Here is a 115343-nt window from a genome sequence, read left to right on the forward strand (position 1 = left end):
ACACCCATGTAACTCAATCCTAGTTAAATGATCTTTTTGTTAAATTCTAATAATTTGGTTTTAAGTTGATGTATTTAGTTTTTTATTCTTTTTAAAATCCAAATGCAGAATATGTAACTTATGCTTTCGGTGTGTGGTTATATAAATGTTCTTTTAAGGGTAGATCGCTGATCAAAATAGATAAAGCAGAAGATCGGATTGAGATCTCTATAACGATCTTTATTATGTCATAAGTCGATCTAGCCAGTTCTACAGTATTAATAATGTGGTTTTAGAAGTTGGAGCTTTGTCATGGAAAACTTATGCCCTCAATGTGAGAAAGAGCTTGAATGGGATGGACAGTATCATTGTTCTTCTTGTGATGAGCATTTTAAGAAAGTTGGGTTTTGTCCAGAATGCGATACTGAATTAGAGAAATTGCAGGCTTGCGGTGCAGCTAACTACTTTTGCAATACCTGCAATGAATTAAAGTCTAAATCACGTATCCGTTTTGAATTTCAGAAAACAGCATAACTATCTGAATTTAAATAATTTATTATCATAGAATCTCATTCAAATATTGAGTGAGATTTTCCCTACGTTGAGATCAGTTTTCGATATCTATTCTATTCGCTTTTCATCTGTATCATTTGCCAGCTGAAGATCCATACACAAAGTTGGATTAACGCTGAAATGAAACGAAAAGAACTTGCGAACATGACCGACAAAGTGTTGAAAAGATATTTGCTCTGGCTGCCAAGTGTACTTATGGTATGTGCCATTGGTACGTCTTTTATAAATCAACATTTATTCTCAAAAAGCTTAATCGCTTCTGTTATCACCAGTATTGAAGATCAATACATTGCGATAAGAAAAACTGAAGTTGAAGAGCGGGTTGATACAACGCTAAAAATGTTGGATGTTATTCGTCAAAGTAATGATCTCGCTGACGGTGATGTGATCCCGAAGGCTCTTTTCGATAAAACAATGACTTCATTCCAGCTGCTGAATGAAGGCTATGATGACTATATATTTGTTATCGATAGTAACAAGAGGTTCGTTGTTCATAGAAACTCAGATAACTTATTTAAAAACGATATTGATGATGAGTTAGTCCATTATATTTATCAAAGCGCAATCAATGGAGTGTCTTGGGTTGAATATAGTGACAAAGCATTTAACAACCGTAAGTCTGATGCCGCTGCACAAAAGATCACGCATATTCGCTACGTCGAAGATTGGGATGTTGTCTTAGGTAGTGGTGAGCTACTAAATGACATCAAAAAATACTCTGAATCAGAAGCTAAAATAGTCACGAATCTAGTCCTCGAACAAAAGTCCAATCAGAACCTGTTCCATATTTTTGTCTTCATCATTTTTGCTGGGATCATTTATTACTTACGTACCATCACGGCAAAAAAACTATATCAGTACAAATCAGCAATTGAAGAAAAGCTGATTCAAATAGAAGAGAAAGATAAAGAAATTGCTTTTCGATCTCTTTATAACGATGTGACAGGTTTACCAAATAGAAAAGCAACGTCAGATTACATCGATAACCTTTGTTTGCAGGAAAAAGGCGAAGAGTATCAACTACAGCTGATTGACATTGTGGACTTCCAGAAGGTTAATAACCAATATGGTTTTGCCGTTGGTGACCGCGTGCTACGACAAGTGAGTAGCGCACTGGAAGATCTTAAAGATGAAATGATGTTCATTGGGCATGTATCAGCAGACCAATTTGTAGTGATTTGTCAGAAATCAACGGGTTCATGTATCGATTTCGAAAAGCAAACTGAAACGTTTGAAAAATTTGATGTGTGTGGTGAGATGATTTCACTTCATGTTCGCAACGCAGTAGTGAGTTTCAAGAATCGCAACATTTTAGGCTCGATCATCGTGCGTAACGGTGAGCTAGCGATGAAGTATGCGAAAGCAAATAACTTATTCAATGTTAGCTATTCGCCATTTATGTCTAAGAGTTCAGAACGTCACTTCAAGATCTCTAACCTGCTAGATTTTGCAATCGACAATAAAGAGTTTTATGTTCACTACCAACCGCAAGTCAGTACGTTAAACGGTAAGATCATTGGTGTTGAAGCGCTAGTGCGCTGGGATAACGTAGAGCTAGGACGAGTTGCGCCACTCGATTTTATTCCGATCGCTGAGAAAAAAGGTGTGATTGGTAAGATCAGTGATTTAGTACTTGCTCAAGCTTGTAAAGATATTCAGTCAATTAGCCCAAATGGCGAAGATGCTTTGACGTTATCTGTAAACATCTCACCAAACCAACTGATGAGCAAAGGCTTTGTCGATAGTACGATAGAGATTATCCAATCAACGGGGATTGATTCAAAGCGCATTGTTTTCGAAATCACGGAAGGTACATTCCTAAACGATATTCCTGGAACCATTGCTGTTATTGAGCAGCTTAAAGCGATTGGCATTAAGTTTTCGATTGATGATTTTGGTACAGGTTATTCGTCGCTCAGCTATTTATCTAAGTTACCGGTCGATGAAGTGAAAATTGATAAGAGCTTTATCAATGATTTAGTTGAAGATAAAGATGCGTATAACTTAGTAAAAAGCATCTTGGCTGTAGCGAGTATTAAGCAACTGACAATTGTTGCAGAAGGTGTAGAAACTAAGGAGCAATCACAGATTCTCGCTGATCTTGCTTGTCATCTATTGCAAGGTTACTACTTCTCACGACCTGTCGATGTTGAGAACCTAACAAAAAAGATTAGAGACAACTTAAGAGCAAAGTAAAAGTTTCCCCTAGGTTTCACTGTGAGATTTGCCACTGATGACCTCAGTGGCCTTTTTGTATAGAGAAAACCCCCAGCTAGGCTGGGGGTTCCGTAAAGCTTACAGCTATAAATCAGTTATATAACCCCTTTCAATTTGATAAAAACGTCTTGTGGTCTGGCAACTACAAGAGTTAATTAAGAATTGAAAGGGGGTCCCAATGGGGGACGAAAAGAGCTTAGCGCACACGCGCTGGAACTGTAAATACCACATAGTCTTTGCACCGAAATATAGAAGACAAGTGTTCTACGGAGAAAAACGTAGAGCAATAGGTGAAATATTGAGGAAACTATGTGAATGGAAAAATGTGAACATTCTTGAAGCGGAATGTTGCTCGGATCATATCCACATGCTTTTAGAAATACCGCCCAAAATGAGTGTTTCAGCGTTTATGGGGTATTTGAAAGGTAAAAGTAGCCTAATGCTTTATGAACGATTCGGGGATTTGAAGTTTAAATATCGGAATCGTGAGTTTTGGTGCCGAGGTTATTATGTAGATACGGTAGGTAAGAATACGAGCAAGATACAGAATTACATAAAGCACCAACTAGAGCAGGATAAAATGGGAGAGCAATTGTCGCTCCCGTATTCAGGTAGCCCGTTTGCGGGCCGCAGGAAATAGTCATATGCAAATGTCAGATCACTACGCGCCTGCTAGGGCGCTGCCAGTAGGAGAGCCTTATAGGCGCATATGAAAAACCACCGGCTATGCCGGTGGATACTTTTTTTCATTGACAGGAGAAATTTATTTAACGATGGAGCGTATCTCTCCATCTTTTAGGCGAGTAACGATTAAGTCACCTTGCTGAACTTCACTGGTGTTATGAATGACATCGCCTTGAGCATTTTGCGTTATTGAATAGCCTCGAGATAAAGTAGCCAGAGGGCTGACCGCATTCATTTTGTCCATCAAGCGAGTAAATGTATGACGAGAAGAAACAAGATATCGTTTCATCGCTTCATTCATTTCTCTTTCTTTGCTTGAAAGTAGATATTGCTGATTACGCAATATTTTTTCTGGAGACAAAAGCTGAAGTTGATGCCTCTGCCTATCAAGATGCTGCTGTGTTTTGTTGATACGAGCTTGAACTGCTCGCTCTAAGCGCATGCTGTATTCATCAAGCTGCTGTTGCTGACGTTGAAGACGATTGGCTGGATGTTGTCTGTCTAAGCGATGTTGCAGCTGTTTCAATTCAAATTTTTGTTGAGCAAAATAGTGGCGCATAGCGCTGGCTATTTTATGACGATATGCTTGAAACGCTTGTTTCTTATTGGTGTTGTCTCTGCTGACCAGTTCAGCTGCCGCTGATGGAGTCGGCGCACGAACATCAGCAACGAAGTCAGCAATCGTCACGTCAATTTCATGTCCAACCGCACTGATAATAGGGATCTGGCTTGCTGCAATGGTACGGGCAACGATTTCGCTGTTAAAGCACCATAAGTCTTCCAACGAACCGCCGCCTCGCCCTACGATCAGCACATCACACTCTGCACGAGAGTTGGCACAGCCAATCGCTTGAGCAATCTGAATCGATGCATCTTCCCCTTGAACTAGAGTAGGATAGATGATGATAGGCAAGCTAGGGTCGCGGCGTCTAAGAACTTGAAGGATGTCGTGCAGAGCTGCGCCAGTCTTTGAGGTGATAACACCGACACATCTTGGGTGTTCAGGTAAGCTTTTCTTTAAAGTTTGAGCAAACAGACCTTCAGAAGCAAGCTTCATTTTTAGCTGGTCGAATTCTTGTTGTAAGCGGCCATCACCTTCAGGTTGCATGCTCTCAATAATGATTTGGTAATCACCACGAGGTTCATAGAGGGACAATCGTGCTTTAACCAACACTTGCTGACCGTTTTTCGGCTTAAAGTTTACAAAGCGATTATTGCCTTTGAACATAGCGCACTTTACTTGGGCGCGAGAGTCTTTAAGCGTTAGATACCAGTGACCGGAAACGGGAGAGGAGAAGTTGGAAACTTCACCAATTAGCCAAACGATACCCATTTCATTTTCTAGTAATAATCGTACTTCAGCATTAAGACGAGAAACGGTATAGATGTTTGGATTGGTATTGGAAGGCACTAATTATTCAACCAGACGTGAGTATGGAAATTAGCGGCAATATAATACATAGCAAGGGCTAGAATGCAAATTAAAAATAAAGAAATGTGTAGCCAAGCGATTGCGTCGGGCGTATAATCCGTCCGCAATATCTAATCCAAATGCATCTTTTCGGTTATTAATATAGAAAGTTGTTAAAACCGGAAAGTGGAGCATTTGGATTGTTTTTATATTTACCCTCTAAATTGTGAGATATTGCAAATGCTTAGAATTGCCAAAGAAGCGCTGACATTCGACGATGTTCTACTCGTACCAGCACACTCCACCGTTCTCCCAAACACTGCCGATTTACATACGCAGCTAACTAAAAATATTACTCTAAATATCCCAATGATTTCTGCGTCTATGGACACAGTGACAGAGGCTCGTTTAGCTATTGCTCTTGCACAAGAAGGCGGTATTGGCTTTATTCACAAGAATATGTCAATCGATCAGCAAGCAGCAGAAGTTCGTAAAGTAAAAAAATTCGAAGCGGGCGTTGTTGCAGATCCAGTTACCGTTAACCCAGAAGCAACGATTGCTGATGTGGTTGCCCTAACTGAAAAACACGGTTTTGCGGGTTTCCCTGTGGTAACCGAAAGCAACGAACTTGTTGGTATCATTACTGGTCGTGACGTTCGTTTCGTTACTGATCTATCGAAAAAAGTAGATTCAGTAATGACTCCTAAAGAGCGTTTAGCTGCGGTAAAAGAAGGCGCAACTCGCGCTGAAGTTCAAGAGAAAATGCACGAAGCTCGTGTTGAGAAAGTACTGGTTGTGAATGATGATTTCCAATTAACAGGTATGATCACAGCAAAAGACTTCCACAAAGCAGAACGTAAACCAAACGCATGTAAAGATGCTCGCGGTCGTCTACGTGTAGGTGCTGCGGTTGGCGCTGGTGCTGGTAACGAAGAGCGCGTAGCCGCGCTTGTTGAAGCAGGTGTCGATGTTCTACTTATCGACTCTTCACACGGTCACTCTGAAGGTGTTCTAAACCGTATCCGCGAAACTCGCGCAGCATACCCAGATTTAGACATCATTGGTGGTAACGTAGCAACTGGCGCAGGTGCTAAAGCGCTGATTGAAGCTGGTGTAAGTGCAGTTAAGGTCGGTATCGGCCCTGGTTCTATCTGTACAACTCGTATCGTAACAGGTGTAGGTGTACCTCAAATTACCGCTATTTCTGATGCTGCTGAAGTGGCAAACGAATACGGTATTCCCGTTATTGCTGACGGCGGTATCCGTTTCTCTGGCGACATCTGTAAAGCAATCGCGGCAGGTGCATCTTGCGTTATGGTTGGTTCAATGTTTGCTGGTACTGAAGAAGCACCGGGTGAAATCATTCTATTTAACGGTCGTTCTTACAAATCTTACCGTGGTATGGGTTCTTTGGGCGCAATGTCTCAAGGTTCTTCAGATCGTTACTTCCAATCTGATAACGCTGCTGACAAGCTTGTTCCAGAAGGTATCGAAGGCCGTATCGCATATAAAGGTCGTCTGAAAGAGATCGTTCATCAACAGATGGGTGGTTTACGTTCAAGTATGGGGTTGACTGGTTCAGCTACTATTGAAGATATGCGTACTAAAGCAGAATTTGTACGTATCTCTGGCGCTGGTATGGCAGAGTCTCACGTACACGACGTTCAAATCACTAAAGAAGCTCCAAACTACCGTTTGGGTTAATGGTTAATAGCGCGACTAGATTTATAGCGCGTTGGATTAACAAACGTTTGAATGTAGTTGTTAGTTTCTTAACTGAATATTTGCACGACGTAAACGTTTGCTTTTTTACTTGATGACTTATAGAGAGGCGAGTAGACTCGCCTCCGATTCTCAATTTAGCTGATAAGATTGCTCAATATGACAAAGAACATTCATGATCAACGAATTCTGATCCTAGATTTCGGTTCTCAATACACTCAACTTGTAGCGCGCCGCGTTCGTGAAATCGGTGTTTACTGTGAACTATGGAGCTGGGACGTAGAAGAAGCGGATATTCGCGAATTCAATCCTGACGGTATTATCCTTTCTGGCGGCCCAGAAAGCGTGACTGAACAAAACTCTCCTCGCGCACCTCAATATGTTTTTGACTCAGGCGTACCTGTACTTGGTGTATGTTACGGCATGCAAACTATGGCTGAGCAGTTAGGCGGTCGCGTAGCAAGTTCAGAAGAGCGTGAGTTCGGCTACGCACAAGTTAAAGTATCTGGTGAATCTGCACTGTTCAAAGACCTTGCTGAAACTCAAGATGTTTGGATGAGCCACGGTGACAAAGTTGTTGAAATCCCTGCTGACTTCGTAAAAGTTGGTGCGACAGATACTTGTCCATACGCAGCAATGGCGAATGAAGAGAAGAAATACTACGGTGTTCAGTTCCACCCAGAAGTAACTCATACTAAGCAAGGACAACAAATGCTTGAGAACTTTGTTCTTGGTGTGTGTGGTTGTGAGCGTCTATGGACATCTGAATCAATTATTGAAGATGCTGTTGCTCGTATTAAAGAGAAAGTGGGTGACGACGAAGTCATTCTGGCTCTTTCTGGTGGTGTGGATTCATCTGTTGTTGCTATGCTTGTACAGCGTGCTATCGGCGACAAATTAACCTGTGTATTTGTGGATAATGGTCTTCTGCGTCTTGACGAAGGCAAGCAGGTAATGGACATGTTTGGTGATCACTTTGGTCTGAATATTATCAAAGTAGATGCTGAAGATCGCTTTATGAATGCGCTTAAAGGCGAATCAGATCCTGAGAAGAAGCGTAAGATTATCGGTCACGAGTTTATTAATATCTTTGATGAAGAGTCGAAGAAACTGTCCAGCGCTAAGTGGCTGGCACAAGGTACTATCTACCCTGACGTGATTGAGTCTGCTGCCTCTAAAACAGGTAAAGCGCACGTAATCAAGTCTCACCATAACGTTGGTGGCCTGCCTGATGATATGAAAATGGGCCTGGTTGAGCCATTACGTGAACTGTTTAAAGATGAAGTGCGTAAGATCGGTCTAGAACTTGGTCTTCCATACAACATGCTTTACCGCCACCCATTCCCAGGACCTGGTCTAGGTGTTCGTGTCCTTGGCGAAATCAAGAAAGAATACTGTGACTTACTACGCCGTGCGGATGCAATCTTCATTGAAGAACTTCATGCAGCAGATCTATACAACAAAGTTTCTCAAGCATTTACAGTATTCCTACCAGTACGCTCTGTGGGTGTAATGGGCGATGGTCGTAAATATGATTGGGTTGTATCGCTACGTGCTGTTGAAACTATCGACTTCATGACAGCGCATTGGGCGCACCTACCTTATGATTTCCTAGGTAAAGTGTCTAACCGTATCATCAACGAAGTAAATGGCATTTCTCGCGTGGTTTACGACATTTCTGGCAAGCCACCAGCGACAATCGAATGGGAATAAGATTCGATTAGTAAAAATTGCAAAGCCCCAGATAACCTCTGGGGCTTTCTTTTTAAGTTAGAAAATATGTCTGAGATATTGCAATGCTTAAAGAGTGAGCAATTGTCCTATGATGAGTATTTTTCTCTACATATAACATTATGATTTGTAGGTGTTTATTTTTAATTGGTTCAGCTCGAATAGCTTTTGGTTTTCTGTAACTCAATAACTATAAAAGTGAAATCTAAGTTTTTGCAAATGTGGTATTTATTTTATCTAACTGTACATTAAAATCCGCGCGTAAATTTTATCCACTTTTTTTAAGGTACGTTAGGAATGTCTACTAAATTAGCTAACCCAGCACCACTAGGTCTAATGGGTTTCGGTATGACCACTATTCTGCTAAACATCCATAATGCAGGTTTCTTCCCACTAGATTCTATGATTCTTGCTATGGGTATCTTCTACGGCGGTTTAGGTCAGGTTATTGTAGGCATTATGTGCTACAACCGTGGCGATACTTTCGGTACTACTGCATTTACTTCTTACGGTCTATTCTGGTTAACTCTAGTTGGCCTAATTGTTATGCCAAAAATGGGTCTACCAGCTAGCCCAGAACACTTCATGGGTTGGTACCTAGCTCTATGGGGTGTATTCACTGGTTTCATGTACATTGGTTCACGCTGCTACCCAATGGCTAAGCAAGTTGTATTTGCTTCACTAACTATCCTGTTTGCACTACTAGCTCTACGTGATTTCACTGGTAGCGCGCTAATCGGTACTATTGCAGGCTTCGAAGGTATCTTCTGTGGCGCAAGCGCAATCTACTTCGCAATGGCTCAAGTTCTTAACGCAGAATACGGTCGTGAAGTGCTACCAGTTGGTAAAGCAAAGTTTGTTAAAGAAGAAGTTAAAGCTGAGCTTAAAGAAGTTGCTGCTTAATTAACTTTTGGTTTCTGAGAAGGTCGACCTTATGGTCGGCCTTTTTTTTGAAATAAATCTAACCCACAGTAAATGTCTGGTTGTTTTTTGTTCTTAGAGTGGAGTAACGTGTTCCTGATATTAGGTCTTTGAGCCTAGTTATCCCTTACCTCTGATTGTTCTCGTATCAGAAGTAGCCATCAGTTGGTTGGGCTTATAAATATAAAATTAAACAGGAATGTATATGTTAAGGATTATCACGCAACTATTCCCACTATGGGCAATATTGTTCTCTCTATGCGCTTATTTTGTACCAAGTCTATTTGTCGAGCATAAAGGTCAAATTGTCCCGCTTTTAACAATCATAATGTTGGCTATGGGCTTAACCCTAAAACCTAAAGATTTTCTCAATGTTATTCAGAATAAGAAGGCGATTGGTGTTGGTTTAATACTGCAGTTCTCGGTTATGCCGATTGCTGCTTTATTAATTAGCTTACTGCTAGGCTTTGACCCAATGCTCACTATCGGCATGGTCTTGGTTGGCAGCGTCGCTGGTGGAACCTCATCAAACGTTATGTGCTATCTGGCAAAAGGTGATGTGGCTTTGTCGATCACAATGACATCTATTTCTACTTTGCTTGGTGTAGTGCTGACTCCGCTACTAGTTGAACTACTAGCGGGTAAAGCGGTTGATGTACCTGTAGCCAGCATGCTGATGAGTTTGGTGAAAATTGTTCTTATTCCTGTTGCTGGTGGTGTTGTATTGAATGTGTTCTTACGTTCAGTAACTGAGAAAATAGAACCTGTCCTACCGATTATTTCAATGGCAGCTATCGTCTTTATTATTGCTATTGTTGTAGCGCTGAATGCTGGCAATTTGGCGACAATCGGTCCAATCGTAGCGCTTGCGGTTATTTTGCATAATGGGGTAGGTTTGGCTTCTGGTTACTGGATCTGTAGAGCACTTGGTTTCAATGAAACCATCAGCCGTACAGTAGCATTTGAAGTTGGCTTACAAAACTCTGGTTTAGCCACAGCATTGGCGATGAAGTTCTTCACGCCAGCGTCAGCAGTTGCAGGAACTATTTTCTCTATTTGGCATAACTTGTCTGGTTCTTTGTTGGCAGGGTATTGGGCAAAGCGTCCAAATGCTAATGAAGAGATTGTTCAGCAAACCGTGAAAAGTTAAATCGCTAATGTCTGCAAATAAAAAGGGTTAGCTAAGCTAACCCTTTTTTTAATCACTCTAATCTTAGTTAGATGATTGCTCTGCTGGAGTTGCAGAAACTTGTTCTTTTTCGGAATCAGCTGTTGGTGCTTTACCTGTCTTCCGTTTGTATTTCTCTTCCCAGTAAGTCGCATTCTTAATGCCTAGTTTAACTGGGTTGAACAGGTATTCTTCGACACCTTGTTTTTGTTGATCTTCATAGTCTTTCAGTGCTGCCATCGTTGGCTTAGACAGGAAGAAAATGATGATGATACCTACGATGTTTAACCAAGCCATCATACCTACACCTACGTCACCCATTGCCCATGCAAGGTTTGCCGTCTTCACCGTACCGTAAAATACGGTTGCAATGATAACCAGTTTTAGGAAGAACATTAGGCCGTCAACTTTGAAAGTACGACGAATGTAAGCAACGTTAGTTTCTGCAATGTAGTAGTAAGCAAGAATCGTTGTGAACGCGAAGAAGAATAGCGCGAATGCAACGAATGGTTTACCTACGCCTGGCAATGCACTTTCAATTGCGATTTGTGTAAACGCTGGACCATTAGCTGCTACATCTGTTGCTAGGTTCTGAACAAGGAACAGACCTTCAGCACCACCGTGTACGTTGTATGCACCAGTGATAAGAATCATAAATGCTGTTGCAGAACATACTAGTAATGTATCGATGTAGATAGAGAATGCTTGTACTAGACCTTGCTGAGCAGGGTGTTCAACACTTGCAGCCGCTGCAGCGTGAGGGCCTGTACCTTGACCTGCTTCGTTAGAGTAAACGCCACGTTTAACACCCCAACCAATGGCAGCACCAACACCTGCCATAGGAGTAAATGCATCACCGATGATTAGACCAAAAATACGTGGTACTTCACCAATGTTTAGCAGGATGATTACGAATGCTGTCACTACATAAGCAAGCGCCATGAATGGCACAACAATCTGTGTGAAGCTAGCGATACGCTTAACGCCACCAAAGATGATGAACGCTAGAAGGATTGAAACAATCGTACCAGTAAGAATTTTTGCGAAACTGATTGTACCGATAGCTGTGTCAATCATTGGGCCTGCGCCGAAAGCTGTCTCAACTGCGTTACCAATGCTGTTCGATTGAACACCCGGTAATAGAACACCACAAGCAAAGATTGTCGCGATAGCAAAGATCCACGCGTACCATTTTTGACCCATTGCTTTTTCAATGTAGTAAGCAGGACCACCACGGAACTCTTGGTTGTCTTCTTCTTTATAGATCTGCGCTAGCGTTGATTCTGCATAAGCTGTTGCCGCACCAAAGAATGCTACAACCCACATCCAGAAAACTGCACCAGGGCCACCAAAGCCGATAGCTGCTGCAACGCCCGCAATGTTACCTGTACCTACACGACCTGACAGTGAAACTGCAAGTGCTTGGAATGAAGAGATACCTTTAGAAGAACTTTTGCCTGAAAGTAAAAGGCGCCACATTTCAAAGAAATGACGAACCTGAACGAAACGAGTAAGAATTGAATAGAACACACCGGCACCTAGACACAAATAAATTAGTGCTGGGCTCCAGATAATTCCATTTAGAAAATCAACAATTGACTGCATGAGTATTTTCCCTGTTGAGTGATAGTTGTGTTTGTTTTGCGTGTCAGATAATAATCTTTTGTAATGGTAATGTTAACCAAATTATCTCTTAGACTTGATTAGTGTGATTTTTCACACGAAATTCTGGCTATATACTGTACGATAAATGATAAATTCTATTTTTGGTTAAAATTTGGTCTTTTATAAATAAGTTATTACTAAAGTAAGAATTATGCAGGGTGATGTGAATAAAAGTTCACTTTGGTGTTGTGTGGGTTTGAAGGTGTTTTGTGGTGGATAATATGTATATACATAAATAAAAAGGGTCTATTTAGACCCTTTTTTAAGATTGTTAGTGTTTTTAGCTTTGGTAACGAGAAACACCTAATCCAGAAATATCTATTTTTGCATCACCATGAGTGATGATGTCCGACAGAATTTGCCCTGAACCACAAGCCATAGTCCATCCCAAAGTACCGTGACCAGTATTGGTGTATAGGTTTTGAATTGGTGTCGCCCCAATGATTGGTGTGCCGTCTGGAGTCATTGGACGGAATCCTGTCCAGAATTCAGCTCTACTAAAATCACCACCTTGTGGGAACAGATCGCGAACCACCATCTCAATAGTTTCTTTGCGAGCAGTTGGAATTGAAGGATCAAATCCTGCCAACTCCGCAGTGCCGGCAACACGAATTCTGTTATCAAAACGTGTTAGCGCAACCTTATAGGTTTCATCCATAACCGTAGACGTTGGCGCTAATTCTTCATTCACAATCGGTAAAGTTAATGAGTAACCTTTTACCGGGTAAACGGGCACATCAACCCCTAAAGGTTTAAGCATCTGCTTAGAAAAACTTCCTAACGCAACCACATAAGAATCAGCTTTGAGCAGACCTTTGTCCGTTTGGACACCCATGATCTTTTTGCCTTCAATAGCTAAAGACTGAATCTTAGTATCGAACTTAAACTGAACGCCTTGTGCTTTCGCCAGCTCTGTAAGTTGCTGACAGAATAGGTAGCAGTCACCAGTTTCATCGTCAGGTAAGTAGAGGCCACCAACAAGTTTGTCTTGCACAGGTGCGAGTCCCGGCTCTTGTTTGATACAAGATGCTACATCCATCAGTTCAAAACGGACGCCGCTCTGTTCCAAAAGTTTCATATCTTTTTCGATTGAAACAAGCTGCTTTTTATTACGGAAAACTTGTAGAGTGCCTTTTTGACGACCTTGGTATTCAACGTTGTGGTGCTTTTTCAGTTCATGCAGGCATTCACGGCTGTGATTGGCAATCGCTAACATGCGTGATTTATTCACTTCATAGCGAGCAAGCTGACAGTTTGTCAGCATTTGCATCATCCACTGGAGCATTTGTGGATCAAGCGAGGGTTTTACTTTCAAAGGGGCATGTTTTTCAAACATCCACTTAACTGCTTTTTGTGGAATACCGGGAGCCGCCCAGGGAGAGGAGTAGCCATAAGAGATTTGCCCAGCGTTAGCGAAGCTGGTTTCTTCTGCACTACGTGGCTGTCGGTCAACCACCGTGACACTATGTCCTGCTTGAGACAAATACCATGCTGATGTTAAACCTACTACACCACTTCCAAGAACAATAACTTCCATTTGAAACTCCTCATTTGTTATAGCTGTAGTTTCTTTGCTTTACCTTTTGTTAACAATCGATAAAAATTATCATCAGTGTTTAGTAAAACTATAAGCAAAACTATGTTAAAGAGTTCTCAAGTTTCAGCATTACATACATTTATGCTTGTCGCACAATATCCAAGTTTCAGTGCTGCAGCGAAAGAGTTGCACATTACGACAGGGGCAATTAGTCAGCAATTGCTTCAGCTAGAATCGAAAATAGGTTTTAGTCTATTTGAACGCCATTCGCGTGGGGTGAAATTAACTGAAGCAGGAGAGACACTTAGAGCGGTTGTTCAACGCAGCTTTCAAGATATTGAAGAGTCTTTACATAATTTGGAGCAACGTGAGAACCGTAAAGAGATTCGACTGAAATTGACGCCGTCTCTGGCATTCAAATGGTTGCTGCCCAAACTGGAAGATTTTTATCATCAATATCCAGAGATACAAGTACAGTTATTTGCCGAAGGGGCGCTAGTAGACAGTGAAAGAAAAGACTTTGACCTCGCGATTGACTATGGACCTTTCCCTTATAACCGAAAAAACTCAGAGCTGTTAATGGCAGAGTCGCTATTACCAGTGATGAGCCCATCATATATGAAGGCACACCCATGGCTGCAAGATATTAAAAACAACCCAAGTCATTGGGATGAAGTAAATTTGCTGCATGATGCAATGCCTTGGGCAAAAGCGCCAAGAGATTATGAATGGCTATATTGGGCTTCTGAAATGGGTATTGAAATATCCACCCATAAAGGTCACTTCTTTAACCGCACTGATATGGCTATGTCTGCGGCAGAAGCAAATGTCGGCATTGCGATGGCGCGATCTATGCTGCTGCAGAGTGAGTTGGAAACAGGCAAGCTCATTTCACCATTCAAGCCAATACTAGCCAACGCAGGGTACTTTTTGATCACCCATAACCCAAATGAAACGACAGCAATTTTCACCCAATGGCTGAAAGAACAGGTTAAAGGCGACAAGGCTGAGTGAGTTAGGTCAAGTAACTTCATACTTTAATCAAACTTACTCGCCTTCAATAAGACTCGAATTATGATTTAGGAAACTGATTTTCAAGTGCTTTTTATGTCCTCGAACTCTGATTTCTACAACAAAAATGCCGAAGCTATGGGGGTGCAAGTAAAAGGTGCGAAAAGCCGGCTACTTATCAGCGAGTAGTAACAAAAAGGGCGATAACTCTATGAGTTATCGCCCTTTCCAAACGTTTGGTGGGCTGGGGTAAGTTGAATTTATTTGTTATCTATTTGATTTTTATTTATTTTAATTGATTTGAATTTTAAATTGGTTACTACATCGGTTACTAAAACAAAAAGTGTTATTCAAATTCGTTAAATTCTGAAAACGGATTTTGTTCTGTTGTATCTTCTTCAATTTGCTTTTTTTCAAATTTAGATATTAGTAATTGTTTCTCATACAGCTCTGTTTGAAGTCTAGCTATTTCATTATTTTTGTCTTCTAGCTGCTGGTTTAGTCGTGATACCTCGGGCAAGTAGTCTTTTTCCTTCTCTCTCTTATCTTCTAATCGATTCAGTTCATCATTGACTAACATCGGAAGTAATTTACTCAGAGGTATGTCATATTTTTTTGCAAGTCGATCAAAGACTTTTTTGTATTTTCTGGGAATGCTTACTTGGTAATTATCTGTTCTTTTTGCGTAATTATTCCACGCATTCTTTGCCTTTCTAGCTAGCTCTCTATTTTCTGCATTGTCGTCACCCTCTTGCCAGTGATCTTTTAAGTTCAAGATATAGTCTAAATAATGCTCGTCTAAGTCGATTTCTCGATATACGGGTAGCCCTTGCTTGACCATGTAGTTAGTCAACCATTCCGCTTGTCTTTCATTTTTAGGATTTATCCAAGTTAGCTCTTTAGCAATATTCTTTCTCATAAACAGACCTTTATTCAACAGAAGTAATACTCACCAAATCTAACATTATTAGGTGTTATTATCATTAGTAAAAATCATAAAAAAGTTTCAAATTCCAGAAATTAAATGCTACTTTAAGTCTTGGTGGATATTGGCTTGGAGGTTAAAGGTGTTATCTGATTGTACGTATCAAGAAAGTTATGGTTTGTTCGTGCTCATTGCCAATTATGGGGACGGTATACAGTTTGGTAAGGGAAAAGGGACGATTGAATTAGCTAAGAACTTCGGTATGTCTCATACAGATTTGAATGCACTTTTAAAGCGTTTGGTTAGCCATGATTTAATCGAACGAGATTTTGGCTATTGGGGAAAGCAAGGGGGAAGAACGGAGTATCGCTATAAGTTGACCAAGAAATTACTGAATGAGGTTGATGAGTCAAAGTGTCTTTTTTTAGGCAAGATTAGTACAGGTCGTTTTCGTAGCTTGTACCAAGAGTATTGCTCATATGTGCGTAAACATGCAGAAGCGCTGTCAGGTGAAAGACTAATTGTTCGTTGGATTATGATTAACTTGATGGCTTTGGTTAAAACTGGTGTATGGGGAGATTCTGCGACATTTAGCACATTGAAAAGTGTGTTAAATGGTCGAGTGACAAGTACTCGAATCTCTAGTGCTTTAAAAAAACTTGAAGCACTCAAGGTGATTTATCAACCCGACACAAAAGATATGTTAGAGACGGACAAAACGATGTTTTATGTTGGAAGTTGGAATGACGCGTTAAAAGCGTCAAGAGATAACGTGAAGGTTACAGGTGCTAAATTTCATCCTAACAACATGGATTCATTAGGAATCACCAATAGTCCAAATTTTCGTGTTTTCTTTCCATATCCAGCCGTCAATGTGAAACCTAGTACTCATACTCTGGGTTCTTCAATACTGATCTCTTGGATTTGCAATGACACTTTTCTGTTTGATTCAAAAGAGCCGGAAGGAAGCTTTTTGTTGGGTATGAAAGAACATTATCGTAAACGCGACTGGGCAGCGTTAATGGGGATACAAAATAACGCGATAGCTTCCATCATATTGTCTGAATACAGTGAGCTGTTAAGGCAGTCGGATGTGTTGTTTGAAAAGAGTAGCAGTACGAGTAAAGACCAACAAGAGATGGTTAAAAGCGTATATGAAAAGCTTTTGGGTAATACTAATATTAAACAGCATTTGGAATTGAACCAGTGGTTGCCCAAATCATTATTAGCTTTGGTGAACATTAGAAGACTCGAAGATATTCCTTTCGATTGGCACAGCTTGACCAAAGAAGAACAAATAAATTTATCGAGAAATACACCCGTAAGTTTCGTGAGGGCGTACATCTTGTATTCGCTATACCATTCGTTCTGTTTGGCTAGGATGGTTTATCAATGGTTACACACAACGAATAATTACAGCCCAACTCGTTTTTCTTACCATATAGGATTTCATTTCTGGGCTTATCCTAGAAGTTTAAACTCTGAAAAAAATAATCCGAATGAAGAGGTGCTTGATAACTCAGCATCAAATGACTTCAACGTGTGTGCAAGTGTCTATGCTGAGAGCCGTTCAAAAGATATCTGGGATAAAGACGAGCTTCATGTGTTCTCTCATAAAAAGCTTGAGTTTTACCATAGTAAAAGTCGTTTGTTTTAACAGTTGTTTAGAGGGCTAACTTCAGAGTAGTCGCGTATGTTCAATTTCCCGTACGTGCTGGGAGATTTGTTTCTTGATAGTAAGGAAAGGCTATAGTCGTTCAAGCGGGTATAGTTAGTATTGTAATATCTACTAATCAATATTTTATTAATCAATACATTACCAAGAACTACACAACAATAGATAACTCATTGATAAACTATTCAGTTCTATCACTTCAATAAAATAAAAAAATATTATGAGTAGTAATCCTCTGTAACTTTAATCATCAGAGGAAATACACATGCCAGTTCAATACCCACACATCAAACATTACAAGACTAAAATCCTTGAAGTTGCTGATAGAGCGTTAGAGTGCCATCCCAGAACTCTTGCTGTACGAGTTGATTTGCATTTAGATACAGACCCTATATTTGGATATACCAATTTGTTGAAGACCTTTATTGCATCAGTAGATAGCCAAGTAAAGGCTTGCCTAAAAAGAAAGGCAAAGCAATGGGGGCAATCAAGAACGAATGTATTACGTTACTGCTGGGTTGAAGAGCAGAAAGACTCATATGTACCGCATTATCACGTTATCTTGTTTTTCAATAGGAATGTCTTCATGAATTTAGGTGATTATGACTCTACTACTTCATTAGCCTTTATCATCAAGAAAGCGTGGGCAGTAGCGCTTTATGGGAAAGGTGCGAATGTTTTAGAGTATGGGCGTTTAGCTGAGATTGCTGATAAAAATGGTTCAGCCATATATTGGCTAGATAAACATGGGCGATATGAAGAGCGTGAAAGGTTTGAAAGATATGCAGTGAGTTACCTTTGTAAAAACAAGAGTAAGAATATCTCGCGTGAAAGTCGTAGTTTTGGCTATAGCTATCGATAACCAAGGATATGGGCTACCAAAAACGGTAGCCCTAATACTTTGTTATTTAATATGTAATGGATACTTCAGTGAGTTAAAGAAATTATTCATTCTTGTCATTACCAATTAAAATCAATAGTTTCATTTAGGTCAGTTGTTAGACGTAATGAACGCACATGGCAGTTTGTATGACTGTTACCTACCTTTAATGTGTCGCCAGATTTCAGTAAGAACGGCCAAGTTGGGATAGTGCGACCTGACGTAAAGCGACGACGATTCTCTTCTTTGGTTAAAAATCGAGTCGTGGTGCAATTCCCGTTGTTGATGGACGCATCCGTAATAGTGACCGTATCGCCGTTGTTAGTGATTTCTATCGCAACACCGCGAGGGCTTAAGCCATAAGCGGTGGCTTCAAAGTTAGCTGAAGCACTGAATGACACTAAACTTACGAATGTCGTTAGGATTGTAGATATCAATAGTTTCATTGTGTTTTCCTTTTGGTTTCTAAGTGTGATTTCAAATTGAAGTGTTCGGGATACTCAAAGGTGAACGTGGATAGTTTGACGTCTTGAATATCGTTGAGGTTAAAGCGGTGAGTGATTAACGCTTGTTCGCGATAAACGCCTGTAACAAGCTCAATGCCTGTATCTTTTTGAATTAAACCTAAAGGCATGTGATAGAGCGGATTGGAGCCTGTTGTATCAACGTAAAGGTTAATCCAGTGATTGTGATAAAGAGCGGTCGTAATCTTCTCTATAAGGCTTTGTGAGATAGATAAACCATGATGATTGGCTTTACTCATTACCTTTCTAAGCCACTGTCGCTCTTTGGTGTTTTCGGTATTGGGATGAAGAATAAGCTTGGCATCTTCAAAGCGACCATTAAGGGCTTTAATCGCATTGTTCGGAAGAAGACCATGAATGTGATTCAACGCTAATTGGAAAATTAACGCTTCTTTTCTGCCTAACGGTGTGAGCTTATTGCTGATGTTTTGATAACCGTAAGGCTTGCTTCGTGTGTCTTGGTCAACAAAACCCATTGATACCAGTAAGTGCAGATTGCGCTGTACGGTACGAATGTCTCGATAGATTTCTTGTTCGATTAACTGTTGTTGAATCGCTTGAGCTGTCGTTTTGTGGCTATAAGGAACGAGTTTAAATATCTCAAACACGATCTTCACATGCTCTTGTGTCGAGTATCGTTTTTTCTTTTTCATGTTCGTGCCATGTTTGATGGTAAGTCGATGCGATGGGATTGCTACGGGTTATTGCAGGGTGATTTCGATATCGTCATCGCTGTAACCACGACGATGCAGTTCGTTGACTACCGCGAGTTTGACGTCCTGAGTGGGCGTGTTTTTTAGCAGAGCGAACAACTCAGAGATTGAGTGGTGTTGATAGGGGTAATGGTTAGTTGATGACATAGCTTTGTCCTCTCTCTCGGTAAAGAAAACAGCAATCTATTCGGCGATGTGGCATTAAGTGCCGCATTCGAGCTGGTGGCGTAAATTTTGATGCTTAGCGTATGCAGTGCGACACATGCTGCCTTATGACTCGTTACTCTTGGCTGCTTTAATGTAGTCACAATAGGAACGAGCTATGACGGATAAGCAGGCAGTAGATGCTGTATGGTTTTATGAAAAAGGGGGGAAGCAGTGCGGTGGCGTGACGCTTGAAGAGATGATTGCTCTTATACAGTCCAAGTCACTGAATGAGCTATCTCTGGTATGGACGAAAGCACTCAGTGATTGGATGCCACTACGAGAGACGGTATTAAGTGAATATCTTGATGCCAACGTTAGCCAAGAGCGTGTGGTGAATGCAAATGTTCCACCACCACTGAAAGCAAACATAGAGCCTAAAGAAACACCTCAGTTGCTGGGTTTTGTTGCGACACTAAAAGATGTTTGGGCTTTGGTTTATGCACCGTCTTCTGCGTCAGTGCTCATTTATCTTTTAGCTCTTTACCTAGGATACAGCCGAGAAGATTCATATGAGCTTTGGATAAGCCCCATTTTTGTTGCCATGTCTTGGGGGATTGTTTTTGTTGTTTGGTTGTATGACTGGTGGAAGTTTAGAAAAACAGAAGGTTATACATATACAGGTTGGTCATGGTGGTGGTTAATCATGCCTTGCTACTTACATGCGCGAGTAGGTAAGCGACTGAAATACACCTTTGCCATGATGGGTTTATCTGTGTTGTTCAGTTCACTGGTATCCATCGTACTAACGCTGCATGGCACGGAATACTTTGATGATGGATATACGAGCTATCAAAGTCACTCAAACAACCATCTAGCAGCGCAACAAGTACCTAGCCTTCAAGCCGTTGCGAATAGCCTACAACTTTCAATGGATATGAAGCTTCGCTCTGAGTACGGTAAGGATTACCAATTTGGTGAAAATCGTGTGTATGTAGAACAACTGGGTGACTATCGTTTCAAGGCTTACAACTCTTGGTCTTGTGGTAGTGGTGGTTGTGATTACACCTATTATGGCTATGCTGGCAGTGACACGATTTGTGAGTTAAACGCAAACAATGACGCTCAAGCGTATGCCCAAACCGACTGTATCTCTGAAGCATTTAAAGTGCAGTAAATATCCATCTTCAATACCAAGTAGGAAGCCAAGCGCTTCCTATTTTTTTGCCTGAATAATATAGCCGCTCATATCGAGCGGCTTTGTTTTATTGGCTGCTAATTGCTTTCTTCATTTTCTTCGCTGTCCATGACCGCTACGCCAGTACCAACCGTGGCAGAAACGGCAAAGCCTGCGGCAGTGAGAGCGCCAATACCACCAAATATAGGAGCCATAGTCAGGAGCGCTGCGACACCAACCGTGTTCTCAATCGCGTCTTCCAAGGTTCGTTTATTACTCATGTGTTTTCCTTTTATAAGTCGAATGTTCAAGTGAATAACAACGGTAAGGTTCATCACAAACCAAACCGTTTAAGGTTATGCAAGGTAGTAATATCTCATTGAATTTATTTGGAAATGAGTGAGGAGGTTAAGGCTGGGTGAGAGCAAAAATATTTTTTCATTTGATGCGGATTTTCTTTGAACAGTAATGACCAAAGGAAATACTCAAATGAAATTTTTACGTTTAAAAGAAGTTATGGCAATCACAGCACTAAGCCGCTCAAGCATTTACAAATTCATGAGTGAAGAACGCTTTCCTCAAACAATCTCACTGGGGGATAGAGCGGTTGCATGGCTGGAGTCGGAAGTTGAAGAGTGGATGGAAGAGAAGTTGCAGAGTCGTGGACAAAATGTTGAAAGTGTAACTATTAAGCAATGGGTTAAAGCGTAAGATGTTTATATGACAGGGGCTGAAAGCCCCTGTGTTTAAGTTTTAACATGAAAATGCCCAAAGGTTTTCAAACAAGGAATGGTAGAATGCTTCTCTTGTTCTTAATTTACCTACTTATGATAATGAGAATCTGGATATGATTGCGTTACTGATTTCTCGGAAAACCATCCTTAATGGTTGTCTGAGATGCCTTTGTATGGTTGCGGGCCTAACCCCCCTCTACCTGTTTCACCCAACCGGCTGGCGTGAAGTCACCGATGCGCTGATGGCTACTTAATCCCCCGATGCTACTCGGCCACTGCGCAAATTGAGTCTGCCCGACAACATCCGCCACGAATGTACAGTGTTAAAGGCGGCATCTTGGATTATTAGCGTCTGGATTGCAGTTGACGTCTTATCATTAGTTGATAACATACGGTGTGTTTATTTACCTAGTATTAAAGGTGTTTTGTGTCAGAGGTGGGTATAGGCGTGTCTAGCTGTATTATTGGCATTAAAGGTCAAAGTCCAAGTTCCATAAACCAAGTAGATGTTTGGTTTGACTCCCTTAAATCAATTGCATCGGTTCTATCTGAAGAAAATCAGAATTTGCTAAAGACTATTGCAGATAAAAAACCTGAAAATATTACAGAGTTATCTGAATTAACTGGGCGAGCAGTAAGTAATCTTTCTCGGACTATTAAAACGTTAGAGAAACATGGTCTCATTGATATTGAGAGTTTTGGGAAAAGTATTAGACCGAAAATTAAATATAGTAAATTCAACATATTGTGTGATTTGAGTTTGAATGATGGAAAAAAAGATTTGTTAGAAAATAAATTTACTTTGGTCTCAATGTTTACAGGTGTTGGTGGACTGGATATGGGATTTGAAGGTGGTTTTACATACAAAGATCAATCCTTTGAAAGTCAGCCATTCTCAACTCTGGCTGCTTATGAGAAAGATGAAAAGTGTGTTGAAACAATAAAGAAAAATTTAGATATACCTATTAGCCAAGTTGAGTTATCTGAAGAGCTTGTTAATGATTTCCCTAGTGCTGATGTGTTGATTGGTGGCTTTCCGTGCCAAGATTTTAGTTCTTGTGGCCCTAAAAGAGGCCTTAGCTCTGACAGGGGACAACTATACAAAGTTTTGGTTAGATATATGCAACATCACAAACCTAAAATTGTATGCGCTGAAAATGTTCCTAATTTAGCGCGGATGCAAAAAGGTGCAGTGCTAGAAACTATAGTTAATGATTTTAGAGAGCAAGGTTATAAAGTCCAAGTGTGGGATCTTTTTGCTCCAGATTATGGTGTGCCACAAAGTCGGAGAAGGCTGTTTTTTGTTTGCACCAGAAATGATCTTGAAGGCGAGCCTTTAAAGCCAGAACCTAAATTTGTTGGTATGCATCGCGGAACTAAATGGGCAATTGAAGATTTGGAAAAAGTCATCGATGAGACTATTCCCAACCAAAGCCAGTATTTCAAGGCATCAAAAGCTAAGAAAGGGAATGGGCAAGGTGATGAGCACTGCAAAGCAGACGAACCCTCTTATACAATTAGGGCAAACGCTAAGTCTCGAGTCCAATTTCATTATGAATTAGATAGAAGGCTAACTATCAGGGAATGTGCTCGCCTACAGACATTCCCCGACTCTTTTATTTTCCCTCATTCTGCTACTTCAAATGTTATGCAAATAGGTAATGCAGTACCACCTATGTTGTCATATGAGGTGGCAACATCAATCAGAGAATTTTTATTAAAACAGGATTGATCAATATATGAAAGGAAATAGGGACGAGGTTTTTGATTATATTTTCTCCAAAGCCGACGAAGTTGGTTATATGGGGCTTGATTCAGCTAGGTCTGGTAAGTTTCAAGATGAACTTGAAAATGATCCTGAATTAATAAGAATTGCTGGAGAGCCTCTCTCTCGCAATTACATTAAGGATACAGTTTTAAACAATTACAGTAAGAAACAGAGGTATATATCAGAAGATGATGTACTTAGTGTATTTGTCGAGTTGACTGATATCTCTGTTTTAGGTGCAAAAAAAGATCTTGAGAATGGGATTTTTAAAATTTCATATTTAGGTGATGAATTTGAGTGCACTAGCTCAAGCATTAATGAATGGCAAACGGTTTTAAAACGATTTGGAAAAAGAAGTAGTGAAAAAACTAGATTTGCTTTTTTGACTTGTGGTGGCGTAGAGAAGCAGCAAGATGAGCTTAGGGCTGCTGTAGATATTTTAAGTTCATACGGTGTAACAGCTCTTATCGTTAAGCCTAGTCAGAAACCTATATCAATAAAGTTGTATGTAAAAAATAAATCTGAAAAGCCTTTTAGCTTAGTTAGAACGGATTTATCCAAACCATTCCTTCTTCTAGCTGGCATCTCTGGCACAGGTAAAACCCGCTTTGTGCGTGAACAAGCAAAAACCTCTAAGCAGTTTGCAGAAACCTATTGTTTAACCTCGGTGCGCCCCGATTGGCATGAACCAAGTGATTTACTTGGTTATATCTCACGCTTAAATGATGCTGCTGAATACATAACCACTGATGTATTACAGTTTATCGCCAAAGCATGGCGGGGCATTGTTGATGGAGGCTTGACCATTGAGGTTCAAGAGAGCGAAGACCAAGGTAAGCGTTTCGTCGTAGCAGGCGAACGCGATGAGTTAGATAAGGTACTGCCTTACTGGCTGTGCTTGGATGAAATGAACCTTGCTCCTGTTGAGCAGTATTTTGCTGATTATTTATCGGTGCTAGAAACTCGCGAATGGCGTTGGTCGGGTGATCACTTTACCTACAGCAGTGATGCATTATTAAAACCCGCCACCATTAAAGAAGTCGCTGATAAAGAAACGTTACGCGAAGCGCTTGGCTTTGATGGTGCGCAATACGATGAACTATGGGCAGACATTTGCCAATATGGTTTAGGCATTCCGTTTAACCTGCTGGTTGCTGGTACGGTGAATATGGATGAAACCACGCACGGCTTTTCACGCAAGGTGATTGACCGAGCGCTGAGCTTTGATTTTGGTGCGTTTTTCCCTAACGACTATAACGATTTTTTCACTCCAACTAATTGCAACAAGCGCCTTAGCTATCCCACTTGGTCAAACGCCAGCAAAGCGGATTTAGCTGATACTTTTGATGTTGATGGCACAAAAACGGTTGCGTTTTTATCGGCCGTTAATGCGGTGCTAAAAAATACACCGTTTGAGTTGGCGTTCCGTGCGCTCAATGAACTTCTTCTAGCGGTTGCTAGTAGCCAACCACAAGATGACCTGACCTTAAAAGCCGTATGGGACGACTTTATGATGTGTAAGGTTCTGCCGCGTATCGAAGGCGATACCGACAAGCTGACAACATCAAATCGCAAGGATTTGCTGGAAGAACTTAGCGCTGTGCTGGCAGACCAGTTAGCCCCTATTTGGTTCGTGTCTGAGACAGACGAAGCCAATCAACGCCCTGACTTGTATCGCGAGAAAATCGTGGCCGATGGTGCTACTGATGAGGAAAAAGTACTTCGCATACCTTGCCGTTCAAAAGCTAAGTTGCAGTGGATGAGCGAGCGATTAGCCAGTGCCACCTTTACCAGTTTCTGGCCTTAATGAGTCGGTGCTGTTTGATGCCTTCTGCAATGAATGCAACCTATAAGCAGAACCCGTACAGTGATGGTGTAAGGAGTGGTAGGGAATGCCGGAGTTAATACGATTACAAACCCCTGACTTTGAGTTTTCGGTCTGGGCGAATGATATTAGCCAGCGGTTGAGCGTGTACAAGAAAACCATGGCGCACAGGGCGAGCGCTAATCATGCACAACCAAGCTACGAATTGCGCTTTGCGCCAGCGGCGCAGCTGAGCAATGCTATTGAACCGCAAGGGCTAGTTGCAAATGGTTTAGTACAAAGTGGGTTAGATGAAAGGGACTTAGCCGAAAATGACCTTGTTGCTAATGGCTTAGCGAAACATGCTGAGCTGACATTAAATTCCCCGCTGTTTTTTGAGAATACTCAGTACCAGTTTGAGTGGGTCTTTTTTAGTGAAGTCACTAATGCGCGGTTAACCCATCGCAGCCAAAGAATGAATGAGGCGTTCCGTTTTGCCCCTGAAGTAAAAACCGCAAGGGGCGTAGTGCCTGCACGTTTAACCGGTACCATCAATACCGGCAATGATGTGGGGTGGTTACGTTTGCCTCTCACCTTTGAGCTCAATGGTAAAATACAGACTCAGCATATAGCTTTTGAAGTGTTGCCAACCAAAATGGCTCTGCACCAAGATCTACCAGTCATGTACCTAGATATTGACAAGATTTATCCACTTTGGCGCTTTAGCTTAGTAGAAAAAACAGAGCAGGATGCAGCGACTAGCCAGCAACGCGGGCATTTTCCACTGATGTGGTTAGCTAATTTTGCCGCATTAAGGGAGCGTTTTGAGCAAGGCTTAAAAGTGATTTGTGCCGCACCGCATAGCCGTTTGCAACCAACGGTAGCCAATATTAAAGCGGCCAAATTAAAAGGCCGTTTGTCTCGTAAGTTAGCAGAGCAGGTCAAGCAAGACTTTGCGAATGGCCAGTACGATAAACGCTACTCAGTCGAAAAAAAGCAACTGAGTGTGGATACCCCAGAAAACCGCTTTATCAAAATGGCTGTGAGTAAAAGCAAGCGGCAATTAGCGGAGTTTGAACAAAAGCTGAGGAAAAGTAACCAAGCACCAGAACGGCAACGTTTGTCGGATTCATTTTTAAATGAGCTACATAGTTGGCAACAACCGCTGCAAAAAGTGTTAGGTCAAAGTTTTTTAAAAGAGGTTGGTGCATACACAGGATTAAATCGTGAGTCGTTAGTGCTACAGCAAAAAACGGGTTACAGCGCGGTGTATCGTATTTGGCAGGAGCTGGAATTTTATTTAGATGCATTTGGCAATCAGTCGAGCATTTCGATGAAGTCAGTGGCCGAGATTTACGAAGTGTGGTGCTTTTTGTGTTTGAAGCAGATTTTAGAGCAGGATCTTGGCTTTGAATTGGTGGAAAACGGTGCGGCTAAGCTCGCCCAAAATGACTTTTTTGAGTACCAACTAAAAGATGCTTTTGCTGGAGCATTCCGTTTTAAACGCAGCGATGGTGTGACCGCTAGGCTGGCACACGAGCCTAAGTTTACCAAAAAGGGCCAATCAATACGCTCGTACTTAGTTAACCAAGAGCCGGATATTGTGTTGGAAGTGACATTGCCTAAAAGCGCCCATTTAACAAAAGCAGACTCATCAGAAGAAAAGCAGTTTATTTGGTTGTTTGATGCCAAGTATCGTATTAAAACCGAAAAAAACCGCTTTGATGACAGCAATGAAGATATTGAAAGTACGGATTACGTACCAGACGATGCCATTAACCAAATGCACCGTTATCGGGATGCCTTGATTCGCCTATCAGAGCCGCGCTTGTCTGAGTCTCCATCCAGTAAAATCGAAGGGCAACCTGCTAAAAAAAGCCGTCCCGTTTTTGGTGCGTTTGCTTTATACCCAGGCTTTTTTGATCAAACCATCAAATCCAACCCCTATGCAGCTGCGATAGAAGAAGTGGGTATTGGTGCATTTGCACTCTTACCTAGCCAAGATGAGCCTAGTCAAATTGATCCTACCCAGACTAAGAGCAGTTATTCGGGCCATCAGTGGTTGCTAGAATTCTTGCAAGCGCAAATTGGCACAGCACCGAATGCACAATTAGTGCAAGGCAATGAGGCCATGTATCCTGTGGCAGGCATGGCGGAAAGGCTCTACGTACAAGAAGCCGCTAGAATTCCGTACGCTGGCATGAAGCAAGTGCTGTACCCCGATTTGACGATGACATTGGCATTAGGTGGGCAACGTTGTCGTGATAATGGCTACTTTGAAAAATTTGAGCAGGGTACAGCGCAGTGGTATCACCTGCCGCAAAGCACGTTTTTGAAGAAATTTAAGCAACATATTGCCGAGGAAATTCGCTATTTAGCGTTGGCGTCTACTTCAGACACTCAAAGTTCAACCAAGCAAATTGACAAACTTTGGCCGGTTAAACGAGTCACAGTGTTACCACGCTATGCCATTACCGAAGATCAAGCTGGTAAGAAGTCAGGCTTGGCTGATTTGTATTATTTATTTGAGCTAGGCAAGCCGCTATCACTGCAAACGCCAGTGACCAAAGTGCCACATCGTCCAATGAAGAACTCAATGAAACTCACAACCTTAACTCGCTTAGAGAGCGTCACTAAGTTTACCGAGGTTGAAAAAGTTTACGAAGAGGCAATGGTGTAAGTAAAGGGGCGTTTCAATTATGCAGAAGGTATAGTGAGTGACTGGTTCGGCCTGAGCTCCATAGACACTTTTTATGGTAAAAAAATGTAATCAAACTATATAGAGTAAAACTATGGCAAAGGAAAGCTGTTACGATGACGTATTTCTGTCCATTTTCTTGTTACAAGTGGTCTTTAAAACAAAAAAATAACCCAGTAAGCATTACGCTGCTGGGTTATTTTTAACCGCAATGAAAGCTACAGTGGTGTTACTTTAACTTCATCAAATGCTTCCATATCAACATATGCCAGAAAATTCTTTTCCCATAACTGATAAAGCTGTTTAGCTGAACTGCGAGTATCCATCGCCAGCCAACCTTTGTAAGCAATAAAGAACTTTTCTGACCGAAAATCAAAATCTAAATTGCGTTCTAGTTCGGGATAGTAATTTCCCATATAAGTGAAATCGGTAATGTATTCGATAGACCATTGGTTATTGGATGACTGACGAATCGCTATTTCAACAGGGTGATAGCCGCCTTCTTCAGCACTGTAACTTCTGTCTCGAAAGTTAAATACAATATGTCGGCTGGTGGACAGTGACTCATTAGCTTCTAGTTGCTTTTCGTAATGCTGATTTAGTAGCTCAAAAAGCTTGCTGGAGATCGGTAGTAAAGCTGGAGTAAATGATAATTTAGGCATAGTGAACCCTCCTAGTTATAGGATCAAAAGTAAAAATGGGTGGTTTATTGTTCGTCGTGAGTGGCGAGAATGGTGACTAACACTTTATCGAATAGATTACGAAGCAGGTGCCTATCTAAGGCATGCATCCAAGAGTTTAATCGCTCGCTTGCTTCTGGAGTTGAAAGGTCAACACTACCTGTGTCTGGTTGATAGCACCATTTGTTGGTTAGATGGAAATACAGCTCAGGCTCTACTTTGCTTGCATGTTCATTGGGGTAGGAAAAGCTAGCAAAGAAGACAATGTTCCATTTATCAGAGCTGTTAACTCTCTTGAGCTGTATTTCAACAGGATGTGCTCCTTTACGAGTCTGGTAGTAGCTTTTCTGCCGACAGTTAATAATCAGACGTTCCGTGTTATTTGGTATCGGTGCATGTCCTAGTATTCGCTCTAACTGTTTGTGTAGATGCTTAGGGACTTTGATATCACCATAGTGTTGTTCAATCATAATAAGCCTCTCTCTGCTAGTGAGACGCATTCTCTACCAACAACGATGTGGTCTAATACTCGGATATCCACCAGCGATAACGCATCTTTCAATCGCTCAGTAATACGTCTATCTGCACTGGATGGAGTGGCTATACCTGAAGGGTGATTGTGGGCGAATATCACAGCGGAAGCATTGCACTTCAATGCTTCTTTAACTACTTCTCTTGGGTAAACACTTGCGCTGTCTACAGTGCCTTGGAACAGCTCTTTAAATTCGAGTAACTGATGTTGGTTATCAAGGAACATAGCTGCAAACACTTCACGCTCGTATGAGCCTAGCTGACAGGTAAGGTACTTCTTCGTTTGTTCTGGATTGCAATAAGTATCGCCACCAGCAAAGGATTCTCTGATGATGTTATTTGCAACATCAATGGCTTCTTGCTTGGAATGGATAGTAATAGGATAGGTAATCAATGATTCTGACATGTTCGTTCTCCAATGATTGAAAAATCAAAAACGCTTTATGCGCTGCATCATGTCAGTAATATCTATTTGAAAAGTTTTGGAAGGTAACCTTGATAAGATAGATAAATTGAACCTATTGAAATCAATAGATTATGACCTCAATAGGTGTCCGTTTTGAAAAAGTAATGAGTAGTACTTAAACTACTTTTAACTGCTTGGTTCCTGTTACTGATAGGCTACCTTTAGACGCTTCTTCGATGTGCTCACTCCACCAGCACATCATAGGTCTACGGCGTTCGATGTAATCTGTTCGGTTGTAAGCACTACGAACTTGGTTGTCATCTACATGTGCTAGTGCAGATTCAATTAAATCAGGCTCAAAACCTTGCTCATTGAGAGTCGTACTAGCAAGGGAGCGTAGACCATGGCTAACTAATCGCCCAGCAAAGCCCATTCGTTTTAAAGCCATGTTGGCAGTTTGACTATTGCATGGTTTCTTAGGATCGCGGTCAGAAGGAAAAACAAACTCTCTATGCCCACTAATAGGCTTCATCACATCTAAAATAGCCAACATTTGTTCAGTAAGAGGAATGCGGTGATCCCGTCTCTTCTTCATTCGCACCGCAGGAATTGTCCAAATTTTTTCCTCGACGTCAATTTCTTCCCATCTAGCACCTGATGCCTCTGAAGGACGAGTCATCGTATTGAGTTGCCATTCGATTAAGCAACGAGTTGTTCGTTTAATACTTGCATGAGCAATCGCATTCATTAGCTCTGGTAATTCGGCTGGAGCTAATGCTGCCATGTTTTCTTTTTTGGGTTTCTTAAAGGCTGCTTTTATTCCACTTAATGGGTTTGCTTGAACTAGACCGCAGTTTGTCGCGTAATTCATTACTTCATTTAGCCGCTGACTTAGGCGCTTAACTGTTTCTAAACTCCCTTTTGCTTCTATAGGGCGTAATAGTTCTATTATTAATGGAGCGCTTATATCCTTGATTGGCGTTTTTGCCAATTTTGGAAATACATGTAGTTCTAATGAACGCCAGATATCAATAGCATAGTCAGGAGTAATTGAGTCTTTTTTAATTTCAAACCACTCTTTAGATACATTTTCAAATGTATTTTCATGAGTCTCTTTATACTCTTGCTGTTTCTTCTGCTTTTGTTCTTGAGGATCGATCCCTTGAGCGATCAGCTCTTTTGCTAGTAATGAGCTTTTTCTTGCATGTGCAAGGTTAACATCGGGATAGCGACCTAAATTGTAATTAGCTCGTTTTCCATTTGTAGGGCGGTAGTAGTTAAGTTGCCATTGTTTGGAGCCACTAGGAAGTATGCGGAGTTGTAATCCTTGTCCATCAGAAAGGCAGTATTCCTTTTCTTTTGGTTTTGCATTCTTAACTTCTGTTGCTGTTAAAGGTTTGGTGATTCTAGGCATTGTAGTAACCATAATTTAGTATCTATAGTCTATGGTTACTACAGTGGTTACTAAAAGTCAAAGATGTCAAAAGATGTTATTGGACGTTGATGAACGCTAAGTTATTGATTTTACGTTGTTGCAGGCAAGAAAAAAGACGCCCTAGGACGTCTTTAAACTATGAATTGGTGGAGCTGGGGGGATTTGAACCCCCGTCCGAAAATCATTCACCATTGGTACTACATGCTTAGTCGATCTTTAATTTCGCCACCCATCTGCGAACCGACACGCTAATGAATGACTATCCTGAATTATAATTCGCCGTTCATCTCTCAGGCGGGAGAATCCGAGCTAGCGCGTTTGGGTTTGATCCCTCGTTATTCCCCGTCTTACGTGCGGAAGCTAGGGCGAGAGAGCTCCGAGCAGGGTATTAAGCTGCTAGTGCGTAGTTTTCGTCGTTTGCGACTATTTTTTTGCGGTTTGTTAACGAGGCCTACCGCACCTCGGCATGCACCTCAGACTTCAAAATTCCCGTCGAATCCAGAATCAGCCCCAAGGTTGTTGATGCATAGTACCAGAAAAGCTTTGCCTGTCTAGCGCTGTGCGTCTGTTTGGTCAAGATTAACGCAATGAGCTCTTCATTACGCGTGCTTTTTCTCTCGCCCAATCTTTTTCTTTTAAATCATCACGTTTGTCATGAAGCTTTTTACCTTTAGAAACGCCAACTTTGAGTTTTACCCAAGAGCGAGACCAGTAAAGAGACAACGCTGTTAAAGTCATACCTTCGCGGTTAATTCGGCCGAAAAGATTGTCGAGTTCACGACGACTTAATAGCAGTTTACGAACGCGAGTAGGGTTAGCTACAACATGTGTAGAGGCTTGTTGTAGCGGAGTAATTGTCATACCAGAAACAAAAGCTTCTCCGTCACGCATGAAAACATAGCTTTCAGCGATATTTGCTTTGCCCTGACGAAGTGATTTTACTTCCCAGCCTTGTAGCTCAAGCCCTGCTTCTACTTCATCTTCAATGAAGTATTCATGGCGAGCTTTTTTATTAAGCGCGATAGTGTTGCTACCCGCTTTTGTCTTTGAATTTTTCTTTACCATAGTGGGCGCATTATACGGATTTGGTGATTAGATAGGAAATGCTTTTCTTTGCGTAGCATAAGGTTAACCGAGCCGTCTAACAAGTAGCAATGTGCAGTTACTTGAGGTGACATAAGTATGACAGTACAATCAGCTCTAACCGATATGTCTGGGTAATGATGAGGAGTAAAGATGAAACAAATTAGTCGTTCTGCGTTGGTGTCGTTTAGTGCAGAGCAGATGTTTCATTTAGTTAATGATGTCGCTCGCTACCCTGAATTTTTGCCGGGGTGCTCAGGTTCTCGTATATTGGAATCATCATCTGAAGCAATGATCGCGTCGGTCGATGTATCGAAAGCAGGTATCAGCAAAACATTTACGACATCAAACGAATTACGCCACGGAGAATCAATCGTGATGAATTTGGTTGATGGTCCATTTAAAACCTTACGTGGTGGATGGCATTTTACGCCATTGGACGAGCAGGCTTGTAAGGTTGAATTGAAGTTAGAGTTCGAATTCTCCAGCAAGATGATTGAATTGGCTTTTGGAAAAATTTTTAACGAGCTGACCGGTAATATGGTAAATGCCTTCACTAAACGTGCAAAGCAGGTTTACGCATAATGAGTATTGAATCCGATATCATCCACGTAGACGTGGTTTATGCTCTACCAAATGAGCAGCGAGTGTTGAATCTTGTTGTAAGCAAAGATATGACCGTAGAAGAGATTATTCAAACTTCTGGCATCTTGGCATTGTACCCTGAGATTGATTTGAAGGTTAACAAAGTCGGAGTGTTTAGCCGAAATGTGAAACTGGATTCGACTGTACGTGACAGAGATAGAATTGAAATCTATCGCCCGTTATTGGCAGATCCAAAAGAAATCCGTCGTAAGCGCGTTGAACAGCAAAGAGCTCAAGCGGCCAATGCTAAGTAAGTTAGTTAAGATAAATTGGAAAGTAAAAAAGAGCTTGTATTAACAAGCTCTTTTTTACATTTGATGTTGTGCAAACATTTTTGTTTCGAAAAATTAAAGCACTCGAAAACTCAATATCTAAAACAGATCAGTTTATGCCTTCGAAAAACGCATCGCCGGCTGGGAAATCACCAGAAACATCAGTCAGAGTTCCAGCTGTTGGATTGAATTTTACGATAAGATTTTTCTGCTCTGAATCTTTATGACCTTCGGTATGGTGATAGATGTAATACCAAGTATCTGGATAACCATTTTCTATCAGCATTGGAGAACCGAGAACAAAACGTACTTGCTCTTTGCTCATACCAAATTTCAATTTATTTACGGCTTCTTGTTCAACATAGTTGCCTTGATTGATATCGATTCGATAAACCAATTTTTCTAGTAATGAGCAGCCAGACAAGGTCGTCACTGCTAGGGGAATGGCAATCAGCCATTTGGTAAACTGCATATTCAAACTTCTATAAACCGTAAACAAAACTCGCAAGATAATAAACAAGCTCGCAGCGAATGTAAAAACATCAAATCGCTATGAGCTAGTTGAGACTGCGAATTTTGAATTTAGTTGCAAACAGCAGATAAAAAATCACTAGTTTTATGGTTTAGACTGCTTTTGTTGTTTATGCAGCAATTAGCAACTCTTTTGCGTTGGCTAATGTTGATTCAGTAATCTGACTGCCACCAAGTAGACGTGCTAGCTCAGAAACACGCTGCTCGTTATCGAGTTTAATCATTTGCGTTTCGGTTTGACCGCCTTTGGTTTGCTTCGCAACAAACATTTGGTTATGACCACAACCAGCAACTTGAGGTAAGTGTGTGACACAAAGTACCTGAGTTGATTCACCTAGTTTTCTCAGCATTTTACCAACCACAGCCGCAGTTGGACCTGAAATTCCCACATCTACTTCATCGAAGATCAAACTTGGGGTATCCACTTTTTGCGCAGTGATCACTTGGATAGCAAGAGAAATACGTGAAAGCTCACCACCTGATGCCACTTTAGCAATCGGCTGAAGCGGTTGACCTGCGTTGGTTGAAACCAAGAAAGTGATGGAGTCGATACCCAGTGGCGTTGGGTGGTCCGCTTGGCTACTAATATCAATTTTAAACTGCGCTTTTTCCATGCTTAATTCGTGCATGCTTTGGCTAATTAATCTATCTAGTTCTTTCGCGTAGCGCGTACGTGACTTGTTCAGTTTTTCCGCTTGAGCCAGAAACTCTTGATATTGTTTTGTCACGTCAGCTTCAAGTTCAGCCAGCTTTTCATCAGAACTATCAAGCAGTTCAATTTGCGTTAAAAGCTCTTGATGATGTTGATACAGCTCTTCTGGTAGAACATGATGTTTACGAGAAAGAGACATGATTTTTGAATAACGTTCTTCCACGTAAGCCATACGTTCTGGGTCGACATCAATATGATCAAGATAAGAACGAAGCTCGTTATTCGCCTCTTCAAGCTGGATAATTGCTTCCGCAATCATATTTGGTAATGCAGATAGAGAGCTGTCCATCTCTGCCAATTCAATTAAGGTATGGCTGGTGGATTGCAACAGACTTAGCGCGTTAACTTCTTCGCCTTCATCGATCAGTGTGATTGCTTTTTGGCAGTTCAAAGCAAGATCACCGCTATTAGATAAGCGCTTATGTTCTTGTTCAATCTCACTGTACTCTTCTTCACCAATTGAAAGCTCATTCAATTCTTTAATTTGGTATTCCAAAAGTTGTAATTGAGCTTGATTCTGTAGACGGTTTTCTTTTAGCTGTTTGAGCTGATTATTCGCTTGACGCCAGTTTTGATAACTCACGCGAGTACTTTTTAATAGATTGGTGTGGTTGGCGTATTGATCCAACATTGCCAGTTGTTGTTCTGGTTTCATCAATTGTTGATGAGCATGTTGACCATGAATGTTGATCAACAGTTGACCCAGAGCTTTTAGTTGCGAGCCAGGAACCGGGCTGCCGTTGATAAATGCGCGTGAACGACCGTCTTTAGTGATGGTTCTGCGTAGAATACAATCTTTACCATCTAAAAGGTCGTTATCTTCCAACCAACGTGTCGCATTAATGTTGTTGTCTAAGATGAATGAGGCGCTGACTTCGGTTTTGTCTTCACCTTGTCGAACCATACCGGCTTCTGAACGACCACCAAGACATAAACTTAGGGCGTCAATGGCAATAGATTTACCAGCGCCAGTTTCGCCAGTAATAGTTGTCATTCCTTGTGAAAGCTCAAGCTGCAAAGATTTCACGATTGCAAAGTTGTTTACGCTTAAATGAGCCAGCATTTTTCATCACCTGTATAGTTAAACAATACTGTATTTTTGAACAGTATATACTGTTTCTTTATACAGTAAAGATACCTATACTAAAAAAATGGTGTGATTAAAAAGTGTACTTGCATGGTTGAAGACTGAACAATCAGGTTCCCACTTTGCAAGCCAAAGTCTTTTGCTCGTTTTAGGTAGCTATTTTCTTATCGAGATGGAATTATTGATTACGAAATGTGCATTAAATAGTTTGACGAAGTTCACAAAAAAGTTAGAATGCGCACCATGTATAAAATGTGACAAGGCGCAGTAAATCATGAACTCAGCACTAATTTCTATTTTCGATAAGAAGCACTCTTTAGAAAAAAGTAATTCGCAATCTACATTGGCTGACAAATTATCCAGCCTTATAATGTTTGTCGCGACGCTCGCTGTTGTTGGTGTGCTAGGTCTAACTTACATTGCATAAATTCAAATAAAAAAGACGCTTAAAGCGTCTTTTTTATTGTCTCGAAAATCGCGACTATTGGGTTGCTATTACTTCTATTTCCACTTTTGCATCCATCGGTAGTCTTGCTACTTCTACACAAGATCGCGCAGGGAATGATGCGTTGTGGCTTTCAAAAAATTCGCCATAGACTTTGTTTACAATAGGAAAATCATTTAAGTCTTTAACAAATACCGTCGTCTTCACTATGTTAGTGGCGTTTAGTCCTGCTTCTTCAATGATAGAAAGAGCATTGTTTAACGATTGTAAGGTTTGCTCTGCTACATCTTCAGGCATTTGTTTTGTCTCAGGGTTAATAGGTAACTGCCCTGAGGTAATGACCATTGCGCCTAAGTTTACACCTTGCACATAAGGACCGATTGCTAATGGTGCTTTCGTTGTGTTGAGTATTTCTGCCATTGTATTTCTCGTTATTTATCGTTTTGTTGAATGCGATTAGCCATTGAAAGTCGGCAAAAGATTCATCATTGACATAAAGTGGAACACGGCGGTAGCAACACCAAACAGGATCAGCGTACCAATCATGGCATTGCCACCCGGAGCCATAAAGCCTTCTTGACCACCTTCCAGTGTGCGAGATTTACGAGCCAACAACGCTGGAATCAAGCATGCCCAGATGGTTGCCGCTGCACCTGCATAACCAATAGCCAGAACAAAGCCGAAAGGGAATAAAAGAGAAAGCACAAGCGGTGGAAGGAATGTTGCAACCCAAGTTTTAGTACGACCTTGTTTGGTATCTTCAAACTTGAACAGATCAGCTAGGAAGTCAAATACTCCCAAACCCACGCCGATGAACGAGGACAAAATGGCAGCCATTGAAAAGGTATTAATCGCATGCGATACCTTGTCAGAGTCTATAACCGAACCGAGTGCCGCTAATAGTGCTTCTACGTTACCACCTTGAGCGATAACGGGACCGAAATCGCTACGTGGAAGGTTACCGTAAATACTGATCATCCAAAGGAAATAGAGGAATAGTGCGATAACGGTACCGCCAAGAATGGCGTATTTCGCACGATTCTCACATCCATAGTAAGAACGCATACTGGCTACCGAATGGTGATAACCAAACGATGTTAATGCCACAGGTAACATAGCCATCGCATATGGAGCGTAATTTGATTCTTCACTGATGCGGTCAAACAGCACGCTTGCATCGATGTTAACGGCTAAACCCGACACGCCGAATACAAAACTCAGCACCATAAAGGCAATAAGAACGATAGAGATCCTGTCGACTGCTCGAGTAGAGTGCCAAACGAAAAGAGAGAAAACAGCAACAAACAGGACTGAAGCGATTTTATTGTTAATGCCCAACACACCTTCCAAAATTAAGCCTGAAGAGGTGATGTATGCATAAAGTAAGATACCGCCAACAAAGTAAACCGCTAAGTTGTTAATTCGGTTTACATTATCACCAAGGATATCTTTGGTTACAGTGTTAAAAGACACTTTAAGGTCGTAACGTTTGAATGCCTCTAAAAGCATCCAACCAGAAAGTGTCATCATGATCATGGTAAAAGTAATTGCAATAAGAGACCAAGTTGTCCAAGCGCCAGCACCTGCACTCGGTAAACCTAACATTCCAGCCCCTACGCAGACGCTAGCAATGATACAAGCTCCGCCGACTAAAGATGGATTATTGTTCATAATCGTTACTCTTGTTTAAGTTTCATGTTTGGAAAATAAGCCCGCTAAATTTATAGATTTTGTTTTTGCGCTATTTAGTGGGAGTAAGCGCGCCCGAAGGCGCGCTAGATTCAGAAATTATTCCACTTCTTTCAAACGAGCAGTGAAGTGGCGCAGTACTGGTGGCTCGTATGTGAAATCGAGCCCTTTAACGTTGTGCGCATTTTCTTTCACTTTCTCAAACGCTTCGATAACGAAGTCCATATGCGTTTGAGTGTAAGTTGCACGAGGAATGGTTAGACGTAGCAACTCTGCAGGACAAGGATGTTGTTTACCTGTTGCAGGATCTCGACCTAACAGTAGTGACCCAATTTCTACAGCGCGGATACCTGCCACTTTGTATAGTTCACATGCTAAAGCGTGTGCTGGGAATTGCTCTGATGGGATATGAGGTAGAAGTTTACCTGCATCAACGAAAGCTGCGTGGCCACCCGCTTGCTGACAAACAACGCCAATCGCTTCTAATCCATCAACAAGATATTGAACCTGACCGATACGGTACTCTAGCCAGTCTTGGCGCATACCATCGTAAAGACCAACCGCCAGACGCTCCATCGCGCCGCCTTCAAGACCGCCGTAAGTAGGGAAGCCTTCTTGAACAACACAAAGCGTACGACAATCAGTGTAAACGTCCATCATTGACTCGTCTTTGAAGCACAATAGACCGCCCATTTGCACCATCGCATCTTTCTTCGCTGACATCGCTAAGCCATCTGCGTACTTGTAGGTTTCACGAGTGATTTCTTCGATTGTCCAATCTTGATACCCCGGTTCACGTTGTTGAATGAAGTATGCATTTTCAGCAAAGCGAGCAGAGTCCATAATGACCGGAATGTCATAACGTTGAGCAATTTCGTATACCGCTTTTAAGTTCGCGATAGATACAGGCTGACCACCGGCAGAGTTACAAGTAATCGTGCTGACAATGTAAGGCACGTTCGCAGGTCCTGCTTCTTCAATCGCCATTTCCAGTTTAGCGATATCAAAGTTACCTTTGAAATCTGCGTTTACAGCAGTATCAAAAGCTTCATCGGTATAGACGTTTTTCGCTACACAGCAGTTCACTTGCGTGTGACCCTGAGTGGTGTCGAAGAAGTAGTTAGATAGTGCGACCATTTTAGAGCGGTCTAAGCCTTTTTCTTTCTCACGTTTTTTAATCAGTACCGGAATATAGATTTGCTCAGCGCCACGACCTTGGTGAGTCGGGATTGTAAGCTCGTAACCGAAGATGTCTTTTACAGCGTTAGCAAGTGCATAGTAGCTGCGGCTACCACTATAAGCTTCGTCACCCATTAGCATTGCTGCTTGCATTCTTTGAGTAATAGAACCTGTGCCACTGTCGGTTAAAAGGTCAATAAACACGTCATCACTGTCTAGTAGGAATGGGTTCATACCCGCTCTAATGATTGCTTCTTCACGATATTCACGCGTAGTACGTTTTACTGGCTCAACAACGCGAATACGGAACGGTTCTGGTAAATGTTTAAAGTTTTCCATGATAATACCTTTGAATAAATTAATTTTTGTCAGGCGATATTATTGGCTGCCCTATATATTTATTTAGGGTGTAAAATACCGCGCTAAATAATTATCGATAAAATTTCGTTAAATAAATTCATTCACGAATAACTAGGCAACAACTTTAATTTAAATAAAGTTGGGCGAAAGTATCGAAAACGATATAAATAGATTTAGAGTTGATTATGATTGTCTAATAGATTCGAAAGAATACAGAAACAACCAAGTAGACTAGGCGTGTGTAAAAGAAGGTAAGATTGAGATTTGATAGTCGTGCGTGTACCAAGCTAGAGAGCTTGACCATAACTTGTCTTGATTTTTTAGAGTTGTACTCATATCCAAATCCGCTGTGAGTTATAGCTGGTTGACTGATGGTTGGATTCTTAACCAAGTCATTCAAGAAGTAAATTGACTGAAATAATAATTGTGACCAAAGTCCTCAACTTTAATATGGAATAAATCATACGTCACATATAAAAGATGTTGCGTTGAAAGAATTTACTATGGTAAATAAATAAAGCAATCAGTTTTTAATTACCTATTAATAAAAGATTATAAAATAAGCCCCGACTTTATTGTCGAGGCTAGATGGTATGGGATAATTTAACTACTTGGTTTAAAACAATTTACTCGACCAGCCGAGTTTACTTCTTAATACACTGTAGTAGCTGTAATCTTTCGGGTGGATAAGTTTGAGTACATTTGGACTCTGATAAATGATCACTTCATCACCTGGCGATACTGGCAATGATATTTGTCCGTCACAGCTCACTTCCTGAGTTCCTCGGTTGTCAGGTGAAACTACCAGTTTGATTCGACGTTTACCATCCACCACTAACGGGCGACATGACAACGTATGCGGAAACATAGGTACCAGTGTAATAGCGTTAAGGCTAGGGGAGACAATTGGGCCTCCACCAGAGAGAGAATATGCCGTTGACCCCGTCGGGGTGGAAATGATCAAGCCGTCTGAACGTTGAGAGAACGCAAAGTTGTCGTCGATGTACACCTCGAATTCAATCATATGCGCGATCTTTCCTGGGTGGAGTACGGCTTCATTTAATGCTGCGTTGTGGCTTTTTATTTGCCCATGGCGGTGCACTTCCGCTTCTAACAAGAAACGCTCTTCTTCCATGTAGTCGCCTTCCAATACTGCTTGTAAGCGAGATTGGAAATCTTCTGGGTTTAAATCAGTTAGAAAGCCTAGGTTGCCACGGTTAACACCGATGACCGAAATATCAAAGCGAGACAAAACGCGAGCTGCACCCAGCATATTACCGTCACCGCCAACAACAATCGCAAGGTCTGCCTTTTTGCCAAGTTCGATTAAACTTGAAAAGTGGTCTTGAGGAATATCCGTTAAGATTTCTTTGAGCCTATCGTCAATAAAGACGGGATAACCTAGAACTGTTAACCATTGATACAATTCTTTGTGCGTCTGAATGGCTTGTTGATCTCTAGGCTTGCCAATGATGGCGATGACTTCAAATGGTTTTTTCATAAGTTTCCAACTGAATTAGGCTTGAATCAAAATTCTTCATCCCCATAATAAGGGCAAGTTACGCTTTTATGCGAATTTTTGTGTCAAGAACGTAAAAGAGAATTCAGTTCCTTAGCGGTTATTAAATGAGAACCTGATAACTGAAGGAATGCAGGAGATATCATGAGCAAAGAAGAAAACAAAGTTAAAGATGAAGAGCTGAAGCCAGAAGCGGTTGAAGTTGAAGTTGAAGCTGAAGCTGTCGGCACTGATGCTGATATCGATTGGAACCAAGAAGCGCAAGAAGGCGAAGTGCTTGATGAGCAAGAAGCAAAAATTGCTCAACTAGAAGCAGCCCTATTGGCCAGCGAACAACGCTTGAAAGAGCAGCAAGACAGCGTATTACGCGCTAAAGCTGAAGTTGAAAACATGCGCCGTCGTTCTGAGCAAGAGGTAGATAAAGCACGTAAATTTGCTTTGAACCGTTTTGCGGAAGAATTGTTACCAGTTATCGACAACCTAGAGCGTGCGATTCAAGCTGCAGATCTAGAAAATGAAGCGATTAAACCAGTGGTTGAAGGTGTTGAACTGACTCACAAAACATTTATCGGTGTTGTAGAGAAGTTTGGTCTGAAAGAAATCAACCCTGAAGGTGAAGCGTTCAATCCTGAATTCCATCAAGCGATGTCAATTCAAGAAAGCCCAGATCACGAATCGAACACAGTTATGTTCGTGATGCAAAAAGGTTATGAGCTAAACGGTCGTGTGGTTCGTCCTGCGATGGTTATGGTTGCCAAGTAATCTGATTTGTCATTTTCCAGCCTTCGCTGGAACGACGGATTCAATAACGGGAGGCTTTAGCTTCCCGTTTATCTTATGGAGAAAATCGAAAGTTAGTTATTGCTATAAAAACGGCTAACGCAGCAAAAAAAGATACCCATGTTTCCTTTGTGGTATTTAAGGGTAATCTATGGCGAGCCTAAGCTTTGGCGAAAGGAAGCTGTGGCGAATAATAACGATAACAAACAATAGCATCCGTAAATGATGGCTCCATCGAATAAGTGTTGGTGGCCTCATGCCGAGTTTTTATCCAGCCTCAAAATTTTTGCTCGAAAAAGCCGATAATTTTTATTTTTTTTCATTTTTCCCCTTGAAATGCTTTTTGACGCCCTTATCTATTGGGCATACAAGAAGCAAACATACATGTTTAGCTTGTTGCCCGATAAGGGCATAACAAACGAACAGAGAATTTATTTCGGAGATAGCCTGATGGGTAGAATCATTGGTATTGACTTAGGTACGACTAACTCATGTGTTGCTGTACTAGACGGCGACAAACCTCGCGTAATTGAAAACGCAGAGGGCGAACGTACCACCCCTTCTATTATTGCATATACAGACGGCGAAACATTGGTCGGTCAACCTGCAAAACGTCAAGCTGTAACGAACCCAGAAAACACGCTATTTGCTATTAAGCGTCTTATCGGTCGTCGTTTCGAAGACGAAGAAGTACAGCGCGATATCGAAATCATGCCTTACAAAATTGTACGTGCTGATAACGGTGACGCATGGGTTGAAGCGAAAGGCCAAAAAATGGCTGCACCTCAAGTTTCAGCAGAAGTTCTGAAGAAAATGAAGAAAACTGCAGAAGACTTCCTAGGTGAAGAAGTGACTGGCGCTGTAATCACCGTTCCTGCTTACTTTAACGATGCTCAACGTCAAGCAACGAAAGATGCTGGACGTATCGCTGGTCTAGAAGTTAAACGTATCATCAACGAACCAACTGCAGCTGCTCTAGCTTACGGTTTGGATAAGAAAGGCGGTGATCGCGTTATCGCTGTATACGACCTTGGTGGTGGTACATTCGATATTTCAATCATCGAAATCGATGAAGTTGAAGGTGAGAAAACTTTCGAAGTTCTTTCTACTAACGGTGACACTCACCTAGGTGGTGAAGACTTTGATAACCGCCTAATCAACTACTTGGCTGATGAGTTCAAGAAAGAGCAAGGCATCAACCTGAAGAACGATCCGCTAGCAATGCAACGTCTAAAAGAAGCTGCTGAAAAAGCGAAAATCGAACTGTCTTCAACACAGTCAACGGATGTGAACCTACCGTACATTACAGCAGATGCAACTGGTCCTAAGCACATGAACATCAAAGTTTCACGTGCGAAACTGGAATCTCTAGTTGAAGACCTAGTTCAACGTTCACTAGATCCACTAAAAGTTGCTCTAGCGGATGCTGATCTATCTGTTGGTGACATCACTGACGTTATCCTTGTTGGTGGTCAAACTCGTATGCCTATGGTTCAGAAGAAAGTTTCTGAGTTCTTTGGTAAAGAGCCACGTAAAGACGTGAACCCTGATGAAGCAGTAGCGGTTGGTGCTGCAGTTCAAGGTGGTGTATTGGCTGGTCACGTTAAAGACGTACTTCTTCTAGACGTAACTCCGCTGTCTCTGGGTATCGAGACTATGGGTGGCGTTATGACTAAGCTAATCGAGAAAAACACAACGATTCCTACTAAAGCGAACCAAGTGTTCTCAACAGCTGAAGACAACCAAAATGCAGTAACGATTCACGTATTACAAGGTGAGCGTAAGCAAGCGACTTACAACAAGTCTCTAGGTCAATTCAACCTAGAAGGTATTCAACCAGCACCTCGTGGTATGCCTCAAATCGAAGTTATCTTCGACCTAGATGCGGACGGTATCCTGCACGTATCTGCGAAAGATAAACAAACTGGTAAAGAACAGAAGATCACTATCCAAGCTTCTGGCGGTTTGAGCGATGCAGAAATCGAGAAAATGGTTCAAGAAGCAGAAGCGAACAAAGAAGCGGACAAAAAGTTCGAAGAGTTAGCAACTGCACGTAACCAAGCTGACCAAATGATTCACGCAACTCACAAGCAAGTAACTGAAGCTGGTGAAGCACTTCCTGCAGAAGACAAAGAGAAAATCGAAGCGGCTATCTCTGCTCTTGAAACAGCGAAGAAAGGCGACGACAAAGCTGAAATCGAAGCAAAAGTTCAAGCTCTGATGGAAGCTTCTCAAAAGCTAATGGAGATTGCTCAACAGCAAGCTCAAGCACAACAAGGTGCTGGTGCTGAACAACAATCAGCTTCTAAAGACGATGATGTTGTTGACGCTGAATTTGAAGAAGTGAAAGACGACAAGAAATAATTTGTTGTAAGCGGATGACTTGTTACATTACAAGTCATCTGTGTTCACGATTCATGCTATTTACTTGCGGGCGTCAGAGTTTCTCTCTCGCCCGCATGTTTGTAGATATAGAGTCTATCCAGATAATACTATTTGCTCGTCAACTCATTGCATCAACATATTGATTGCTAAGTAAATAATAAAAATGTTGTCAGTAATATTATCTAGATTGATTGATAAAAGACGGAGAAGCACAGCGCTTCTCGCTGAAAGTAATTGGTAGTTTAAAACATGTCAAAACGTGATTTTTACGAAGTATTAGGCGTTAGCCGTGATGCCTCAGAGCGCGATATTAAAAAGGCGTATAAGCGCCTAGCTATGAAATTCCACCCAGACCGCAATCCGGGTGATGCGACTGCTGCGGATAAGTTTAAAGAAGTAAAAGAAGCGTACGAAATTCTGACGGATGATCAGAAGAAAGCCGCTTATGACCAGTATGGTCATGCCGCCTTCGAACAAGGCGGCATGGGCGGTGGTGGCTTCGGCGGTGGCGGTGCTGATTTTGGTGACATCTTCGGTGATGTGTTTGGTGACATCTTCGGCGGTGCTCGTCGTGGCGGCGGCGGTCCTCGTGCGCAGCGTGGTGCCGATCTACGTTACAACATGGAACTGACTTTAGAGGAAGCTGTTCGCGGTTGTAGCAAAGAAATCGAAGTACCAACACTGGTTCATTGTGATACGTGTAACGGCTCTGGTGCTAAGAAAGGCACATCTGCACAAACATGTGGAACCTGTCATGGCCACGGTCAAGTGCAAATGCGTCAAGGCTTCTTTGCTGTACAGCAAACCTGTCCTACCTGTAACGGTAAAGGCAAGATCATTAAAGACCCATGTAATGATTGTCATGGTCAAGGTCGCAAGCAAAAGACTAAAACACTTAACGTTAAGATTCCAGCTGGCGTGGATACTGGCGATCGCATTCGCTTATCTGGCGAAGGTGAAGCGGGAGAAATGGGTGCACCAGCAGGTGACTTGTATGTACAAGTACACGTGAAAGAGCACCATATTTTTGAACGTGACGGCAACAACCTTTACTGTGAAGTGCCTGTAAGCTTTGCTATGGCTGCACTTGGCGGTGAAGTTGAAGTTCCAACCCTTGATGGTCGTGTAAACCTTAAAGTCCCAGAAGAGACGCAAACAGGTCGTATGTTCCGCATGCGTGGTAAAGGCGTGAAGAGTGTACGTGGTGGTGCAATTGGTGACTTGCTAGTGAAGTTGGTGGTAGAAACGCCAGTGAAACTCAGCTCTCGTCAAAAAGAACTATTACGTGAACTGGAAGAGTCTTTTGGTGGCGAAGCGGGTCAAAAGCACAAACCAAAATCAGAAGGTTTTTTCAACGGTGTTAAGAAATTCTTCGATGATCTAACCAGCTAACCTCTGGTTAATGGATATAAAGATAAGGCCAGCATAGCTGGCCTTATCTATTTCAATCCTCGGATCATTTTTATGCAGCTGATACCAGTTTTATACCATCCTAGATAAAAATATGCTCTGACTGAGCATCGGCAGAATAGAGAATAGGCGTCAAAAGCAAACGTGCACTCATTCGTCCCTGAAGCTCCGCCGAGCCTTCCATAGCTCGGAGGGTTTGCTTATCGGTACTCATTGCCAGTTTGATTAGGAAATAAATGTGATTGGTATGACATTTAAAGCCAACATGAGATGGGTAAATTTTCTCCTGTGTGGGACAATGTTAGCTTCTCATAAGCTTCACCTAGGCAAGTGTCTTTATTTTGTCCTTTTTCTGCTTTTGGTATAGCGCTAATAAGATATCCAGTATTGCTGACAGTTGCTGAAATCAGGTATCTTTCTTTATCTACTTCACAGAAGTTGTTACATATTCCATTTGTTATTACAGCATCAGTGACGTATCCATTGTTGTATTGTTCCTCTAAATACAGCTGCAATTTAGCCATATCAGCCATCGCCTGCTTTCTGTGTCCTTTTCTAATATGATCACTGTAGTTTGGGTAAGTAATTGCAGCCAAAACTCCAATAATCGCAATAACTAACATTAATTCGATGAGTGTCAAACCGTGATGCTTATTTGAAGTGATGTTGCAATTAATTGTTCTAATCATGTCTATTACTTATTGATATCCGCCCACGTCATTTTTGGTAACTGTTAGCATCAATACAAGTTTAATTCAGCTTACATTGATGTTTACACAGGAGTTTGAGAAATGCCTCGCGGGTTTACCTTATTAGAAATGATGTTAACCATGGCTGTTTTGACCATACTCCTATCAGCTTCGATCCCTAACTTCTATCAGTTTCAGCAAAGGCAAAAAATTAAGGCTCTTGCTCAAGAGCTGCATGGATTTCTCATTCAAGCAAAGTCAGAAGCGGTATATCGCAATACTGATCTTTGGGCTCATATTCGATTTGATAGTAATCCAACTTTCACCGGAGATTGGGAAATTCGCTTAACTAATTCAGATAAAGATACTCAAGGTGAAACCATTCAACTGCTTAATGGAAATCGATATCGAGACGTTATTTTTTCGTCTAGTTACTTATCCAATCAGATTAAGTTTGATGGTGTGCGAGGAAAAATTACTAATGGTCATTTGAGTTTGTCATCCATTATGTCAACACAGAAAAAATTGCAGTTTAAAAGCTCTTTTGGTGCTAGCCGAATCTTGATTTGTGGCGAAGGAGAAGCCTTGTATGGCTATCCGATGTGTGTTTAAGAAAATGTGTGGTAGTACGTTAATAGAATTTATGACCGCTGCTCTTATGGGGACTATAGCTGTCACTATTACAGGGAGTGTCTTCATCTCTATTCAAAGGGCTGCTGTTGAAAAAACGAAACATATTTTTCTGATGCAAAGCATGACGACTGTTCTCCAACAGTTAAAAGAAGATATTCAAAGAGCGGGCTTTGATTCACCATCAACGGATTCAGTCACATTTTCTGATTCAACACATATCGTATATGTTGATCATTCAAATACAGCTTTAGGATATGTTTATAAAGCCTTCTCAGACAATATTGAACAGTTCCGCCATGTTGTTTATAGATGGGATCAACATACCTCACGTTTGCTACTTTGTGAAAAACATCATCCAGTGCCGATGAGTTCAGTTTTGGCCTCTGATTCTGGCTATAGAGGCAACTGTTATTCTTTATTCGATCCTTCTCAGATCTCGGTATCTGAATTTTCCGTTCAACGTCATTCACTTGAAAAACACGTAGCCAGTGCGTTTTTGACAATACGCTTGTCTGCTTTTTTAGCTCAAGAACCTTCTAGTGAGCGAAGCATGACGCTCAAAATAAAACATAGAAATTGGCAATGAGGGGAACTTCACAACAAGGTTTAGCAACTTTAATGATCACTTCGGTTCTTTTAATGGCGGCTTTAGTAATTACTATGGGGACTTATAAAAACTTATTCTATCAAATCAAAAGAGCGCAAAATGAAGTTAAAGCACGCCAACATCATTGGCATGCTGAAGGGGTACTTGAATGTACATACACCCAGTTTAGGCATGAGAATAAGCGGCCTCTGTTTATATCGGATTGCGGATCTGGATATCATTCAACGGCAATGGTTTCTGATACCAGCAATGGATGGATAGTCACCGCAACTTCTGGTTATAGCTCTCTTCAAAAAGAGATTTCGGCTAATTGTCTAAAATGGAAAGCAGGATCTTGGTATGCGAAATAACGAGCAAGGTTTTAGCTTAATCGAAGTGATGATCACTTATCTATTAATTGGTGTGAGTGTATTAGGTTTAATTAAGCTGCAATCCTATATTGAGCAGCGAGCTGATTTTGCTATCCATAGTATTGAAGCATTGAATCTTGCTGAGCAGAAACTGGAATGGTTTCGAACAAGGGGATCATTATCTCCTGACGCGTCTTTCACTGTTGCTTCTTATGACGGCGACATAGTTTCAGGCTCAGAACAAGCAGCGAATTTTTATATACTGACGTGGAGTGTCACAGAGCCGAGTAGTTTATTGGGCTGTATAAAAATGGTGGACATCGAAGCGTCTTGGCTTGACCGGCAAGGCAATAAGCACGCAGTGAATTTGCAAACCATGATTTCTAAGTTCAGCGAGTTTGACTCTTAGGGCTTGAACGAAAGCTCTAACTGCTTGATACAGAAAAAGCCCGGGGTTCGGGCTTTGCATTGTGAGCTAAGGTTATTCTGATTTCAGATAGTTAGCGTGAAACTCTAGGTGATCATCGATAAATGTCTGGATAAAGTAGTAACTGTGATCGTACCCTGGCTGAATGCGCAGAGTTAAATCAGCTTTTGCTCCAATCGCTGCTGATTGCAGTGTTTCAGGCTTAAGTTGTTCGGTTAAAAAGCTATCCGCATTGCCTTGATCAACTAATATTGGTGTTGTTACTAAATGGTTTTTCATCAGCTCAACTGCATCGTACTGCTGCCATTTAGTTTTATCTTCACCCAAGTAATTGCGAAATGCCTTCTGTCCCCATGGCACTGCCATTGGATGACAAATCGGGCTAAAGGCTGAAATTGACGAATAGGCCGTTGGGTTTTTAATACCAATCGTCAATGCACCATGACCGCCCATACTATGACCAGAAATAGCCTTGCGTTTACTTACTGGGAAATGCGCTTCAATCAATTGTGGCAGTTCATCAACAATGTAACTGTACATCTGATAGTGCTCTTGCCAAGGTTCTTGGGTTGCATTGAGATAAAAGCCTGCGCCAAGACCGAAATCGTAAGCACCCTCTGGATCGTCGGGAACTCCTTCACCTCGAGGGCTTGTATCAGGAGCAACAATCGCAATGCCTAACTCTGCTGCTTTTTTAAAAGCCCCAGCTTTCTGCATGAAGTTCTCATCGGTACAAGTAAGACCTGATAACCAATATAAAACAGGTACTCGGTTATCTTCAGTTGCTTCTAAAGGCAGATAGATAGCAAAGCGCATTTCACAATTGAGCGTACTGGATTGATGAATGTATTGCTTATGCCAGCCATCGAAAACTTTCGCTTGGCTATGATTAATTAAACTCATTCTTCCTCCTATACCCAGTTAATTCGAAGTGACTGCGTTGTATTGCAGCCACTCAATATAATGGGGTATATGCTGATTTTATTCGTTGAAGTTGTTACTTATTAAAGTGAACGACAGAACGGATACTCTCACCAGCATGCATCAGATCAAACGCTTCGTTGATCTCTTCTAATGGCATAGTGTGAGTGATGAACTCTTGTAAACCAAATTCACCAGCAAGATATTGCTCAACAATCCCTGGAAGTTGTGAACGACCTTTAACGCCACCGAATGCGCTGCCGCGCCATACACGACCTGTCACTAATTGGAACGGACGAGTGGAGATCTCTTGACCTGCGCCAGCAACGCCGATGATAACCGATTCGCCCCAACCTTTGTGGCAACACTCAAGAGCTTGACGCATCACGTTCACGTTACCGATACACTCAAATGAGAAGTCCACACCTCCATCCGTCATATCTACAATTACTTCCTGAATTGGCTTATCGAAGTGTTGTGGGTTGATGCAGTCTGTCGCACCAAGTTGTTTAGCTAGCTCAAATTTCTTCTCGTTGATGTCGATACCTATGATACGGCTTGCGCCGACCATACGAGCACCGATGATTGCGGAAAGACCAATACCGCCTAGACCGAAGATAGCCACTGTGTCGCCTTTTTTCACTTTAGCAGTATTCATCACCGCGCCCATGCCCGTTGTTACGCCGCAACCTAACAGACAGATCTCTTCAAGTGGTGCTTCTTTGTTGACTTTTGCTAGTGAAATTTCTGGAAGCACAGTGTATTCCGAGAATGTTGAACAACCCATGTAGTGGAAAATTGGTTGGCCATCTTTGTAAAAACGTGTGGTGCCATCTGGCATTAGACCTTTACCTTGCGTTGCACGAACCGCTTGGCACAGGTTAGTTTTGCCTGATTTACAGAATTTACACTCGCCACATTCTGCGGTGTAAAGTGGAATCACGTGATCGCCGACTTCGACAGAAGTCACACCTTCACCCACCATTTCAACAATACCGCCACCTTCATGACCAAGGATTGAAGGAAATACGCCTTCAGGATCTTCGCCAGAAAGAGTAAACGCATCAGTATGACAAACACCAGTTGCCACAATACGCACTAATACTTCACCTTTACGTGGAAGCATGACATCCACTTCTTCTATTTTAAGAGGTTGGTTTGGTCCCCACGCAACTGCTGCGCGAGATTTAATGAATTTGTCTTGTGACATGTGCTCGTCCTTTCAATGCAATAACTATGTGTGTTTGGTGTGATCCGAACACCGTGAATAGTCTTTTAGTATAGAAGCTTCTTTTTAGTTAATAATTGGGTCAAAATGAGAATTACTTTTACATAATTGTAATAATTCAAGAGGGACTCATGGCGAGTTGGGAAGGCATTAACGAATTCATCGCGGTCGCTGAGAGTGGTAGCTTTACTCAAGCATCGCTGCGTTTAAACACGTCTGTGGCCAATATCAGCCGACGAGTTGCAACACTTGAAGAAAGACTGAAAGTTAAGTTACTGGTGAGAACCACACGTAAAGTATCCTTAACTGAAGCAGGCCAGGTTTATTTTCAGCAATGCCGCGTTTTAGTAGAGGGTTTGGAACAAGCTGAACAAACCGTCACTCAAATGCAGCAAATGCCCCAAGGTAAGCTCAAAGTGACGGCACCAGTCACTTACGGCGAACAGAAGATCGCGCCTCTTCTTCATCAGTTTTTGCAGCAACATGAGCAGTTGAATTTGGAGTTAGTGTTGACGAATCAGAAACTCGATCTCATCGAGCAGGGTGTTGATCTGGCTATTCGTCTCGGACAATTGGAGGATTCGAGCTTTCGAGCTAAAAAGCTGAGCAATCGGCAATTGCATGTATGTGCAACACCGGATTACTTAGCTCGATACGGTGTTCCTCATACGTTATCTGAGTTAGCACAGCATCAGTGTTTGATTGGAACTTACGAGCACTGGAGATTCAAAGAACATGGTCAATCACGCGCTATCCGGGTGAAAGGCAACATTAACTGCAATAGTGGTATCGTATTACTTGATGCGGCATTACGAGGAATGGGAATGGTTCAGTTACCTGATTATTACGTAAGTGAACATTTGGCTTCTGGCGCGTTAGTCGAGGTGCTATCGACTTATCGTGATGACAGAGAAGGGGTTTGGGCGCTCTATCCACATAATCGACACCTTTCAGCTAAGGTTCGTTTGCTGGTGGATTACCTTACGCAGGGCTTATCTGGTGAAGCTGTTGTATAATTTTGCCCAACAACGGGTAAGAGCAAAACACCATTAGCTTAAAAACGTAATACTAAATCTTCCATAGCCAAACAATCCAAAGCTTTAACTAAGAGAAATCATAATGACCCAGTTCCAAGCGGAATTTAGCCCACAAGACGAATACTTTATGCGCCAAGCTATGGCTTTAGCTACTAAAGCTGAAGAGCAGGGCGAAGTACCTGTAGGCGCAGTATTGGTAAAGGATGGAGAAATAATAGCACAAGGCTGGAATCGTTCTATTGGTGACCATGATGCAACCGCTCATGCTGAAATACAGGTATTACGTCAAGCGGGAGAGATCTTGCAAAATTACCGACTGTTAGACACAACTTTATATGTCACTCTTGAACCTTGTCCTATGTGCGCGGGTGCTTTGCTACATAGCCGAGTAAAACGAGTTGTGTATGGTGCACCTGACCTTAAAGCGGGTGCTGCAGGTACAGTATTAAATATCTTTGATAGTCCTGCGGCTTATCATTATGCAACGATTGAAAAGGGCTTACTCGAAGATGAGTGCCGTGCTCAGTTACAAGCGTTTTTCAAGCGTCGTCGCAAAGAAATCAAAGCGTTGAGAGATGAGCAGAAGCTCAATCCATAATTAGAAATAAGAGTAGGAAAAGATTTAAGAGAAGAGATATTAATCGTGGTGGGTATTTTGGCAAACATCTACTGCCGTAGATGTTTGCTCCCTAAAATATCAGCGTTTAACCAGTACTAATCTTCCAAATGTACATACGCTCGGTGACGTGCTAGCACTTTCTTCTTTGTATTGGCTAGCATACGACGACGGCGGTTAGCTGATACTGCTTTGCTAAGGAGTTTAGGCCTACGTTTAAGCATAAAACATCCCCCTTTCAGTACTAACTATCATAACAAACCCCAATTATTCATCCAATCAGGGCGCCAAACTATCAAACTTATTTGACGTTTCTATGTATCCAACGCTTACTTATTTTTATTTGTAGAGTAAGAGTGAATACAGATATCTATTTATGGGTTTCAGTGTCAAAAATCAAGTGTTTATTTTTTTATTGATACCGAAGTATCACTGATCAATTTGAAATGGTCAGATTCAGAGCTTTCTTGATTGCTTTGAGCCTCGTCAAACGTTTCTTCAGTGGCCTCTTCGTCTTCTTGAGGAACATTGATCACTGTAATGTCATCCGTCCCGGATTCAACGTTAACCACTTTTTGTTGTTCTAAATGACCAATGATACTCTGATAGTAACGGCGAATATTCTCTACATAGTTTCTAGCTTCATCTCCTCGAGCATAACCATAGATTGTTTGAGAAAAATATTTCTTCTGGCGCAATAACGGCAGTCGATCTTTTACATCTGCCCAAGTATCTGGATCACTGCCTTGAAGTTTCGTTAGACGACGCGCATCCATCATATGCCCATAGCCGACGTTATACGAAGCAAGGGCGAACCAGATTTTTTCGTGGTCAGAAACAGAATCAGGAACACGGGCTATCATTCTGCGTAAATATTCAACACCGCCTCGAATTGATTGCTCAGGATCAAGACGATTAGCGACATCTACACTTTTGGCGGTAGGTAATGTCAGCATCATCATACCACGTACACCTGTTGGCGATTTTGCTCTCGGATTCCAGTGAGATTCTTGGTACGCAAGTGCTGCAATTAGACGCCAATCAAATTCATCAGAATATTTTTGGAACAACGGAGCCCATTTGGGTAAGCGGCTATCAAGTGCACGGATAAAAGCACGAGTATCAACGTAATCAAACGTCCCTATGTGACCTATGTATTTTTCTTCTAATGAAGCTAATGATCCTGATTGTTTAATTTCACCAAAAAATTCGATCATCATTGCATACAAACTTTCGTCTTGTGAGCGTCGCATAAACCATGAAATGGGTTGGTCTTCTGTAACTTCGAAAGCTGGTGCTAAGTCGGGATAAATTCGTTGCGACAGTGATATTTCTACTGAATCTGCCATGGTAAATAACAATGAACCATCGGTAACACTTTTCAGTAAGTCGTTGACATCTGAGTTATCATCAACGTAAAAATTGAAATCAGGGTAGTCTTTTTTTAGTGATTTCAAGGTTGTTTCAAAATGCGCGTCGTCGACAATACTAAAAATTGGTTGCCCTTCACTCTGTATTTCTAGCTCATCCTGTCTGTCAACCAATTGTTGGATGTTACGCGGTCGCCACTGTCCTTTTTTATAAACGACTTGTTGTGAGACATAATAGTAAGCTGGACCTGCCCTATAATCTTTAAGTCGTTCTTCTGACTGACTAAGCCCGGCAGCAATGATATCAATCTCGCCATTTTTGAGGGCAGGGAAGAGGCTTGAGAGACGATAAGCGGGTTTCATCTCAAGTTTCACATTCAATTGTGCCGCAAATTCACGGGCTAATTCATAATCCAAGCCCGAAGGACCATCGGGGCCAATGTAGTAAGAAAGCTGGTTGTTTAATGTACCAACACGCAAGACGCCGCGTTCGCGGATTTGGTCTAGTTCACTCTTGGGTTCGGAATCAATTTGGCAGCCGCTAACTAATAAAGTCAGTAAAAATAGAGATAGCGCACGGCAGAATGAATGATTAAAAAGCGTTGTCATTAATTTGAGATCTCTAACATCAATTAGTGCCTTTATATCAAAGGCTGCTCGGATGGCAAAGTGATAGCTTGTTACTAAGCTTATTGTGTCTAAAAATTGTTCAAACGGGGTAAAATTCAAATTTAATAAAAAAAATGACGCAAACGGTTGCTTTTGGTGTTACGTCACAAAAAAAAATCCTCTATAATGCGCACCCATCAAAGAGATGAAATCGGCATAAGTTCTGGTTACTTAGTTTAACGTACTGAAAATTAGATGAATTTATGCCAATTACACCTCAATCAATGGATATAGAGACCTTTGCACATGAGAATTTTGCGTGGTTCCCCAGCTCTTTCTGAGTTTCGTGTTAATAAACTACTCGAGACGTGTCGTGAACAAAACCTACCTGTGACGGGTATCTATGCAGAGTTTATGCACTTTGCTGATCTCAAAGCGGATTTGGACGGCAGTGAAATCGAAAAACTTGAAAAGTTACTGACTTACGGTCCAACAATTCAAGAGCACGAACCGCAAGGTTTGCTTCTTCTTGTTACTCCTCGCCCAGGTACTATTTCTCCTTGGTCTTCTAAAGCAACGGATATCGCGAACAACTGTGGCTTAGCAAATGTTAAGCGTCTAGAGCGCGGTACGGCTTACTACATTGAGTCAGAAGGTGAACTTTCAGCTGAGCAAATCTCTACTATCAATGCGTTAATCCACGACCGCATGATGGAAGTGGTTTTTACTGAACTTGAACAAGCTGCTGCATTGTTTAAATCTGCAGAGCCAGCGCCTGTTGCTTACGTTGATCTACTGACAGGTGGCCGTAAAGCGCTTGAAGAAGCAAACGTTACCCTAGGACTTGCGCTTGCTGAAGACGAAATTGATTACCTAGTTGAAAGCTTCGTAACTAAGCTTGAGCGTAATCCAACTGATATCGAACTAATGATGTTTGCACAAGCAAACTCTGAGCACTGTCGCCACAAAATTTTCAACGCTGATTGGACAATCGACGGCGTTAAGCAAGACAAATCACTATTCAAGATGATCAAGAACACCATGGAGATGACTCCAGATTACGTTCTGTCTGCTTATAAAGATAACGCGGCGGTAATGGAAGGTTCTGAAGTTGGTCGATTCTTCCCGAACCCTGAAACTCGTCAGTACGGCTACAGCCACGAAAAAGCGCACATTCTGATGAAGGTGGAAACTCATAACCACCCTACAGCAATTTCTCCATGGCCGGGTGCTTCTACTGGTTCAGGCGGTGAAATTCGTGATGAAGGCGCAACCGGTATTGGTGGTAAACCAAAAGCAGGCCTTGTTGGCTTTACTACTTCTAACCTTCGTATTCCTAACTTTGTACAGCCTTGGGAAACAGATTTCGGTAAACCGGGTCGTATTGTTACAGCTTTAGACATCATGCTTGAAGGTCCTCTAGGCGGTGCGGCATTTAACAACGAATTTGGTCGTCCAAACCTTCTAGGTTACTTCCGTACTTACGAAGAGAAAGTAACTTCTCACGCGGGTGAAGAAGTTCGTGGTTACCACAAGCCAATCATGATTGCGGGTGGTTTAGGTAACATTCGTGATGAACACGTACAGAAGAAAGAGATTCCTGTTGGTGCAAGCCTGATCGTACTTGGCGGCCCTGCGATGAACATCGGTCTTGGCGGCGGTGCAGCTTCTTCTATGGCTTCTGGTCAGTCAGCCGAAGATCTAGATTTTGCTTCTGTACAACGTGAAAACCCAGAGATGGAACGTCGTTGTCAGGAAGTTATCGACCGTTGTTGGCAGCTTGGTGAAGCAAACCCAATTGCATTTATTCACGATGTGGGCGCGGGCGGTATCTCTAACGCACTGCCTGAGCTTGTTGATGATGGCGAGCGTGGCGGCATTTTCCAACTTCGCGATGTGCCAAATGATGAGCCGGGAATGAGCCCGCTGGAAATTTGGTGTAACGAATCTCAAGAACGTTATGTATTGGCTGTTGCGCCAGAAAACATGGCAGCTTTCGATGCTATCTGTAAGCGTGAGCGTGCTCCATACGCAGTAGTAGGTATCGCGACTGAAGAGCGTGAACTGAAACTAGAAGACACGCATTTCGACAATACGCCTATCGATATGCCAATGGATATCCTGTTAGGTAAAACGCCTAAAATGCACCGTGATGCGAAAACAGCGAAGGTTGATAGCCCAGCAATTGATCGTTCAGGTATCGAATTAGGTGAAGCAGTTGAACGTGTACTTCGTCTTCCAGCTGTTGCAGAGAAAACATTCCTGATCACGATTGGTGACCGTACGGTAACTGGTCTAGTTGCTCGTGACCAAATGGTTGGTCCATGGCAGGTTCCTGTTGCGAACTGCGCAGTTACTGCAGCTAGTTACGACACTTACCACGGTGAAGTAATGGCGATGGGTGAGCGTACTCCTGTTGCTCTACTTGACTTCGGTGCGTCTGCTCGTCTAGCAGTTGGTGAAGCAATCACTAACATCGCTGCAACTGAAATCGGCGATATCAAACGTATCAAGCTATCTGCTAACTGGATGTCTCCAGCAGGTCACCCTGGTGAAGATGCGGGTCTTTACGAAGCTGTGAAAGCAGTTGGTGAAGAGTTATGTCCTGCACTTGGTCTGACTATCCCTGTGGGTAAAGACTCAATGTCGATGAAGACTAAGTGGAACGAAAATGGCGAAGACAAAGAAGTGACTTCTCCACTTTCACTTATCATCACGGCATTCTCACGTGTAGAAGACGTACGTAAGACAGTCACACCTCAGCTACGCACAGATTTAGGCGAATCAAGCCTAGTATTGATTGACCTAGGTAACGGCAAAAACCGTCTAGGTGCTACAGCTCTAGCTCAGGTTTACAAGCAATTAGGTGATAAGCCTGCTGACGTAGACAACGCAGAGCAACTAAAAGGTTTCTTCAACGCTATTCAAAACCTAGTAAGCAACGATAAGTTGGTTGCTTACCACGATAAAGGCGATGGTGGTCTATTTGTTACTCTTGCTGAGATGGCATTCGCTGGTCACTGTGGTGTGAAAGCAAACATTGAAGCGTTAGGTGAAGATGTTCTCGCAGCGCTGTTCAACGAAGAACTCGGTGCTGTTGTGCAGGTTAAGAACGATGAACTTGAGTCTGTACTAGCAACGCTAGCAGACAATGGTTTAGCAGCATGTTCACACGTTATCGGTGCTGTTGAGGCGTCTGACAAAGTCGTGATCTCTTCGGGTAACACTGTACTTATCGACCGTTCAAGAACAGATCTTCGTACTATCTGGGCTGAAATGACGCATAAGATGCAGGCACTTCGCGATAACCCAGCGTGTGCAAACCAAGAGTTTGAAGCGAAGAAAGACAATTCAGATCCAGGTCTGAACGTGAAACTAAGCTTCGATACTAACCAAGACGTAGCTGCTCCTTATATTGCCAAAGGCGCTAAGCCTAAGATGGCTATTCTGCGTGAGCAGGGCGTTAACTCGCATGTTGAAATGGCAGCAGCGTTTGACCGTGCAGGCTTTGAAGCAACAGACATCCACATGAGCGATATCCTGACAGGTCAAGCTGCGCTGGAAGAGTACCAAGGCCTTGTGGCTTGTGGTGGCTTCTCTTACGGTGACGTACTGGGTGCCGGTGAAGGTTGGGCGAAGTCAGTGCTGTTTAACGCACAGGCTCGTGACCAGTTTGAAACTTTCTTCAACCGTGAAGATACCTTCTCTCTAGGTGTGTGTAACGGCTGTCAGATGCTGTCTAACCTGAAAGAACTGATCCCAGGTGCAGATTTGTGGCCACGTTTCGTACGCAATGAGTCTGAGCGTTTTGAAGCTCGCTTTAGCTTAGTAGAAGTTCAGAAATCTGATTCTGTGTTCTTCGACGGTATGGCTGGCTCTCGTATGCCAATCGCAGTTTCTCACGGTGAAGGTCGTGTCGAAGTTCGTGATGAAGCACACCTTGCGGCAATCGAGAACTCAGGCACGGTAGCGGTTCGTTTTGTTGATAACTTCGGTAACCCAACACAACAGTATCCAAACAACCCGAATGGTTCGCCAAATGCAATCACAGGTTTAACTACTGCTGATGGTCGTGTAACTATCATGATGCCTCACCCTGAGCGTGTATTCCGCACAGTGGCAAACTCATGGCATCCAGATAGCTGGGGTGAAAACGGTGCTTGGATGCGTATGTTCCAAAACGCACGTAAGAACTTGGGTTAATAACAGACCCGTGAATTAAAGCTACTAAATTTCATGTAAACAAAAGCGCAAACCCATTGGTTTGCGCTTTTTGCATTCTACATCATCAAATTCGAAGATTAGCGAAACTGACCTGCTTCTGGCAGAAATTCAAACCCTGCTGTAGCCAGTTTTGCTTCAAGAGCCGCGCGATCGATATCGAAGTAAGAGGCTAATTTGTCCAGATCACCATTAAAGTCATCTCGTAGCTTCATGTTGACTATGCTCATTAACATGACGGTATCCATAGAAGCGAAATTGGCGAGATTCATTATTTGTCCTCGAAATCAGAAATCAGTAAGTTTGCCGCAGCAAATGCCGCTTTCTCTCTGACTTCTTTTGGTAAAGACGTATCCGCTGCCACATCGTTAAGTGCACGAACCGCGCAGCTAATTGCTTGAGGAATATAGGCTTGATCGCCACTACCAATTTGAGCGTATAACTCACGAACTAAATCGCAACAATCGTAAACTTGCATAACACTATCCTACTTTTACAGAACGACCTGCTTATACAGAATGAATAATACAGAACGAGACGTCTGCCTTATAAATGATAACTGCTCTCAATATACACAGAGAGCAGATTGAAGACAAAAGTTACCTTTGAGCTGGCTCAATGTTACGTTTCAGCCGGTGAATTATTCACCATTTATCTGCTGATGGATGCTTTGTACCAATTCTTCATTCAACCCAAGTTGTTTAGCGAGTTCCTGTAGGTAGGCTTTTTCCATGAAATTCTGTTCATCGGCAATTAATGCTGACGCTAGATAGATCTCTGAAGCTTGCGCTGGAGTTTGCGCTAATGCTGCAATTTCATTTGGGTCTAAGGGCTTTTTCAGTTCTTGCTGGAATAGCGTCTGAACTTCACTATCTGCACCCATTTCAGTAATCACTTGATTGATTTTTGCCATCTCTTGTTCATCTACATGACCATCCGCTTTAGCTGAGGCGATCATCGCTTTGAGAATGAGTAACTCATGACGAGGATTAGTTTGGTCAAAAGTAGCACGCTTTGGTGCCTCATTTTGATTTGCTTGCCAGTCGTTATAGAGCTTAAAGGCTAGTGCACCTAATGCCGCTGAACCGCCGATGGTGAGTGCTTTTTTACCCAGTTTTTTCGTTTTCTTCGAACCCATCAATAGTCCAATGATACCGCCACCAAGTGCGCCGGCACCTAGTGTGGCAAGTTGGCTTTTATCTTTAGTTAAAGATTGGGCTTGTTGCTTACCAGATTGAACCAAATTGGAGTTGAGTGCTTGATTGAGTAAGGCTTTCAGATCCATAACGTTCTCCTTCTTATTTTTCAGCAGTGTAAAAGAGAGTAGATGAATCTAGGATTAATAAAAAAGGCTGCACAAGGGCAGCCTTTAAAGATAATCGTTAGTGATTACGCCATTTGAGATCTGATGTGCTCAACGATATCAGCCATAGCCACTGGAGTTTTATCACCAGTGCGACGGTTTTTATATTCGAAGTTGCCTTCGTCCATACTACGATCACCGATAACGATCGTATGAGGAACACCCAGTAGCTCCATATCTGAGAACATTACGCCAGGGCGTTCTTTACGGTCATCGAACAGTACTTCGATACCAGCAGCAGTCAGTTCAGCGTATAGCTTCTCTGCTGCTTCTTGAACGCGTTCAGATTTGTGCATGTTCATTGGAACGATAGCCACTTGGAACGGTGCAATCGCGTCTGGCCAAATGATGCCGTATTGGTCATGGTTCTGTTCAATTGCAGCTGCAACTACACGAGTCACACCGATACCGTAACAACCCATTTCCAGAATAACGTTCTTACCGTCAGCGCCTAGAACACCACAGTTCATTTTCTCAGAGTAGTTAGTACCAAGCTGGAAGATATGACCAACTTCGATACCACGTTTGAGCATGATAGTGCCTTTACCACATGGGCTTGGGTCACCTTCAACAACGTTACGTAGGTCTTCAACTTTACCCAGTTGAACGTCACGACCCCAGTTAATACCGAAGTAGTGTTTACCATCAACGTTCGCGCCTGCACTGAAGTCGCTGGTTACAGCAACTGTGCGGTCAACGATGAATGGCAGTGTTAGACCAACAGGACCTAGTGAACCAGGACCTGCACCGATTAGAGCGCGAATCTCTTCTTCAGAAGCCATCTCTAGTGGCGAAGCGACTTCTTTCAAGTTCTCTGCTTTCACTTCGTTTAGCTCGTGATCACCACGGATGATCAGTGCGATGATGTCTGCGTCAACTTCATCTGATGCTTTAACGAAAAGCGTTTTAACGGTTTTCTCGATAGGCAGTTCAAATTGCTCAACCAGTTCTGCAATGGTTTTCGCATTAGGCGTGTCAACCAGAGTCATATCTTGAGTTGGTGCTGCAAGTTCTGCTGCAAGTGCAACCGCTTCTGCTTTTTCGATGTTCGCTGCGTAATCAGATTCAGTAGAGAACGCGATTAAGTCTTCGCCGCTTTCTGCCAATACGTGGAACTCTTGAGAACCACTACCACCGATAGCACCGCTATCAGCCAATACTGGACGGTAATCCAGACCCATGCGGTCGAATGCTTTACAGTAAGCGTCGTGCATTGCGTCGTAAGATTTTTGTAGACCTTCTTTATCAATGTCGAAGCTGTATGCGTCCATCATTGAGAATTCACGAGAGCGCATCACACCAAAACGAGGGCGGCGTTCGTCACGGAATTTAGTCTGAATTTGGTACAGGTTAAGTGGAAGCTGCTTGTATGAACTCACTTCATTACGCACAAGAGCAGTAATCACTTCTTCTGCTGTTGGGCTTAGCACAAACGGACGAGTGTGGCGGTCAGTAAAGCGAAGTAACTCAGGGCCCATCTTTTCGCTGCGACCTGTTTCTTCCCATAGTTCAAACGGCTGCACAACGGGCATTAAGGTTTCAATTGCCCCTGCATTGTCGATTTCTTGGCGAATAATGGTTTCGACTTTACGCAGTACGCGAAGACCTGTAGGTAGCCAAGTATAAAGACCTGAAGCTAGCTTACGGATCATACCCGCACGTAGCATGAGCTGGTGGCTCACTACTTCTGCGTCGTTTGGAGTCTCCTTCAGAGTAGAAAGAAGATATTTACTGGTACGCATTTATGGTATCCGTTTATCAAAGGTGGTAATAAATTTAGCCGCTAATAATATCAGCCAAATGCCAATGTCAAAAGCGTTCAATAGTAGTAACTGTCACTAAGTTATCTGATATGGTGAATTTTATGTTCAAATCGTACAAATGTACTGCGTACTGCTTATTGTCAGGCTTATTTTTTTTGTAGGCAGGACGTGGATCCTGTGCTAGAACTTCACTAATAACCGCTTGTTTAACCGTTGAATCAGGCAAATCGTTCAGAACTGCTTGAGCATGTGCAGAGAACTCTACGCTTATTGTTAATGGCTCTGATTCTGCATAGCCACCTTTGGCTTCAGGTATAGCATCGGAATAGGGGATGTAAGGTTTGATATCGACAATAGGTGTACCATCAACCAGATCAACACTGCCCACCTCTATAAAGAATTGGTCGCCTTCTTTATTTATACCTAAAAATTCTACAGCAGACATGCCAATCCCATTAGGACGAAAGGTAGAGCGGGACGCGAGTACACCCACTCTTTCATTTCCTCCGAGACGTGGTGGTCTCACAGTAGGTTTCCAACCGGCTTCAAGATTTTGATCAAATAAGAACAATAGCCATAGATGACTGAATTGTTCTATCTCACGTACCGCTTCTAAACAGTTCAACTCGCCAAGTAACTTGATGCGAGCTCTAGCGCTCGGCACTAATCTAGGTTGACGAGGAACGGCGAATTTCTCTTTGTAGGGGCTCTCAATAGTCGCAATAGGAGTGATTGTATGCATCGGTATGTAATGAAATTATCGTAACAATGAAGAGGGAAAATATCATACCTAATAAAGAACAGTAGAAATTATTATTGATAGTAATTATCTTTTGATATGTTATATTATAACAAATTATTCAATTGAGGTATCAAACATGAAAGTACTAAGTTCTCTGAAAAGCGCAAAAAGCCGCCACCCAGATTGTCAGATCGTTAAGCGTCGCGGACGTCTTTACGTTATCTGTAAAGCTAACCCTAGGTTTAAAGCCGTACAGAGATAATACCATTTTGGAAAATTTCCTGATCAGTGAATGGGCGTCGATAAGAAAACCCTCCGAGCCATGGATGGCTCGGCGGAGCTTCAGGGACGAATGAATGCACGTTTGCGTTTGACGTCTATTCGCTGTTCTATCTATGCTCAGTCAGATCATATTGTTATCTAGGATGGTATAAGTGTTCGCTACTACTTATGTGATCATTAACTTATAATTTCTAGTATTTAAATTTATATAGTTTATAACACTGTATATTGTGTTGGTTTTGTTTATATTATTCTTAAATAGACACACTCTGTAACATCTTTGATTTTGTAATGTTCACTCCCTCAAGTACTCTTCGCCGCGTTTTTGACATTTTTGTCACAAATGCATAGAGAAAACTACAAGGAGGAAACAGATGAGTTCGTCTGCTTCAATAAACAAACCAGCACCTAAAAAGTCCTTTTTTACCCGCTTCTTAGATGGTGTTGAGTATTTAGGGAATCTATTACCCCATCCGATTACTTTATTCGCTATTTTCTGTTTAGCGATTCTTATCTCATCAGGCATTGCAGGCTACTTTGAAGTCTCAGTGATGGACCCTCGTCCAGAAGGCGCTAAAGGGCGTGCTGCTGATGGTATGATTCATGTTGTTAGCCTGCTGAATGCAGAAGGTTTGCAACTGATCGTCACTAACTTAGTGAAAAACTTTGTTGGTTTTGCACCTTTAGGCACAGTACTTGTTGCTATGCTTGGTGTCGCAATTGCTGAATACTCAGGTCTATTATCTGCTGCTATGCGTGGCCTTGTTATGGGCGCATCTGCTCGCATGGTTACGGTAACAGTGGTATTTGCGGGTATTATTTCTAACACTGCATCTGAACTTGGCTACGTGGTTCTTATTCCACTTGCGGCAATGTTGTTCCACTCTTTAGGGCGTCACCCATTAGCGGGTCTAGCTGCTGCATTCGCTGGTGTATCAGGCGGTTACTCAGCAAACCTATTGATCGGCACCGTTGATCCACTGCTTTCAGGTATTACTGAAACGGCAGCGCAAATGATTGACCCAACATACACTGTCGGTCCTGAAGTGAACTGGTACTTTATGTTTGTATCAACGTTCTTCATTGCAGGTATGGGTGCATACGTTACTGAGAAGATTGTTGAGCCTAAACTGGGTAAATATAACTCAGAGGAAGCAGCAGAAGATCTTTCTGGTGACAAAATGGGGAGTCTGACTGATGTTGAAAAACGAGGTCTGAAATTGGCGGGTATTGCAGTGCTTGCAGTGAGCGCTCTATTAGCTTGGACTATCGTTCCAGCAGATGGTGTTTTACGTTCTGCAGACGGTACAGTGGCTGGTTCTCCGTTCTTGAAAAGTATCGTTGCTTTCATCTTTGTATTCTTTGCAATCCCAGGCTACGTATATGGCCGTGTTGTCGGTACGATGAAAACAGACCGTGATGTTATTGATGCAATGTCTAAATCTATGTCTTCTATGGGCATGTACATTGTATTGGTATTTTTTGCAGCTCAGTTCGTTGCTTTCTTCAAGTGGACCAACTTTGGTCAAGTGTTTGCTGTTGCGGGCGCAGACTTCCTGCAAAACATCGGCTTAACGGGTCCTATGCTGTTCTTCGCATTCATTCTAATGTGCGGCATCATCAACCTGATGATCGGTTCTGCATCTGCTCAGTGGGCTGTAACAGCACCTATTTTCGTACCTATGCTAATGCTAGTGGGTTATGCACCTGAAACCATTCAAGCGGCTTACCGTATCGGTGACTCAACCACTAACATAATTACGCCAATGATGAGTTACTTTGGTTTGATCCTGGCAGTTGCAACTCGATACATGAAGAACTTAGGTATTGGTACGCTAATCGCGACTATGTTGCCTTACTCAATCTGCTTTATCGTGGGTTGGAGCTTGTTGTTCTACGTATGGGTTTTCTTACTAGGTTTACCTGTAGGCCCAGGTGCTGCAACGTACTATACGCCATAAGCGCTATACGGAAATTGGCTATGCAATTAATAAAAAACCTGCGAATTTCGCAGGTTTTTTGTATTTCAATCAAGCTATTTTTTAAACTTCGACAGATATCTATCTAAGTGGTTAGCGAATTCGCGGCGCTCTGTCTGAGAAAGTGCACTTGGGCCTCCGGTCTGAATGCCGCTTGAACGCATAGTTTCCATAAAGTCGCGAATATTAAGGCGAGCTTTAATGGTATCTTTTGTGTAAAGCTCACCACGAGAATTTAGTGCTAACGCTCCTTTAGTAATCACTTCATCAGCTAGCGGAATGTCTGATGTGATGACCAAATCATTCGCTTCTACTCGTCTTACTATTTCGTTATCTGCGATATCAAAACCCGCAGGAACTTGGATGGAATGAATATTGATTCGCTTAGGTACAGGGATAATGTGATTGGCAACAAATGTACATTCAATTCCAGTACGCTCTGCAGCACGCACAATCGTTTCCCTTATCACTTTTGGGCAAGCGTCGGCATCAACCCAGATCTTCATTGAGCACTACCATTAATTTGTTGTTCTAACTGTTCGATACGTTTGGCGAGTTGAGCTATTGTTTGCTCCAGTTGTGTAATACGGTCTGCATCTGTGCTTGTTTTGACCGCCACTTCAACTTTAGGGACACGGTTAGCGTTCTTCCAGCTTTTAATCGCAGCAATAAGAGCAGCCATAGGAATTGATGTGCTCAAACGTGCTTTAACAAGAGCAACAGTCGGTTCTTTTCCTTGTTGCTGTAGCGTGGTTAGCACATTTTCGAGCTCTTTAGTGACATCTTGTGTGAGCATAGGTCATCCTTCTATCAGATGGCATGATTCTATATCAGTTTTCCAGATTATTCCCGTCTAAAGTCTCTCTCTGCTTTGCTTTGGTTTTCTGTATCAGGAATAGTGAAAGGATGAGTGATAGTGAAAGTAACAAGCTCTTGTGCGAGATCTCTTACAAGCCCTGTGCGATATTAGAGTTTTGTTAAGCAGAAAATGCTATTTGGTGACTGTAACTCATTGAATATTAGTTTGATAATTTAATTGTTTGCTTTGTGTACAGAATTATTTTCTATCAGGTGATTGCACTAAATGCTCAAAGGCGTAGATTAAACCTCGTCGGAAGGGAACTGACACGGAAATGGAGACACCACTGGACGGTGATTTCAGGACGAAAAGGTGATTATTGGACAATCACTACATGGATACGGATACGAACGGATTCAACAGCTAACAGGAAGTTAGTTGGCAAGGAACGCAAAAGGATAAACCCTAGGAAAGGGTAGGACACCATCAGGAAGATGGAATGGACACCGCTCAAGGAACAAGTGATGAGCGCTAACAGGATAGTTAGCACAAAGGATGAAAACGGACACCGCTAGGAAGGCGATGCAGGAGTAGACTGAAGGATTCAGTTTTTTAGGGATGATGCAGGAAGCATACATCTGTAGCGGGAAAGCTGCGCGCAAGACTTAAACCCCAGCACTTCGGTGTTGGGGTTTTCTTAATTTGCATATTTCTGCTTTCAGTTTTGTAATCACATGACCGATTTCTATCGGTTAGAACGGTTAGAATGTGATCTTTTCCTAAAGTTATCTGTACCAAAAAATAATTTAAAATAATCAGTGGGTTAAATTTTTATCTTTGTTAGTAATAACAAGGATGTTGTTTATTTGATGTGTAACAAGGACTGTTTGTGACAATAGTGACACGACGAACGCTGTTAATTCCTTATACAGAATCGTTCGAGTTGGATTTTCTGATGCTCAATTGCTGCGCTAAAAATAGGGCACATATGAATGGCCCCAAAACGGTATCGGCATCCAGAGAATTATTCAAACGCGTGCTCAACGATTCTTCCATTCATGCCATGGCGGTATTGGATAACTATAATCGTGAGTTCATGGGCCACGTCTTTATCGAACGCGACGATATCAAAGCTGAATTAGGCTTTATTTTCGATAAAATGTACTGGAAGCAAGGTTTAGCATCAGAAGCACTAAAAGCATTTTTTCCGAAAGCATGTGAAAGATTAGGCTTGATGAGAGTGGTGGCTTCTGCTGAGATTGAAAACCTATCCGCTATAAAAATATTACAGGCTTTGGGATTTCAAAACAGAGGCGAAAATGACGAGCATTTCGCCCCAAGTTATGATTTTGAATGGACTAAACCTTAAAGCAGCTTAAATATAAAAAAGAAATTTATACCATTCGGTGTGGCGGTAAATTAAAGCGAATGGGCATAAACCCACGCATTTCCAGTTTGCCTTGATAACAGTCATCTCCTAGAGCTGAAAACTCAAACAAGTAAACCGTATGCCACAGCCAGCGATGATCGCTGGTTTTCCATTTATGGCCAGCAAAAGACACGCTCAGCAATTGGAGTTCAAGTTGGTCGCATTTTCGCAATATATGTGATTTTGCGATTTCAGATTGGCGCCTTTGTTGCCAGAAAAGAAAACAGGCAAAGCATAGCGCTAATATTGCCAATAAGTCTCCAATCATCGTCTGCCTTAGGATTTGGTATCTTGTTGAAGTTTGATTAATGCTTGTGCGAGCTCTTCAGAAGGTGTGCCATGTAATAGTGGCAAAAGAACCATTCTGAGTTCTGGCAGCATGACTAGGTCAGCAAACAATTGGTTAAATAGGGTTTGATTGCCTGTTTGAGCCAGTCTAAGCAAAAACTGCTCTGCTCTGGTATTGCTATTCAACACATTCCAAGCGCGTCCAGCAATCGCAATTAGCACTTCAGGATGGCTCAAACGAGGACTAGATAAAATTGAATCAATAAGTTGACTCAGTCTCTTTTCGTCTGCGCCTGAAAGGGCACGAGTTAATGCAGAGAGTAAAAACAGATCAGGATCTTGGCTTGATATCTCTGCTTGTGCGAATTCTTCAAGGCGTTCCGCAAGCTTGGTTGGCAGTTCTGTGTGCTCAAGAGCGCCCAGCAGAGCATATAGTGGCTGTGTTGGTAAGTGAGATAGAGCTTTACGAACCAAAGGACCATTTTGTTCTTGGTTCAAACGTGCGCAGATATCAGTAATTCCTTGCAGTCCTACGGTTTGCCAATTATTCCAACCAAGACCGCCAGAGAAATAGTGCTGAGCGTGCTCATAGTATTGGCTGCAAGGCATTGCTAATGTCGCGCGAATTTGGCTATGAAAAACAGCCATTTTGTCTTCAGAAGGTTTGAAGGTATAAGGATTGTTCGCCAGTTTATCTTGCTGCTCTTCGGTAAGCTCTTTGTTGAGGCGAGTCCCCATGGCTTCAACGACATACTTAATGAACTGACCGACATCCGCTTGTTGCAGTAGTCCACGTTCGTCTAAAGCAAATTTAAGGAACCAAATCCAAGGCTGCTTGGTTTCATTCCAGTAAGCAATAGCTAAATGAGCGGTACGCTTTACTGGACATGGGTAAGCTTGATGACCTTGCTCGACGTGCGAAAACTGATCATTCTCAATAGGTTGAATACGTCGACCAAGATCGAAGATTTGATATTGGCAGCCACTGTTTTTGAGTAGTGCTGTCAGTGTTTGAATATTGTCCATGGGAGCAAAATGTTCCTGAAATTCTTTTGGGATAACCCTTCTTTCCTCAATAAATGGTACTCTATGGCACTTTTTCAAGGTGTACGACCAACAAACTTGGTGATTCATGACAATTAACACAAAACTGGCTCAAGCTTTAGAACGACTAGAAGCGGAATTACGCCAATGTGAAGTCTGGCAAGCCACACCACCGAGTATCGAAGCGATGCAAAGTGTTGAGCCTTTTTCGATTGATACACTCGATCCTCATGAGTGGCTTCAGTGGGTTTTTATCCCAACGATGCAGAAATTGCTGAATGAAGGGCAAGCCATTCCCAGAGGTTTTGAGTTGTCACCCTATTTTGATGAGGCTTGGAAGCACCAAGACGAGTTTCAAGCTGTTCTTTTAGTCGTAAACCACATTGATAGGGTATGTCAGTAATGTTGGATATCATCTACCAAGACGAATATTTGGTTGCTGTAAATAAGCCGGCAGGTATGCTGGTGCATCGCTCATGGCTCGATAGGCATGAGACCCAGTTTGTAATGCAGACGTTGCGTGACCAAATTGGCCAGCATGTTTTTCCCCTGCACCGATTAGACAGACCCACATCTGGTGTGTTGGTTTTCGCGCTGTCGAGTGAAATTGCCTCTAATGTGATGCCGATGTTCGCCAATCATGAAATGGAAAAAACGTATCACGCAATCGTTAGAGGCTGGATTGAAGAGGGAGACGTGCTCGATTATCCGCTTAAAGAAGAACTGGATAAAATTGCCGATAAGTTTGCTAAGCAAGATAAAGAAGCTCAGTCTGCGGTGACTGAGTATCAACCGTTAGCTAAAGTTGAAGTGCCGTTTTCAACCGGTAAGTTTCCAACTACTCGTTACTGCTTGATGGAAATGAAGCCTAAGACGGGGCGTAAGCACCAGCTACGTCGTCATATGGCTCATCTTCGTCATCCCATTGTTGGAGATACCACTCACGGTGATGGCAAACATAATCGCTTGTATCGAGATGAGTACGATTGTCACCGATTAATGTTACACGGCAGTGAGTTGCGTTTTGTCCATCCATATACCCAGAAAGAACTAGTATTGAAAGCTGCTTTTGATGAAGTTTGGCAAAAGCTGTTTACTGAGTTTGGGTGGGATAGCCTTTAAATTGTTGCGCTTTTAGTTCTCCCCCTCAGATGAGGGGGAGTTAGAGGGGGTTGAATTCCACAGTAGCGAAAGCAACCCCACCTAACCTCCCCTTGGAAAGGGGAGGAATAATAGATTTACGGGATATTTTATTTGCTCAGATAGGCTTCAACCGCAGCTTGAATACCTGCTCCATCTAAACCAAGCTCAGCGTGCATCTCTTCTTGTGTACCTTGAGCAATAAATTGGTCAGGGATACCCAGATTTAATACAGGCTTGATGATTTTCTCTTTCATCATGAACTCGATCACACCAGCACCAGCACCACCGGCAATCACGTTTTCTTCCAATGTCACAATCACATCGTGGCTTGCAGCAAGCTCTTTAATCAAAGCTTCGTCCAATGGTTTAACGAATCGCATATCAGCTACTGTAGCATTCAATGTTTCAGCGGCTTCCAGAGCATAAGGAAGTAAAGAGCCAAAACTTAGAATTGCGACTTTCTCACCTTGGCGCATTAAACGACCTTTACCGATTTCAAGTGCAGTAAACTCTTGCTCAATTTCAACACCCATACCATTACCACGAGGGTAGCGAACCGCGCTCGGCCCTTGATGTTTATGGCCGGTATAGAGCATTTGACGACACTCGTTTTCATCCGCAGGAGCCATGATAGTCATGTTCGGGATGCAGCGCATAAAGCTTAAATCGAACGCACCTTGGTGAGTTTGACCATCAGCGCCAACGAGCCCTGCACGGTCAATAGCGAACATAACAGGCAGATTCATGATAGCGATATCGTGAATCAACTGGTCGTAACCACGTTGAAGGAAAGTCGAGTAGATCGCTACAATCGGATTGTATTTAGCGATCGCCATACCGGTTGCTAGTGTTACGGCATGTTGCTCTGCAATCGCAACATCAAAGTACTGGGATGGATACTCTTTTGAGAAACGAACCATACCAGAACCTTCACGCATCGCAGGTGTAATTGCCATGAGTTTTGGATCTTGAGCTGCCATATCACACAAAAAGTCACCAAAGATCTTTGAGTACGTTGGCTTAGTGCTTGAGCTTTTAGGTAGGCTGCTATGTCTTGGATCGAATTTAGGTACGCCATGATAACCAATCGGATCTTTCTCCGCTGGTTCATAGCCTTTACCTTTCTTAGTCATAATATGAAGGAATTGCGGGCCTTTTAGTTCGCGCATGTTCTTCAGTGTTTTGACCAGTTCAAGTACGTCGTGGCCATCAACCGGGCCGATATAGTTAAAGCCCAACTCTTCGAAAAGTGTTCCAGGCACAACCATACCTTTGAGGTGTTCTTCAGTGCGTCGAACTAATTCTTTGATTGGTGGAATACCAGAAAGAACCTTCTTACCACCTTCACGGATCGAGGTATACAAACTACCTGAAAGTACCTGAGCAAGGTGGTTGTTCAGTGCACCTACGTTCTCTGAAATCGACATTTCGTTGTCATTCAGGATAACGAGCATATCCGGGTGAACGTCACCGGCGTGGTTCATCGCTTCAAATGCCATACCTGCGGTAATTGCACCGTCACCAATCACGCTGACGATCTTACGATCGGCGTCTTCTTTACCCGCACAGATCGCCATACCTAAAGCAGCACTAATTGAGGTAGAAGAGTGTCCGACAGATAAAGTGTCATATTCACTCTCTTCACGCCAAGGGAAAGGATGAAGCCCCTCTTTTTGACGAATGGTTGGCATTCTTTCACGGCGACCAGTGAGAATTTTGTGCGGGTATGCTTGGTGGCCAACGTCCCAAATCAATTGATCGAAAGGTGTATTATAGACGTAGTGAATCGCCACTGTCAGTTCAACAGTACCTAGACCAGAAGCTAGGTGACCACTTGATTGACTAACAGAATTAAGCAGATACGTTCTGAGTTCATCACAAAGCTTTGGCAGAATGTTTTTAGGTAGACTGCGTAATTCATCTGGCGTATTTGCCAGAGCCAGTGTTGGATATTTTGAAATATCAAGAGTCATAATTATGCGCGCTTATAGTGTTAATTTTTGCGCTCGATGACGTATCGGGCGAACTCTTCAAGACACTCTGTATTGTATGGAATTGCTTCAAGTGCTTGAAGTGCTTCCTGTAACAGAGTTTGGGCTTTATTTATCGCTCCGTCCAATCCTAATAGAGCTGGGTACGTACTTTTGTTGAGCTGTTGATCGGAACCTTGAGGTTTACCCAAAGTTTCGGTATCGCCTATGACGTCCAAAATGTCATCTTGTACTTGAAACGCGAGACCAACGGCATCGGCGTATTTATCAAGTTGAGGCAGAACTTCTAATCCCTTTTCTCCAGTGGCTAAAGCCCCCAAACGAATCGCACAGCGCATAAGAGCACCTGTTTTATTGCGATGAATAGTTTCGAGATCTTGCAACGAAATAAGACGGTTTTCTGCGCCAAGATCTAATGCTTGCCCTAAGCACATACCTTGTGCTCCAGAGGCTTCAGCCAATACTTGAACCATTTTAATGCGATTTACTTCGCCTTCGTTAGACAACGTACCTTCCGCAAGAATAGTAAAGGCCAAGGTTTGCAGCGCATCACCTGTTAGGATCGCCGTTGCTTCATCAAACTTAATATGACAAGTTGGTTTACCACGGCGTAGTTCGTCGTCATCCATCGCAGGTAAATCATCATGGATAAGGGAATACGCGTGAATGCACTCCACTGCTGATGCTGGGGTGTCTAAATCTTGAATAGAGCAACCTAGCATTTGACCTGTTACATAGACCAAATACGGGCGAGCACGTTTGCCGCCAAGCAATAATCCATAACGCATCGCCTCGATGAGCGGTAAGTTTTGGTTAGGCAGTCGGTTCAACCAATGGTCAAGCTGCTCATTATTTCGTTGCTGATAAGAGGTTAGAGCCTCAATCATAGGACACTCTTAAACGGTTCGTTTAGCCGCTAGCGGCATTGTCAGTCAAAGACAAAAATGGCTAGGGGCAATAAATAAGTTAACAACAATAAATATCAGTTATTCCGGCAATTCGTTGAATTCACTGAGAGGTGCATCGTCAGTGTTGCTGAGTAGAATGCTAACACGTTGTTCCGCTTCATCCAGTTTGCTTTGACCTGAGCGAGCAAGTGCGATACCGCGTTCGAATTTTTTCAGCGCATCGTCTAGTGTTAAATCACCATTTTCTAGCTGCTCGACCACTTGATCTAACTCTTCAATGGTCGCCTCGAAAGACATGTTTTCTGGTTTTTTACTCGCCATAATCTTATTGCCTCGGAAAAGATGCACGAAAGTTACCTTAGCCTGTGTTGATGGTCAAATTTAACCAACTAATTTTGTCAGAATTAAGGAAATTTTTAATCGATATCGCTAACGAATATGAAAATTGGCAGTTGCAGTTTGTACATGATTAATGGGTTGTTTGTGCAATCTATGAATGCCGAAGGTGCATATTGGCACGCTTTAAGTATAAACTTGATGTGGGTACGTAATGAAGGACGATTGACCTTTCGTCAATTTTCTATTTAAGAATTTGATTCTCTTGTCGATAAGAGAATATCTAAGAGTCGTTCGGCTCTAATCAATGCGAACATATTGTTTGAGGAGTGCTTCGTGGATTTAGCAACGCTAATAGGTCTGATTGGTGGCTTAGCTTTCGTCGTTATGGCGATGGTTTTAGGTGGAAGCCTAATGATGTTCGTTGACGTTACCTCAATTCTTATTGTTGTTGGTGGTTCAACGTTTGTTGTATTGATGAAGTTTACCATGGGGCAATTTTTTGGAGCCGCAAAAATCGCTGGTAAAGCATTCATGTTTAAAGCGGACGAACCAGAAGATTTGATCGCAAAAATCGTAGAGATGGCTGATGCTGCGCGTAAGGGTGGTTTCCTTGCCTTAGAAGAGATGGAAATCAGTAACAGCTTTATGCAGAAAGGCATTGATTTGCTGGTGGATGGTCATGATGCAGATGTGGTTCGTGCCACACTACAAAAAGATATTGCTTTAACTGACGAGCGACACGAATTTGGTACAGGTGTTTTCCGTGCGTTTGGTGATGTTGCTCCGGCAATGGGGATGATCGGTACTCTAGTTGGTTTAGTGGCTATGCTATCAAACATGGATGACCCGAAAGCGATCGGTCCTGCAATGGCGGTTGCACTTTTAACAACATTATACGGTGCGGTTTTGGCAAACATGGTGTTTTTCCCGATCGCAGATAAGTTATCTCTTCGTCGTGAACAAGAGACTCTAAACCGTCGCCTAATTATGGATGGTGTTTTAGCCATTCAAGATGGTCAAAACCCACGAGTGATTGACAGCTACTTGAAGAACTACCTCAACGAGGGCAAACGAGCTCTTGATGTAGATAACGAATAACCGGAGCGAACGATGGATGACCAAAAGTGTAAATGTCCACCGCCGGGGCTTCCCGCTTGGTTGGGGACATTTGCCGATCTTATGTCACTGTTAATGTGCTTTTTCGTACTTCTGCTTTCGTTTTCGGAAATGGATGTACTGAAGTTTAAGCAGATTGCCGGTTCGATGAAATTTGCTTTTGGTGTGCAAAACCGCTTGGAAGTGAAAGACATTCCAAAAGGTACTAGCATTATTGCGCAGGAGTTCCGTCCTGGTCGTCCTGAGCCGACGCCTATTGATGTTATTATGCAGCAAACCATAGACATTACTCAGCAGACACTTGAGTTCCATGAAGGGGATGATGACAGAGCGGGTGGAACTATGCGTGATGCGGGGGAAATGACCGGTGGTCAGTCTCCTGAAACATCAACCGAAGACAACCAAAATACAGAATCTGAATCTCAGCAGCAATCTCAGGCAACCACGGAAGCAACAGAGACCTTAATGGAAACCATTAAGAATGCACTGCAACGTGAAATTGAACAGGGTGCCATTGAGGTGGATAACTTAGGTCAGCAAATTGTTATTCGCATTCGTGAAAAAGGCGCATTCCCTGAAGGTTCTGCATTCTTGCAGCCTAAGTTCCGTCCTTTGGTTCGTCAGATTGCTGATCTGGTAAAAGATGTTCCTGGCATTGTGCGAGTGTCAGGTCATACCGATAATCAAAGAATCGATTCAGAGTTGTACCGTTCCAATTGGGATCTTTCCTCGCAACGAGCAGTGTCTGTGGCTCAAGAGATGGAAACAGTGCGTGGTTTCTCCCACCAGCGCCTACGCGTGCGAGGTATGGCAGATACTGAGCCTTTAGGTCCTAATGATACAGCGGCTCAACGTGCTCGTAACCGCCGTGTAGAAATTAGCATCATGCAAGGTGAGCCAGTTTATAGTGATGAGATTCCATCAACACAAGCGGGTTCTATTCAGTAAGTGAAGGATACAGGATTAAAGGCAAGCATCAGCTTGCCTTTTTCATTGGTGTGCTTTTATCGTTGCGCCATTATCGTGTATAATCTCGCCCCCTTAGTGATACCCACTTTGGTCGTCGATGAAATTAGCGTTGTTGCTGAATTCAGAGATATAGCTAAGTACAAGCTACTATTACGTTAATACTTTAATTGCGAAGACACTTATGAAATTTATTGTTAAGCCCCATCCAGAAATCTTTGTTAAGAGTGAATCGGTGCGTAAGCGCTTCACGAAAATTCTTGAGTCTAATATTCGCAATATCGTAAAGAGCCGTACGACAGGTGTAGCAGTATTTAACCGTCGTGACCATATCGAAGTGACGTCTGAAAGTGACCAGTTTTTTAACGAAATACTGGAAATTTTGACCAGAACTCCGGGTATCCAACAAGTTTTAGAAGTTAAACAGTCAGAGTTTAAAGATCTTCATGATATCTATGAGCAAGTTCTCGAGACTAGCCGTGGTCTGATTGAAAACAAAACTTTCGTGGTTCGTGCGAAACGTCGTGGTAAGCATGAGTTTTCTTCGATTGAGTTAGAGCGGTACGTAGGTGGCGGTCTTAACCAAGCGGTAGAGAGTGCAAAGGTTAAATTAACCAATCCTGATGTGACAATTAACGTTGAAGTAAACCATGAGCTATTAAACCAAATCATTAATCGCTACAAAGGTCTTGGTGGTTTCCCTCTGGGAACTCAGGAAGATGTGTTAAGCCTGATTTCTGGTGGTTTTGACTCAGGTGTTTCAAGCTACCTACATATTAAGCGCGGTTCAAAAGTACACTATTGCTTCTTTAACTTAGGTGGTCCTGCACACGAGATCGGTGTTAAGCAAGTCGCACATTTCTTATGGAACAAATATGGTTCTTCAGCCAAAGTTCGTTTCATTTCTGTCGATTTCGAACCTGTAGTTGCAGAGATCCTTGAGAAAGTCGATGACGGCCAAATGGGTGTTATTTTGAAGCGTATGTTTATGCGCGCAGCTGGTCAAGTAGCAGAAAAATTCAATATTGAAGCTTTGGTTACTGGTGAAGCATTAGGTCAAGTATCGAGCCAGACGCTCACTAACTTGCGTCATATTGATGGTGTGACAGATACTCTGATTCTACGTCCTTTGATTAACTGGGATAAAGAAGACATCATCACTCTTGCGCGTGAAATTGGCACTGAAGACTTCGCGAAAACAATGCCAGAATACTGTGGTGTGATTTCTAAGAGCCCAACAGTGAAAGCGGTGAAAGCGAAACTGGAAGCTGAAGAAGCTAAGTTTGATTTCACCATTCTTGATCAGGTCGTTCGTGACGCTCGCGTTATGGATATTCGTGATATCGAGAAAGAGAGCCAAGAGCAAGCGCCTGAAGTGGAGCAAGTCGCGGCTGTGCAAGAACACGCTGTGATTCTTGATATTCGTAGTGCAGACGAGGAAGAAGACAAGCCATTAGCAATCGAAGGTGTAGAAGTGAAGCATATTCCATTCTTCAAACTTTCGACTCAGTTTGGTGATCTTGACCAGTCTAAGACTTACTTATTGTATTGTGAACGTGGCGTAATGAGCCGATTACAAGCATTGTATCTGCAAGAACAAGGCTTTAAGAACGTGAAAGTTTATCGCCCATAAACATTGACGTAATAAGTTTAAATAGTAAGAACGCAATCGGTTGATTCAGATTGCGTTTTTTTATGTTTGCAGGAAATTTGGGTATAAAAAAACACCGCCAATAGGCGGTGCTAAAAATTTGACAGACAGGTCAAAATAAATACAGGAAGTATATGTTTTGTAACAGGGGATAACTGTACAAAACAGGTGGTAGAATTCTACCTAACTCGAATATCGAGTATGCAAACACAACATCGTAATAATAAAGCCAATTGATTCAGAAGAATCAAGCCGTTCAGGCTCATATTACGGGATGAAATATAGATTTTCTCTGGCTGGTTAGCAATGAACAATTTATAATGTTTCAGATAAAAAAAACTAATGATTATTGGGAATAATACATAGGATTGAATCATGTCCAGACGATTACCTCCATTGAACTCTCTGAAAGCATTCGAAGCAGCCGCTCGTCATTTGAGTTTTACACGAGCAGCAGAAGAACTTTTTGTGACTCAGGCAGCGGTGAGCCATCAGATTAAGGCGCTTGAAGAGTTCCTTGGTATCAAGCTATTTCGTCGTCGTAATCGCTCTCTTTTACTTACAGAAGAGGGACAATCTTACTTTCTAGATATTAAAGATATCTTTAGTTCATTGGCTGAAGCTACTGATAAGTTATTGGAACGTAGTGAAAAAGGTGCTTTGACCATTAGTCTTCCACCAAGCTTTGCGATTCAATGGTTAGTACCGCGTCTTGCTGATTTCAACCAGCAGCAACCAGATATCGATGTGCGAATTAAGGCCGTCGATATGGAGGAAGGATCTTTGACCGATGATGTTGATGTAGCAATCTATTACGGTCGAGGCCATTGGCCAGGTTTGCGCGCTGACAAACTCTATCAGGAGTTTTTGATTCCTCTTTGTTCCCCATCTTTGTTACTCGGTCATAAGCCTTTAAATTCATTAAGTGACCTTCCTCAACACACTTTGTTACATGATACTTCGCGTCGTGACTGGAAACAGTTCGCAAAAGAGAACCAAATCGATGGTGTCAACGTGAACCACGGTCCGATTTTTAGTCACTCAACGATGGTGCTTCAAGCTGCTGTTCATGGGCAAGGTATTGCATTGGGTAATAATGTGCTGGCGCAACCAGAAATTGATGCAGGTCGACTCGTGGCTCCTTTTGATGAAGTTTTAATGACTAGTAATGCTTTCTATGTAGTTTGCCACGAAAAACAAGCGGATATGGGACGTATTGCCACATTTCGAGACTGGATGTTGAAAAAAGCACGCAGTGAGCAAGAGGTTATATTAGATGAGTAATACAAGAATAGATGGCGGTGAAAATGCACCTTTGTTTATTTTTGCTCATGGTGCCGGTGCAGATATGGACCATGAGTTTATGTCACGAGTTGCCAAAGGTTTAGCTTACAAGGGTATTCGTGTCGTGCGTTTTAACTTTCCTTATATGGTAAAACGATCAGAGGACGGTAAACGTCGCCCGCCAGACAGAGCGCCGAAGCTTTTAGATGCATTCGAAGAAATGATTAAAGCGTATGGATCGAAACCTGTCGTCATAGGTGGTAAATCTATGGGAGGCAGAATGGCGTCGCTTTTAAGTGATAACACTATGGTTAAAGGTATTGCTTGTTTAGGTTTTCCTTTTCATCCTCCGGGTAAGTTGGATAAGTACAAAGGCGAGCATTTAGCAGCTATGGAGAAACCTTGTCTGATTTTACAAGGTGAGCGCGATACTTTTGGGACTCGGGATGAATGCAATAATTTCGATTTTAGCAGCCATATAAGGCTTGAGTATATCCCCGATGGAGATCATAGCTTTAAACCTCGTAAGTCTTCTGGACACACTGAAGTGGGCAATATTGCTCTTGCGATTGAACATTTAAGTCGATTTATTTTGGAACTGAACAATGAAAAGTAAGTACCTGCTCACATTAGGTGGTCTGTTTTCTGGTATTGCCGTTGCTCTTGGGGCATTTGCTGCACACGGTTTGAAAGCGCATGTCACCGCATACCATTTAGATGTTTTCCAAACTGGGGTGCAATATCAGTTTATCCATGCTGTGGCTTTGATTGCGTGTGGTATTTTGCTGACATTGTCTCGCAGTGAAAAAGCACAAAAATATTTTAGCCGCGCAGCGATTTGCTTTATCATCGGCATCTTTTGTTTTAGTGGCAGCTTATATGCGTTAGCGCTGACAGGGATAAAGTGGTTTGGACCAATTACTCCAATGGGAGGGCTACTCTTTATCATTGGTTGGGTTCTATTTGCTCTTGCTGCCATGAATTTTGATGAGGTGAAACAGTGAAACAAGTGATGCTCTATTGCCGTGCGGGCTTTGAGAAAGAATGCGCAGGTGAAATACAAGATAAAGCAACGCAACTTGAGGTTTTTGGTTTCCCTCGTGTCGTGAAAAATGCTGGTTATGTGTTGTTTGAGTGTTACCAAGAGGGGGATGCCGACAAACTGATCAAGGATATTGATTTTCAGGCGCTGATTTTCTCTCGCCAGATGTTTGCCGTTGCCGCTGAACTTTCCGATCTACCGACTGAAGATCGTATCTCGCCGATTCTTTCAGAACTAGGCGAGTTTGAAGATTTCCCTCTATGCGGAGATATTCGCGTAGAAACGCCAGATACCAATGAAGCAAAAGAACTGTTGAAGTTCTGTCGTAAGTTTACTGTGCCACTACGTCAAGCTATGCGCGGTAAAGGTCTTCTGACAGCTAAAGACAATGCGAAGAGACCTGTTCTTCATGTGTGCTTTGTTAAGTCTGGTCACTGTTATGTGGGTTATTCCTACAGCAATAACAACTCTAAGTTCTTTATGGGTATCCCTCGTCTTAAGTTCCCTGCGGACGCGCCAAGCCGTTCAACGCTTAAACTTGAAGAAGCATTCCACGTTTTCATTCCTCGTGAAGAGTGGGATGAGCGTTTAGCTTCAGGTATGTGGGCAGTAGACTTAGGCGCATGTCCTGGTGGATGGACGTATCAATTGGTGAAACGTTCGATGTTTGTACATGCCATCGACAACGGAATGATGGCGGATAGCCTAATGGAAACAGGACAAGTGAAACACCATATGGTTGATGGCTTCAAGTTTGAGCCGCCACGTAAGAACGTGACATGGTTGGTTTGCGACATGATTGAAAAGCCTTCTCGTGTGGCGCAATTGATGGGGGAGTGGATAATTAGTGGGTGGGCGAAAGAAGCGATCTTTAACCTTAAGCTACCAATGAAAGGTCGTTATGATGAAGTGTTACAGGATATTGAAAACTTAAAAATATTCCTAAAAGATAATAACGTTAAGTTTAGACTTCAGGCGAAACATCTTTATCATGACCGCGAAGAAATCACGGTGCATGTGCAGACGTTAAAGACGATCTCTCCACATTAATCCTCGCCGTAATTGAAAGCTGTAGGGGCTTTGTTTGTTGCTTACTCACAGCTGCAATTGTCTAGAGGATAATATCAGTCATAAAAAACGCGCATATATGCGCGTTTTTTATGAGAGTAACTTTAAGTGAACACTACTCTTTGTTAAAGCGAATGTCTTGAAGATTAAAGCCAAGTTCGATGTCGGTTTTTAGTGTCGAAATCCGTTTGCAGATTCGAGCCATCTCAATATGTTCATCCAGTTTTTTACGATATTTAGGCGCGAGTTCATCACTGGCGTAAGCTTGTTCGATATCGGTAAACTGAGTCAAAATTTCTTTCGCAGCTTTCGGCCCAATACCAGCTACACCGGGAACTTGACTAGAGCTGATACCCGTTAATCCCCAATAATCGGCGAGCTGTGAAGGTTTAACGCCGAATTCATTTTGAATAAAAGGTTCATCTAACCAACGATGTTGGAAGTAGTCTCGGATTTGTAGAGTTGGTGACAGAAGCTGGCAATAGCCTTTATCGGTGGAAATAATAGTGACTTTCTCATTATGACTCGCAACTTTACATGCCAAAGTTGCGACTAAATCATCTGCCTCATCACCTTCTGAAAGCAGTGAATCGATCCCCAGTTCCCACCATGCTTGCTGGATGCGATCTAATCCTTGTTGAAGAGGTTCGGGCATTGGTTTTCGACCTTCTTTGTAGGTTGGAAGAAGGTCAGCACGCCAGCCTCTGTCTTGCAGGTGGTGATCAAAAACCGCAATGATGTGGGTTGGTTCGGATTCGTTGATAATACGTTGTAGCGTGCGAGTTGTTGTGCTTATGGTTCTCTCAATATCATTAGGGTCTGGCTGTGCAGAATGAACGCGACGGATGAGATTGAGAGCATCAATAATGACAAGATGAATAGACATAAACACAAAAAAATAAGGAGCGATTGCCCCTTATTCTAATGAATTTTAACAACATTACTACCGTGACTAGCTTTCAATACGATAACAAGGTATGTAAGCAGTACCACCCGGAAGCTTCATTCGATCTTGCTCAACGAAGTCTTTCAGTAGCTTATCCATCTTCTTCATTAACTTAGAATCGCCATGGAGAGTAAATGGCCCATAACGTTCGATTTCTCGAATACCTTCAGACTTGACGTTGCCTGCAACGATACCAGAGAAAGCCCTACGTAAATTTGCAGCCAAAACTTCCGGACGTTGGTTCAAGTGCAAATCTAGGTTAGCCATGTTTTCGTGAGTTGGTTCAAACGGAAGTTGGAATTCAGGCTCAACTTTTAATGACCAGTTATAGCTATAAGCATCCTCGTTATCTTTACGTTGTTGGCGAACTTTAGGCATCGCATTTTTCATAATACGCGCGGCTTCTGCTGGGTTATCAATCACTATGGTGTAGTGTTTCTGAGCTTCAGCACCTAATGTTTCACCAATAAACTCATCGATAGAACGGAAGTATTCTTCACTTTCTTTTGGACCGGTTAATACGATAGGCATTGGTTGGGATGCATTCTCAGGATGCATCATAATACCTAGCAAATAGAGAAGCTCTTCTGCCGTACCAGGACCTCCAGGGAAAATGATGATACCGTGTGCCATTCGAACAAACGCTTCTAAACGTTTTTCGATATCTGGCATGATGATCAGCTCGTTCACAATAGGGTTTGGCGGCTCAGCAGCAATGATAGAAGGCTCAGTTAATCCAATATAACGTTTATCACCATAGCGTTGCTTGGCGTGACCAATGGCCGCTCCTTTCATCGGACCTTCCATTGCCCCTGGACCACATCCGGTACAGATGTTTAGCTCACGCAAACCTAATTCGTTACCGACTTCACGAGTGTATTGGTATTCGATTGGATTAATTGAATGACCACCCCAACATACGACTAAGTTTGGTGTAATACCTGGAATAAGGGCTCCTGCATTACGCAATATTCCAAACACTAAGTTGGTTATATGTGTTGAGTTGGTTAGGTTGAGACGTTGTCCTTCTGCAATGTGCATATTGACGTAAACAATATCGCGCAGCACGGAAAAAAGATGTTCTTGGATACCTTTGATGATGTGGCCATCAACAAAAGCGTGCTCTGGTGGGTTAGTCAGTTCCAGTTTCACACCACGTTCGCGACGCATGACGGTAATATCAAAGTTAGTGTACTTATCTAACAGTTCTTTTGAGTTATCTGTGTGACTTCCAGAGTTGAGCACCGCAAGGCTACAGTTACGGTAAAGCTGGTAAAGATCACTGGATGCAGTTTTTTTTAATCGTTCTACTTCCAGTTGTGAGAGTAAGTCCATACTCCCCGCCGGGCTGACTTGAGTGATCATGAGAGCCTCCTTAATTGAGAGGGTAAGAGATCGCTAGGATCTTTGTGTAATAGCTGATGCAGACAGCACATCTTATACCAATCAAGACAAGTAAGTGTTCAGAAAGTTGCGTAGGAAAAATCGCGTGCTTCTTTAATTGGGTGTCTACTTATATATTTTTGATAAGAACGATCGATGCGATTAAAAGCAGCAAATCTGGTTCTTGATGAGTATGTCAATATCAATATGGTAACTTATTGATATTTCAAGTTTCAATCTAGTGTGCTTTATGCAGGAAGGAGAACACGATACTCCATAAAGTGTGATGTGTATCGTGTAATTGTTGTGAGTTTGCCTAAATTTTGCTCGCTTGAATGGTTTTTACTGCTGTTACTTCCAAGTGATTTGGTTTGGACCAAACTTTTTACCGTTGTTCAGAGCGATATGTAAACGCTCGAGAACTATTTCTGGTGAATCCGAATCTTTAAATAATGTACTTGCCGCACTAAGGGTGATAGTGATGTTTTTATCACGGAACTTGAATGGTAAGTGAGAAATACTTCGTTGAATCTTTTGTACGATTTGGTAACACTCCGAATCAGCACGCTCAGGCAGCAATAACACGAATTCTTCACCAGAGAAACGCGCGACAGTGTCGGTATCTTCAATATTGTTTTTGATGGTGCGAGCGATAATTTTCAGTGCCTTATCACCAGCAGCATAACCAAAGCTGTCATTGATGGCTTTGAATTTGTCGATATCAAGCATCACAACACGAAGATTGTGCTGAGCTCGAATCCAACGGCGATATTCAAGTTCTATCCGATCATTAAAGGCTGTGCGGTTGTATACCTTGGTAAGGGGATCTTGCAGCATACGCTGAGCTTGATCTTCTAAGCGACGACGATAGTCTTGTGTGACTTCGTAGAGCGCTTCCATCTGGTTTTTGGTGTAATCCATACGTTCAATAAGCGCTTGTTCGCGGACTTCTGCTAGTGTCAGCCGTTCCGATAACGAAGCAAGTTCGCTCATTAGAGGATTCAAAGTGCCTTTTAGAGCGTTGATTTCTGTACCATCACGAACGGCAGTTTGGCTTCTAGCGACAAGAGAATTCAGTTCCTTGTGCATATCTTTGCGGTGTTCGAAATAGTTATGGCTCTGTTCAACGTTCAGAGCCGAGCTTTTTAAGCTGCTAGACAGTGACGCGTTAACTTGTTCAAGAAACTTTTCAGATGTCTTACGTTCGTAATTTGTCCCAGCAACAACTAATTTTAGTACTTCAAGCGTCAGTTCTAACAAATTCTGAGTACTCACCCCGAGTAGGAGTTTAGCTCGAATATCATTCAGCAAGTCGCCGGATTCGCCTTCAAAATCTAACTCAGTGATAAGTAATTGCAATTCCTCATTCAGCTTGAGGAGGACTTCTTTATCTGCACTCTGGGTTAGCTCTTCCACCACTGCATCAGGGTTAGTGGTGATAATTTTTATTGAACGTTCATAAATGGCGAGAAGGCGTAAAGCTTGGTCTACTTTCGGTAGGCTTTGTCCTGTTGAGAAGCTTAGAAGATCACGGAGGTCACGTTTAATTTTAGACGGTAAACCCGGAATACGTAGTAATACTTCACCGCTATGCTTTACCTGTTCATCTAAATGCTGGTTCTGCTTTTGGGTGTCTAACGTTTGCTTCTTCAACATGCGCTCCAATACGGCCAAGCGAGGAATTAAAATGCTGACATCTTTTTGTTGTTCAAGCGCTTCTCGTAATTCCACCAAATTTTGGTTGAGACGACTATCCTCGCCTTTACAGGCAAGACTGAGTGATGCAACGATTCGTTTAAGGACTTTTTGCTCAAGTTTGAATCTGAGCGAGTTATCCCTTTGTGTCAAACGAGTCTGCTCCAACTGCAATTTGAGTTGGTGTAACTGAATCTGGATATCTTGCTCTAATACGCCCATTTATGGAAATGCTAAATATTTAAGGGGATTCTAATCCTAATTACTGATTTGTCGATAATAACAAAATTCTTTGATTCGTCATCGTATCTCTTTGTTATTTAGTTAGGATTTATCCATCTTTTAATATTTTTTTGATGCTCTCCTCATTATTGTGAGAAGAATGGACTTTTATCAAACCTTGATTGATAGCGTGCTTGCAAGATTTGCGCATATTGCTCGATGCGAAGCTAGCTGCTGGCGCGTTATCAATGGCTTTCAAATAGACCCAATGTGAACAGTTTTCTTTCATGCTTAAGTCACGAGCGGCACTGGTTGCCATTAACAAAATATCCAGCAATTCTTTATCGTTTATTGCAGTATAGGCTCTTGGCAAAAATGGATAATCAGCAATACCCATTCGAATGATTCGATTCAGTTTACGCTCAGGTTGGAACTCTCGAATCCATTGCTGAACTTTTTCAAACATATCTTCCGGAGGACTGTCTCTGTCAATGCTCGGTTCAATATAAAGTAAGTTTGAATCTGAGAAATGATAGAGCCTTGTCGGTTCATCAATCTTGGATTTCAAGTACTCGCCAAATGCTCGCTCTAACTCTAATCCTGCGGTATAACCATGTTGTAGATACATGTTACGCAGGAAGGGAACATCAATCATGGCAAAACGAAGACGATCATTCAGTGGTTCGTGAATCAATTCACCGACACTCCATAACTCGAAATTTTGGCTACTTCTTTGCAAAGATTTCGGTAGTTTTGCATTAAGCATACGTAAGTTGCGTAAGCGTGAGCGAGAGTGTGTAAACAAATTGGTGTTAAGTTCTTCAATCTCTTCGTTTTGAGTTTGAATAATGTAGCTACGACGCAGAACTAGTAAAAATAAGCCTCCAGCAACGATAAATAGCGTAAAGGTTAGTTTCTGTAATTTGGAGTATTGACGTTTGGTCTCTTTAAGTTCTTTTTCTTGGCCAACTAAATGCAGCGTTTGTTCAACGAACTCCTTCTGCTGACGAAACGCATCTTCACTGATTTGATTCAGTTTTTCCTGATGGAGCCTTTCTAACACATTGCTGTGTTTCATCGCTTCCAGTGCGCGAGAATATTGACCAATTTGTTCATAGCCTTGAGATAGCAAGCGGTAGGCTTGCTGTTCAATATCCTGATTAGCAATGGACTGGCTAATCTCTAAGGCTTGTTGAGCATCTAAAATTACTTTTTCACTTCTACGTTGATAATACGCTAGACCAGCATTAAGCAATGCCGCTTTTCCTTTTAAACGAGGAATGTTCGCGTACTGAAGAAGCTCCTCTGCTCGCTGTAAATATTGTTCCGCAAGCGGGTAGTTATAAAGATGAATGTAAGTTGCAGCCAGATTTAATCGGGTTTCAATGACGCTTTCGATGTTGTTGTTATTATTTTCATGGTCGATAACGTTGAAATAGTGCACCAAAGCAAGATTATACTTACCTAAATCAAAGTACACATCGCCCATACGTTTTAACACAATTGCAAGCTTTGGAGATTTTTCATAGTTATCATAAAAATCAGCAGCTTGAGATAGGTGGACGAGTGCTTTATCTAATACTCGACGTTCGAAAAATAGTTGCGCTAGCAGTGTGTTAGTTTTGGCAAGCAGAGCACTCGAGTTGGATTCAATAGAACCCCAATACGCTATCAATAGCTCTGAGAGTGCCAAATTATAGCGCTCATGGTTCAAGTAATGACTGCCAACTATGATGTGATATTCGATTTTTGTATTATCTGACTGAAGAAGTTCTAGATCGTCTTTTAGGTCAGCAAATAGTTTGTTCGCCAATTCAACATCATCGGCTTTAGATGCTACTTCTGCACGAAGCAGCTTGATCTTATAGCCGATACCTCTTGCGGGCAGTTCTCTGGTTCTGATGGATTCGTATTGCTGGGTAATGTCACGCAGCTTTTCGCGAGCCGCATTTACATCGTTACTATCAAGCCAATGCAGACGAATTTGTAGTAGCTGAATTTCTAACTGCAAATAAGGGAGATTGAACTCTCGCGTAGTATTGTATGCCTCGTCCAATAGGCGAAAAGCTGCGATGGGATAACCGAGATTGAATTCTGCTTGAGCAAAGATTTTCATAGCGTCTACAGTACTCGCAGGAGTCCGTAGACGACTATCTGTTTCGTCTCTGGCAACCGTAGATGGATTTTGTTCGGTTTTCTCTGCCATCTTCCTTGCGGTCAGATATTCACTGGTAAGGTCCTTAGCTTGTTGTGGTGATATTTCTATCAAACTTTCAGCTTCATTGAGCGTCGGTGATGAATACGGCGCAGCTTGTGAAAATACTGAACAAGAGAAAAGAGCTAGAGAAAACCAATGCTTCCAGCGAATAAATCCCATCCTGAATTAAGTCCTTTTATTGACGAGCCATACGTTTATTATCTTGTGGTGCAACTTGCTCGGTTGAACGGTATGGATTGATATCTAAACCACCACGACGTGTATAGCGTGCAAATACGGTCAATTTTTCCGGTTTGCAGAAACGGGTGATGTCCATAAAGATACGCTCAACACATTGTTCATGAAACTCATTGTGCTCACGGAAAGAGACTATATAACGTAAAAGCGATTCGCGGTTAATTTTGGGGCCACGATATGCGATTTCAACGCTTCCCCAGTCGGGCTGGTTGGTGATAAGACAGTTCGATTTCAAAAGGTGACTATGGAGTGTTTCGTCAACAATAGATTCTTCTGCTGCACCTTCTAGCAGTGTTTCGTCGAAATCATAGCTATTAATTTCGATGTCTTGATCATCAATACAATCGCCTTCCATAGTGACAATTGGTTCAGCGGTATAGTCGCTTAATGATTTTACTTTTACTTCAACCGTTTCACCAGCGCAGGCAGATAGGTCAGCAATCAAGATTTCTTCTACTTGCTGCCAGTTTTCAAATTTAGTCTGGTTAAAGCTATTTAGGTAAAGTTTGAATGATTTAGACTCAATTAAGTTGGCGCTAGTCGCTGGAATGGCAACTTCACCGATAGCCACTTGTGGCAAACCTTTACTGTTTAACCATGACAACTCATAGAGTGTCCAGATGTCACAGCCTTTAAATGGCAGTTCACTACCTAAATTTAAGTCGTCACGGTTTAAGCTTCGTGGAACCGGCTGTAGTAGTGTTGGATCATACTGGTGTGAGTAATCGGTTTTTTTACCTAAAGTCAGACCTGCTAACTCTTTGGCATCGGAATATTTGCTCATACTTAATGCTTAATTCGATTAGAATAAGCAGAATTTTACGCAATACCGTAGCCTATGTCACCAAAGGGCTGCGAGTTAGCTTAATCGAATTCGAAGATTGGAGATTTTCATGGCGCATTCTGTTGCAGAAGCCTTACATACTTTTAGCCAACGATATCTGGAAGCTTATCAAGCTGAGCACCACCACTTACCTGAAAATGAAGAGTTGGTGGACTGGGTTTCACCATGCGTTGAGCAGAAACTGGAAAATAGCGTGTATTGGCAGCCTGTTGTGAGAGACGCAGCCGCTGATTTCACCAATGTTGAAAATGGGATTGAGATTGCTTTGCACGAAGATATACATGCTTTTTATGGCTCTCAGTACAGTGCCGATATGCCTGCTAATTGGAAAGGAAATGCGCTTAACCTTTTGCAGGTTTGGAGCGATGAAGATTACGAGCGATTGCAGGAAAATATTCTTGGACATTTGGTTATGCAGCGTCGTTTAAAGCAGAAACCAACAGTATTCATTGCTACGACAGACGATGAAATGGAAGTGGTGTCGATATGCAATCTGACGGGCAATGTTATCCTTGAAAAACTTGGCACAGATAACCGTCAAGTTCTTAGTGAAGATGTTGCGAGTTTCTTGGCACAGCTTGAGCCAGAGGTACAGGTATAATGTACGTTGTTGAACTTGAGTTTGAATGTTTTGATAATACTACCATCACTGCTGTTGATAGAGCGATCAATGGGTTGATGGATGCATTACGTTATAACGGACAGGTGCTAGGTCGCGAATTCCCCATTGTTATGGGAGACGGTGAGTTTTCTGTTCGAGCGGTTTGTCCTGAAAAAGACAGCCTTCATCCAAAGAACCATTCTGAATTTGTCAAAGTGTGCTTTAATCGCCTAGCGGAGGCTTGCTTACTCGCTCCTAAGTTTCGTTTGCTTGGCAGAGATATTAATTCTGAACAAGCAGCGGAAGAAGAAACTCCAAGTTGGCAAGTTCTCTACACCACTTATGTTCATACCTGTTCGCCATTACGAAGTGGTGAAACCTTGTTACCAATTCCTCTTTATCGAAATGAAGCGACATTTAATGGTGACCATAAGTCAGTCATAAAATGGCAAACGGAGTGGCAAGCGTGTGATGAACTTCAGATGGCTGGTGGCTGTAAAGCGGAACATGCGGCTTTGAAAGAAATTTGCGACGTGAACAGTGACTTATTCCGCCGTGGATGGGATTTAAGTAAACGTATTGAATACATAACGAAAATTCCAACCTATTACTATCAGTACCGTGTTGGCGGAAAGAGTTTAGCGGAAGAGAAAGCTAGACCTTGTCCTAAATGTGGTGGGAACTGGCTGTTAGAAGAGCCTCTACATGACATTTTCCACTTCAAGTGCGATAACTGCCGTATAGTTTCTAACATCTCTTGGGATCATCTGAAGTAATTGATTTTAAAGTCACTTCACCGTTAACAAAAAGGGCTCCAATCGGAGCCCTTCAACTATTCTGATTATTAAAAGTCTTAGCAATAATCTAGTGATTACCAGCCTTTAACTGAGCCACCGTGGAAAATTTCTGAAGCACCGTTTGCAACTTCATCCGTTTGGTAAGCTTTAAGGAAGTTCTGTACGTTTTCAGCATTTACGTTGTCTTGGCGAGCAACAAGCAGGTTCACGTATGGTGACTCTTTGTTTTCAACGAAGATACCATCTTTCTCTGGAGTCAGATTGATAGAGCTCGCGTAAGTTGTGTTGATGATAGAAAGTGTTACGTCATCAAGAGAACGTGGAAGTTGAGCTGCATCTAGTTCAACGATCTTGATGTTTTTAGGGTTTTCTACGATGTCACGTACAGTGGCTAGTAGGCCAACATCTTCACGTAGTTTCAGCAGACCTTGTTGCTCAAGTAATAGCAGAGAACGACCTAGGTTTGTTGGATCGTTTGGTACTGCAATACGGTCACCGTCTTGGATCTCATCAACAGATTTTACTTGTTTTGAGTAACCAGCAATTGGGTAAACAAATGTGTTACCAACGATTGCTAGTTTGTAACCACGGTCAGCAATTTGTTGATCTAAGTATGGTTTGTGTTGGAATGCGTTTGCGTCGATTGAACCGTCATCAAGTGCAGCGTTTGGTGTTACGTAGTCAGTGAAAGTGACTAGTTCAACATCTAGGTTGTATTTCTCTTTAGCAATTTTCGCTGCGATTTCTGCTACTTGAGCTTCAGCGCCAGCAATAACGCCGATTTTTACTTTGTTGTTATCGACTTCTTTCTCACCACAGCCAGCTAGCACAAGCGCAGATGCAGCAGCAGCGATGGTCAGTAAACTTTTAAGATTGAATTTCATGGTAATCTCCTTGTTAGAAATTCTTATATCGTTTTTATCTGTGATCAACGCGGCGTACGAATGCATCGCCGATTGATTGAATTATTTGTACTAGAACAATAAGCATGACAACGGTTACAGCCATTATCACCACATCGTAACGGTGGAAACCGTAACGAATAGCCACATCACCTAGGCCACCACCACCTACCGTACCTGCCATCGCTGAATAGCTCACAAGAGTTACTAGCGTGATAGTTACAGAGTTAAGAATGGTCGGCATTGCTTCAGGTAACAGCACCTTGCGAATGATTTGCATTGGTGTCGCACCCATAGATTGTGCAGCTTCAACAAGACCAGTTGGAACTTCTAACAATGCACCTTCAATCAAGCGAGCGACAAAAGGAATTGCGCCGATAGTTAAAGGTACGATTGCTGCTGTTGTGCCAATGAAAGTACCCACAAGTAACTTTGTCACAGGGATAATTGCAACCATCAACACAAGAAACGGTACTGAACGTCCAACGTTTACGATTGCGCCAAGCGCACTGTTCAATTTCGTGTTTTCTAGCAAACCACCTTTTTTAGTGGTGTGAAGAATAACGCCTAGTGGAATACCTAGTGCAAAACCAATAATGCCTGCAACTGCTACCATATACACTGTTTGCCAAGTTGCTGTTAAAAGCAGGTCACCGTTTAGTGATAACCAACTTGTGATGGTATTAAAGGACATAACCAAGTACCTCTACTTTTACTTTATTGTCACGAAGGTATTGAATTGCAGCATTGTCGTTTTCTTCGTTACCGAAGATTTCCGCAACCATCATGCCGAACTTCACGCCGCCTGCGTAATCAAGATCAGAACTTAAAATGCTGACATCGATATTGAACTTACGTGAAATTTGCGACATCAATGGCGCGTCTACTGTGGCGCCAGTAAATTCTAAGCGTACCAATGGGTAACTGCCTTCAACTCGTGTTTGTTGTAAGCGTGCTTGGTAATCATCAGGAATGGATAAATCCAGCGTTGAGCGAATGAACTGGTGTGCAAGTTCTGTTTTTGGATGAGCAAAGATTTCACCCACAGTGCCTTTTTCTACCAACTCACCATCACCGATGATAGCCACTTCATGACAAATACTTTTTACTACATCCATCTCATGGGTAATTAACAAGATAGTGATATTTAACTTACGGTTAATCTCTTTTAGTAGCTCAAGAATTGACTGCGTAGTGGCAGGGTCAAGAGCACTGGTTGCTTCGTCACACAGCAACACTTTTGGATCCGAGGCTAGGGCACGAGCTATTGCAACACGTTGTTTTTGGCCACCACTTAAGTTTGATGGGTAAGTGTCACGCTTCTCTGCCAAGCCAACCAATTGAAGGAGTTCCGAAACTTTTTTATCAATGTGGTTTGCACTTTGACCTGCAAGCTCCAAAGGCAAAGCAATGTTTTCAAACACAGTGCGTGATGAAAGCAAATTAAAATGTTGGAAAATCATGCCGATGTTTCGGCGAGCTTCGCTCAGCTGCTTCAAGCTAAGCTTAGTAAGGTCAACACCATCAACAATAACGCTACCGTTAGTAGGACGTTCTAACATATTCACACAACGGATCAGAGTGCTTTTACCTGCACCTGATGAACCAATAACACCGAAGATCGTGCCTTGTTGGATACTTAGATTAATGTCTTTTAAGGCATTGATTTCTTTCGTGCCTTGGTAGAACACCTTGTTGACGTGACTAATCTCAATCATTGAAAAACCTGCGCAGGGATAAATCTTGGTTGTTTTGTAACGAGTTACCTATGTATTACTAAAAGAGTAGCAACAACAGAATAATATTTTTAACTCGTTCTAACTTGGTAGAGGATGCTATGGCTTAACGAAGTTCAAGTCAATAGATATTTTTACGTCTAGACGTCTAAATGGGTGTTGGTATGAGATCGTTAAGTAATTAGATAGTGATGAAAGAAATAAAGCGTGCAATAATTCGCTTAGTTTGACTTTATAGAGATGAATATTTTGGCGAAACCAGCTGTGTTTTTAGACCGTGATGGCGTGATAAATGTGGATCATGGCTACGTAAGCGACGAACATGACTTTGATTTCATCGAAGGCGTTTTTGAAGCAACCAAAAAACTGAAAGAGATGGGCTACTTATTGGTCGTGGTGACTAACCAAGCAGGAATAGCCAGAGGTTATTATAGCGAAGATCGTTTTCTTTCATTAACACAGTGGATGGATTGGAATTTCGTTGATAATGGCGTTGAGCTTGATGGCATCTATTACTGCCCTCATCACCCTGAGCATGGTGAAGGCAAATATAAAGAAGATTGTGATTGTCGCAAGCCGAAGCCGGGGATGTTTATCTCTGCACGAGACTTTTTGAAAATCGATATGGCGAACTCTGTCATGGTGGGTGATAAAGCCGAAGACATGATGGCGGCTGACGCTGCTGGCGTAGGAACTAAAATCTTAGTTCGTACCGGTAAGCCTGTTACTGAAAAAGGTGAAAGCTTAGCAACTGTTGTACTGGACAGTTTACGCGATGTGCCTAACTATTTAAAAGAGCGTAAATAATACCTTTATGTGTAATAGGTACTCGAGACATTGTTGGGTTTGATATTGAGAGGTCGCTTATGCGACCTTTTTTACTATTTAAAGACTGCATCATCATGAATAGACGCGATAATACCAATCTGGAAAATTGACTGCTCATTGATAAGCAAACCTTCCTAGCCAATGAGGGCTCGGCGGAACTTCTCGGACCAATTGATGCGAGTTTGTGTTCGATACCTAATCACTGTTGTACCAATGCTTAATCTGATCATCTATTTACTCAGAAAGGTATAGCTCAGCCGGAGCAGGCTCAGTTACCTTGTTCACGAAAAGTGATGATGCACGGTTAGAAGTCAAAGCTATGAACTATAAAACTTGCCGGACTGAGTAAAATTTTGCTTATATATGGTCTAGATCATAAGTAGTACGGTGGTCCGCCACCTTTTTTCACCTGCAGACTGTATTTCATGAGCAAAAAACTCACTATTCTTGATATCGCAAAACTTTCCGGAGTCGGTAAATCTACCGTTTCTCGTGTACTTACTAATGATCCTAAAGTGAAGCCTGAAACTCGAGAAAAGGTGGAACGGGTGATTGCAGAGTCAGGATATGTCCCCTCTAAATCAGCTCAGCTTATGCGTGGCGGTAGTCAGAGAGTCATCGGTGTTATAATTTCTCGTCTTGATTCACCATCCGAAAATCGTTCTGTCAGTAGCATGCTGGATATCTTATATGCTCATGGTTATGACGTAGTGATTATGGAAAGTCAGTTTGATAGGCAGAAAACTAACGACCATTTAGACGTACTTTTTAAGCGCAATGTCGATGGCGTGATTATCTTTGGTTTTACCGATTTGGATACGCAAGCTTTGGTCCCCTGGCAACTAAAAGCGGTAGTGATCGCGACGCATTCTGAGCAAGTCTCTTCAATTAACTACGATAATGTAGGCATCATTAACCAGGCATTAGATCGCGTTAAGCAGCAAGGGTTAAATCAAATTAGCTTTATCGGGGTTGATCCTCAAGATGCAACGACGGGTGAAATGCGTTTGCAAGCCTATTTGGCTTGGTGCCAAAGTCATCAGGTTACACCTTGTTATCAGACTGGCAAACTGAAACACGAGAGTGCTTACCAACTGGTCGATAAGGTTCTGCATGAAGATACCCAAGCCATTGTTTGTGCTAGTGATACTTTAGCTTTAGGTGTTATCAAACGCCTGCAAGAGTGTCAGCGAGAAGATGTGATGGTGACTGGTGTCGGAGGTAATGAACTGCTCACTTTCTTATTTCCTAAGGTTTACAGCGTAGATCCCGGTTATCGCCAAGCGGGAGAGCAGGCAGCAAAGCTCTTAATTCAGCATCTGAGTGGAAATGTTCAACATCTTGTCCACTTAACTCAAAGCCCTGCGGTGTGATAGCTATAAGTATGATCAAGGCGTTGAGCTTTACGCTTTGATCAATTCTGTTCTTTCCACGTAAACATAACCTATGTCTTGTTGAAAAATTCACCACCTAATGTGATCGTTCTCAATTAATGGGACTGTTCCCATTTTAAGCTTTAGTTGGATGTGTCACTATGCTGAAAATTTTTGTGGGAATGTTCCCATTATCGATTCGACTAATATAAAAGCTATAAGTAACAGGGTGGACAAAGGTATGAGTAAGATAGCGAGACAAGATGTCGTGCGTCTTGTTGAATTAGTTGGCGGTAGCGAAAACATCGCCAGTGTTAGCCACTGCCTAACACGTTTACGGTTTGTACTGAATGAACCAGAAAAAGCAGATAAACAAGGCTTGGAATCTCTCAGCATAGTCAAAGGTTGCTTTACCAATGCAGGTCAATTCCAAGTTGTTATTGGTACCGAAGTAGACCAAGTGTTTAAAGTGCTTTTGGATGTGACAGGTCAAGCAGGATCTTCGAAAGAAGATGCGAAACTAGCGGCACGTCAAAACATGAACATCTTAGAGCGTGGTATTTCCCATCTTGCTGAAATTTTTGTACCGCTGCTTCCTGCCATTATTACCGGTGGTTTGATCTTAGGTTTCCGTAATGTGATTGGCGACATCAAGATGTTCGACGGCCAAACTCTTACCGAAATCAGCCAGTTTTGGGCAAGTGTTCACTCATTCTTGTGGTTGATTGGCGAAGCAATTTTCTTCTTCCTACCCGTTGGTGTGTGCTGGTCTACAGTGAAGAAATTAGGCGGTACACCAATTTTAGGTATCACTTTGGGTGTGACGCTTGTTTCTCCTCAACTTATGAATGCCTATCTAATTGGTAAGCAAGTACCTGAAGTCTGGGATTTCGGTCTGTTTGTAATTGAAAAAGTAGGCTACCAAGCTCAGGTTATTCCGGCCATTTTAGCGGGTGTATTGCTAGCCTTTATTGAAAACACGTTAAAACGAGTGATTCCAGCGTACCTATATCTTGTCGTTGTGCCGTTCGTTTCTTTGATTCTGGCTGTAATTTTATCGCATACATTAATTGGCCCATTTGGTCGTATGTTAGGTAACGGCGTTGCATTTGCAGCCAAAGCAGCAATGACCGGCGATTTCGCGGTATTGGGCTCAATGATTTTTGGTTTCTTGTACGCTCCATTGGTAATCACTGGTATCCATCACACAACTAACGCGGTGGATTTGCAGCTTATGCAAGAGCTTGGTGGAACACCGATTTGGCCTTTAATTGCTCTGTCAAACATTGCACAGGCATCTGCTGTTGTAGGCATCATTCTTATCAGTAAAAAGCATGGTGAACGCGATATCTCAGTTCCAGCGGCGATTTCCGCTTATTTAGGTGTTACTGAGCCAGCCATGTACGGTATTAACCTTAAATACAAGTTCCCAATGCTATACGCAATGATTGGTAGCGCTCTAGCTGCGGCTGTGTGTGGTAGTGCGGGTGTGATGGCAAATGGCATCGGTGTGGGTGGCTTGCCGGGTATTTTATCTATTCAACCTCAATACTGGAGTGTTTACCTAATTGCAATGCTGGTGGCAATTGTGGTTCCAGCTGCTTTGACTTTGGTTATGTACAAACGCGCACAAGGCAAAGGCGTACTATCAACCGCATCAGCATAAACCTTTTATGAGTGGCTTTTAGCCACTCTTTTTCTATTTTATTTTTGGTAAGTGAGATTCGAATGGCCTTTGCTAATACAGCATCTGACTGGTGGAAGACCGCCTCTATATATCAAATTTATCCCAAAAGTTTCTGTGACAGTGGCGCAAAAGGGACCGGGGATATCCAAGGCATTATTTCTAAATTAGATTATCTGCAAAAGTTGGGGATTGATGCCATTTGGCTGACACCGGTGTATCAGTCGCCAATGGTAGATAATGGTTACGATATTGCGGATTACTATTCGATAAATCCAGATTTTGGCACCATGAGTGACTTTGATAGCTTGCTAGAGTTGGCTCATCAAAAGGGTATTCGAATCATAATGGATATCGTTGTTAACCATACATCAACGCAGCATATGTGGTTTCAATCTGCCTTAGCCGATAAAGCGAGCCCTTATCGTGACTACTACATTTGGAAGTCTCCGGTAGACGGGCAAGCTCCTAATAACTGGCAATCCAAGTTTGGTGGTAGCGCTTGGGAATACGACGAAAAATCCAATCAATATTACTTACATCTATTTGCAAAAGAACAAGCGGATTTGAACTGGGAAAACCCCTTGGTTCGAGATGAAGTCAAAGAAGTGATTAGCTTTTGGGCAGAGAAAGGTGTGGATGGATTCCGTTTAGATGTGATTAATTTGATTTCTAAACAGCAGGATTTCCCAAACGATGATTCGGGAGATGGGCGACGATTTTATACCGATGGACCTCGCGTTCATGAGTATTTACAAGAGATTAGCCGCGATGTTTTCCAGAAATATGGCAGTGTGACGGTGGGTGAGATGTCGTCGACTACGTTGGAGCACTGTCAGCAATATTCTTCGCTAGATAACAAAGAGCTGTCTATGGTGTTCAACTTTCATCATCTGAAAGCGGATTATCCGAATGGTGAAAAATGGACCAAAGCACCGTTTGATTTTGTTCAGCTCAAGCAGGTGTTTAACCACTGGCAAACCGGTCTAAACGGAAAAGGTTGGGGCGCTCTTTTCTGGTGTAATCATGATCAACCTCGAGTAGTGAGTCGGCTGGGTAACGATACTCAGTATCGTGTTGAGTCAGCCAAAATGCTCGCCACCTCTGTACACATGATGCAGGGCACACCTTATATTTACCAAGGTGAAGAAATTGGTATGACGAACCCCGGTTACAGTTCGATTTCCCAATATCGAGATGTTGAAAGCACCAATATGTACGACATTATGGTTAAGAAAAAAGGTGTTAGCGATGCCGATATGCTGGCTATTTTGGCGCAGAAATCTCGTGATAATTCTCGTACGCCAATGCAGTGGAATAGCGAACAATATGCCGGATTTAGCAAAGCAGAACCGTGGATCTCTGTGGCGAACAATTACCCACATATCAATGCAGAACAAGCATTAGACAATGAAGATTCGGTATTTTACTACTATCAGAAACTTATTCAGCTACGGAAAACTATTCCGGTAATTACGGATGGAGACTATGAAGATTTTCTACCGGATCACGAATCTGTTTTCGCTTATCTAAGACGTAGCACTACTCAGATATTGGTGTGCCTGAATAACTATTATGCTGTAGAAGCTGAATGTGAACTGCCAGCTCAACTAGAGCTAAGTAAAGCTAGTTATCTTATTGGTAACTACCCTGACATAGAACAACATGCGGTGGAACGTAAACAAACGCTGAGAGCTTATGAGACCAGAGTTATATTGATTGAGCATTAACGAGCATTTTCTGCAGTGATAGTCTTTATGCAATAAAGCCCCAAAGTGTAGGGGCTTTTTCTTTATGGCGAGTCAATAAAATATCTGAAATGAAAAAAGCCAGCTCAATGAGCTGGCTTTTCCGTATATGGTGGAGGGGGACGGATTCGAACCATCGAAGGCGGAGCCGGCAGATTTACAGTCTGCTCCCTTTGGCCACTCGGGAACCCCTCCAGGGTGTTTTCCTAATCTTTTACAAGAATAGGCTTAACTGACGTTTTCCCAACGCATCAATCAAGTTTTGCTCTCATGAGAGTTAATGTCTCACAAGAAAATATGGTGGAGGGGGACGGATTCGAACCATCGAAGGCGGAGCCGGCAGATTTACAGTCTGCTCCCTTTGGCCACTCGGGAACCCCTCCAGGGTGTTTTCCTATTCTTTTACAAGAAGAGGCTTAACTGACGTTTTCCCAACGCATCAATCAAGTTTTGCTCTCATGAGAGTTAATATCTCAAAAGAAAATATGGTGGAGGGGGACGGATTCGAACCATCGAAGGCGGAGCCGGCAGATTTACAGTCTGCTCCCTTTGGCCACTCGGGAACCCCTCCAGGGTGTTTCCTATTCTTTTACAAGAAGAGGCTTAACTGACGTTTTCCCAACGCATCAATCAAGTTTTGCTCTCATGAGAGTTAATATCTCACAAGAAAATATGGTGGAGGGGGACGGATTCGAACCATCGAAGGCGGAGCCGGCAGATTTACAGTCTGCTCCCTTTGGCCACTCGGGAACCCCTCCAGGGTGTTTTCCTAATCTTTTACAAGAAGAGGCTTAAATGATGTTTTCCCAACGCATCAAGCAAGTGCGGAGCGCATATTATCAAACTCGGACTTGGTGTAAACCCTTTTTTTGCCTTTTTGAATTGAATGCTGCCTTTTTGGGCAAAGGTGGCCGTAATTCCCCATTTTCTTTTTGAAATAGAGGTTCAAAAAGGAGATGGAAACATCAAATTTACGTTCCTTTACGTTTCGCTTCTCTATAACTAGTTATAATAAAAGTTCTTTCTTATATGCTGATGTGGTTTATGAAAAACGTTTCGATTCTTTCTATCGCTCTTGCTATGGCTTTATTTGCAAGTGAGGGTGTTGTTGCCGCTGGACCAAAAGGCGCACCTGCAATCTCTGTTGTTACTGATTTAGTTCAGGTGCATCAGGTATCTCAATCTCTATCGTTAGTTGGCAAGTTGGAAGCCGAGCAGTCAGTGATCATTTCTCCAGAAGTTTCCGGAAAAGTTGACATCATTGCCGTTAAAGCCAATCAAGAAGTAAAGAAAAACCAAATACTTGTTCAGTTGTCAGATGATAAAGCCCGTGCGTCTCTAGCCGAGGCAAAAGCTTACCTGCGTGATGAAAAACGTAAATTGGCTGAATACGAGCGTCTGTTGAAGAGAAGCGCTATTACCCAGACAGAAATTGATGCCCAGAAAACCAGTGTCGATATCGCTCAAGCGCGTTTAGAAGCATCTGAAGCGAATTGGAATGACCTTCATATCAGAGCGCCGTTTGATGGCACTGTTGGTTTTATCGATTTCAGTCGTGGCAAGATTGTTAACTCCAGCACTGAACTGATGACCTTGGATAACCTTTCCTTAATGCAATTAGATCTTCAAGTACCTGAGCGTTACCTTTCCATGCTCACGAAAGGCATGAAAGTGGTTGGTACCACGAATGCATGGCCGGGTAAGACATTTGAAGGTGAAGTCGTTGGCGTGGATTCCCGTGTTAACGCAGAGACTTTGAATCTGAGAGTGCGTATTCATTTTTCAAATGCTGGACGTTTACTTAAGCCGGGAATGTTAGTTTCAGCTAATTTAGCGTTCCCAGCGATTGAAGCACCGATTATTCCAGTTCAAGCGCTCGAATACTCTGGTACTAAGCGCTATGTCTATGTTGTAAATAAAGAAAACAAAGCGGTTCGAACAGAAGTTCTGCTTGGAGCTCGTGTAGAAAACCAAGTTGTGATTGAACAAGGACTCGAGATCGGTGAGAAAGTCGTCGTTCAAGGGATCGTAAACATGCGTGACGGCGCTAAAGTGTCAGAAGTGACGGTGGATGGTCTCCCAGTAAACAAGGATGACAACTAATGTTGATCTCTGATGTTTCAGTAAAACGCCCAGTAGCTGCGCTCGTTCTGAGTATGCTGCTGTGTGTGTTTGGCTTTGTCTCTTTTACGAAGCTTGCTGTGCGCGAAATGCCGGATATTGAAAACCCCGTCGTTTCTGTTACCACTCGATATCAAGGTGCTTCCGCCACCATTATCGAAAACCAAATTACCTCGGTGCTTGAAGAACAGCTAACTGGTATCAGTGGCATCGATGAAATTACATCGGTAACCCGTAACGGTTCTTCACGTATAACGGTTACGTTCAACCTTGGTTATGACCTAAATACCGGTGTCAGTGATATTCGTGATGCGGTAGCTCGTGCGCAGCGATCGCTACCGGATGCTGCCGATGATCCTTTGGTATATAAGAACAACGGGTCTGGCCAAGCGTCTATGTATATCAATTTGAGTTCGACCACTATGGACCGGACTCAGTTAACTGATTATATGGAACGTGTCCTTGTTGACCGCTTTAGCCTGATTTCAGGCGTCAGTTCTATAAACGTCTCTGGTGGCTTGTACAAAGTGATGTATGTTCGCCTTCAACCGGAGTTAATGGCAGGACGCGGCGTTACCACATCGGATATTTCAGCTGCTTTACGTCGTGAAAATATTGAAAGCCCGGGTGGTGAGGTACGTAACGATTCAACCGTAATGTCGGTTCGTACGGCGCGTACTTATCAAAAGCCGGAAGACTTTCAATACTTGGTTGTTAAACGTGCCAGTGGTACGCCTATCTACCTTAAAGACGTTGCGGATGTGTTCCTTGGCGCGGAAAACGAGAACTCGACCTATAAGACAGATGGCGTTGTTAACGTGAGTATGGGGATCATCCCTCAGTCCGACTCTAACCCTCTTGAAGTTGCGAAACGAGTTCACGAGCAGGTCGACAATATTCAGAAGTTTCTGCCAGCAGATACCAAGTTGAATATTAGTTATGACTCGACCATCTTTATTGAACGCTCTATTGAAGAGGTATACAGCACCTTATTTATTACTGGTGGTCTGGTTGTTTTGGTGCTTTACATCTTCATTGGTCAAGCCCGTGCAACCTTGATTCCAGCAATCACGGTTCCTGTATCGCTGATTTCTTCATTTATTGCCGCTTACTATTTTGGCTTTTCTATCAACCTAATTACTTTGATGGCATTGATACTGTCAATTGGTTTGGTGGTGGATGACGCGATTGTGGTGGTGGAGAACATTTTCCATCACATTGAACAGGGTGAAAAACCACTGCTAGCTGCTTATAAAGGTACGCGTGAAGTAGGGTTCGCCGTAATTGCAACCACGCTCGTACTAGTAATGGTGTTCCTGCCTATCTCCTTTATGGATGGGATGGTAGGTTTGCTGTTCACAGAGTTCTCGGTACTGTTGGCAATGTCGGTGATTTTTTCATCATTGATTGCGTTAACTCTTACACCAGTGCTAGGCAGTAAGATCCTCAAAGCGAACGTAAAACCAAACGGTTTTAACCGTGTTGTTGATAAATTGTTTGGCAAGCTTGAATCTTCGTATCGCTTCTTGTTGAAGTATGCACTACGTTTCAAATGGTTAGCGCCGTTAATCATTCTGGGTTGTATTGGTGGTAGCTACCAATTTATGCAGAATGTTCCATCGCAGTTAACGCCATCAGAAGACCGCGGCGTCATATTTACCATGGTGCGCGGTGCAGACGCGACCAGCTATAACCGTATGTCTGCCAACATGGACTTGGTTGAAGCGCGATTAAAGCCTCTGCTTGGTCAAGGTTTCCTTAAGTCATTCAGTATTCAATCTCCGGCATTTAATGGTAACGCTGGTGACCAGACGGGCTTCGTTATTATGACATTGGATGATTGGAATGAACGCAGTATCACCGCTCAAAAAGCTCTGGGTGAAGTGAGAAAAGCACTAACTGGTATTCCAGATGTACGTGTTATTCCATTTATGCCGGGTTTCCGTGGTGGTTCTAACGAGCCAGTTCAGTTTGTGCTTGGTGGCTCGGATTATACAGAGCTGAAAGAGTGGTCGGAGAAACTAGAGGCTGAAGCAGCGAATTCAGGTCTGATGACGGGTGTCGATATCAACTACTCAGAGAAAACACCTGAATTAGTTGTGACGGTTGATAGACAAAGAGCTGCAGAACTTAACATCAGTGTTCAAGATATCTCCGATACGCTTGAAGTGATGTTAGGTGGTAAAGCTGTGACGACCTTCGTTGAGCGTGGTGAAGAATACGACGTTTATCTGCGTGGTGATGAGAACAGCTTCAATAACGCATCTGATTTAAGTCAGATCTATATGCGTACCGGAAATGGTGATCTGGTTACTCTGGATACTGTGACTAAGATTGAGGAAGTTGCCTCGGCGATTCGTTTGTCTCACTACAACAAACAAAAAGCCATTACGATTACAGCAAACTTGGCTGACGGTGCAACATTAGGTCAGGCTTTAGATTATATGGATCAAAAAGCGTTAGAAATGTTGCCTAGTGATATCTCGGTTAGCTATTCAGGTGAGTCAAAAGATTTCAAAGAGAACCAGTCGAGCGTTGCGGCGGTCTTCGCTTTGGCACTATTAGTTGCGTACTTAGTTCTTGCTGCTCAGTTTGAAAGCTTCATCAACCCAATGGTTATTATGTTTACGGTACCTATGGGCGTATTCGGTGGTTTCCTTGGCCTGTTGATTATGGGGCAGGGAATGAATGTTTACAGCCAAATCGGTATGGTGATGTTGATTGGTATGGTAACGAAAAACGGCATCTTAATCGTTGAGTTTGCTAACCAGTTACGTGACCGAGGTGTTGAGTTTGAAAAAGCGATTGTTGATGCCTCAGCGCGTCGCCTGCGTCCAATTCTGATGACGGCATTCACTACACTGGCAGGCTCTATCCCGCTTATTGTTTCTACAGGTGCGGGTTATGAGAGCCGTGTTGCGGTGGGTACGGTGATTTTCTTTGGTATGGCATTTGCCACCGTGGTTACCTTGTTCGTTATTCCAGCTATGTACCGCTTAATTTCGGCTAAGACACAAGCTCCAGGGCATGTTGAAGCAGAGCTCAACAAAGAGTTGGGGCATGACAATAAAGGTCGCACAACGCACTAGCTAGACCCTATTTCCATGTATTAAAAAGCCCGCTGAGTTAGCGGGCTTTCTTTAATGAGTTTCTGTCAAATTAGATATATTTGACCGAATAGCGAGACGGCTTGTGGTTCATGGCAAGCACGATATTTAGTACTACAGCACCAGCTATAGAGAACATGATGACCGATGGTGTTAAGTAGAATAGAGATGCGAAAACAATAATGCAGTCTAAAACTAACTGTGTCTTACCAACTGAAATACCGAATTTGTCTTGTATGAACAGGCATAGCACGTTAAAACCACCCAAGCTTGAGCGGTGGCGGAATAGAATCAACATACCTAAGCCAGTTAACAAGCCGCCAGCCAAAGCACAGTAAGCGGCATCAATATGTTCTATGGCAATGAAGTTCGAAAGGTGATCGGTAAAAACAGAGACCAAGCCACAAGAGATTGCTGTGTTTACAGAGAATTTCACACCGAAGCGTTTCCAAGCGAGCAGATAGAACGGCACGTTAACGAAGAAGTACAGTGTACCGAAGCTCCAAGGGAATATGTGAGTTAAAAGAAGTGCCAATCCCGCAGTTCCACCGGTGATCAGGTTTGCGGCTTTGAGAAAAAATAAACCTTGAGACACGATAAATGTGCCAGTGAAGATCGCTACCCAGTCTTCCTTCCGTGAATGTGTTTCCATTTGAGATGCCATTAATTGCTAAAAAATAAGTAATTGGTAAAGAATAAGTGGATACTAATTAAAACCCGATCTTTTCGGTAGCTAGCGAACAAAAATTAGGGTAAACCTATGTAATTCCAAATTTACACTGTGTAAAGAAAATGTAGACACTCATCTTAAAAGCTTTAAAGATGAGCAGTATTGTTAATCAACATGAAAAAACTGCATGATAAATTCTGTAATTTGGGCTTTATGATATAAATCAAATTATGTAGAATGCGCGCCATATTACGGTGACGAAAACGTTTGCTTTTGGTCGTTGTGTGGTTTTTTGCTACTTTCAGTCAAATCTGAGTCAGGAGATACAGATGCTTAAGCGTGATATGAACATCGCTGATTATGATCCGGAGCTATACGCTGCCATTCAGGAAGAAACTCTTCGTCAAGAAGAGCACATCGAACTTATCGCTTCAGAAAACTACACCAGTCCGCGTGTAATGGAAGCTCAAGGTTCTCAGCTAACAAACAAATACGCTGAAGGTTACCCTGGCAAGCGTTACTACGGCGGTTGTGAGTACGTGGATAAAGCGGAAGCTCTAGCAATCGATCGTGCATGCCAACTATTTGGTTGTGAATATGCTAACGTTCAGCCTCACTCTGGCTCACAAGCAAACAGCGCAGTGTACATGGCTCTTTTAAATCCAGGTGATACTGTTCTAGGTATGAGCCTAGCACACGGTGGTCACTTGACTCACGGTTCACCAGTAAACTTCTCTGGTAAACACTACAATGTGATTCCTTACGGTATCGATGAAGCGGGTCAAATCAACTACGACGAGATGGAAGCACTTGCTCTAGAGCACAAGCCTAAGATGATCATCGGTGGTTTCTCAGCTTACTCTCAAATCGTTGATTGGAAACGCATGCGCGAAATCGCTGACAAAGTAGATGCTTACTTGTTTGTTGATATGGCACACGTTGCTGGTCTGGTTGCTGCTGGCGTATATCCAACACCAATCCCACACGCACACGTTGTAACAACAACAACGCATAAAACTCTAGCTGGCCCACGTGGCGGTTTGATTCTTTCAAACGCTGGCGAGGAGATGTACAAGAAGCTGAACTCAGCAGTATTCCCTGGCGGCCAAGGCGGTCCTCTAATGCATGTTATCGCTGGTAAAGCGGTAGCGTTCAAAGAAGCTATGGAACCTGAATTCAAAGCTTACCAACAACGTGTTGTGAAGAACGCGAAAGTAATGGTTGCTCAATTCCAAGAGCGTGGTTACAAAATCGTATCTAACGGTACTGAAAACCACCTGTTCCTTGTTGATCTAATCGACAAAGACATCACGGGTAAAGAAGCCGATGCAGCACTTGGTGCAGCAAACATCACTGTAAACAAAAACTCAGTGCCAAACGATCCTCGTAGCCCATTCGTAACTTCTGGTATCCGTGTTGGTACTCCAGCAATCACTCGTCGTGGTTTCGGTGAAGAAGATGCAAAAGCATTAGCTAACTGGATGTGTGATGTTCTAGACAACATCAACGATGAAGCGGTTATCGAAGCAACGAAACAAAAAGTGCTTGATATCTGTAAGCGTCTACCTGTTTACGCATAATCGTTACATGATACTTAAGAGGCCTGCAATGCAGGCCTTTTTTTTAGATTGCTTATTCCGTCTCTAGAGAACAATGATGGATTCTACTTCGCCATACTGATTAACGTGCCGGACTTACATTTGAACATGTAGTATTTGTTGCTTTCAGTAAACTTACCTAAGCCTTCACCGTCGCAGTATTCGATATTAATTTCACGCATCACTTCTAAAGTGTCTTCACTTGCTAGGGCAAACTTCGAACCATCGGAGCAGACGATACGCACTTGTCCGTCATCGCCCACAGAATAAACGTCCACTTCAGTATTACAAAGTTCAAAAGAAGCTTCACGATAATTGTCAGTTTGTGTATTGGAAGAGCAACCGGCTGCTATTGCAGCCACTAGTACGAAAGCAAACTTGGCTGAGTTCTCCATTATCAATGTCCTTCTGCGATTTGTATGGATTAACTATAGCCATAAAAAAGGCGATATGCCTTTTAAGATACATATCGCCTTTATCGCATTTAGCCAGTTATTCTATTATTTAACTTCTAAACCTTGAGCTTGCATATCTGCATGGTAAGAAGAACGAACAAATGGGCCACAAGCAGCATGAGTAAAGCCAAGCTCAAGAGCCACTTCTTTTAGTTCATCAAACTCTGCTGGTGGAACATAGCGTTCTACTGGTAAATGGTGACGACTCGGTGCTAGGTATTGGCCTAGAGTCAGCATAGTCACACCGTGATCACGCAGGTCTTTCATAACTTCGATGATCTCTTCTTTGGTCTCACCAAGGCCCATCATCAAACCTGATTTTGTTGGGATCTCAGGATGTTGCTCTTTGAATTTTTGTAGCAGTTGTAGTGACCATTTGTAGTTCGCACCTGGGCGCGCTTTACGATACAGACGAGGAGCCGTTTCTAAGTTATGGTTGAAGACATCTGGTGGGTTGTCTTTTAGCAGATCCAACGCAATATCCATACGACCACGGAAATCCGGGACCAGAGTTTCAATACGAATGTTCGGATTCAGTGCGCGAATTTCTCGGTTACAGTCAGCAAAGTGTTGTGCCCCACCATCACGTAGATCGTCACGGTCTACAGAGGTGATAACCACATACTTCAGTTTCATGTCACTAATCGTTTTAGCTAGCTTTTGCGGCTCATCAGTTTCAGGTGCTACAGGTCGGCCATGGGCAACATCGCAGAATGGGCAACGACGAGTACAGATAGCGCCAAGAATCATAAAGGTTGCAGTACCGTGGTTGAAACATTCAGCCAAATTAGGGCAAGACGCTTCTTCACAAACTGAGTGCAGGTTGTTCTTACGCATCGCTGATTTAATGTCTTGGATTCGTTGGCTGTCTGCTGGCAGCTTGATCTTCATCCATTCAGGTTTACGTAATACTTCTTTTTGCTCTGTAGGCATGTTCTTAACAGGAATCAGTGCCATTTTATCAGCGTCACGGTATTTGACGCCTTTTTCCATTTGGATGGGTTTGCTCATACTTTAGTTACCGATTGAGGGTGCTTCAGTGCTGAATTCGACATGCTCGTAGCCAAATAGCTTTACGAGTTCTTGGATTAATTGTTTTTCTACTTGGTGGATATCTGATGGGCCACCTAAGTTACTCACTTGTACCATTTCCATTCCTTGGTAGCCACAAGGGTTAATACGCAAGAAAGGGGAGAGGTCCATATTTATATTTAACGCTAGCCCATGAAATGAGCAGCCTTTGCGGATACGAAGTCCAAGCGAACAAATTTTTTTACCATCAACATAGACACCTGGTGCATCTGGGCGTGCTGCTGACTCAATATCGTAATTTTTCAGAGTGTTAATAACGAGATTCTCAATATCAGTCACCAAATCTCTAACACCTAACTTCTTACGTCTTAGGTTAATTAGAAAATACGCCACTAACTGACCTGGACCATGATAGGTCACCTGACCGCCTCGGTCGCTCTGTACAACCGGAATATCACCAGTATTAAGTAAGTGCTCAGCTTTACCTGCCTGACCTTGTGTGAATACGGGATTGTGTTCAACAAGCCAGACTTCATCACGAGTATCTTCGTCACGCTGATCGGTAAATTTATGCATAGCTTGCCAAACAGGATGGTAGTCTCGACGACCCCATTGTCTGACAACAAGCTGGTTATCTAGTGTCATATTCCGTCAGTGGTTGTTAAAAAGTTTGGGGGATTATAAACGTCTTGAGAGCGATGAACTACTCATCGCGGTTATTTTTTTGACCATGTTTTAAGTGGTGTTTTATTAACGTTGTGATAAATATAAAGAAAGCAGCATTATGCTGCTTTCAAAAATATTTTAATTGATATTAAATTATTTGATATTAGTCCGATTATAGAACCATGCGAACAATTTCGATATCACCCAGTTCTTTGTAAAGGGTTTCAACTTGCACAATTGATGTTGCGGTAATGGTCACAGATACTGAGTGATAATTACCTTTTGCGCTTGGCTTAACTCGTGGGCTGTAATCGCCAGGAGCATGACGTTGAATGACTTCGAGCACAAGTTCTGGTAATTCAGGTTTAGCATGTCCCATCACCTTGTAGGTAAAAGAACAAGGGAACTCAAGCAGGTCTTTCAATTTTGCATCAGAGTTGATGGTCAACATATTGGAAACTCCAAGTTTGGCATTCGATTAAGCGGTGCGAATAGTACAGCCTATCGAAGTGGATCTCAAGTGAACAAAAAAGCCGCTAAAAGCGGCTTTTTAAAACTAATCGCTTTGGTATTAGAATAAGCTTTTGAATAGTAGAACAATGTAGTCCCATAGGCGACTGAACAAGCTACCTTCATTCACATCTTCAAGTGCTAATAGCGGGTATTGAGCAACATCTTCATTGTCTACTTGGTAGTAAAGCTTACCAACGACATCACCTTTCTTAATTGGGGCTTTGAGCTCTTTTTCAAGTACAAAGCTTGCAGTAAGATCTTTTGCCTGACCGCGAGGTAGAGTGACATACGTGTCTTCATCGACACCTAGAGCAACTGTTGATTTGTCGCCCATCCAAATTTGTTCTTCAACGAATGTTTCGCCTTTCTTATGTGGTGCAACTGTTTCGAAGAAACGGAAACCGTAGCTCAATAACTTTTTGCTTTCTGATTTACGAGCATTTGCATCTTTGGTTCCCATCACAACAGCAACCAGGCGCATTTTCCCTTCCGTTGCGGAACTTACTAGGCTGTAACCTGCATTTGAAGTGTGGCCAGTTTTGATGCCGTCAACGTTCATGCTTTTATCCCAAAGCAGACCGTTACGGTTGTATTGAGTGATGCCGTTGTAAGTAAATTTTTGCTCAGCGTAAATAGCGTACTCATCTGGCACATCACGAATCAGAGCTTGACCAAGCAAAGCCATGTCATGAGGTGTTGAGTAGAGGTTTGGATCATCTAGACCATGTACGTTAGCGAAATGCGTGTTGGTCATTTTTAATGAGCTTGCCCATGCGTTCATCAGATCGACGAACGCGTCTTCCGAACCCGCAATGTGCTCTGCCATTGCTACACAAGCATCATTACCAGATTGGATAATGATACCGCGGTTTAGATCGCTTACTTTTACTGTAGTACCAACTTCGATAAACATCTTAGATGAATCTGGGAAGTTTTTAGCCCATGCATTTTTACTAATGACTACGTCATCATTAACAGAAATATTTCCACGCGCGAGTTCTTGTCCAATAACATAGCTTGTCATCATTTTTGTCAAACTTGCAGGAGATAGCTTAGTGTCCATCTCTTTTTCAGCCAGAATCTTACCTGAATGAAAATCCATCAGAACGTAGCCATGTGCGGCGATCTGTGGTGCGTCTGGCATAACAATAGGTGCAGCTGCGGCTGTGAATGAAACAAGAGTTGAAAGCGCAGCGGACGACGCCAGAACAGAATTTAAAATCAATTTTTTCATGGTAAATGCGTGTTATTTAGTTGGTTGTGTATATCTTAACAGAAACGACCATTCAAACCAGAGGCGATATGGCTTGGGGGATGGTCATTGCTGTGCAACTTGGTACTTTTTAATAAATGCAGTTTCGTAACCTAAGGACTTTACACGTTCTAGAGTCTCTTGAGTCAGCGTATAGTCAGTAAAAGGGCCTAAAACAACTCTATGACTACCGCTTTCACTATCAATAAAACTTTGTACCGATAAACTTTGTCCCAAATTTTGCGATAAAGTTCGCACTCTTTCTTCATTTTGTGAAGAAACGACCTGAATTATATACCTAGGGTCTGAACTTTTAACTATCGTTGTCAGTGGTTTATCCACTTTAATAACTTCAATTGCGACGTTTGCCGTGCCGGTTTTTATCACATCTAATTTGTATGCAGCTGCATAGCTTAAATCGATGATGCGACCTGAGTGAAATGGACCTCGATCGTTGACTCGAACTATGGCTGTTTTATTGTTATCGAGATTGGTGACTTTAACATAGCTTGGTATTGGCAGTGTTTTATGAGCTGCGCTCATTGAATACATATCATAAATTTCGCCATTAGATGTAAGGTGTCCATGGAACTTCTTGCCATACCAGGAGGCTTGCCCTTGTTCTTTAAAACCATCGGTATTTTTAACAATCTGGTATGTAGCACCACGTAACGTGTAATCTTTATTCCCACCTCGGCTATAAGGTTCATATTGAGGATGTGCATCTTCAATGTGCTCTACTGATATAGGTGCATTAGGTGCAACATCATCTTTAATGTCATAGCGGTCGCCAGAGCTCGAACATCCAGCAAGGATTATCAACACTAACAACGGAAAAAAGAACGCTTTCAATTTCATTAAGTCGCCTTTGAAAATGCTTTTCTGTGAGTGTGAATCGACATTAGGATACCGAAGCCCGCCATCAAGGTAACCATTGATGTGCCACCGTAGCTGACCAGAGGAAGCGGAACACCTACTACAGGTAGAATGCCACTCACCATGCCGATATTCACAAATACGTAAACAAAGAAGCTAAGAACAATACTGCCAGCCATCATGCGGCCAAACGCAGTTTGCGCATTGCTTGCCAAATAGAGTCCTCGCCCGATGATAAACAAATAAACGGATAGAAGACCTAAGATGCCAATCATGCCCCATTCTTCGGCGATAACTGCAAAGATAAAGTCAGTATGTCGCTCTGGTAGGAATTCTAACTGAGATTGTGTACCGTGCAGCCAACCTTTGCCCGAAATACCACCCGAACCGATAGCAATTTTACTTTGGATAATATGGTAACCCGCACCTAGTGGGTCTGATTCTGGGTTAAAAAGTGTACGCACGCGAACTTTCTGATATTCGCGCATCAGGAAGAACCATAGCACAGGGATAAAGGCACCCACGCCGACCCCAGCCGCTATGATGATCTTCCAACTGATGCCAGCAAGGAAGATAACGAACATGCCTGATGCAGCAATCAGGATTGAAGTACCTAAGTCAGGTTGCTTAGCAATCAAGATAGTAGGAACCAATACCATCACGATTGATGCAATCAGGGTTTGAAAATTAGATGGTAGTGGGCGCTTACCGACGTAACGTGCAACCATCAAAGGTACTGCCAACTTGAGCAATTCTGACGGTTGGAAACGTACAAAACCTAAATTTAACCATCGCTGAGCACCTTTAGATGATTCACCAAAAAAAAGTACCCCGAGTAGTAAAATAATACCGGCGAAGTAAAGCAAAGGCGCAAGGCTTTCATAAGTTCGAGGTGATATCTGTGCTAAACCAATCATGACAGTTAGCGCCAATACCATACGCATTGCCTGACGATCCATCATCGCCATGTTTTGTCCGCTGGCACTGTACATGACCATGAGAGAAAAACCAAAAACGGCCAAAATACCAATCAGCAGAGGCAGATCGATGTGAAGTCTTTCAAATAGAGCTCGGCTTTGTCCTGTTGAAGGATCCAGTTTCATTGCTCGTCGTCCTCTTTGGCACCCAAAATAATATGATCGAAAATGCGTCTGACCACTGGAGCACCGTTGGTCGAGCCACCACCTGCGTTTTCTAAAACGATAGTGACAATAGCTTGTGGATTGTCGACAGGAGCAAATCCAGTGAACAACGCGTGGTCGCGTAAGTGTTCTGCCAACTCGTCTGCGTTATATTCCTGTCCTTCAGCCAAGCCGAATACCTGAGCTGTACCAGATTTACCAGCACTTTTGTATTTCAGATTTTGAAAAGCGCGTCTTGCGGTACCTTTTTTACCATGGTTAACCAAATACATGCCTTCGGTCGCCATTTCCCAGTATTTATTAGGAACTCCGGTAATTGGAGGATAGCTGACATATTCCGCCTCTTTCTGATGGGAGAACTCTTCGCCATTGTTGATGGTTGAACGCAGCAAATGCGGAGCCCAAACTTCACCTTCATGAACCAGAACCGAAGTCGCTTTGGCAATTTGCATCGGTGTCGCTGTCCAGTAACCTTGACCGATACCTACAGGGATAGTATCTCCCTGATACCATGGTGTTCGGTGACGGGACATTTTCCATTCTCGGGTTGGCATGTTTGCTTTACTTTCTTCGTAAATATCGATGCCAGTGTAATCACCAAAACCAAAGCGCATCATCCAGTCAGATAGGCGGTCAATGCCCATATCGTAGGCGATTTGGTAAAAGAAGGTATCCACCGATTCTTCTAGAGCTTTGATAATGTCCACTTTACCGTGGCCCCAGCGAAGCCAGTCGCGGAATGGGCGTGTGGTCGAGTTCGGGATTTTCCAGTAACCTGGGTCGTTTCGAGTAGTATTCGGTGTAATTACCCCTTCTTTCAAAGCTGATACCGCGATAAAAGGTTTGACGGTAGAGCCTGGAGGATAAATACCAAGAGTGGTACGGTTAACCAGTGGTCGATTTTTATCGTTTAAAAGGTTGCTGTAATCTTTGCCAGAAATACCGTGAACAAAGGCGTTAGGGTCATAGCTTGGGCTTGAAACCATCGCCAAGATTCCATTGTCTTCAGGATCGAGTACAACTGCAGAACCACGTCGCCCATCGAGCAACTTATGAACATAAAGTTGCAAATCAATGTCTAGGTTTAGAACGATATCTTGACCAGGAATAGGTGGCACATACTTAAGGGTTCGAATTACTCGGCCACGACTGTTCACCTCTACTTCTTGGTAACCAGCGGTACCGTGCAAAGTGCTTTCATAAAAACGTTCAATACCCAGTTTGCCGATATCCCTTGTTGCTTGGTAGTTAGCGACTTGCTCATCTCTTTCTAGTCGTTCAATATCTTTATCATTGATGCGAGAAACGTAGCCGATAACGTGCGTCAGAACTTCTCCATAAGGGTAGTAGCGCTTTAAACTTGCAGTAACGGTTACTCCTGGGAACTTGTGCTGTTGCACTGAGAATTTCGCAACTTCAGTTTCAGTAAGTTGAGTCAGAAGAGGGACTGAGTTAAATCGGCGAGAATGACGGCGCTCTTTATCAAATGCCGCAATTTTTTCCGGTGTAATTTCTAGGAATTGTTGCAGGCGAGCAATCGTAGCATCGATGTCTTTAACTTGCTCTGGAGTGATTTCCAAGTTAAACACAGGGCGGTTTTCCGCCAACAAGCGTCCATTTCTATCGTAGATTAGTCCCCGGTTTGGCGCGATAGGGACCACTTTAATGCGGTTATCGTTGGAGCGAGTTTTATAATCTTGGTATTGGTTGATCTGAATGTTGTAGAGGTTCGCGATAAGAATCCCCATCATCAACACTATGCCAATAAAAGATACCACAGCACGGCTTTTGAAAAGCCGTGCTTCAGCGATGTAATCTCGAAACGGGTTACTCTTACGTAACATCGATGCCTATTCTCGGTGATATGGATGGTTGGCAGTAATACTCCACGCCCGGTATAAGCTTTCCGCCATTACGACGCGAACTAACGGATGTGGCAAAGTCAAAGGTGATAAAGACCAGCTTTGTTCAGCGGCGGCTTTACAGGCTGGTGATAGACCTTCAGGTCCCCCAATCAAAATAGATACGTCTCGAGCATCTAGCTTCCAACTCTCCAGCTGTCCGGCTAGTTCCTCTGTATCCCAACGTTTGCCTGGGATGTCGAGAGTAACAATTCTGTTTCCTTTTGGCACGGCAGCTAACATAGCTTCGCCTTCTTTTTGCAGTATTCTTGCAATATCAGCATTTTTGCCTCGTTTGCCAGCGGGGATTTCAACTAACTCTAGTGGCATATCGTGGGGGAATCGACGGCGGTATTCTTGAAAGCCTTCTTCAACCCATTTAGGCATTTTAGTGCCTACGGCAATAAGCTGAATTTTCACCATTAGCTCCAAAGTTTCTCTAATTGGTACATTTCACGCTGTTCTTCCTGCATTACGTGCACCATGGTTGTTCCCATATCGACAACCACCCATTCACCTTCGTTCTCACCGTCCATTCCTAGTGGGTCGAAACCGATTTTTTTCGCTTCACTCGCTACGTGGTCTGCAATAGATGAAACGTGACGCTTGGAAGTGCCAGTGCAAATGATCATGTAATCAGTCACACTTGATTTACCTTGTACGTCTAAAGTGATGATGTCAACGGCTTTCATGTCGTCAACTTTGTCTGCAAGAAAGGTATTTAATTCTTCGCGTTGCAAGGGGTATTCCTCTGAAATGGTCTATTGGTACAATTTTTACTATTTAGCCGCGCAGTATAACACTGTTTACACTGGCAAAGGGATGTTTGCCTGAGGAACGGCGAACTCTACGCTTAATTGATTGATAAGTGGCCAACTAGGCTGCTCGTATTGAGTCTTAGCCAAGACTTCAGTTTGAGCAAGTAACCGAATAAGGTTCTGCAATTTATTGATTGATAGTCGTTGCAGAGCCGCAGAGTACAGCGGACGTTTATTCTGCCATACTCGATGCTTATCAAATACGGCACCGATTCCCAAGGTGTTGAGTTGCTGCTTCATTTGTAGCAGCAGTAATAGCTCTTTCTGCAAAGTCCTCATCAAAATAATTGGCTCGACAGCTTCTGCTTCAAGTTGTCTTAAAATTCTTTGAGCTCGATTCGCTTTGCCTTCTAGTAGTGCATCCATCCAGTGGAATGGCGTGAAATGGTTGTGTCTATCTAACGACTCTTGGAGACGAATAAGGTTTAATTGGCCATCTGGATAATTGAGAGCCAGTTTCTCCAAACTTTGCATCAATGCAAAAAGATTACCTTCATGCCACTGAGCGAGCATTTGAACCGCTTCAGCATCGGGACTCAAACCTAGGGAGCGACAACGTGTCATTACAAACTGAGGTAGACGAGATAAATCGGGTGTTAAACAATTGACCAGACAACCATTCGCAATCAGCGTTTTAAACCAAGCGGCGCTCTCTTGAGCTTTAGTCAGTTTGTTGCCAATCACAATCAGGACAATGTCTGGGTTAAGGTATTCTGCTACTGTTGCCAGAGATTTAGATAAAGTAGCGTTAAGGCCAGCCTCAGCAATCTCTAATACAATGATCTGTCTGCTGCAAAATAGGCTCAAAGATTGGCAGCAATCATAGACTTGTGTCCAATCTAAGCCGTTGTCGACCGTGAAATGGTGTTTTTCTTCAAAACCTTCACTAAGCGCTTTTTTTTCTACTGCTTTGACTGACTCTTGAGTTAGTAAGGGTTCACCACCAAATATGAGATAAACGGGTAATAACGATTTCTGTAATGAATCCGCTAGTTTATCGGCATAGATTCTCATTGCTTTGACTACTCAGTTTTCGTTTGAGCAGAAGGCTCTAAATGAGTTTCGATAGTATCGATCTGGTAAGTTTCGCTAGCTTTCTGTGCCTTATCAGACTCTTTGCTATCCGCCTTTTCGTCCATAGTACCCGCCTGAATTGAAGCTTTTAGTCGTGCCATTTGACGAACAATTTGAGTTGCCGCAAGCTTGCGCATCTCATCTTCCATCATGTCACGTTCTACTGACTTAGCGAGTGCTGTCAGCGGGTTATCTAGATAGCTGCGAGTTACGCTTGTCGAAAATGTCTTAGTACCAATTTGTGGAATGGTCACTCGGTAAGATACTAACAGCGTAAGTTCTTTTTCTGCAGCTCGAGTTGTTTGATATAGGGATAAGGTCCGAGTACTTGTCCCTTCTTTGATCAAATGAATATTTGGCACATTGTCAGCAGGTTGAACGATTTCAATTTCATTCATACGTAACTGACGATTTACGATACGTGTAAAGCTACTGTACTGATCGTAACTAGTAACTGAAAGTTTACTTAATTCATCAGGTATATCGTAATCGCCACGCAGATGAAAGCCGCACGCACTTAATAGGGTTGCAGAGAGGAAAATCAGTGACAATTTCAATATAGATGAACATGTGAAACGCATGGGCTTATTATTCTCTTAAGATCACTTATGTTAGAGCACAATGGTTTATACGCTAACATAAGTAAACAGGGCGTAATGCCCTGTTTACAGACAACGTGAGTTTGAATTAGTTCGCTACGATATTAAGTAGCTTACCAGGAACGTAGATAACCTTACGTACGGTTAGACCTTCAGTAAATTTCACTACGTTTTCGTCAGTTAGACCAAGTGCTTCAACTTGCTCTTTAGTCGCATCAGCCGACACCGTTAACTTACCGCGTAGCTTACCGTTTACTTGAACAACGATCAGCTTTTCATCTTCAACTAATGCCGCTTCATCGAATGTTGGCCATGTTGCACTATCGATATCTGACTTACCTAGCGCAGCCCAAATTTCAAAACAGATGTGTGGAGCAATAGGGTAGAGCATCAGTGCGATTGCTTTTACAGCTTCATCCAGAATTGCGCGATCTTGCTCTGACTCTTGTGGCGCTTTTGTCAGCTTGTTCATCAGTTCCATGATAGCTGCAATTGCAGTGTTGAACGTTTGGCGACGAGCGATATCGTCCGTTACTTTCGCAATAGTTTTATGAACATCACGACGAAGTGCTTTTTGGTCAGCGGTTAGTGCGCTTGCATTAACGGCTACTGCTACACCTTTCGATGAGTGTTCACGAGCCAATTTCCAAACACGTTTTAGGAAGCGGTTTGCACCTTCAACGCCAGATTCTTGCCATTCAAGCGTCATATCAGCAGGTGATGCGAACATCATGAATAGACGTACTGTATCTGCACCGTATTTATCAACCATCTCTTGAGGGTCGATACCGTTGTTTTTAGACTTAGACATTTTGATCATGCCTGAGTGTTCAACGCTGCGACCTTGGTTGTCTACTGCTGAAGTAATGTTACCTTTACCATCACGTTCTACTTTTACTTCTGTTGGCGAGATCCACTCTTTTGTGCCTTTCTCGTTAGTTAGGAAGAAAGCATCAGCCAATACCATGCCTTGGCAAAGTAGCTGTTTAAATGGTTCATCAGAAGTTACATAACCCGCATCACGTAGCAATTTATGGAAGAAACGTGAGTAAAGTAGGTGCATACACGCGTGTTCAATACCACCGATGTATTGGTCTACAGGTAGCCAGTAGTTCGCTTTTTCTGGATCTAGGATGTCATCTGCTTGTGGAGAACAGTAACGAGCGTAATACCAAGAAGACTCCATGAAGGTATCGAATGTATCGGTTTCACGTAGTGCTGGCTCGCCGTTAAAGGTCGTTTTTGCCCACTCTTTATCTGCTTTGATTGGACTGGTTACACCATCCATTGTGACATCTTCAGGCAGAATGACAGGTAGTTGATCTGCTGGTACAGGGTGAACTTGACCATCTTCAGTGGTTACCATTGGGATTGGAGCACCCCAGTAACGCTGACGAGATACACCCCAGTCACGCAGACGGAAGTTAACTGTCTTAGTGCCTTTACCTTCAGCTTCCAATTTTGCAGAGATAGCATCGAATGCTGCCTGGAATTCAAGACCATCAAACTCACCTGAATCGAACAGTACACCTTTTTCTGTGTAAGCTGCTTCAGAGACATCGAGCTCGCTGCCGTCAAGAGGTTTGATGA

At 42.5% G+C, this 115343-nt stretch carries 107 protein-coding genes, 4 tRNA genes, 1 other RNA gene and 1 pseudogene (2 of these 113 running past the window's edge); 50 read left to right on the plus strand and 63 right to left on the minus strand.

Going from position 1 to position 115343, the window contains the following annotated elements:
- The 4 genes from G5S32_RS03370 to tnpA form a co-directional block, all read left to right on the plus strand.
- Nucleotides 1-23, plus strand: partial view of an alanine--tRNA ligase gene (locus tag G5S32_RS03370; RefSeq protein ID WP_165310488.1) — the 3' end only. Its footprint begins 853 nt before the window's first position; the window shows 23 of its 876 coding nt (coding positions 854-876); its start codon lies off the left edge, out of view; it ends in the stop codon at nt 21-23.
- 268 nt (nt 24-291) lie between these two features.
- A complete protein-coding gene (locus G5S32_RS03375; protein ID WP_165310489.1) occupies nt 292-513 on the plus strand; it encodes a zinc ribbon domain-containing protein in 222 nt (73 codons plus the stop codon).
- 159 nt (nt 514-672) lie between these two features.
- Nucleotides 673-2748, plus strand: coding sequence for an EAL domain-containing protein (locus G5S32_RS03380; protein WP_165310490.1), 2076 nt, complete (start codon nt 673-675; stop codon nt 2746-2748).
- Nucleotides 2749-2947: 199 nt separating this feature from the next.
- Nucleotides 2948-3409 (plus strand): IS200/IS605 family transposase, encoded by a 462-nt coding sequence (gene tnpA, locus G5S32_RS03385; RefSeq protein ID WP_165310119.1) that lies wholly within the window; start codon nt 2948-2950, stop codon nt 3407-3409.
- A gap of 123 nt (nt 3410-3532) precedes the next feature.
- On the opposite strand, the gene xseA is transcribed toward tnpA, so the two are convergent.
- On the minus strand, nt 3533-4864 hold the full coding sequence (xseA, locus tag G5S32_RS03390) for an exodeoxyribonuclease VII large subunit (protein ID WP_165310491.1): 1332 nt from the start codon (nt 4862-4864) through the stop codon (nt 3533-3535).
- A gap of 240 nt (nt 4865-5104) precedes the next feature.
- Between xseA and guaB the strand changes: the two genes are divergently transcribed.
- From guaB to G5S32_RS03410, 4 genes are all read left to right on the plus strand, one after another.
- Nucleotides 5105-6568, plus strand: coding sequence for an IMP dehydrogenase (guaB, locus tag G5S32_RS03395; RefSeq protein ID WP_165310492.1), 1464 nt, complete (start codon nt 5105-5107; stop codon nt 6566-6568).
- A gap of 177 nt (nt 6569-6745) precedes the next feature.
- Nucleotides 6746-8299 carry a glutamine-hydrolyzing GMP synthase gene (gene guaA / locus G5S32_RS03400; protein ID WP_165310493.1) on the plus strand — a complete coding sequence of 518 codons (1554 nt, stop codon included), beginning with the start codon at nt 6746-6748 and terminating at the stop codon, nt 8297-8299.
- Between the two features lie 315 nt (nt 8300-8614).
- Nucleotides 8615-9220 (plus strand): acetate uptake transporter, encoded by a 606-nt coding sequence (locus G5S32_RS03405; protein WP_165310494.1) that lies wholly within the window; start codon nt 8615-8617, stop codon nt 9218-9220.
- A 223-nt stretch (nt 9221-9443) separates the two neighbouring features.
- On the plus strand, nt 9444-10388 hold the full coding sequence (locus G5S32_RS03410) for a bile acid:sodium symporter family protein (RefSeq protein ID WP_165310495.1): 945 nt from the start codon (nt 9444-9446) through the stop codon (nt 10386-10388).
- 63 nt (nt 10389-10451) lie between these two features.
- Here G5S32_RS03410 and G5S32_RS03415 read toward each other — a convergent pair whose 3' ends face one another.
- Together G5S32_RS03415 and G5S32_RS03420 are read right to left on the minus strand one after the other, a co-directional pair.
- On the minus strand, nt 10452-12011 hold the full coding sequence (locus G5S32_RS03415; protein WP_165310496.1) for an alanine/glycine:cation symporter family protein: 1560 nt from the start codon (nt 12009-12011) through the stop codon (nt 10452-10454).
- 340 nt (nt 12012-12351) lie between these two features.
- Entirely contained in the window at nt 12352-13608 is a 1257-nt protein-coding gene (locus G5S32_RS03420) for a D-amino acid dehydrogenase (RefSeq protein ID WP_165310497.1), read from the minus strand.
- 102 nt (nt 13609-13710) lie between these two features.
- On the opposite strand from G5S32_RS03420, the gene G5S32_RS03425 reads away from it, so the two are divergent.
- The gene (locus G5S32_RS03425) at nt 13711-14622 is read left to right on the plus strand and encodes a LysR substrate-binding domain-containing protein (RefSeq protein ID WP_165310498.1); all 912 of its coding nucleotides are present in this window, start codon (nt 13711-13713) and stop codon (nt 14620-14622) included.
- A 343-nt stretch (nt 14623-14965) separates the two neighbouring features.
- Here G5S32_RS03425 and G5S32_RS03430 read toward each other — a convergent pair whose 3' ends face one another.
- Entirely contained in the window at nt 14966-15538 is a 573-nt protein-coding gene (locus tag G5S32_RS03430; RefSeq protein WP_165310499.1) for a hypothetical protein, read from the minus strand.
- A 148-nt stretch (nt 15539-15686) separates the two neighbouring features.
- Here G5S32_RS03430 and G5S32_RS03435 point away from each other — a divergent pair, with 148 nt between their 5' ends.
- Both G5S32_RS03435 and G5S32_RS03440 read left to right on the plus strand, forming a co-directional pair.
- Entirely contained in the window at nt 15687-17201 is a 1515-nt protein-coding gene (locus G5S32_RS03435) for a hypothetical protein (protein WP_165310500.1), read from the plus strand.
- 283 nt (nt 17202-17484) lie between these two features.
- Nucleotides 17485-18081, plus strand: a complete 597-nt coding sequence (locus tag G5S32_RS03440) for an inovirus Gp2 family protein (protein WP_165310501.1) — start codon at nt 17485-17487, stop codon at nt 18079-18081.
- Nucleotides 18082-18179: 98 nt separating this feature from the next.
- Here the strand turns inward: G5S32_RS03440 and G5S32_RS03445 are convergent, their stop codons facing one another.
- Genes G5S32_RS03445 through G5S32_RS03455 form a run of 3 tightly spaced genes read right to left on the minus strand, consistent with a single transcriptional unit; the run spans nt 18180 to nt 19483 of the window.
- A complete protein-coding gene (locus G5S32_RS03445) occupies nt 18180-18545 on the minus strand; it encodes a hypothetical protein (protein ID WP_165310502.1) in 366 nt (121 codons plus the stop codon).
- Nucleotides 18542-19276, minus strand: coding sequence for a WYL domain-containing protein (locus tag G5S32_RS03450; protein ID WP_165310503.1), 735 nt, complete (start codon nt 19274-19276; stop codon nt 18542-18544). The genes G5S32_RS03445 and G5S32_RS03450 overlap by 4 nt, the downstream gene beginning before the upstream one ends.
- Before the next feature lie 48 nt (nt 19277-19324).
- On the minus strand, nt 19325-19483 hold the full coding sequence (locus tag G5S32_RS03455; protein WP_165310504.1) for a hypothetical protein: 159 nt from the start codon (nt 19481-19483) through the stop codon (nt 19325-19327).
- Nucleotides 19484-19658: 175 nt separating this feature from the next.
- On the opposite strand from G5S32_RS03455, the gene G5S32_RS03460 reads away from it, so the two are divergent.
- Complete coding sequence (locus G5S32_RS03460) at nt 19659-20657, plus strand: DUF4339 domain-containing protein (RefSeq protein WP_165310505.1); 999 nt, start codon at nt 19659-19661, stop codon at nt 20655-20657.
- 98 nt (nt 20658-20755) lie between these two features.
- Here G5S32_RS03460 and G5S32_RS03465 read toward each other — a convergent pair whose 3' ends face one another.
- A complete protein-coding gene (locus tag G5S32_RS03465; protein ID WP_165310506.1) occupies nt 20756-20938 on the minus strand; it encodes a hypothetical protein in 183 nt (60 codons plus the stop codon).
- 208 nt (nt 20939-21146) lie between these two features.
- Here G5S32_RS03465 and G5S32_RS03470 point away from each other — a divergent pair, with 208 nt between their 5' ends.
- From G5S32_RS03470 to G5S32_RS03485, 4 genes are all read left to right on the plus strand, one after another.
- Nucleotides 21147-21368 carry an AlpA family phage regulatory protein gene (locus G5S32_RS03470; protein WP_165310507.1) on the plus strand — a complete coding sequence of 74 codons (222 nt, stop codon included), beginning with the start codon at nt 21147-21149 and terminating at the stop codon, nt 21366-21368.
- 450 nt (nt 21369-21818) lie between these two features.
- A complete protein-coding gene (dcm, locus tag G5S32_RS03475; RefSeq protein ID WP_165310508.1) occupies nt 21819-23123 on the plus strand; it encodes a DNA (cytosine-5-)-methyltransferase in 1305 nt (434 codons plus the stop codon).
- Nucleotides 23124-23130: 7 nt separating this feature from the next.
- The gene (locus G5S32_RS03480; protein ID WP_246201037.1) at nt 23131-24966 is read left to right on the plus strand and encodes an McrB family protein; all 1836 of its coding nucleotides are present in this window, start codon (nt 23131-23133) and stop codon (nt 24964-24966) included.
- Nucleotides 24967-25051: 85 nt separating this feature from the next.
- Nucleotides 25052-27643 (plus strand): restriction endonuclease-like protein, encoded by a 2592-nt coding sequence (locus G5S32_RS03485; protein WP_165310509.1) that lies wholly within the window; start codon nt 25052-25054, stop codon nt 27641-27643.
- Nucleotides 27644-27879: 236 nt separating this feature from the next.
- Here G5S32_RS03485 and G5S32_RS03490 read toward each other — a convergent pair whose 3' ends face one another.
- The 6 genes from G5S32_RS03490 to smpB form a co-directional block, all read right to left on the minus strand.
- On the minus strand, nt 27880-28323 hold the full coding sequence (locus tag G5S32_RS03490; protein WP_165310510.1) for a DUF2787 domain-containing protein: 444 nt from the start codon (nt 28321-28323) through the stop codon (nt 27880-27882).
- A 44-nt stretch (nt 28324-28367) separates the two neighbouring features.
- Nucleotides 28368-28811, minus strand: a complete 444-nt coding sequence (locus G5S32_RS03495; protein WP_165310511.1) for a DUF2787 domain-containing protein — start codon at nt 28809-28811, stop codon at nt 28368-28370.
- On the minus strand, nt 28808-29278 hold the full coding sequence (gene radC / locus G5S32_RS03500) for a RadC family protein (protein WP_165310512.1): 471 nt from the start codon (nt 29276-29278) through the stop codon (nt 28808-28810). The genes G5S32_RS03495 and radC overlap by 4 nt, the downstream gene beginning before the upstream one ends.
- Nucleotides 29279-29453: 175 nt before the next feature.
- Nucleotides 29454-30692: an integrase domain-containing protein gene (locus G5S32_RS03505; protein ID WP_165310513.1), complete on the minus strand. Its 1239-nt coding sequence runs from the start codon at nt 30690-30692 to the stop codon at nt 29454-29456.
- A gap of 165 nt (nt 30693-30857) precedes the next feature.
- Nucleotides 30858-31225: a transfer-messenger RNA gene (gene ssrA, locus G5S32_RS03510) on the minus strand.
- Between the two features lie 67 nt (nt 31226-31292).
- Entirely contained in the window at nt 31293-31778 is a 486-nt protein-coding gene (smpB, locus tag G5S32_RS03515) for an SsrA-binding protein SmpB (RefSeq protein ID WP_042489074.1), read from the minus strand.
- A 171-nt stretch (nt 31779-31949) separates the two neighbouring features.
- Between smpB and G5S32_RS03520 the strand changes: the two genes are divergently transcribed.
- Together G5S32_RS03520 and G5S32_RS03525 are read left to right on the plus strand one after the other, a co-directional pair.
- Entirely contained in the window at nt 31950-32381 is a 432-nt protein-coding gene (locus G5S32_RS03520; protein WP_165310514.1) for an SRPBCC family protein, read from the plus strand.
- On the plus strand, nt 32381-32695 hold the full coding sequence (locus G5S32_RS03525; RefSeq protein ID WP_165310515.1) for an RnfH family protein: 315 nt from the start codon (nt 32381-32383) through the stop codon (nt 32693-32695). The genes G5S32_RS03520 and G5S32_RS03525 overlap by 1 nt, the downstream gene beginning before the upstream one ends.
- A 127-nt stretch (nt 32696-32822) precedes the next feature.
- On the opposite strand, the gene bamE is transcribed toward G5S32_RS03525, so the two are convergent.
- Both bamE and recN read right to left on the minus strand, forming a co-directional pair.
- A complete protein-coding gene (bamE, locus tag G5S32_RS03530; protein ID WP_165310516.1) occupies nt 32823-33185 on the minus strand; it encodes an outer membrane protein assembly factor BamE in 363 nt (120 codons plus the stop codon).
- Between the two features lie 169 nt (nt 33186-33354).
- On the minus strand, nt 33355-35019 hold the full coding sequence (gene recN / locus G5S32_RS03535) for a DNA repair protein RecN (protein ID WP_165310517.1): 1665 nt from the start codon (nt 35017-35019) through the stop codon (nt 33355-33357).
- A gap of 298 nt (nt 35020-35317) precedes the next feature.
- Between recN and G5S32_RS03540 the strand changes: the two genes are divergently transcribed.
- Nucleotides 35318-35470 (plus strand): hypothetical protein, encoded by a 153-nt coding sequence (locus tag G5S32_RS03540; protein WP_165310518.1) that lies wholly within the window; start codon nt 35318-35320, stop codon nt 35468-35470.
- A 54-nt stretch (nt 35471-35524) separates the two neighbouring features.
- Here the strand turns inward: G5S32_RS03540 and G5S32_RS03545 are convergent, their stop codons facing one another.
- The 4 genes from G5S32_RS03545 to nadK form a co-directional block, all read right to left on the minus strand.
- Entirely contained in the window at nt 35525-35908 is a 384-nt protein-coding gene (locus G5S32_RS03545; RefSeq protein WP_165310519.1) for a Rid family detoxifying hydrolase, read from the minus strand.
- A gap of 36 nt (nt 35909-35944) precedes the next feature.
- The gene (locus G5S32_RS03550; protein WP_165310520.1) at nt 35945-37159 is read right to left on the minus strand and encodes an aromatic amino acid transporter; all 1215 of its coding nucleotides are present in this window, start codon (nt 37157-37159) and stop codon (nt 35945-35947) included.
- A gap of 117 nt (nt 37160-37276) precedes the next feature.
- Nucleotides 37277-38695 (minus strand): tryptophanase, encoded by a 1419-nt coding sequence (gene tnaA / locus G5S32_RS03555; RefSeq protein WP_165310521.1) that lies wholly within the window; start codon nt 38693-38695, stop codon nt 37277-37279.
- Between the two features lie 637 nt (nt 38696-39332).
- Nucleotides 39333-40217: an NAD(+) kinase gene (gene nadK, locus G5S32_RS03560; RefSeq protein ID WP_165310522.1), complete on the minus strand. Its 885-nt coding sequence runs from the start codon at nt 40215-40217 to the stop codon at nt 39333-39335.
- A gap of 162 nt (nt 40218-40379) precedes the next feature.
- Here nadK and grpE point away from each other — a divergent pair, with 162 nt between their 5' ends.
- The 3 genes from grpE to dnaJ all read left to right on the plus strand — a co-directional run bounded on the left by grpE (nt 40380) and on the right by dnaJ (nt 44792).
- Entirely contained in the window at nt 40380-40997 is a 618-nt protein-coding gene (gene grpE, locus G5S32_RS03565; protein ID WP_165310523.1) for a nucleotide exchange factor GrpE, read from the plus strand.
- A gap of 468 nt (nt 40998-41465) precedes the next feature.
- Entirely contained in the window at nt 41466-43379 is a 1914-nt protein-coding gene (dnaK, locus tag G5S32_RS03570) for a molecular chaperone DnaK (protein ID WP_165310524.1), read from the plus strand.
- A 270-nt stretch (nt 43380-43649) separates the two neighbouring features.
- Entirely contained in the window at nt 43650-44792 is a 1143-nt protein-coding gene (gene dnaJ, locus G5S32_RS03575) for a molecular chaperone DnaJ (protein ID WP_165310525.1), read from the plus strand.
- Between the two features lie 272 nt (nt 44793-45064).
- Here dnaJ and G5S32_RS03580 read toward each other — a convergent pair whose 3' ends face one another.
- On the minus strand, nt 45065-45505 hold the full coding sequence (locus G5S32_RS03580; protein WP_165312700.1) for a type IV pilin protein: 441 nt from the start codon (nt 45503-45505) through the stop codon (nt 45065-45067).
- A 96-nt stretch (nt 45506-45601) separates the two neighbouring features.
- Here G5S32_RS03580 and G5S32_RS03585 point away from each other — a divergent pair, with 96 nt between their 5' ends.
- The 4 genes and pseudogenes from G5S32_RS03585 (at nt 45602) to G5S32_RS03600 (ending at nt 47498) form a co-directional block, all read left to right on the plus strand.
- Nucleotides 45602-46111: a GspH/FimT family pseudopilin gene (locus tag G5S32_RS03585; protein WP_165310526.1), complete on the plus strand. Its 510-nt coding sequence runs from the start codon at nt 45602-45604 to the stop codon at nt 46109-46111.
- Complete coding sequence (locus tag G5S32_RS03590; RefSeq protein ID WP_165310527.1) at nt 46089-46718, plus strand: PilW family protein; 630 nt, start codon at nt 46089-46091, stop codon at nt 46716-46718. The genes G5S32_RS03585 and G5S32_RS03590 overlap by 23 nt, the downstream gene beginning before the upstream one ends.
- Nucleotides 46715-47041 (plus strand): annotated as a pseudogene (locus G5S32_RS21460) (hypothetical protein); the annotation flags it as partial. The gene G5S32_RS03590 and the pseudogene G5S32_RS21460, both read left to right, overlap by 4 nt.
- 37 nt (nt 47042-47078) lie before the next feature.
- A complete protein-coding gene (locus tag G5S32_RS03600) occupies nt 47079-47498 on the plus strand; it encodes a type IV pilus modification PilV family protein (RefSeq protein ID WP_165310528.1) in 420 nt (139 codons plus the stop codon).
- 72 nt (nt 47499-47570) lie between these two features.
- Here G5S32_RS03600 and fghA read toward each other — a convergent pair whose 3' ends face one another.
- Nucleotides 47571-48419, minus strand: a complete 849-nt coding sequence (gene fghA, locus G5S32_RS03605) for an S-formylglutathione hydrolase (RefSeq protein WP_165310529.1) — start codon at nt 48417-48419, stop codon at nt 47571-47573.
- A 94-nt stretch (nt 48420-48513) separates the two neighbouring features.
- Nucleotides 48514-49647 (minus strand): S-(hydroxymethyl)glutathione dehydrogenase/class III alcohol dehydrogenase, encoded by a 1134-nt coding sequence (locus tag G5S32_RS03610; RefSeq protein WP_165310530.1) that lies wholly within the window; start codon nt 49645-49647, stop codon nt 48514-48516.
- Nucleotides 49648-49796: 149 nt separating this feature from the next.
- Between G5S32_RS03610 and G5S32_RS03615 the strand changes: the two genes are divergently transcribed.
- Both G5S32_RS03615 and tadA read left to right on the plus strand, forming a co-directional pair.
- On the plus strand, nt 49797-50681 hold the full coding sequence (locus tag G5S32_RS03615) for a LysR family transcriptional regulator (RefSeq protein ID WP_165310531.1): 885 nt from the start codon (nt 49797-49799) through the stop codon (nt 50679-50681).
- Nucleotides 50682-50784: 103 nt separating this feature from the next.
- Nucleotides 50785-51300 (plus strand): tRNA adenosine(34) deaminase TadA, encoded by a 516-nt coding sequence (gene tadA / locus G5S32_RS03620; RefSeq protein ID WP_165310532.1) that lies wholly within the window; start codon nt 50785-50787, stop codon nt 51298-51300.
- A gap of 116 nt (nt 51301-51416) precedes the next feature.
- Here the strand turns inward: tadA and G5S32_RS21630 are convergent, their stop codons facing one another.
- Together G5S32_RS21630 and mltF are read right to left on the minus strand one after the other, a co-directional pair.
- Nucleotides 51417-51542, minus strand: coding sequence for a hypothetical protein (locus G5S32_RS21630; protein WP_281347259.1), 126 nt, complete (start codon nt 51540-51542; stop codon nt 51417-51419).
- 180 nt (nt 51543-51722) lie between these two features.
- Entirely contained in the window at nt 51723-53297 is a 1575-nt protein-coding gene (gene mltF, locus G5S32_RS03625) for a membrane-bound lytic murein transglycosylase MltF (protein ID WP_165310533.1), read from the minus strand.
- A gap of 306 nt (nt 53298-53603) precedes the next feature.
- On the opposite strand from mltF, the gene purL reads away from it, so the two are divergent.
- Nucleotides 53604-57500 (plus strand): phosphoribosylformylglycinamidine synthase, encoded by a 3897-nt coding sequence (gene purL, locus G5S32_RS03630; protein ID WP_165310534.1) that lies wholly within the window; start codon nt 53604-53606, stop codon nt 57498-57500.
- Nucleotides 57501-57598: 98 nt separating this feature from the next.
- On the opposite strand, the gene G5S32_RS03635 is transcribed toward purL, so the two are convergent.
- The 5 genes from G5S32_RS03635 to tsaA all read right to left on the minus strand — a co-directional run bounded on the left by G5S32_RS03635 (nt 57599) and on the right by tsaA (nt 61386).
- On the minus strand, nt 57599-57790 hold the full coding sequence (locus G5S32_RS03635) for a DUF4250 domain-containing protein (RefSeq protein ID WP_165310535.1): 192 nt from the start codon (nt 57788-57790) through the stop codon (nt 57599-57601).
- On the minus strand, nt 57790-57996 hold the full coding sequence (locus tag G5S32_RS03640) for a YaeP family protein (protein WP_165310536.1): 207 nt from the start codon (nt 57994-57996) through the stop codon (nt 57790-57792). Before G5S32_RS03640 ends, G5S32_RS03635 begins: the two co-directional genes overlap by 1 nt.
- Before the next feature lie 162 nt (nt 57997-58158).
- Nucleotides 58159-58803 (minus strand): tellurite resistance TerB family protein, encoded by a 645-nt coding sequence (locus G5S32_RS03645; RefSeq protein ID WP_165310537.1) that lies wholly within the window; start codon nt 58801-58803, stop codon nt 58159-58161.
- A gap of 104 nt (nt 58804-58907) precedes the next feature.
- Entirely contained in the window at nt 58908-60623 is a 1716-nt protein-coding gene (locus G5S32_RS03650; RefSeq protein WP_165310538.1) for a proline--tRNA ligase, read from the minus strand.
- A gap of 67 nt (nt 60624-60690) precedes the next feature.
- Entirely contained in the window at nt 60691-61386 is a 696-nt protein-coding gene (gene tsaA, locus G5S32_RS03655; protein WP_165310539.1) for a tRNA (N6-threonylcarbamoyladenosine(37)-N6)-methyltransferase TrmO, read from the minus strand.
- A 136-nt stretch (nt 61387-61522) separates the two neighbouring features.
- Here tsaA and ykgO point away from each other — a divergent pair, with 136 nt between their 5' ends.
- The gene (gene ykgO, locus G5S32_RS03660) at nt 61523-61648 is read left to right on the plus strand and encodes a type B 50S ribosomal protein L36 (RefSeq protein WP_165310540.1); all 126 of its coding nucleotides are present in this window, start codon (nt 61523-61525) and stop codon (nt 61646-61648) included.
- Nucleotides 61649-62042: 394 nt separating this feature from the next.
- On the plus strand, nt 62043-63629 hold the full coding sequence (locus G5S32_RS03665; RefSeq protein WP_165310541.1) for an AbgT family transporter: 1587 nt from the start codon (nt 62043-62045) through the stop codon (nt 63627-63629).
- A gap of 74 nt (nt 63630-63703) precedes the next feature.
- On the opposite strand, the gene G5S32_RS03670 is transcribed toward G5S32_RS03665, so the two are convergent.
- Both G5S32_RS03670 and G5S32_RS03675 read right to left on the minus strand, forming a co-directional pair.
- Complete coding sequence (locus G5S32_RS03670) at nt 63704-64153, minus strand: YaiI/YqxD family protein (protein ID WP_165310542.1); 450 nt, start codon at nt 64151-64153, stop codon at nt 63704-63706.
- A complete protein-coding gene (locus G5S32_RS03675; RefSeq protein ID WP_165310543.1) occupies nt 64150-64443 on the minus strand; it encodes a hypothetical protein in 294 nt (97 codons plus the stop codon). Before G5S32_RS03675 ends, G5S32_RS03670 begins: the two co-directional genes overlap by 4 nt.
- An 892-nt stretch (nt 64444-65335) precedes the next feature.
- On the opposite strand from G5S32_RS03675, the gene G5S32_RS03680 reads away from it, so the two are divergent.
- Complete coding sequence (locus G5S32_RS03680) at nt 65336-65815, plus strand: GNAT family N-acetyltransferase (RefSeq protein WP_165310544.1); 480 nt, start codon at nt 65336-65338, stop codon at nt 65813-65815.
- 25 nt (nt 65816-65840) lie between these two features.
- Here the strand turns inward: G5S32_RS03680 and G5S32_RS03685 are convergent, their stop codons facing one another.
- Nucleotides 65841-66143, minus strand: a complete 303-nt coding sequence (locus G5S32_RS03685) for a DUF3301 domain-containing protein (protein ID WP_165310545.1) — start codon at nt 66141-66143, stop codon at nt 65841-65843.
- Nucleotides 66144-66151: 8 nt separating this feature from the next.
- Nucleotides 66152-67189, minus strand: a complete 1038-nt coding sequence (locus G5S32_RS03690) for a DUF3549 family protein (protein WP_165310546.1) — start codon at nt 67187-67189, stop codon at nt 66152-66154.
- Between the two features lie 106 nt (nt 67190-67295).
- Here G5S32_RS03690 and G5S32_RS03695 point away from each other — a divergent pair, with 106 nt between their 5' ends.
- Together G5S32_RS03695 and truC are read left to right on the plus strand one after the other, a co-directional pair.
- Nucleotides 67296-67610, plus strand: a complete 315-nt coding sequence (locus G5S32_RS03695; protein WP_165310547.1) for a YqcC family protein — start codon at nt 67296-67298, stop codon at nt 67608-67610.
- Nucleotides 67610-68329 (plus strand): tRNA pseudouridine(65) synthase TruC, encoded by a 720-nt coding sequence (gene truC / locus G5S32_RS03700; RefSeq protein ID WP_165312701.1) that lies wholly within the window; start codon nt 67610-67612, stop codon nt 68327-68329. The genes G5S32_RS03695 and truC overlap by 1 nt, the downstream gene beginning before the upstream one ends.
- Nucleotides 68330-68457: 128 nt before the next feature.
- Here truC and dxs read toward each other — a convergent pair whose 3' ends face one another.
- The 3 genes from dxs to xseB form a co-directional block, all read right to left on the minus strand.
- Complete coding sequence (dxs, locus tag G5S32_RS03705; protein WP_165310548.1) at nt 68458-70323, minus strand: 1-deoxy-D-xylulose-5-phosphate synthase; 1866 nt, start codon at nt 70321-70323, stop codon at nt 68458-68460.
- 20 nt (nt 70324-70343) lie between these two features.
- Entirely contained in the window at nt 70344-71228 is an 885-nt protein-coding gene (ispA, locus tag G5S32_RS03710) for a (2E,6E)-farnesyl diphosphate synthase (RefSeq protein ID WP_165310549.1), read from the minus strand.
- Between the two features lie 99 nt (nt 71229-71327).
- Nucleotides 71328-71570: an exodeoxyribonuclease VII small subunit gene (gene xseB / locus G5S32_RS03715; RefSeq protein ID WP_042488944.1), complete on the minus strand. Its 243-nt coding sequence runs from the start codon at nt 71568-71570 to the stop codon at nt 71328-71330.
- A 351-nt stretch (nt 71571-71921) separates the two neighbouring features.
- Here xseB and pomA point away from each other — a divergent pair, with 351 nt between their 5' ends.
- From pomA to rlmM, 7 genes are all read left to right on the plus strand, one after another.
- Nucleotides 71922-72686 (plus strand): flagellar motor protein PomA, encoded by a 765-nt coding sequence (gene pomA, locus G5S32_RS03720; RefSeq protein WP_165310550.1) that lies wholly within the window; start codon nt 71922-71924, stop codon nt 72684-72686.
- Nucleotides 72687-72698: 12 nt separating this feature from the next.
- Nucleotides 72699-73652, plus strand: a complete 954-nt coding sequence (locus tag G5S32_RS03725) for a flagellar motor protein MotB (RefSeq protein ID WP_165310551.1) — start codon at nt 72699-72701, stop codon at nt 73650-73652.
- A 202-nt stretch (nt 73653-73854) separates the two neighbouring features.
- Nucleotides 73855-75303 (plus strand): tRNA uracil 4-sulfurtransferase ThiI, encoded by a 1449-nt coding sequence (gene thiI / locus G5S32_RS03730; protein ID WP_165310552.1) that lies wholly within the window; start codon nt 73855-73857, stop codon nt 75301-75303.
- Nucleotides 75304-75696: 393 nt separating this feature from the next.
- Nucleotides 75697-76605 carry a transcriptional regulator GcvA gene (locus G5S32_RS03735; protein ID WP_165310553.1) on the plus strand — a complete coding sequence of 303 codons (909 nt, stop codon included), beginning with the start codon at nt 75697-75699 and terminating at the stop codon, nt 76603-76605.
- The gene (locus tag G5S32_RS03740; RefSeq protein WP_165310554.1) at nt 76598-77221 is read left to right on the plus strand and encodes an alpha/beta fold hydrolase; all 624 of its coding nucleotides are present in this window, start codon (nt 76598-76600) and stop codon (nt 77219-77221) included. The genes G5S32_RS03735 and G5S32_RS03740 overlap by 8 nt, the downstream gene beginning before the upstream one ends.
- Nucleotides 77211-77609, plus strand: a complete 399-nt coding sequence (locus G5S32_RS03745) for a DUF423 domain-containing protein (RefSeq protein WP_165310555.1) — start codon at nt 77211-77213, stop codon at nt 77607-77609. Before G5S32_RS03740 ends, G5S32_RS03745 begins: the two co-directional genes overlap by 11 nt.
- Nucleotides 77606-78697, plus strand: a complete 1092-nt coding sequence (gene rlmM / locus G5S32_RS03750) for a 23S rRNA (cytidine(2498)-2'-O)-methyltransferase RlmM (protein ID WP_165310556.1) — start codon at nt 77606-77608, stop codon at nt 78695-78697. The genes G5S32_RS03745 and rlmM overlap by 4 nt, the downstream gene beginning before the upstream one ends.
- Nucleotides 78698-78830: 133 nt before the next feature.
- On the opposite strand, the gene xni is transcribed toward rlmM, so the two are convergent.
- The 5 genes from xni to queF all read right to left on the minus strand — a co-directional run bounded on the left by xni (nt 78831) and on the right by queF (nt 86200).
- Nucleotides 78831-79601, minus strand: a complete 771-nt coding sequence (gene xni, locus G5S32_RS03755) for a flap endonuclease Xni (RefSeq protein WP_165310557.1) — start codon at nt 79599-79601, stop codon at nt 78831-78833.
- A 66-nt stretch (nt 79602-79667) separates the two neighbouring features.
- Nucleotides 79668-81026, minus strand: coding sequence for a nucleotide 5'-monophosphate nucleosidase PpnN (gene ppnN, locus G5S32_RS03760; protein ID WP_165310558.1), 1359 nt, complete (start codon nt 81024-81026; stop codon nt 79668-79670).
- 369 nt (nt 81027-81395) lie between these two features.
- Nucleotides 81396-82961 (minus strand): GGDEF domain-containing protein, encoded by a 1566-nt coding sequence (locus G5S32_RS03765; protein WP_165310559.1) that lies wholly within the window; start codon nt 82959-82961, stop codon nt 81396-81398.
- 109 nt (nt 82962-83070) lie between these two features.
- Entirely contained in the window at nt 83071-85338 is a 2268-nt protein-coding gene (locus G5S32_RS03770) for a tetratricopeptide repeat protein (RefSeq protein WP_165310560.1), read from the minus strand.
- Between the two features lie 16 nt (nt 85339-85354).
- Nucleotides 85355-86200, minus strand: a complete 846-nt coding sequence (gene queF / locus G5S32_RS03775) for an NADPH-dependent 7-cyano-7-deazaguanine reductase QueF (protein WP_165310561.1) — start codon at nt 86198-86200, stop codon at nt 85355-85357.
- Between the two features lie 109 nt (nt 86201-86309).
- Between queF and syd the strand changes: the two genes are divergently transcribed.
- Nucleotides 86310-86861 (plus strand): SecY-interacting protein, encoded by a 552-nt coding sequence (gene syd / locus G5S32_RS03780; protein WP_165310562.1) that lies wholly within the window; start codon nt 86310-86312, stop codon nt 86859-86861.
- Nucleotides 86861-87637 carry a Zn-ribbon-containing protein gene (locus tag G5S32_RS03785; protein WP_165310563.1) on the plus strand — a complete coding sequence of 259 codons (777 nt, stop codon included), beginning with the start codon at nt 86861-86863 and terminating at the stop codon, nt 87635-87637. The genes syd and G5S32_RS03785 overlap by 1 nt, the downstream gene beginning before the upstream one ends.
- A gap of 95 nt (nt 87638-87732) precedes the next feature.
- Here the strand turns inward: G5S32_RS03785 and G5S32_RS03790 are convergent, their stop codons facing one another.
- From G5S32_RS03790 to metN, 3 genes are read right to left on the minus strand one after another with little or no spacing between them, the layout of a single operon-like run.
- On the minus strand, nt 87733-88542 hold the full coding sequence (locus G5S32_RS03790) for a MetQ/NlpA family lipoprotein (RefSeq protein WP_165310564.1): 810 nt from the start codon (nt 88540-88542) through the stop codon (nt 87733-87735).
- Between the two features lie 34 nt (nt 88543-88576).
- Nucleotides 88577-89254 (minus strand): methionine ABC transporter permease, encoded by a 678-nt coding sequence (locus tag G5S32_RS03795; protein ID WP_165310565.1) that lies wholly within the window; start codon nt 89252-89254, stop codon nt 88577-88579.
- On the minus strand, nt 89244-90278 hold the full coding sequence (metN, locus tag G5S32_RS03800) for a methionine ABC transporter ATP-binding protein MetN (RefSeq protein WP_165310566.1): 1035 nt from the start codon (nt 90276-90278) through the stop codon (nt 89244-89246). Before metN ends, G5S32_RS03795 begins: the two co-directional genes overlap by 11 nt.
- 258 nt (nt 90279-90536) lie before the next feature.
- On the opposite strand from metN, the gene gmhB reads away from it, so the two are divergent.
- The 4 genes from gmhB (at nt 90537) to treC (ending at nt 95911) form a co-directional block, all read left to right on the plus strand.
- The gene (gmhB, locus tag G5S32_RS03805; protein WP_207621597.1) at nt 90537-91103 is read left to right on the plus strand and encodes a D-glycero-beta-D-manno-heptose 1,7-bisphosphate 7-phosphatase; all 567 of its coding nucleotides are present in this window, start codon (nt 90537-90539) and stop codon (nt 91101-91103) included.
- 446 nt (nt 91104-91549) lie between these two features.
- A complete protein-coding gene (gene treR, locus G5S32_RS03810) occupies nt 91550-92497 on the plus strand; it encodes a trehalose operon repressor TreR (RefSeq protein WP_165310568.1) in 948 nt (315 codons plus the stop codon).
- Between the two features lie 241 nt (nt 92498-92738).
- On the plus strand, nt 92739-94163 hold the full coding sequence (gene treB / locus G5S32_RS03815) for a PTS trehalose transporter subunit IIBC (RefSeq protein WP_165310569.1): 1425 nt from the start codon (nt 92739-92741) through the stop codon (nt 94161-94163).
- Nucleotides 94164-94225: 62 nt separating this feature from the next.
- The gene (gene treC / locus G5S32_RS03820; RefSeq protein WP_165310570.1) at nt 94226-95911 is read left to right on the plus strand and encodes an alpha,alpha-phosphotrehalase; all 1686 of its coding nucleotides are present in this window, start codon (nt 94226-94228) and stop codon (nt 95909-95911) included.
- 128 nt (nt 95912-96039) lie between these two features.
- Here the strand turns inward: treC and G5S32_RS03825 are convergent.
- The 4 genes from G5S32_RS03825 to G5S32_RS03840 all read right to left on the minus strand — a co-directional run bounded on the left by G5S32_RS03825 (nt 96040) and on the right by G5S32_RS03840 (nt 96687).
- Nucleotides 96040-96124, minus strand: a tRNA-Tyr gene (locus G5S32_RS03825).
- 103 nt (nt 96125-96227) lie between these two features.
- Nucleotides 96228-96312: transfer RNA gene (locus tag G5S32_RS03830), tRNA-Tyr, on the minus strand.
- Nucleotides 96313-96415: 103 nt separating this feature from the next.
- Nucleotides 96416-96500, minus strand: a tRNA-Tyr gene (locus tag G5S32_RS03835).
- A gap of 102 nt (nt 96501-96602) precedes the next feature.
- Nucleotides 96603-96687: transfer RNA gene (locus G5S32_RS03840), tRNA-Tyr, on the minus strand.
- A gap of 286 nt (nt 96688-96973) precedes the next feature.
- Between G5S32_RS03840 and G5S32_RS03845 the strand changes: the two genes are divergently transcribed.
- The gene (locus G5S32_RS03845) at nt 96974-98032 is read left to right on the plus strand and encodes an efflux RND transporter periplasmic adaptor subunit (protein WP_165310571.1); all 1059 of its coding nucleotides are present in this window, start codon (nt 96974-96976) and stop codon (nt 98030-98032) included.
- Nucleotides 98032-101139: a vibriobactin export RND transporter permease subunit VexH gene (vexH, locus tag G5S32_RS03850; RefSeq protein WP_165310572.1), complete on the plus strand. Its 3108-nt coding sequence runs from the start codon at nt 98032-98034 to the stop codon at nt 101137-101139. Before G5S32_RS03845 ends, vexH begins: the two co-directional genes overlap by 1 nt.
- A gap of 70 nt (nt 101140-101209) precedes the next feature.
- Here the strand turns inward: vexH and G5S32_RS03855 are convergent, their stop codons facing one another.
- Nucleotides 101210-101809, minus strand: a complete 600-nt coding sequence (locus G5S32_RS03855) for a YitT family protein (protein ID WP_165310573.1) — start codon at nt 101807-101809, stop codon at nt 101210-101212.
- 347 nt (nt 101810-102156) lie between these two features.
- Here G5S32_RS03855 and glyA point away from each other — a divergent pair, with 347 nt between their 5' ends.
- Nucleotides 102157-103407 (plus strand): serine hydroxymethyltransferase, encoded by a 1251-nt coding sequence (glyA, locus tag G5S32_RS03860; protein WP_165310574.1) that lies wholly within the window; start codon nt 102157-102159, stop codon nt 103405-103407.
- Nucleotides 103408-103490: 83 nt separating this feature from the next.
- Here glyA and G5S32_RS03865 read toward each other — a convergent pair whose 3' ends face one another.
- From G5S32_RS03865 to leuS, 13 genes are all read right to left on the minus strand, one after another.
- The gene (locus G5S32_RS03865; protein ID WP_165310575.1) at nt 103491-103820 is read right to left on the minus strand and encodes a hypothetical protein; all 330 of its coding nucleotides are present in this window, start codon (nt 103818-103820) and stop codon (nt 103491-103493) included.
- Between the two features lie 105 nt (nt 103821-103925).
- Complete coding sequence (gene lipA / locus G5S32_RS03870) at nt 103926-104891, minus strand: lipoyl synthase (protein ID WP_165310576.1); 966 nt, start codon at nt 104889-104891, stop codon at nt 103926-103928.
- 3 nt (nt 104892-104894) lie between these two features.
- Entirely contained in the window at nt 104895-105557 is a 663-nt protein-coding gene (lipB, locus tag G5S32_RS03875) for a lipoyl(octanoyl) transferase LipB (protein ID WP_165310577.1), read from the minus strand.
- Between the two features lie 193 nt (nt 105558-105750).
- Entirely contained in the window at nt 105751-106029 is a 279-nt protein-coding gene (ybeD, locus tag G5S32_RS03880; RefSeq protein WP_102940236.1) for a DUF493 family protein YbeD, read from the minus strand.
- A gap of 120 nt (nt 106030-106149) precedes the next feature.
- Entirely contained in the window at nt 106150-107325 is a 1176-nt protein-coding gene (locus G5S32_RS03885) for a serine hydrolase (protein WP_165310578.1), read from the minus strand.
- 84 nt (nt 107326-107409) lie between these two features.
- Nucleotides 107410-108201, minus strand: coding sequence for a septal ring lytic transglycosylase RlpA family protein (locus G5S32_RS03890; RefSeq protein ID WP_165310579.1), 792 nt, complete (start codon nt 108199-108201; stop codon nt 107410-107412).
- A complete protein-coding gene (rodA, locus tag G5S32_RS03895) occupies nt 108201-109322 on the minus strand; it encodes a rod shape-determining protein RodA (protein WP_165310580.1) in 1122 nt (373 codons plus the stop codon). The genes G5S32_RS03890 and rodA overlap by 1 nt, the downstream gene beginning before the upstream one ends.
- Nucleotides 109319-111205, minus strand: coding sequence for a penicillin-binding protein 2 (gene mrdA, locus G5S32_RS03900; RefSeq protein ID WP_165310581.1), 1887 nt, complete (start codon nt 111203-111205; stop codon nt 109319-109321). Before mrdA ends, rodA begins: the two co-directional genes overlap by 4 nt.
- A 6-nt stretch (nt 111206-111211) precedes the next feature.
- Nucleotides 111212-111682 carry a 23S rRNA (pseudouridine(1915)-N(3))-methyltransferase RlmH gene (rlmH, locus tag G5S32_RS03905; protein ID WP_165310582.1) on the minus strand — a complete coding sequence of 157 codons (471 nt, stop codon included), beginning with the start codon at nt 111680-111682 and terminating at the stop codon, nt 111212-111214.
- Nucleotides 111683-111684: 2 nt separating this feature from the next.
- Entirely contained in the window at nt 111685-112002 is a 318-nt protein-coding gene (rsfS, locus tag G5S32_RS03910) for a ribosome silencing factor (RefSeq protein ID WP_042486474.1), read from the minus strand.
- Between the two features lie 66 nt (nt 112003-112068).
- The gene (gene holA, locus G5S32_RS03915; RefSeq protein ID WP_165310583.1) at nt 112069-113094 is read right to left on the minus strand and encodes a DNA polymerase III subunit delta; all 1026 of its coding nucleotides are present in this window, start codon (nt 113092-113094) and stop codon (nt 112069-112071) included.
- Between the two features lie 8 nt (nt 113095-113102).
- Nucleotides 113103-113735, minus strand: a complete 633-nt coding sequence (locus G5S32_RS03920; RefSeq protein ID WP_165310584.1) for an LPS-assembly lipoprotein LptE — start codon at nt 113733-113735, stop codon at nt 113103-113105.
- 106 nt (nt 113736-113841) lie between these two features.
- Nucleotides 113842-115343, minus strand: partial view of a leucine--tRNA ligase gene (gene leuS, locus G5S32_RS03925; protein WP_165310585.1) — the 3' portion only. The gene runs 1075 nt beyond the window's last position; 1502 of the gene's 2577 nt are visible here — the last part of the coding sequence; the start codon falls outside the window, past its right edge; it ends in the stop codon at nt 113842-113844.

This window comes from Vibrio ziniensis, from assembly GCF_011064285.1.
GTDB classification, from domain to species: Bacteria; Pseudomonadota; Gammaproteobacteria; order Enterobacterales; family Vibrionaceae; genus Vibrio; species Vibrio ziniensis.

What these genes read in the sequence shown, in the direction of transcription:
- G5S32_RS03375 (WP_165310489.1), top strand. Translation starts at nt 292, where the DNA reads ATGGAAAACTTATGCCCTCAATGTGAGAAAGAGCTTGAATGGGATGGA.
- G5S32_RS03380 (WP_165310490.1), top strand. Translation starts at nt 673, where the DNA reads ATGAAACGAAAAGAACTTGCGAACATGACCGACAAAGTGTTGAAAAGA.
- tnpA (WP_165310119.1), top strand. Translation starts at nt 2,948, where the DNA reads ATGGGGGACGAAAAGAGCTTAGCGCACACGCGCTGGAACTGTAAATAC.
- guaB (WP_165310492.1), top strand. Translation starts at nt 5,105, where the DNA reads ATGCTTAGAATTGCCAAAGAAGCGCTGACATTCGACGATGTTCTACTC.
- guaA (WP_165310493.1), top strand. Translation starts at nt 6,746, where the DNA reads ATGACAAAGAACATTCATGATCAACGAATTCTGATCCTAGATTTCGGT.
- G5S32_RS03405 (WP_165310494.1), top strand. Translation starts at nt 8,615, where the DNA reads ATGTCTACTAAATTAGCTAACCCAGCACCACTAGGTCTAATGGGTTTC.
- G5S32_RS03410 (WP_165310495.1), top strand. Translation starts at nt 9,444, where the DNA reads ATGTTAAGGATTATCACGCAACTATTCCCACTATGGGCAATATTGTTC.
- G5S32_RS03415 (WP_165310496.1), bottom strand. Translation starts at nt 12,011, where the DNA reads ATGCAGTCAATTGTTGATTTTCTAAATGGAATTATCTGGAGCCCAGCA.
- G5S32_RS03420 (WP_165310497.1), bottom strand. Translation starts at nt 13,608, where the DNA reads ATGGAAGTTATTGTTCTTGGAAGTGGTGTAGTAGGTTTAACATCAGCA.
- G5S32_RS03425 (WP_165310498.1), top strand. Translation starts at nt 13,711, where the DNA reads ATGTTAAAGAGTTCTCAAGTTTCAGCATTACATACATTTATGCTTGTC.
- G5S32_RS03430 (WP_165310499.1), bottom strand. Translation starts at nt 15,538, where the DNA reads ATGAGAAAGAATATTGCTAAAGAGCTAACTTGGATAAATCCTAAAAAT.
- G5S32_RS03440 (WP_165310501.1), top strand. Translation starts at nt 17,485, where the DNA reads ATGCCAGTTCAATACCCACACATCAAACATTACAAGACTAAAATCCTT.
- G5S32_RS03445 (WP_165310502.1), bottom strand. Translation starts at nt 18,545, where the DNA reads ATGAAACTATTGATATCTACAATCCTAACGACATTCGTAAGTTTAGTG.
- G5S32_RS03450 (WP_165310503.1), bottom strand. Translation starts at nt 19,276, where the DNA reads ATGAAAAAGAAAAAACGATACTCGACACAAGAGCATGTGAAGATCGTG.
- G5S32_RS03455 (WP_165310504.1), bottom strand. Translation starts at nt 19,483, where the DNA reads ATGTCATCAACTAACCATTACCCCTATCAACACCACTCAATCTCTGAG.
- G5S32_RS03460 (WP_165310505.1), top strand. Translation starts at nt 19,659, where the DNA reads ATGACGGATAAGCAGGCAGTAGATGCTGTATGGTTTTATGAAAAAGGG.
- G5S32_RS03465 (WP_165310506.1), bottom strand. Translation starts at nt 20,938, where the DNA reads ATGAGTAATAAACGAACCTTGGAAGACGCGATTGAGAACACGGTTGGT.
- G5S32_RS03470 (WP_165310507.1), top strand. Translation starts at nt 21,147, where the DNA reads ATGAAATTTTTACGTTTAAAAGAAGTTATGGCAATCACAGCACTAAGC.
- G5S32_RS03480 (WP_246201037.1), top strand. Translation starts at nt 23,131, where the DNA reads ATGAAAGGAAATAGGGACGAGGTTTTTGATTATATTTTCTCCAAAGCC.
- G5S32_RS03485 (WP_165310509.1), top strand. Translation starts at nt 25,052, where the DNA reads ATGCCGGAGTTAATACGATTACAAACCCCTGACTTTGAGTTTTCGGTC.
- G5S32_RS03490 (WP_165310510.1), bottom strand. Translation starts at nt 28,323, where the DNA reads ATGCCTAAATTATCATTTACTCCAGCTTTACTACCGATCTCCAGCAAG.
- G5S32_RS03495 (WP_165310511.1), bottom strand. Translation starts at nt 28,811, where the DNA reads ATGATTGAACAACACTATGGTGATATCAAAGTCCCTAAGCATCTACAC.
- radC (WP_165310512.1), bottom strand. Translation starts at nt 29,278, where the DNA reads ATGTCAGAATCATTGATTACCTATCCTATTACTATCCATTCCAAGCAA.
- G5S32_RS03505 (WP_165310513.1), bottom strand. Translation starts at nt 30,692, where the DNA reads ATGCCTAGAATCACCAAACCTTTAACAGCAACAGAAGTTAAGAATGCA.
- smpB (WP_042489074.1), bottom strand. Translation starts at nt 31,778, where the DNA reads ATGGTAAAGAAAAATTCAAAGACAAAAGCGGGTAGCAACACTATCGCG.
- G5S32_RS03520 (WP_165310514.1), top strand. Translation starts at nt 31,950, where the DNA reads ATGAAACAAATTAGTCGTTCTGCGTTGGTGTCGTTTAGTGCAGAGCAG.
- G5S32_RS03525 (WP_165310515.1), top strand. Translation starts at nt 32,381, where the DNA reads ATGAGTATTGAATCCGATATCATCCACGTAGACGTGGTTTATGCTCTA.
- bamE (WP_165310516.1), bottom strand. Translation starts at nt 33,185, where the DNA reads ATGCAGTTTACCAAATGGCTGATTGCCATTCCCCTAGCAGTGACGACC.
- recN (WP_165310517.1), bottom strand. Translation starts at nt 35,019, where the DNA reads ATGCTGGCTCATTTAAGCGTAAACAACTTTGCAATCGTGAAATCTTTG.
- G5S32_RS03540 (WP_165310518.1), top strand. Translation starts at nt 35,318, where the DNA reads ATGAACTCAGCACTAATTTCTATTTTCGATAAGAAGCACTCTTTAGAA.
- G5S32_RS03545 (WP_165310519.1), bottom strand. Translation starts at nt 35,908, where the DNA reads ATGGCAGAAATACTCAACACAACGAAAGCACCATTAGCAATCGGTCCT.
- G5S32_RS03550 (WP_165310520.1), bottom strand. Translation starts at nt 37,159, where the DNA reads ATGAACAATAATCCATCTTTAGTCGGCGGAGCTTGTATCATTGCTAGC.
- tnaA (WP_165310521.1), bottom strand. Translation starts at nt 38,695, where the DNA reads ATGGAAAACTTTAAACATTTACCAGAACCGTTCCGTATTCGCGTTGTT.
- nadK (WP_165310522.1), bottom strand. Translation starts at nt 40,217, where the DNA reads ATGAAAAAACCATTTGAAGTCATCGCCATCATTGGCAAGCCTAGAGAT.
- grpE (WP_165310523.1), top strand. Translation starts at nt 40,380, where the DNA reads ATGAGCAAAGAAGAAAACAAAGTTAAAGATGAAGAGCTGAAGCCAGAA.
- dnaK (WP_165310524.1), top strand. Translation starts at nt 41,466, where the DNA reads ATGGGTAGAATCATTGGTATTGACTTAGGTACGACTAACTCATGTGTT.
- dnaJ (WP_165310525.1), top strand. Translation starts at nt 43,650, where the DNA reads ATGTCAAAACGTGATTTTTACGAAGTATTAGGCGTTAGCCGTGATGCC.
- G5S32_RS03585 (WP_165310526.1), top strand. Translation starts at nt 45,602, where the DNA reads ATGCCTCGCGGGTTTACCTTATTAGAAATGATGTTAACCATGGCTGTT.
- G5S32_RS03590 (WP_165310527.1), top strand. Translation starts at nt 46,089, where the DNA reads ATGGCTATCCGATGTGTGTTTAAGAAAATGTGTGGTAGTACGTTAATA.
- G5S32_RS03600 (WP_165310528.1), top strand. Translation starts at nt 47,079, where the DNA reads ATGCGAAATAACGAGCAAGGTTTTAGCTTAATCGAAGTGATGATCACT.
- fghA (WP_165310529.1), bottom strand. Translation starts at nt 48,419, where the DNA reads ATGAGTTTAATTAATCATAGCCAAGCGAAAGTTTTCGATGGCTGGCAT.
- G5S32_RS03610 (WP_165310530.1), bottom strand. Translation starts at nt 49,647, where the DNA reads ATGTCACAAGACAAATTCATTAAATCTCGCGCAGCAGTTGCGTGGGGA.
- G5S32_RS03615 (WP_165310531.1), top strand. Translation starts at nt 49,797, where the DNA reads ATGGCGAGTTGGGAAGGCATTAACGAATTCATCGCGGTCGCTGAGAGT.
- tadA (WP_165310532.1), top strand. Translation starts at nt 50,785, where the DNA reads ATGACCCAGTTCCAAGCGGAATTTAGCCCACAAGACGAATACTTTATG.
- G5S32_RS21630 (WP_281347259.1), bottom strand. Translation starts at nt 51,542, where the DNA reads ATGCTTAAACGTAGGCCTAAACTCCTTAGCAAAGCAGTATCAGCTAAC.
- mltF (WP_165310533.1), bottom strand. Translation starts at nt 53,297, where the DNA reads ATGACAACGCTTTTTAATCATTCATTCTGCCGTGCGCTATCTCTATTT.
- purL (WP_165310534.1), top strand. Translation starts at nt 53,604, where the DNA reads ATGAGAATTTTGCGTGGTTCCCCAGCTCTTTCTGAGTTTCGTGTTAAT.
- G5S32_RS03635 (WP_165310535.1), bottom strand. Translation starts at nt 57,790, where the DNA reads ATGAATCTCGCCAATTTCGCTTCTATGGATACCGTCATGTTAATGAGC.
- G5S32_RS03640 (WP_165310536.1), bottom strand. Translation starts at nt 57,996, where the DNA reads ATGCAAGTTTACGATTGTTGCGATTTAGTTCGTGAGTTATACGCTCAA.
- G5S32_RS03645 (WP_165310537.1), bottom strand. Translation starts at nt 58,803, where the DNA reads ATGGATCTGAAAGCCTTACTCAATCAAGCACTCAACTCCAATTTGGTT.
- G5S32_RS03650 (WP_165310538.1), bottom strand. Translation starts at nt 60,623, where the DNA reads ATGCGTACCAGTAAATATCTTCTTTCTACTCTGAAGGAGACTCCAAAC.
- tsaA (WP_165310539.1), bottom strand. Translation starts at nt 61,386, where the DNA reads ATGCATACAATCACTCCTATTGCGACTATTGAGAGCCCCTACAAAGAG.
- ykgO (WP_165310540.1), top strand. Translation starts at nt 61,523, where the DNA reads ATGAAAGTACTAAGTTCTCTGAAAAGCGCAAAAAGCCGCCACCCAGAT.
- G5S32_RS03665 (WP_165310541.1), top strand. Translation starts at nt 62,043, where the DNA reads ATGAGTTCGTCTGCTTCAATAAACAAACCAGCACCTAAAAAGTCCTTT.
- G5S32_RS03670 (WP_165310542.1), bottom strand. Translation starts at nt 64,153, where the DNA reads ATGAAGATCTGGGTTGATGCCGACGCTTGCCCAAAAGTGATAAGGGAA.
- G5S32_RS03675 (WP_165310543.1), bottom strand. Translation starts at nt 64,443, where the DNA reads ATGCTCACACAAGATGTCACTAAAGAGCTCGAAAATGTGCTAACCACG.
- G5S32_RS03685 (WP_165310545.1), bottom strand. Translation starts at nt 66,143, where the DNA reads ATGATTGGAGACTTATTGGCAATATTAGCGCTATGCTTTGCCTGTTTT.
- G5S32_RS03690 (WP_165310546.1), bottom strand. Translation starts at nt 67,189, where the DNA reads ATGGACAATATTCAAACACTGACAGCACTACTCAAAAACAGTGGCTGC.
- G5S32_RS03695 (WP_165310547.1), top strand. Translation starts at nt 67,296, where the DNA reads ATGACAATTAACACAAAACTGGCTCAAGCTTTAGAACGACTAGAAGCG.
- truC (WP_165312701.1), top strand. Translation starts at nt 67,610, where the DNA reads ATGTTGGATATCATCTACCAAGACGAATATTTGGTTGCTGTAAATAAG.
- dxs (WP_165310548.1), bottom strand. Translation starts at nt 70,323, where the DNA reads ATGACTCTTGATATTTCAAAATATCCAACACTGGCTCTGGCAAATACG.
- ispA (WP_165310549.1), bottom strand. Translation starts at nt 71,228, where the DNA reads ATGATTGAGGCTCTAACCTCTTATCAGCAACGAAATAATGAGCAGCTT.
- xseB (WP_042488944.1), bottom strand. Translation starts at nt 71,570, where the DNA reads ATGGCGAGTAAAAAACCAGAAAACATGTCTTTCGAGGCGACCATTGAA.
- G5S32_RS03725 (WP_165310551.1), top strand. Translation starts at nt 72,699, where the DNA reads ATGGATGACCAAAAGTGTAAATGTCCACCGCCGGGGCTTCCCGCTTGG.
- thiI (WP_165310552.1), top strand. Translation starts at nt 73,855, where the DNA reads ATGAAATTTATTGTTAAGCCCCATCCAGAAATCTTTGTTAAGAGTGAA.
- G5S32_RS03735 (WP_165310553.1), top strand. Translation starts at nt 75,697, where the DNA reads ATGTCCAGACGATTACCTCCATTGAACTCTCTGAAAGCATTCGAAGCA.
- G5S32_RS03740 (WP_165310554.1), top strand. Translation starts at nt 76,598, where the DNA reads ATGAGTAATACAAGAATAGATGGCGGTGAAAATGCACCTTTGTTTATT.
- G5S32_RS03745 (WP_165310555.1), top strand. Translation starts at nt 77,211, where the DNA reads ATGAAAAGTAAGTACCTGCTCACATTAGGTGGTCTGTTTTCTGGTATT.
- xni (WP_165310557.1), bottom strand. Translation starts at nt 79,601, where the DNA reads ATGTCTATTCATCTTGTCATTATTGATGCTCTCAATCTCATCCGTCGC.
- ppnN (WP_165310558.1), bottom strand. Translation starts at nt 81,026, where the DNA reads ATGATCACTCAAGTCAGCCCGGCGGGGAGTATGGACTTACTCTCACAA.
- G5S32_RS03765 (WP_165310559.1), bottom strand. Translation starts at nt 82,961, where the DNA reads ATGGGCGTATTAGAGCAAGATATCCAGATTCAGTTACACCAACTCAAA.
- G5S32_RS03770 (WP_165310560.1), bottom strand. Translation starts at nt 85,338, where the DNA reads ATGGGATTTATTCGCTGGAAGCATTGGTTTTCTCTAGCTCTTTTCTCT.
- queF (WP_165310561.1), bottom strand. Translation starts at nt 86,200, where the DNA reads ATGAGCAAATATTCCGATGCCAAAGAGTTAGCAGGTCTGACTTTAGGT.
- syd (WP_165310562.1), top strand. Translation starts at nt 86,310, where the DNA reads ATGGCGCATTCTGTTGCAGAAGCCTTACATACTTTTAGCCAACGATAT.
- G5S32_RS03785 (WP_165310563.1), top strand. Translation starts at nt 86,861, where the DNA reads ATGTACGTTGTTGAACTTGAGTTTGAATGTTTTGATAATACTACCATC.
- G5S32_RS03790 (WP_165310564.1), bottom strand. Translation starts at nt 88,542, where the DNA reads ATGAAATTCAATCTTAAAAGTTTACTGACCATCGCTGCTGCTGCATCT.
- G5S32_RS03795 (WP_165310565.1), bottom strand. Translation starts at nt 89,254, where the DNA reads ATGTCCTTTAATACCATCACAAGTTGGTTATCACTAAACGGTGACCTG.
- metN (WP_165310566.1), bottom strand. Translation starts at nt 90,278, where the DNA reads ATGATTGAGATTAGTCACGTCAACAAGGTGTTCTACCAAGGCACGAAA.
- gmhB (WP_207621597.1), top strand. Translation starts at nt 90,537, where the DNA reads ATGAATATTTTGGCGAAACCAGCTGTGTTTTTAGACCGTGATGGCGTG.
- treR (WP_165310568.1), top strand. Translation starts at nt 91,550, where the DNA reads ATGAGCAAAAAACTCACTATTCTTGATATCGCAAAACTTTCCGGAGTC.
- treB (WP_165310569.1), top strand. Translation starts at nt 92,739, where the DNA reads ATGAGTAAGATAGCGAGACAAGATGTCGTGCGTCTTGTTGAATTAGTT.
- treC (WP_165310570.1), top strand. Translation starts at nt 94,226, where the DNA reads ATGGCCTTTGCTAATACAGCATCTGACTGGTGGAAGACCGCCTCTATA.
- G5S32_RS03845 (WP_165310571.1), top strand. Translation starts at nt 96,974, where the DNA reads ATGAAAAACGTTTCGATTCTTTCTATCGCTCTTGCTATGGCTTTATTT.
- vexH (WP_165310572.1), top strand. Translation starts at nt 98,032, where the DNA reads ATGTTGATCTCTGATGTTTCAGTAAAACGCCCAGTAGCTGCGCTCGTT.
- G5S32_RS03855 (WP_165310573.1), bottom strand. Translation starts at nt 101,809, where the DNA reads ATGGAAACACATTCACGGAAGGAAGACTGGGTAGCGATCTTCACTGGC.
- glyA (WP_165310574.1), top strand. Translation starts at nt 102,157, where the DNA reads ATGCTTAAGCGTGATATGAACATCGCTGATTATGATCCGGAGCTATAC.
- G5S32_RS03865 (WP_165310575.1), bottom strand. Translation starts at nt 103,820, where the DNA reads ATGGAGAACTCAGCCAAGTTTGCTTTCGTACTAGTGGCTGCAATAGCA.
- lipA (WP_165310576.1), bottom strand. Translation starts at nt 104,891, where the DNA reads ATGAGCAAACCCATCCAAATGGAAAAAGGCGTCAAATACCGTGACGCT.
- lipB (WP_165310577.1), bottom strand. Translation starts at nt 105,557, where the DNA reads ATGACACTAGATAACCAGCTTGTTGTCAGACAATGGGGTCGTCGAGAC.
- ybeD (WP_102940236.1), bottom strand. Translation starts at nt 106,029, where the DNA reads ATGTTGACCATCAACTCTGATGCAAAATTGAAAGACCTGCTTGAGTTC.
- G5S32_RS03885 (WP_165310578.1), bottom strand. Translation starts at nt 107,325, where the DNA reads ATGAAAAAATTGATTTTAAATTCTGTTCTGGCGTCGTCCGCTGCGCTT.
- G5S32_RS03890 (WP_165310579.1), bottom strand. Translation starts at nt 108,201, where the DNA reads ATGAAATTGAAAGCGTTCTTTTTTCCGTTGTTAGTGTTGATAATCCTT.
- rodA (WP_165310580.1), bottom strand. Translation starts at nt 109,322, where the DNA reads ATGAAACTGGATCCTTCAACAGGACAAAGCCGAGCTCTATTTGAAAGA.
- mrdA (WP_165310581.1), bottom strand. Translation starts at nt 111,205, where the DNA reads ATGTTACGTAAGAGTAACCCGTTTCGAGATTACATCGCTGAAGCACGG.
- holA (WP_165310583.1), bottom strand. Translation starts at nt 113,094, where the DNA reads ATGAGAATCTATGCCGATAAACTAGCGGATTCATTACAGAAATCGTTA.
- G5S32_RS03920 (WP_165310584.1), bottom strand. Translation starts at nt 113,735, where the DNA reads ATGCGTTTCACATGTTCATCTATATTGAAATTGTCACTGATTTTCCTC.